A 110,323-nucleotide genomic window follows, 5' to 3' on the forward strand; every position below is an offset into this window, starting at 1 on the left:
TGGGCGCGCGGCATGGCGCGGGTCAGGCCTTCGATGACGGCAGCGGTGTAGATTGATTGCTGCCAGTACGGCGTGGAGTGTTGCGGGTGGTCCTTGGGCAGGCTGAGGGTTTTGCCCAGGGCCAGGCCCAGCGCCAGGTTTATCACCAGGTCGAAGCCCAGCACGCGCACGATGGCGTCTTCCACCGAGCGAATTTTGCCCGGCGAGGCGTAGTACGGCGACGCCGCCCAACTCACGACTTGTGCCGCCAGCGCCGGGTCGGTTTCGACCACGCCGGTGATGTCGTCGATGGTGGCGTTGGGGTCGACGCGCAGCTTGATGATTTTTTGCGCGGTTTCGGCCAGCGGCGGAATTTCGATGGTCGCTTCCAGACGCTGCTGGATGCGCCGTGCGGTGAACGCCTGGACGGCCTGGGTGATTTCCTCGCGGTCGTCATCGGGGCGGTCGAGGTTGGGACGGATGCTGGTCAGCTTTTCGCCGAAGTTGGCGGCACTGGCCTTGGTCAGCATGGTCTTGAAGTCTTCGCTGGAAATTTCCAGCAGCACGCCCGGCTCACCGGAATTGACCAGCAGTTTCGGTTCACGCAGCAGGCTTTCGTCGTACAGGCAGGGTGAACTGGTCAGCGCCGGCAGGCCCGGCAGCAAGCTGAGGTTGTGCTTGCCGAGCATTTTTGTCAGGCGCTCGGTCGGTACAGCGGTGAGGCGGCGACCGGTGAGTTCAGTGAGGCGATTGAGGTTGAGCAATTGGCTCTGTGGGAACAACACCATCAGCGCACCAATGCTGTCATCCAGTAAAACGGCCTGGATTTTGCGCGCGGCATTGAGGCCGTGGTGGTCCGGCACTTCTTCGTAGGTTATGCCTAACTTGCCCAGCATCAGCCGAATAACCGACGGAGCGTGCGGGGTGTCGGGTGCGAAGGCAACTTCGGTCATGGTTTGTATCCGTGCTAAAACAATTGCAGGAGTATAACCAGCTTGCCTGGGGCCACGCCTCAGAAACTGCGACGGTTGTCACACTTGGCCGTATTGTTGGCCATGACGCAGCCAGCGGTCGAGTAGCGGGCTGACGTGGGTCGGCCAGCGCTCGAGCAATGCCTGGGCGGCATCCCGCACGGCGGGCAGTAAATCGGCATCGCGCATCAGGTCGGCGACCTTGAATTGAAGCAGGCCGGTTTGCCGTGTACCGAGCATTTCGCCGGGGCCGCGCAGTTCGAGGTCTTTTTCGGCGATGACAAAACCGTCGTTGGTTTCACGCATGATGCCCAGGCGCTGACGACCGATCTGCGACAGCGGCGGATGGTAGAGCAGCACGCAATGGCTGACGGCGCTGCCTCGTCCGACGCGGCCGCGCAACTGGTGCAATTGCGCCAGGCCCAGGCGTTCAGGGTTCTCGATGATCATCAGGCTGGCGTTGGGGACGTCGACGCCCACTTCGATCACTGTGGTCGCGACCAGCAGTTGCAGGTTGCCGGCCTTGAACTCGGCCATCACCGCGGCTTTTTCGGCGGGCTTCATGCGGCCGTGGATCAGCCCGACTTTCAACTCGCCGAGGGCGGCGGTGAGGTCTTCAAAGGTGGTTTCGGCGGCCTGGCAGGTCAGTTCTTCCGACTCTTCGATCAGCGTGCACACCCAATAGGCTTGTCGCCCTTCGGCGCAAGCGCTGCGTACCCGCTCGATGACTTCGACCCGCCGGGTGTCGGTGATCAGCACGGTGTTGACCGGGGTGCGGCCGGGGGGCAGTTCATCGAGGATCGAGGTGTCGAGGTCGGCATAGGCGCTCATGGCCAGCGTGCGCGGAATCGGCGTGGCGGTCATGATCAGTTGATGTGGGCACATGCGCCCGCCGACACCTTTCTGCCGCAAGGCCAGACGTTGCTGTACGCCGAAACGGTGCTGTTCATCGATGATCGCCAACGCCAGGTTCTTGAATTGCACTTCGTCCTGGAACAGCGCGTGGGTGCCGACCACCATCGGTATGCCGCTGGCGATTTGCTCCAGCGCGGCAGTGCGGTTCTTGCCCTTGAGCTTGCCAGCGAGCCACGCGACTTCGATGCCCAGCGGTTCGAGCCAGCGCTTGAAGGTGATGAAGTGCTGCTCGGCAAGAATCTCGGTGGGCGCCATCAGCGCGACCTGATAACCGGCCTCCAGCGCTTGCAGTGCGGCAAGGGCGGCGACTACGGTTTTACCGGCGCCGACGTCACCCTGGATCAACCGCAGCATCGGTTCGTGCTGGCTGAGGTCGTAGGCGATTTCGTTGCCAACCCGTTGCTGGGCACCGGTTGGGTTGAAGCCGAGGTTGGCCAGGTATTGGGCCGGCAGTTGGGTGGCTTTGGGCATCGCCGGCGCGCGCAGGGAGCGCATGCTTTCGCGCAGGCGTTGTTGCGACAGTTGATGGGTCAGCAGTTCTTCGAAGGCCAGTCGGTGCTGCGCCCAGTGGTGACCGAGGGCCAGCTCATCGACGTCGGCATCGGCGGGCGGGTTGTGCAGGTAACGGATCGCATCGGCCAGCGGCGCCAGTTGGTAGTCGCGGGCCAGTTCGTTCGGCAGCCAGTCGGGCAGGCTGCTGGGGCCGAGCAGGGTGAGGGTCTGCATGCACAACTGGCGCAAGCGCTGTTGGGTCAGGCCTTCGGTGAGCGGGTACACCGGGGTCAGGGTTTCATCCACGGGCGGCGGTTCGTCACCGGTGATGGCGCGGTATTCCGGGTGGTAGATCTCCAGCCCCGAAGCACCGGGCCGTGCCTCGCCGTAGCAGCGAATCCGCGTACCGCGTTTGAGGCCTTCTTTCTGCGCATTGCTGAAATGGTAGAAACGCAGGCTTAAGCCGCCGGTGCCATCCTGCAACCGCACCACCAGGCTGCGCCGCCGGCCCATGACCACATCGGCGCCGCTGACGGTGCCTTCAATGACCGCGTCCTGTCCGGGTCGCAGGGCGCCAATCGGGACCACACGGGTGCGGTCCTGATAGCGCAACGGCAGGTGAAACAGTACGTCCTGGAGGTTTTCCAGGCCGACTTTGGCCAGTTTCTCGGCCATGGCTTCACCGACACCCTTGAGTGCCGTTACCGACACTTGCGACAACTCGGTCATGGCAACGACTTAACCGACAGCCACCGGTGCTGCGGGCTTGGCCACCGAGCACAGGCGAATGGAGTCGGCGAGGATTTCAATCGCCTTCGGACGCGGGAAGCTGGCGCGCCAGGCAATGGCCACCGTGCGGAACGGTACGGGGGCCGAGAGTGGACGCACTTCGATTACGCCGGGGGCATAGTGATGGCTGTCGACCGCCGACAACGGCAGGATCGAAATCCCGAGGCCCGAGGCGACCATGTGGCGAATGGTTTCCAGGGAGCTGGATTCCACCGTGGTGTGCTTGGCGCCGTCGTTGCCTTTGGTCAGGGTCGGGCAGGCTTCCAGTACCTGATCGCGGAAGCAGTGACCTTCGCCGAGCAGCAGCAGGCTCTTGTCGTTGAGCATGTTGGCGTCGATGGATTCTTTTTGCGTCCACGGGTGCTGCGCCGGCATCAGGACGTAGAACGGCTCGTCGTAGAGTTGCAGGGTCAGCACGTCGGCTTCGCTGAACGGCAGGGCGATGATGATCGCATCGAGCTCGCCGTTGCGCAGTTTGTCGCGCAGCACGTGGGTGAAGTTTTCTTCGATGTACAACGGCATCTGCGGGGCGACCCGGTGCAGTTGCGGAATCAGGTGCGGGAACAGGTACGGCCCGACGGTGTAGATCGCACCGACTTTGAGTGGGGCGGTCAGCTGGTTCTTGCCGGCCTGGGCCAGTTCGCGAATGCCCTGGGCCTGCTCCAGCACTTTTTGCGCCTGGGCCACGATGCCTTCGCCGACCGGGGTCAGGCGTACGGCGCTTTTGCTGCGCTCGAAAATCAGCACACCGAGTTCGTCTTCAAGCTTTTTCACGCCCACCGAAAGGGTCGGCTGGCTGACATGGCAACGCTCGGCCGCGTGGCCGAAGTGCTGCTCTTGGGCGAGGGTAACGATGTAGCGTAATTCTGTGAGAGTCATAGCAAGCGTCCATGAATTTGCGTGCCAAGCATACCGGCTGCAATCGATAGACGCACGTTATCAGACTGAGAGTGTCGAGTGACACCGGGCAATGCCGGTTTGCCGTTGGCAGATAAGAGAAAGGCAGCTTTCGGTGCCTTTTGCTTGGCGTACAACCCTGTGGGAGCGGGCTTGCTCGCGAAAGCGGTGCTTCAGGCGACATCAATATCGAATGATTTACCGTCTTCGCGAGCAAGCCCGCTCCCACATTTTTTACCGGCGGCGTTTTTCCAGCGAGTAAACAAACGGTGCAACGATTTCGATGGAGCCATTGGTCAGCATGTCGGCGGGTGGCTTGGGCAGCGGTTGGGCGCGGCGGATCATTTCCAGGGTGGCCCGGTCCAGATCGGCCGTGCCCGAGGCGCCTACCAGTTCAAACGACAACACATTGCCTTCGGCATCCACGACGAAACGCAGGCGGTTCATCCCTTCCTTGCCCCGCGCCTGCGCACTCGCAGGGTACTTTTTGTACTTCTGCAGGTGCGCCAGCAGCGTGCCTTGCCAACTGGCCTTGGCCGCCAGTTGAGCTGGCGAAGGGCCGGGCGCAGGCTGGGCGGATTTCTCCGCTGGCGCCTGAGTCTGCTGCGGTTCGGCAGGTTTCTCTTCGGCCGGTTTTTCCTTCGGCGGTTCAGGTTTCTTCTCTACCGGCTTGGGCGGCTGCGGCTTCGGCTTGGGTTTGACCGGCTTGGGCACGGCAATTTCAGCTTTCGGCGCTTCAGCAAGCTTGGGTATCGGCAGTTCTTCAACAGGAGCCGGAGGCTGCGGTGGGGTGACGACCTTCGGCGGTGCAGGCGGTGGCGGGGCCGGAACCGGTGCCAGTTCGACCATCATTGCCTGAGGCGGCAACTCGATGGGCGGACGGGCGGACCAGTTCAGCGCCAGCGCGATGGCCAGCGCGTGAACACCCAGCACCACCGCCAGGCTACCGCTGTAACGCGTCAGCTTATGGCGCGTCGTGATCATTTCTTGGCTGCCGTCTCGAGTCCGACCAGACCCACCTTCAAGTAACCGGCAGAGCGCAGGTTGTCCATCACGCTCATCAGGTCGCCGTAATCCACGCCTTTGTCGGCCTGGAAGAAGATTGTCGTGTCTTTCTTGCCCTGGGTTTTGGCGTCGAGGGTGGCGCCGAGTGCTTCGGCCTTCACTTCGTCTTCACCGAGGAACAGGCGCTGGTCAGCCTTGACGCTGAGGAACACCGGTTTCTCTGGCCGCGGCGCCGGTTTGGCGGTCGAGGCGGGCAGGTCGACCTTGATGTCCACGGTGGCCAGCGGGGCCGCCACCATGAAGATGATCAACAGCACCAGCATCACGTCGATGAACGGCGTGACGTTGATTTCGTGGTTTTCGGACAGATCGTCGTCTGCCCCTTCTTTCAAATGCAGGCCCATGGCCGATTACCCCACTTTCACCATGTGCGGTTGCGAGCTGCGCTCAGGCTGGTGGTCGAGGTCGCGGCTGACCAGCAGCAGGACCTGTGCCGACGCGTCGGACACCTGAGCCTTGTAACCGGCGATGGAGCGGGCGAAAACGTTGTAGATCACGACCGCAGGGATCGCTGCAACCAGGCCCAGCGCGGTAGCCAGCAGGGCTTCGGCGATGCCGGGGGCGACGACGGCGAGGTTAGTGGTCTGGGTTTTGGCAATGCCGATGAAGCTGTTCATGATGCCCCACACGGTACCGAACAGGCCGACGAACGGCGCAGTGGAACCGATGGTGGCCAGCACGCCGGTGCCGCTGCTCATGTTGCGACCGCAGGCCGCGACCAGGCGCTCAAGGCGGAAGCTGACGCGTTCCTTGATGCCTTCTTTCTCGCGGCTGTTGACTGACAGGCGCATCTCTTCGAGAGCGTCGTGCACCAGCAGGTTGGCGAGGGTGCCTTCCTTCGCCGCCGTGGCGCTGGCCTCCTTGAGAGAGGCGGATTTTTTCAGCTGGGCGATTTCACCGCGCAGACGACGCTTGGCGCCCATCAGCTCAAGGCCCTTGGCGATCCAGATGGTCCAGGTGATGATCGAGGCGATGGCCAGGCCGATCATCACGATTTTCACGATAATGTCGGCGTTCTTGTACATGCCCCACGGCGACAGGTCATGGGCCATGCCCAGGGTGTTGTCGGCTTCGAGGACTTGAGGAACGTCTTCACCCAGATTTTCTGCCGGTGCTGCCTGGGCCGGATCGGTCGCGGCCGGAGCAACGGCCGGTGCAGGTGCTGCGGCGGCTGGAGTCGCTGGCGGCTGGGCATCGGCGAAAGCGGCGACTGGCGCGAGCATCAGGCTGAGGAGCAGCGCGGCCACTGCGCTCCAGGCGCGAGGTCGTTTGGTTGGCGAAGCGGGGAATTGATTGCGTGTCATGCTGGCCGGACCTGAGAGAAAAAACGGGTGATGTTCTTCCAGGCCTCGAAAGGCCGAGAACAAAAGTGGGGTGCATTATTGCAAGTAATTCTTGTTAACAAAAGTAATAGCGTCTCTTTTTTTCCTGCATTGCTAGCCGCCTGTGTATTGCCGGCGCTAGTCTGTGGCTTTGCGATGGGAGTTTTCTGATGTCTGCGCCTACTGTTTTGATCGCCGGTTGCGGTGATGTTGGCAGCCGCCTGGCCACACAACTGCTGGCGGCGGGGTGGGAGGTTCATGGTCTGCGGCGGGATGTTTCACGCCTGCCCGCGGGCGTCATTGGCGTTGCCGGTGATTTGTTCAACAAAGACTGCCCGGCCACTTGGCCAATCGGTGCCGTGGATTACCTGGTGTATTGCGCGGCAGCCACCGATCACGACGAAGCTGGCTATCGTGCTGCCTATGTCCAGGGGCTGGAGCATGTGCTGGAGTGGCTGAACGACTACGGGCAGGTGCCCAATCGCCTGTTGTTTGTGTCCAGCAGCAGTGTTTACGGGCAGCAGGGTGGCGAGTGGGTCGACGAGACTTCACCGGCCGTGGCCGCGGGCTATTCCGGGCGTGTGATGCTCGAAGCCGAGCAACTTGCGCTCAAAAGCGGCATTCCAGCCAGTATCGTGCGCTTGACCGGTATTTACGGCCCCGGCCGGGAATGGCTGCTGACGCAGGTGCGTCGGGGTTATCGTGTGGCGGTCGAGCCACCGTTGTATGCCAACCGGATTCATGCAGACGATGCCGCAGGTTTGATGGCGTGCCTGCTTGAGGCGGATCGGCGTGGCGTGGCGCTGGATGATGTCTACATCGGTGTCGATGACGCGCCGGCAGCGTTGGCCGATGTGGTGGGCTGGTTGCGTGAGTATCTGGGCGTGACCGAATGGGCCGATGACGACAGCGTGCGTCGCACTGGCAGCAAGCGCTGCAGCAATGCGCGGGCCAAGGCGTTGGGCTGGACGCCGAAGTACCCGAGTTTTCGCGAGGGGTATGCGGCGATCATTGAAGGGCGCTGCTGACTTTACCGATTGCCACAAACCAAATGTGGGAGCAACTGTCTTCCCCCTGCCGCTCGTCACCGCCATTCGGTGCCGTCCCTCAACATGGCATTCAGCCGGATAAGTAGGATCCGCATGCAGGCGATGAGCGCAACTGTCTTCCCCCTGCCGCTCGTCACCGCCATTCGGTGCCGTCCCTCAACATGGCATTCAGCCGGATAAGTAGGATCCGCATGCAGGCGATGAGCGCAACTTTCGCGCTCTTGCCTCGCTCCCGAAGAGCGTCATAGCGTGCCTTGAAGTTTGGCTGATGACGGATTACGACCCAGCAAGACATGTAAAGCGCACGTCTGACGCGGGCTCTGCCTCCGTAGATTTGACGTTTTCCGCTGTGATTGCCGCTGTCGTCGTTGTACGGCGCAATTCCCGCCAAGGCCGCCACTTCACGACGATCAAGCGCGCCCAATTCGGGCAGGTAAACCAGCAAGCTGGCTGTGGCCACCGTACCGATGCCTTTAACGGAAATGAGTCGTTCGGCTTTTTCGGCATCCAGCTCATGCATGCTCTGATGGATGGTTTTATCGAGCTGCTTGATTTGCACTTGCAGGTAGTGAACAAGGCCTTTGATCGCCTCGCTAACAGCGGGTAACTGAACTTGCTGAAGCCGGCGCTTGTTGTCGTCTCGTTGCTGAACAAACTGCTCGCGCAACTGGATCAACTCGCGCAGTGCTTCACGTTCCGGCGAAATGATCTTGTCGCGGGATGCATGCAGCACTTCAGCGAAGTCCGCCAGCACGGCCGCGTCGATGGGATCGGTCTTGGCATTCTTGCCCATGGCCACGGCGAAGGCTCTGGCCCGGCGGGGATTGATTCTAAGCACTTTGAAGTCGGCGCCCTGCAGTGCCGCCATGACCTTGCATTCGTAACCACCGGTGGCCTCCAGCAGAACCCGGTCAACCTCGTACTGGCTCAGGCGCTCAATCAGCTCAACAAAGCCTTCTGACGTATTGGGAAGGTCAAAACCTTCACCCTGAGGTTGAACCCATACAACCAGGTTTGATTTGGAGATATCGATGCCGACCCAGGAAATCATGGCAAAACCCTCTTACACTCAGGAGTGAGAGTGCTCTGGCCTTGCCCACGCTTGTGATTCGAGTGGCGCTCGTCCAACTGTTCGGGCTTATGGGCCAGAGTGGAAAGGTGGATGGCAGCTTGGCTCCCACACGTGCTTTTAGCACTGCGGACTCACAGCTTGCCATTCACCTCTCTCACCCCAGAGCTTATCCCTAGATCTAGACACAAGCGGGCTTGCTCGCGAATGGGGCATGACATTCAACATTTCTGTTGGCTGTTACACCGCTTTCGCGAGCAAGCCCGCTCCCACATGGGTTATGCGCAGGTTACTGCTTCTCGAGCAACCACTTGCGCTCACCCGGAGTGAACGAAGGCATTTCGTCCGCCTGCGCCGTGTTCACGGTCTGGAAAATCTCCAGCTCCTTGCCCTTGCGCGCAAAGATCCAGGCGTTGCCCTGGCCATTGAGTTGCAGCCACATGTTGTCATTGCCGCCGCTCATGGAGGCGCAATCGCCAGCCAGGCACAACGCATAGCGGTCGCTGCCGGGCAGGCCGGTCACCTGGCCGTCGGCCTGGAATTGAACCGTGTTGCCTTCGCCGGTACCGCTGACGATTGTCCAGCTGCCGCCCATGTAGGCTGAATACAGTGCACGCTCGAAACTGGCGCCGATCGGAGCGCCGTCCGGCACCGGAATCTGGGCGCGGTCGAAAACCTGCTCGGGCTCGTTTTCGCTGGCGGACTGGCTGAGTTGCTTGCCATCACGCTTCAGCTCGCTGGCCGAGCTGCCATAAAAGTCGATTTTCCAGGCGCCGGATTCTTCACCCAGCAGCTTGCCGTCGACATTTTCAAAACCATTGGTGTAGCGGGCCTGACCGGCCTTGGTGTTGATGTCCCATTCCAGGTTCGGGCCATAGGCCTGGAGCGCCTCACGCAGAGGGACACCTTTGGCGGCAGCATCGATCGCCACCTGGTTGATCCAGGTGCCGCTGATATCTCGGTCGGCAGGGTTGCTGGCACATCCGCCCAAGAGTAGGGCGAGCAGCGAGAGAGCAAGCGCGTTGCGCATGGTGGAATCCTTTCAAGCTTTCTTTACAGCAGAGCAGTCGGCGCAGCCCGAGGCTGCGCCGCACGCATTACTCGATGACCAGGATGGCATCCATTTCAACCTGCGAACCCTTTGGCAGGGCCGCTACACCGATGGCGGCGCGGGCCGGGTAAGGCTGGTCGAAGTACTTGCCCATGATCTCGTTGACCTTGGCGAAGTGGCTCAGGTCGGTGAGGAAGATGTTCAGCTTGACGATGTCCTTGAACGAACCACCGGCCGCTTCGGCCACGGCCTTGAGGTTCTCGAAAACCTGGACGGTCTGGGCTTCGAAGCCTTCAACCAGTTCCATGGTTTTTGGGTCCAGAGGAATCTGGCCCGACATGTAAACGGTGTTGCCAGCCTTGATCGCCTGGGAGTAAGTACCGATGGCGGCCGGGGCCTTGTCGCTGGTGATAACAGTCTTGGTCATTGATGACTCCTTGTAATGAGTTGGCTACGTTGGCGAGCTATGCACGCATGCGGGTGATGCGAATCACCCCGGTCAAGGCGCGCAGTTTCTTGATCACGCGGGCCAGGTGCACGCGGTCGTGCACGCTGACCACCAACTGGACCACGCTGATGCGACCATCGCGTTCGTCCATGCTGATTTTCTCGATATTGCCGTCGGCGGCGTTGACGCTGCTGGCCAGCAGGGCGATCAGGCCGCGCTGGTGCTCCAGCTCGACGCGCAGCTCGACGTTGAATTCGCCGGTGACATCCTTGGCCCACGAGAGCTGGATGCATTTTTCCGGGTTGTGGCGGATTTCGCTGATGTTGCGGCAGTTGTCCAGGTGCACGACCATGCCTTTGCCGGCGGACAGGTGGCCGACAATCGGGTCACCCGGGATCGGCGTGCAGCACTTGGCGTAGCTGAGCACCAGGCCTTCGGTACCACGAATCGCCAGCGGGCCTTCCGGGCTCGGCAACTGTTCGCCTTCGCCCAGCAATCGACGAGCCACCACATAGGCCATGCGATTGCCCAGGCCGATGTCTTCGAGCAAATCTTCGACCAATTCGAGGCGGTACTCGACGAGCATGGCCTTGACGCGCTCGGCCGGAATTTTTTCCAGTGAACTGTCGAAGCCATTGAGGACCTTGTTCAGCAGGCGCTCGCCAAGGCTGATGGACTCGGAGCGGCGTTGCAGTTTCAGCGCGTGGCGGATGTGTGTGCGTGCCTTGCCGGTGACCACGAAGTTGAGCCATGCCGGGTTCGGCCGTGCGCCAGGAGCACTGACGATCTCGACCGTGGAGCCGCTTTGCAGCGGTTCGGACAACGGTGCGAGACGGCGGTTGATCCGGCAGGCGATGCAGCTGTTGCCCACGTCGGTGTGCACCGCGTAGGCGAAGTCGACCGCCGTGGAGCCTTTGGGCAGCTCCATGATCCGGCCTTTGGGCGTGAACACGTAGACCTCGTCCGGGAACAGGTCGATCTTCACGCTTTCGATGAATTCCAGCGAGTTGCCGGCGCGTTGCTGCATTTCCAGCACGCCTTTGACCCACTGGCGGGCGCGGGCATGGGTGCCTTTTGGCTGCTCGTCGCCGCTGGATTTGTACAGCCAATGGGCGGCGATGCCGTTGTTGGCCATCTCTTCCATTTCACGGGTGCGGATCTGGATCTCGATCGGAACACCGTGCATGCCGAACAGCGTGGTGTGCAGCGACTGATAGCCGTTGGCCTTGGGGATCGCGATGTAATCCTTGAAGCGTCCCGGCAACGGTTTGTACAAATTATGTACAGCGCCCAGCACGCGGTAGCAGGTATCGACCTTGTCGACGATGATCCGGAACGCATAGACGTCCATGATCTCGTTGAAGGCCCGACGCTTGCCGCGCATTTTCTTGTAGATGCCGTAGAGGTGTTTCTGGCGACCGCTGACCTCGCCCTGGATGCCATCGATGGCCAGGCAGTGGCTTAAGGATTCTTCGATCTTGTTGACGATTTCCTTGCGGTTGCCCCGGGCGCGCTTGACGGCCTGGTAGATTCGCGCGGAACGCATCGGGTGCATGGCCTTGAAGCCGAGGTCTTCGAATTCTATGCGGATGGCGTGCATGCCCAGCCGGTTGGCGATGGGCGCATAGATTTCCAGGGTTTCCTTGGCGATGCGTCGGCGTTTTTCGCCGGACAGTACTTCCAGGGTGCGCATGTTGTGCAGGCGGTCGGCCAGCTTGACCAGGATCACGCGAATGTCGCGAGCCATGGCCATGGCCATTTTCTGGAAGTTTTCAGCCTGGGCTTCGGCCTTGGTCTCGAAATTCATCTGGGTCAGTTTGCTGACCCCGTCGACCAGTTCGGCCACGGTTTCGCCGAACTGCGCTTGCAGCGCTTCCTTGGCAATCCCGGTGTCTTCGATCACGTCATGCAGCATCGCGGCCATCAGGCTCTGATGGTCCATGTGCATGTCGGCAAGAATATTCGCCACCGCGAGTGGGTGCGTGACGTACGCTTCACCGCTACGGCGGCGTTGGCCGTCGTGGGCTTGTTCGGCGTAGAAATACGCTCGGCGGACCAGGTTGACCTGGTCCTTGCCGAGGTAGGTCGATAAGCGATCGGCGAGGGCGTCTATGCTCGGCATGATGTCTCCTGCCGTAGGCTGTGATCCCGCGCCGTGCTACGTCGACCAGGCATAGGCTTAGACGGCCTCGTTGGACTCGTCCTCGAATGCAGCAAAAAGCGGTTCATCTTCAACGATTTCGGCTTCAGCGATAGCTGCGTAGTCGATCAGGCCTTCAGCGATTTCGCGCAGGGCGACGACGGTAGGCTTGTCGTTTTCCCATGCTACTTTCGGCTCTTTGCCGCCGGTGGCCAGTTGACGGGCACGCTTGGTAGAGAGCATGACCAGCTCAAAGCGGTTATCCACGTGTTCTAGGCAGTCTTCAACGGTTACGCGGGCCATGGTCTTCCTCGTAGCAAATGCAATATGCGCGCTGCCCGGATGGGCGAGCGGACTCAACAGTTTAAAAAATCACCAGCGATTAGGGAAGCGCTGATTTTTTAACCAAGCCCTTCAACGCGCTGCAAGTGCCAATGTAAAGCCCTTGCAGCGGTTTTGGGAAGAGCTGATTAACCGAGCAATTCAGCCAGCAATTTGCCGTGACGCTGCTGCTGACGCTTCTGAATCAGCTGATTGGCGCGGAAAATCGCCTTCAGGTCGTGCAGTGCGTGGGCGAAATCGTCGTTGATGATCAGGTAATCGTAGTCGACGTAATGGCTCATTTCGCTGACCGCTTCGCGCATCCGGCCGTCAATGATCTCGTCGCTGTCCTGGCCACGATTGGTCAGGCGCTGGTGCAGGGCCTGCAATGACGGCGGCAAAATGAAGATCGAGCGGGCCTGAGGCATCAGCTTGCGCACTTGCTCGGCGCCTTGCCAGTCGATTTCCAGAATCAGGTCGTGGCCTTCGTCCAGGGTCTGCTGCAGGTGGCTTTGCGAGGTGCCGTAGAGATTGCCGAACACTTCGGCGCGCTCGAGGAAATCGCCGTGCTCGATCATCTTCACGAACTCGCTGCGGTCGACGAAGTGATAGTTCACGCCATTCACTTCACCGGGGCGCATGGCGCGGGTGGTGTGGGAGACCGAGACACGGATCTCCGGATCGGCGTCGGTCAGGGCCTTGACCAGGCTGCTCTTGCCCGCTCCCGAAGGGGCGGAAATGATGTACAGGGTGCCAGTGCTGTGGGTCATGTCGGGGGTAGCCTTACTCAATATTCTGCACTTGTTCGCGCATCTGCTCGATCAACACCTTGAGGTTGACCGCAGCCTGGGTGCTGCGCGGGTCGAAGGCTTTGGAGCCCAGTGTGTTGGCTTCGCGGTTGAGTTCCTGCATCAGGAAGTCCAGGCGCCGACCGGCAGCGCCGCCGGATTTGAGTACCCGGCGAACTTCGATGATGTGGGTGCTCAGGCGATCCAGTTCTTCGGCGACGTCGCTTTTTTGCGCGAGCATGACCATTTCCTGCTCCAGGCGCTGCGGGTCCATCTCGGCCTTCATGTCAGTGAAGCGGTCGAAAACTTTCTGGCGCTGGGTGGCGAGCATTTGCGGAACGAGTTCGCGCAGGATCACCACGTCTTCTTCAATGGCGGTCAGGCGCTCGTTGATCAGCCGTGCCAGCTCCGCGCCTTCGCGCTCGCGGCCGGCCTTGAGTTCCTTGAGGCCCTGGTTGAACAGTGCCAGCGCTTCAGCGTTCAAGGCTTGCGGGTCGGTGGCGTCACCTACCAGTACGCCGGGCCAGGCCAGGACTTCCAGCGGGTTCAGCGCTGCCGGGTTTTTGATCAGGCTGGCGATGGTCTCGGCGGCGGCGACTAATTGCGCGGCGCGCTCCTGATCGATTTGCAGCGCTTGGCCGGTGTTTTCTTCGGTGAAGCGCAGAGTGCATTCGAGCTTGCCCCGCGATACACCCTGGCGCAGGGCTTCGCGAACCGCGCCCTCGAGGTCGCGAAAGGACTCCGGCAGGCGCAGGTGGGGTTCCAGGTAGCGGCTGTTGACCGACCGCAGTTCCCAGCTCAGGGTGCCCTGGACGCCGGCTTTTTCGACGCGGGCGAAGGCGGTCATGCTGTGCACCATGGCGGTACCTCGCAAGGCAGATCGGCACAGAACCGAGGTTCCGGGAATCCGATATCAATGAATTAAAGCCGACTGGCAGCAAAGGCGCAGGATTGTAGCGCAGTGGCGCGGATGCGCCCAAACACACGGTGTGACAAAGAGCGGCAGGCCTTCGCCGACGCACGGTGCAGAGCCCTCGGTCGTCGGCGGATTTTTTTAGAAGTGCCCAGTGGCGGCCGGCGGCTCTATAATGCTCCGCAGTTTTCCGTCCCCAGTACAGGTACTCCCTATGATACGTCCAAGTGGTCGCGCTGCCGATCAGCTCCGCTCGATCCGCATCACCCGCAACTACACCAAACACGCCGAGGGTTCTGTGCTGGTCGAGTTCGGTGATACCAAGGTCATCTGCACCGTCAGCGTTGAACCGGGCGTACCGCGTTTCCTGAAAGGCCAGGGCCAGGGCTGGTTGACTGCCGAGTACGGCATGCTGCCGCGTGCTACCGGCGAGCGTAACCAGCGTGAAGCCAGCCGTGGCAAGCAAGGTGGTCGCACCCTGGAAATCCAGCGTCTGATCGGTCGTTCCCTGCGCGCTGCGCTGGACATGTCCAAGCTGGGCGACGTCACCCTGTACGTCGACTGCGACGTGATCCAGGCTGATGGCGGCACCCGCACCGCGTCGATCACCGGTTCCATGGTCGCGCTGATCGATGCCTTGAAAGTGATCAAGAAGCGTGGCGGCCTGAAGGGCGGTGACCCGGTCAAGCAAATGATCGCCGCTGTTTCCGTGGGTATGTACAAGGGCGAGCCTGTGCTCGACCTCGACTACCTGGAAGACTCGGCCGCCGAGACTGACCTGAACGTGGTGATGACCAGCGCTGGCGGTTTCATCGAGGTCCAGGGTACTGCCGAAGGCGCACCGTTCCAGCCTGAAGAGCTGAACGCCATGCTGGAACTGGCGAAGAAGGGCATGAACGAGATCTTCGAACTGCAAAAGGCCGCATTGGCCGACTGACCGGACTGCTCCAGGCAAGGAGGACACCATGAGTGACGAGCAACTACCGCTGCCCACGCCGAGCCAGGAGGTTCGTCAGTGGGCCATGTTTTGCCACTTGTCCGCCTTGCTGGGAATCTGGATTCCCTTCGGCACGATCATCGGGCCGCTGATTCTCTGGCAGATGAAGCGCGAGATGGACCCGTTCATCGATGCCCAGGGCAAGGAAGCGCTGAATTTTCAGATCACCGTCGCCATTTTCTCGGCCATCTCCTTCCTGCTGATGGTGGTGATCATCGGGTTCTTCATGTTCGGTCTAATCGCGGTCGGTGCGCTGGTGCTGACGATCATTGCCGGGGTGAAGGCCAATGAAGGGCAGCCTTATCGGTATCCGTTCACTTGGCGGTTGATCAAGTAAGCCAAGACTGCTGATGCTGTTTCAAGCGCAGTTCAGCGCAAATCAGGATAAATGCCCCGACATGTCGGGGCATTTGTTTTTTTGCAATCAGATTAATCTCTATTACTGTGTACTTGGTCGCTCGCTATTCAAGTGAAGTTCATTCGTGCGCATAGTATTTCTTACACGTTTAGACACAAACTGCAAAGCTCGGTGCGGCTTGTATGCTTGGCAATGAGACTTGGCGGTTGATAAGGTTGCCCCAAGTAATATTCATCAAGAAATATTTCGATATATTCGGACCATTGACGGCCTCTGAATTTAATACCAGCCAGTGTTGAGACCGATCAACCTGTTCAAGAGGCGTGTCCAGGTAAAAAGTTCGCCCCTGAATATATAAGAAAGAATACCCAGAATGCTTCAGCTCGATTTTTATGGAACACTTGTCGCCGCCTCTTTAGTGCTTTTGCTGGGGCGCGCTCTTGTCACGCGTGTCGGTTTTTTACGTACTTATAATATCCCTGAACCTGTAGCCGGCGGCCTGGTGGTTGCCTTGGGTCTTCTGGTTTTGAGGTCCCTCGATATTGAAGTCCGCTTTGATACTTCGCTGCAAACTCCCTTGATGTTGGCGTTTTTTGCCACCATCGGCTTGAGTGCAGACTTCGCCAGCCTGAAGAGGGGCGGACGCGTAGTGGGGGTTTTTCTACTGGCGGTTATCGGACTTCTAATTATTCAGAATGCGATGGGTATCGGGCTCGCAACGGCGTTGGGGCTCGATCCCTTGATGGGCTTGCTGACAGGCTCGATTACATTGGCTGGCGGTCACGGTACGGGGGCTGCGTGGGGGGCGACGTTCAGTGAGAAGTTCGGTCTGTCTTCTGCCTCTGAACTGGCAATGGCCTCCGCGACGTTTGGTTTGGTGCTGGGCGGTTTGATTGGTGGTCCTGTCGCTCGCTTGCTCATAAATCGTGTCCAGACACCCGGCCTCGAGCAGGAAAAGCCGCGGTTGCCAAAGGGCTTCGAACAGCCGAACAAAGAGCGCTCAATCACGCCATTTTCGTTTATCGAGACACTCGCTCTTATCTCGGTCAGCTTGCTGGTGGGCTCCCTGCTGAATGGTCTGCTCCATGAAACCGCATTTGAGTTGCCGACGTTCGTTTGTGTCTTGTTTGTGGGTGTGCTTTTACGAAACGGGCTTTCAGCACTTGGCGTGTATCAGGTATTTGAGCGTGAAGTCTCCGTGCTGGGGAATGTCAGCTTGTCGCTGTTTCTGGCGATTGCTCTGATGTCACTCAAACTGTGGGATCTGGCTGCGCTGGCTTTACCGATCTTCATCATCCTGGCTACGCAAACGCTGGTCATGGCACTGTTTGCGATTTTTGTGACGTTCAGAGTCATGGGCAGTAATTATGATGCGGCGGTACTGGCGGCGGGACACTGCGGGTTTGGGCTGGGTGCCACGCCAACTGCCATCGCTAACATGCAAGCGGTGACTCAGCGCTACGGGCCTTCGCAGATCGCGTTCCTGGTGGTGCCAATGGTGGGCGCTTTCTTCATCGACATCATTAATGTGATCGTGATCAAGATGTACCTTGCACTGCCGTTTTTCGCCGCGGTTTGAAGTTCAGGTCACTGGGCTCCGCTGAGCAGAGCGAATAAAAAATGCCCGTATCTTGCGATACGGGCATTTTTTTAACCGTCCATCAGACCGCTCAGTGAAAATCACTTAGATGGTCAGCGTCCAGTCGTAGTCCACGATCAGCGGCGCGTGTTGCGAGAACCGCGGCTGGCGTGGCAGGCGCGCGCTGCGTACGAAGCGGCGCAGGCCAGGGGTGAGCAGCTGATAGTCGAAGCGCCAACCGAGGTTGAGCATCTCCGCCTGTTCGTTATCCGGCCACCAGCTGTACTGGTCGCCTTCACGGCTGACCTCACGCAGGGCGTCGACATAACCCATGTTGCCGACAATCTCGTCCATCCAGGCACGTTCAGGTGCCAGGAAGCCCGGAGATTGCTGGCTGTCGCGCCAGTTCTTGATATCCAGCTTCTGTTGCGCCACGTACAGCGAGCCACAATAAATGTACTCGCGACGTTTGCGTCGCTGTTTATCCAGATAACGGGCGAAGTCGTCCATTAGCTTGAACTTCTGGTTCAAGTCTTCATCGCCGTTCTGCCCCGAAGGGAGCAGCAAGGTCGCGATGCTGACCTTGTCGAAATCGGCTTGCAGGTAGCGCCCGTAGCGGTCGGCCGTCTCGAAACCGAGACCGCTGATGACAGCCTTCGGTTGCAGCCGCGAATACAAAGCCACGCCACCTTGGGCAGGGACTTCGGCATCGCAGGCATAAAGGAAGTATCCATCCAGTTGGAAGGCTGGATCGTCCAGTTCAAAGGCGGAGGCGCGGGTGTCCTGCAGGCAGATGACGTCGGCATTCTGTGCTTGCAGCCAACTGAGCAAACCACGCTCGACTGCAGCCTGAATACCATTGACGTTCACACTGATGATCCGCATAAATGGCCCCAAAAATCGCGTGCGTGTATGATACACGGCGTCAAGCTAATTAGCTAAATCCGTGGTATTTGGGGTTTTTTTCATGCAAGCGTATCAGCGCGATTTCATTCGTTTTGCCATCGATCGCGGCGTTTTGCGCTTCGGTGAGTTCACCCTGAAGTCCGGGCGCACCAGTCCTTACTTCTTCAATGCTGGCCTGTTCAACTCAGGTTCGGCCCTGGCGCAACTGGGCCGTTTCTACGCCGCCGCCATTACCGAGAGCGGCATTCCCTTCGACGTTCTGTTTGGCCCCGCCTACAAAGGCATCCCGTTGGCGGCGACCACCGCCGTGGCGCTGGCTGAGCATCACAACCGTGACCTGCCGTGGTGCTTCAACCGCAAGGAAGCCAAGGCCCACGGCGAAGGTGGCAGCCTGGTTGGCGCACCTTTGACCGGCGAAGTGCTGATCATCGACGACGTGATCACCGCCGGTACAGCCATTCGGGAAGTGATGCAGATCATCGCGTCCCAGGACGGCGCCAAAGCGGCCGGCGTGCTGATCGCCCTGAACCGTCAGGAGCGTGGCAACGGCGAGTTGTCGGCGATCCAGGAAGTCGAGCGTGACTTCGGCATCCCGGTCATCAGCATCGTTTCGCTGAATCAGGTACTGGAATTCCTCGCCGATGATCCGCAGCTCAAGCAGCATTTGCCAGCCGTGGAAGCCTATCGCGCCCAGTTCGGCGTCTGACGCAATCTGCTTTTGTGGGAGCGGGCTTGCTCGCGAAAGCGGTAGATCATTCAACATTGATGTTGACTGACACGACGCCTTCGCGAGCAAGCCCGCTCCCACAGGGAATGCGGCAAAAAAAGACCCCGCTCAGCCAGGCTGAGCGGGGTCTTTTTGTTTGCGCTATCGCTTAAGGACGCTTGCGGTTGCTGATCAAGGTGCCCACGCCGGTATCGGTGAAGATCTCCAACAGAATCGCATTCGGCACGCGCCCATCGATGATCAACGAGCTGCCCACACCACCCTGGACCGCTTCCAGTGCGCAGCGGATCTTCGGCAGCATGCCGCCGTAGATGGTGCCGTCGGCGATCAGTTCGTCGACCTGTTGAGTAGTCAGACCGGTCAGGACCTTGCCCGACTTGTCCATCAGGCCGGCGATGTTGGTCAGCAGCATCAGCTTCTCGGCTTTCAACGCTTCGGCGACTTTACCGGCCACCAGGTCAGCGTTGATGTTGTACGACTCACCGTTGGCGCCGACGCCGATTGGCGCGATCACCGGAATGAAGTCGCCCTTGACCAGCAGGTTCAGCAGATCGGTGTTGATCCCGACCACTTCGCCCACATGGCCGATGTCGATGATTTCCGGGGTGGTCATTTCCGGGGTCTGACGGGTGACGGTGAGCTTCTTCGCACGAATCAGCTCGGCGTCTTTGCCGGTCAGGCCGATGGCGCTGCCGCCGTGGCGGTTGATCAGGTTGACGATGTCCTTGTTGACCTGGCCGCCGAGGACCATTTCCACCACGTCCATGGTCGCGGCGTCGGTGACGCGCATGCCGTCGACAAAGTGACTCTCGATCGACAGGCGCTTGAGCAGGTCACCGATTTGCGGGCCGCCGCCGTGGACCACTACCGGGTTGATGCCAACAGCCTTCATCAGCACGATGTCGCGGGCGAAGCCGGTTTTCAGCTCCTCGCTTTCCATCGCGTTGCCGCCGTATTTGATCACCAGGGTCTTGCCGACGTATCGGCGGATATAAGGCAACGCTTCGGACAGGACCTTGGCGGTGTTGGCGGCGGCTTCGCGTTCGAGGGTCATTCAGGGCTCCGGGTGAATCAGAACGGTAGTTGGAGATCAGGTGCAACGCGCTTCAACTGGACTTTGAAAACGTCCTTGATGCGCTGCAATTCAGCCTCGTCATCGGCCTCGAAACGCAGCACCAGCACCGGTGTGGTGTTGGACGCGCGTACCAGGCCCCAGCCTTTGGCATAGTCGACTCGCACGCCGTCAATGGTGGTCAGGTCGGCGCCTGCGCCCCATTGTGCGTCGTGCAGTGCATCAATGATGCTGAATTTGCTCTCTTCGGTCACATGGATATTGATTTCCGGCGTAGAAATATCGTTCGGGAAGGTCGCGAACAGCTCTTCGGCCGAGGATTTTTCCTTGCTGAGGATTTCCAGCAACCGCGCAGCGCTGTAAATGCCGTCGTCGAAACCGAACCAGCGCTCCTTGAAGAAGATGTGCCCGCTCATTTCGCCGGCCAGCAGGGCGCCGGATTGTTTCATTTTCTTTTTGATCAACGAGTGACCGGTCTTCCACATTAGCGACCGACCGCCGTATTCCTTGATCAGCGGGATCAGGCGGCGGGTGCATTTGACGTCGAAGATGATCTCGGCGCCCGGGTTACGCGCCACGACGTCGCGGGCGAACAGCATCAGCAGGCGGTCCGGGTAGACGATGCTGCCGGTGTTGGTCACCACGCCGACGCGGTCGCCGTCGCCGTCGAAGGCCAGGCCGATGTCGGCGTTGGTTTCCTTGACCTTGGCGATCAGGTCGACGAGGTTTTCAGGCTTGCCCGGGTCCGGGTGGTGGTTCGGGAAGTTGCCGTCGACTTCGCAGAACAGCGGGATGACTTCGCAGTTCAGCGCTTCGATCAGTTGCGGGGCAATCACGCCGGCCGCGCCGTTGCCGCAGTCGACGACCACTTTCAGGCGACGGGCCAGCTTGATGTCCTGGACGATTTCGGTGGTGTAGCGGTCGAGGATTTCGACCTGGGTGATGCTGCCCTGGCCGCTGCTCAGGTTATTGGTCTTGAGGCGGTCGTGCAGGGCCTGGATCTGTTCGTTGGCCAGGGTGTCGCCGGCAATGACGATCTTGAAGCCGTTGTAGTTCGACGGGTTGTGGCTGCCGGTGAGCATCACACCGGATTTGCCGGCCAGCACGTTGGCGGCGTAGTACAGCGCCGGCGTCGGGACCAGGCCGACATCACTGACGTGGCAGCCGCTGTCGGCGATGCCTTTGATCAATTGCGCGACCAGCTCCGGACCGGACAAGCGGCCGTCGCGACCAACGGACACATTTGGCTCGCCCTGGGCCAGGCTTTGGGAACCGACGGCGCGGCCGATCCAGTATGCGGTTTCAGCGTTCAGGAACTCCGGGACGGTGCCGCGAATGTCGTAGGCGCGGAAGATGCTGTCAGGGAACTTGGGTGCAATTCTGGCCGGGGTGTTCATCTGTGGAAATACTCCATCTCGAAAGTGGCTGGACAGGCCGCCGAGTCATTCGGCGACAGGTTCAAACTGAAGGGTATGACGGCGTTTTCCACAGAGAGTTCGTGGTATGAAAGGGCCATGACACCCCTGATGGTAGGGGGTTGGCCGGGCAATGCCTTGATTTTCGGAGCTAAACCTTGCAGATGACAATTTGAATTCTGTGGTGAGGGAGCAAGTTCCCTCGCCACGATGGATCTCTATCAACGAGTGCCGGTATGGCCGAAACCGCCAGTGCCGCGCTCGGTTTCAACAAACTCTTCAACCATCTCGAAGTGAGCCTGCACGACCGGCACCAGCACCAGTTGCGCCAGGCGCTCACCGACCGGCATGGTGAATTCGGTCTGGCCACGGTTCCAGCAGGAGACCATCAGCGGGCCCTGGTAATCGGAGTCGATCAGGCCGACCAGATTGCCCAGCACGATGCCGTGCTTATGGCCCATCCCCGAGCGCGGCAGAATCAGCGCCGCCAGGTTCGGGTCACCGATATAGACCGACAGGCCGGTAGGGATCAGCACGGTTTCACCCGGCTTGATCACGGTGTCCTGCTCCAGCATGGCGCGCAGGTCGAGGCCGGCGGAGCCCGGTGTGGCGTATTGCGGCAGCGGGAATTCGGTACCGATGCGAGGGTCGAGGATCTTGGCTTGCAAAGCGTGCATGTAAATTAAACCTGGTTCAGACGTTCGGCGATAAAAGTGATCAGTTGGCGAGCAATCTTGCTCTTGCTGGTCTGGGCGAAAAGTGTGGCGTGAAGCTCACGATCGATGACGCTGCAGGCGTTTTCTTCGCTGTTGAAGCCAATGCTCGGGTTGGCGACGTCGTTGGCGACGATCAAATCGAGGTTCTTGTCTTTCAACTTGCGCGCAGCGTAATCGAGCAGGTGTTCGGTTTCGGCGGCGAAACCGACACTGAACGGGCGGTCGGGGCGGGTGGCGATGGTGGCCAGGATGTCCGGGTTACGCACCATCTGTAGCAACAAGCCGTCGCCGTTCGTAGGATCTTTCTTGAGTTTCTGTGGGGCGACGACTTCCGGGCGGTAGTCCGCAACGGCTGCCGAGGCGATGAACAGGTCGCAAGGGATGGCTGCTTCGCAGGCGGCGAGCATGTCGCGGGCACTGACCACGTCGATGCGGGTGACGCGATCCGGGGTCGGCAGGTGCACCGGGCCGGTGATCAGGGTCACGCGGGCACCGGCTTCCACGGCGGCTTCGGCCAGGGCAAAGCCCATTTTCCCGGAGCTGTGGTTAGTGATGTAGCGCACCGGGTCGATGTTTTCCTGGGTCGGGCCGGCGGTGATCAGCACGTGTTTGCCGGTCAGGGCCTGGCGCTGGAAGCAGTCGGCGGCGCATTGCGCCAGTTCAAGGGCTTCGAGCATGCGCCCCAGGCCGACGTCGCCGCAGGCCTGGCTGCCGGAGGCCGGGCCGAAGACCTTGATGTTGCGGCTTTCGAGGGTTTGCAGGTTGGCCTGGGTCGCCGGATCGCGCCACATGGCCTGGTTCATGGCCGGGGCAACGGCGACTACGGCGTCAGTGGCCAATACCAGCGTGGTCAGCAGATCATTGGCGATGCCTTGGGCCAGCCGGGCTATGAGGTCCGCGGTGCCGGGAGCTATCAGCACCAGATCGGCCCATTTGGCCAGCTCGATGTGGCCCATGGCCGCTTCGGCCGCCGGGTCCAGCAGGTCCAGATGGACCGGGTGCCCGGACAGGGCCTGCATGGTCAGCGGGGTGATGAACTCTGCGCCGCCTCGGGTCATGACCACGCGCACTTCGGCGCCCTGATCGATCAGGCGGCGAACCAGGTCGGCGCTCTTGTAGGCAGCGATACCGCCGCCGACGCCCAGAACAATGCGTTTCCGATACAGCCGCTGCATAGGCCTGCCTTTCAATTCGTGGGTGACATACGTGGCGAAACCCCCTCCCCAGGGTGAATTCGCCCGCAAAAAAGATGGGCTACGATATCACAGCGACCGCTACGGAACAGCGGTGCCCACAGACAGGGAGGTGCCATGAGTATTCGCGATTGGCCGGCGGCGGAACGGCCGCGGGAGAAGCTGCTGGAACAGGGATCGGCGAGTCTTTCCGATGCCGAGTTGCTGGCGATATTTTTACGAACCGGTGTGTCCGGTAAAAGCGCGGTAGATCTGGCGCGGCATCTACTGGGCGAATTTGGCAGCCTGCGCTCGTTGCTGGAGGCTGACCTTTCGACATTCAGCGAGCAGTTGGGCCTGGGCCCGGCAAAATTCGCACAGTTGCAAGCCGTACTGGAAATGGGCCGGCGGCATCTGGCCGAGCGATTGCGCCACAGATCGGTGCTGGAAAACCCGCAAGCGGTGCGCGAATACCTCAAGTCGATGCTGCGGCACGAACCCCATGAGGTTTTCGGCTGCCTGTTTCTCGACTCCAAACATCAGGTGCTGACGTTTGAGAAACTGTTCCGCGGCTCCATCGACAACACCAGTGTTCACCCGCGACAGGTCGTCAAACGGGCGCTGGCCAACAACGCTGCGGCATTGATCCTCTGCCATAACCATCCATCAGGTAACACCGACCCCAGCCAGGCCGACCGACAGCTAACCAAACGTCTGCAAAAGGCATTGGAACTGATTGATGTGCGGGTGCTCGACCATTTCATCATCGGTGATGGAAACCCGTTGTCGATGGCCGAGTATGGGTGGATGTAGGGTAGCGAACCCCCTGTGGGAGCGGGCTTGCTCGCGAAAGCGGTGTATCAGTCAGCATCGATGGCGACTGACACTCCCTCTTCGCGAGCAAGCCCGCTCCCACAGGGTATTGTGGTGAGGTCGACTACTTGAAGTTGACCTTGGAATAGTCCTGCCGACCGAACGGGCTGACCGAGTAACCCTCGACATCCTTGCGTGTCAGCGCGAAGGCCGTCGGGTGGGCCAGGGGTAGCCACAATGCCTGTTGCTGGATCTGCGCCTGGGCCTGTTCGTAGAGTTTACTGCGCACGCCTTGCTCGCCGGTGGTCTTGCCGGCGCTGATCAGCCTGTCCAGGTCTGCATTGCAGTAGCGGGCGAAATTGGTACCGGACTTGACCGCAGCGCAGGAAAACTGCGGCGTGAGGAAGTTGTCCGGGTCGCCGTTGTCGCCCGCCCAGCCCATGAACAGCAAGTCGTGTTCACCGGCCTTGGCGCGGCGGATAAGTTCGCCCCATTCGATCACGCGGATTTCGGCCTGAATGCCGATTTCCGCCAGGTCGGATTGCAGCAGTTGAGCGCCGAGGCTTGGGTTGGGGTTAAGCAGGCTGCCGGAAGGGCGGGTCCAGATGGTGGTCTGGAAGCCTTCCTTGAGCCCGGCCTTGGCCATCAAGGCTTTGGCCTTCTCGATGTCGTGAGGGTAGCCCGGCAGGTTTTTTGCGTAGCTCCAGGTATTGGGCGGATAAGGACCATTGGCCGCCTCGGCGGTGTCCTCGAACACGGCTTTGACATAGTGGGTCTTGTCGAAGGCGAGGTTGATGGCCTGGCGGACTTCAGGTTTGTCCAGCGGTGGATGCTGGCTGTTGATGCCGACGAATGCGGTCATGAACGCGTCAGTCTTTTCGACTTTCAGGGTCGGCTCTTTCAGCGCTTCCTGTACGTCCAGGGGCTTGGGCGACAGGGCAATCTGGCATTCATTGCGGCGCAACTTCTGCAAACGCACGTTGGCGTCCGGGGTGATGGCGAAGATCAGCGGGTCCACCGACGGCTTGCCACCGAAGTAATCCGGATTGGCCTTATAGCGGATCGAGGCGTCCTTCTGGAAGCGGGTGAGCACGAACGGCCCCGTGCCGATCGGCTGGCTGTTGAGCTTCTCTGGCGTGCCGGCTTTCATCAGTTTGTCCGCGTATTCGGCTGAATAGATCGAGGCGAAGCCCATGCTCAGGGTCGCCAGGAAGGTCGAATCCGGGTGGTCGAGGGCGAAGCGCACGGTTTGCGGGTCCAGTGCGTCGACCTTCTTGATCAGTGCAGGCAACTGCATCGATTGCGCATGCGGGAAGCCGCTCTGGGCGACTTTGTGCCACGCATTGGCCGGGTCGAGCATGCGGTCGAAGCTGAAAATCACGTCTTCGGCGTTCAGGTCGCGCGTCGGGGTGAAGTATTCGGTGCGATGGAATTTTACCTGCGGGTGCAACTTGAAGACGTAGATCAGGCCATCGGGGCTGACCTCCCAACTGTCGGCGAGACTGGCGACCACTTTGCCGCTGGTCGTATCGAAATTTACCAGGCTGTTCATCAGCACATCGGCCGAGGCGTTGGTGGTGGTCAACGAGTTGTACTGCACCACGTCGAACCCTTCAGGGCTGGCTTCGGTGCAGACGCTCAGGGCGGCAGCAAAGACCTGTGAGCTCAGCAGAAGCGGGGCGAGCAACAGCGGTAGGGCAGCGAGGCGCATGGTCGGCTTCCTTTACAGATCGAAGGCCCATCTGCAAGTGCAGTCTGGAAAAGGCTTACCCTAGTGGGCTCTTTTGTAAATGACTATCCCCTTTTTCATTTTGGGGGGACTATAGGCGCCAGATTTTGCTGTGCAGCGGTTAAGCAAAACCCCTGGTTGGCTCGATGAGCGATTCTCTGCGACGAGCGGTCGCCATTGACGATAGCCTTTGTCCAAGGCGCTCGGAGCCCGGAAAGCGGGGTTTTTGTGAATTCTACGCACACTGAATGTTGTTGCTCTCCAGTCTTTCTGGTATAAAGCAGCGCTCTTTTCTAGGGGCCCGGTTCCTTCACTGTAGGTGTAGCCGGTAAGACCTCTAAAGAAACGCGGCGCCTGGCGCCAAATGACTGAGAGATTAAGCGGCCAACCCATGCCGGGTTGGGCATGTGGTTTTAGAGGGCTGAGGCATGTCTAGAGTATGTCAAGTTACCGGTAAGGGTCCGGTAACCGGGAATAACATTTCCCACGCAAACAACAAAACCCGTCGTCGTTTCCTGCCGAACCTGCAGCATCACCGCTTCTGGGTTGAAGAAGAGAAACGTTTTGTGCGTCTGCGCGTATCTGCCAAAGGCATGCGTATCATCGACAAGCGTGGCATCACTGTCGTGCTGGCCGAACTTCGCCGCGATGGCAAGGTTTAAGGGAGCTAATCATGCGTGAATTGATTCGTTTGATTTCGAGCGCCGGTACTGGTCACTTCTACACTACCGACAAGAACAAGCGTACTACCCCGGACAAAATCGAGATCAAGAAATATGATCCGGTTGTTCGCAAGCACGTGATCTACAAGGAAGGCAAAATCAAGTAATTGATTTTTCCCTCTTACGAAAAAGGCCCGTATCGCGAGATACGGGCCTTTTTTGTTGTCTGTGGGTTATGCAGTGCCTGTCAGGGCCCCTTCGCGAGCAAGCCCGCTCCCACACTTGGTTGGCGCCGGACACAAATGTGGTGTTCACCGAAGCTCGAATGTGGGAGCGGGCTTGCTCGCGAAGGGGCCAGCCCTGACAACGCAGTCTTCAAGCCTTCTGTTCAAACGCTACGTAGATCTTGCGGCACGCCTCCAGCACTTCCCAGGTACCGCGAAAACCTGCCGGGATCACGAAGCGGTCGCCCACGCGCAGGGTCTTGGCATTGCCGTCGAGGTCACGCAGCACGGAAACACCCTGCACGATTTCGCAGTATTCGTGCTCGGTGAAGTTCACCGTCCACTGGCCGACGGCGCCTTCCCACACGCCAGCGTTCAACTGACCGCAAGGGCTGTTGTAGTGGTTGTAGACCGCTTGCTCAGGATCGCCCTTGAGTACTTTGGCCGGATCCGGACGGTAGCGTTCGGCGGCGGTGGTGGCTTGGCTGAAGTCGACGACGTTCTGGATATTCATTGTTGTTATCCCCCGTGATTACGGCGCGAGTGGTTGATTTGCCAAGAGTCTATGTTTATTAAAATGAACATCGCAAGGCCGTTTGCCGGCCTTGTGTCAAATATATTGAAACTTCATGGGCGGCTGGTTTAGGGTGGCAGATGCCTCGGGCCGAAAAGCAGGCTGGCCAGGCAGAATTCCTGACAGCACCCGCGAAGAACGCGGGTGTCGTATCAATAAGAGGAGGACACTCGCATGACCACCCTGACCCGTGCCGACTGGGAACAACGTGCCCGCGACCTGAAAATCGAAGGCCGCGCCTACATCAATGGTGAATACACCGACGCCGTCTCCGGCGAGACCTTCGAGTGCATCAGCCCGGTCGATGGCCGTCTGCTGGGCAAAATTGCCAGCTGTGACGCCGCCGATGCCCAGCGTGCTGTGGAAAACGCCCGCGCCACCTTCAATTCCGGTGTCTGGTCGCGCCTGGCGCCGACCAAACGCAAAGCCACCATGATCCGTTTCGCCGGCCTGCTGAAACAGCACGCCGAAGAGCTGGCCCTGCTTGAAACCCTCGACATGGGCAAGCCGATCAGCGACTCCCTTTACATCGACGTTCCAGGCGCGGCGCAGGCCCTGAGCTGGAGCGGTGAAGCCATCGACAAGATCTACGACGAAGTCGCTGCTACTCCGCACGACCAACTGGGTCTGGTGACCCGTGAGCCGGTGGGCGTGGTTGGCGCCATCGTGCCGTGGAACTTCCCGCTGATGATGGCGTGCTGGAAACTGGGCCCGGCGCTGTCTACCGGTAACTCGGTCATTCTCAAGCCGTCGGAAAAATCGCCGCTGACGGCGATTCGCATCGCTGAACTGGCCGTCGAGGCCGGCATTCCGAAAGGCGTGCTCAACGTGCTGCCAGGCTATGGCCACACCGTTGGCAAGGCCCTGGCCCTGCACAACGATGTCGATACGCTGGTATTCACCGGTTCGACCAAGATCGCCAAGCAACTGCTGATCTATTCCGGCGAATCGAACATGAAGCGCGTCTGGCTTGAAGCCGGCGGCAAGAGCCCGAACATCGTGTTCGCCGATGCGCCGAACCTGCAAGACGCCGCCGAAGCGGCTGCCGGTGCCATCGCCTTCAACCAGGGCGAGGTTTGCACCGCCGGTTCGCGCCTGCTGGTGGAGCGTTCGATCAAGGACAAATTCCTGCCGCTGGTGATCGAGGCACTGAAAACCTGGAAGCCGGGCAACCCGCTGGATCCGGCGACCAACGTTGGTGCGCTGGTCGATACCCAACAGATGAACACCGTGCTGTCCTACATCGAGTCGGGCCACGCCGATGGCGCCAAGCTGGTGGCCGGTGGCAAGCGTACGCTCCAGGAAACGGGCGGCACTTACGTTGAACCGACGATTTTCGATGGCGTGAGCAACGCGATGAAAATCGCCCAGGAAGAAATCTTCGGCCCGGTACTGTCGGTCATCGCATTCGACAGCGCCGAAGAAGCCATCGCGATCGCCAACGACACGCCTTACGGCCTGGCCGCTGCGGTGTGGACTGCCGACATCTCCAAGGCTCATCTCACTGCTCGCGCACTGCGTGCCGGTAGCGTGTGGGTCAACCAGTACGACGGTGGCGACATGACCGCTCCATTCGGTGGCTTCAAGCAGTCCGGCAACGGTCGCGACAAGTCGCTGCACGCGTTCGACAAATACACCGAGCTGAAGGCGACCTGGATCAAGTTGTAAGTCGGTTTCCCTAACGACGGAGATCCCCTGTGGGAGCGGGCTTGCCCGCGAAGGCGCCGTGACAGCCAACGATGATGTTGGATGTGATGGCCTCTTCGCGAGCAAGCCCGCTCCCACATTTGTTTTGTATGGCCTGAAAGAAATAACAATCCACAGGAGCGTGGAACATGCGTTGGGCGACTTATTTCGCCGTTTTGGCATCTGTCTTGAGTGTCGGCCTGGCCCTGGGGGTCAGCATGCCGCTGGTATCGTTTCGCCTGGAAAGCTGGGGTTACGGCTCGTTTGCCATTGGTGTGATGGCCGCGATGCCGGCCATCGGCGTGCTGTTGGGGGCGAAGATCTCCAGTCACCTGGCGGCGCGCTTCGGCACGGCCAATCTGATGCGGCTATGCCTGTGGGCCGGGGCGGTTTCCATCGGTTTGCTGGCGCTGTTGCCGAGTTATCCGGTCTGGTTGGTCTTGCGGTTGATGATCGGGGTAATCCTGACCCTCGTATTCATCATCGGTGAAAGCTGGATCAATCAATTGGTGGTCGAGCAATGGCGCGGGCGGCTGGTGGCGCTGTATGGCAGCAGCTACGCATTGAGTCAGCTGGCAGGGCCGGTGTTGCTGGGCTTCCTTGGCACCGAGCACGATTATGGCTTTTGGGTCGGCGTCGGTTTGCTGATGGCTGCTCCGTTTCTGTTGCTGGGTCGCAGTGGTGCGCCGAGCAGCGAGGCCAGCAGCGTGACCCTGAGTGATTTGCTCGCTTTCTGTCGTGGCCTGCCGGCGATTGCCTGGGCGGTGTCGCTGTTCGCCGCGTTCGAGGCGATGATTCTGACCCTGTTGCCGGTCTATTGCCTGCGCCAGGGTTTCACTACGGAGATCGCCCTGGCGATGGTCAGTACGGTGGTGGTCGGCGATGCAGTGCTGCAATTGCCGATTGGTGCGTTGGCCGATCGCTTGTCGCGGCGCGCGTTGTTCACCGGTTGTGCGGTGGTCCTGCTGATGTCGAGCCTGGCAATCCCGATGCTGATCGACACGCTGCTGATCTGGCCTTTGTGGGTGCTATTCGGCGCCAGTGCCGGCGGATTGTTCACCTTGTCACTGATCCTGATCGGCGAGCGTTATCGCGATGATGCGCTGGTGCGGGCCAATGCGCACATCGCCCAGCTGTGGGGGATTGGTTGCTTGATCGGGCCGCTGCTGGCGGGTGCGGGCAGTCAGTGGATCAGTGGGCATGCGTTACCGTTGCTGATGGCGATGGGGGCCTTGGGTGTATTGATTGTGGTGTCGCGGCAAGGGGCGTTTGGCGCGGTGCAGCCGGCTTAGCTTTTGTAGCAGCCGGACGCAGGCTTCGCCAGCTGCTACAACATTTTCTCCAGGCCAACCGTGTTGCTAAGCCAGGCGTTGAAGCGTCGCCACAAACTGCCCGGCTCCTTGGTCAGGGTGTGCATTTTGCCGTCGTCTTCGGTCACCCATACCACCTGGTCATTTTCCAGCTTCACCTGATAACTCAGGGGCGGCGCCATGCCTTGCAACGCCAGTTCGCGAACGTGAGCAGCGAGTTCCGGGCTGTCCACCAGTACTCCGACCTCGGTGTTCCACAGCACCGAGCGCGGGTCGAAATTGAACGAGCCGATGAAGGCTTTCTTCTGGTCGAAGATGATCGCCTTACTGTGCAAGCTGGAGTCGGAGCCGGGATAGGAGGACCGGCTGTAAAAGAAATGCGGACCGCTGCCACTGTCTTCACCGGGTTGGCGGCGCAACTCGAAGAGTTGCACGCCATGTTCCAGCAGCGCCTTGCGATACGGTGCGTAGCCGCCATGCACCGCCGGCACGTCCGTGGCCTCCAGCGAGTTGGTCAACAGCCGCACCGACACCCCGGCATCGGCGCGCCCGGTCAGGTACACCAACCCCGGCTGACCAGGCACGAAATAGGCGGAAACCATCACCAGCTCTTTGCTGACGCCGTTGAGTTCGGGCGCCAGTTGGGTGGTCAGCAGCAACTGCGGATCGGGCTCTCCATCGGCCAATACCTTGCTCGGTGCATCCCACAACGCCTGATTCCACGCCCAGATCAGCGCCTTGCGCCAGGTATCCAGGCGCGGTTCGGTGGTGAACGCCATCAGCTGCTGATAGAGCGCGTGATTCTGTTTGCGTGTTTCCTCCAGCGATTCTTCCAGCCGGGTTCGGGTGTTTTCCAGGTCTTTGGCTGTCGGTCTGCTGGATACAATCGCATCGATCGGTTTGCTCAGGGCGCTGTTCCAGTACTGATCAAAACTGTGGCCCAACTGCTCGGCCACCGGGCCGACACTGAGCATGTCGATGTCGGTGAAGTTCAGCTTGGGCTTGGCATCGAAATACTCGTCCCCCAGATTGCGCCCGCCGACGATAGCCATGCTGTTGTCCGCCAGCCACAGCTTGTTGTGCATGCGTCGGTGTTGCAGTGACAGGTTGAACAGCCGGCCCATGGTGCGCGTGACGCCGGTGCTGCGGCCCAGATGCAGGGGGTTGAACACGCGGATCTGAATCTGGGGATGCGCCGCGAGGGTGGCGATGGTGCGGTCCAGCCCATCGCTGGTGGTGTCGTCGAGCAAAATGCGCACGCGCACGCCTCGGTCGGCAGCCTTGAGCAATTCCTTCACCAGCATGCGCGTGCTGATGCCGTCGTGCACGATGTAGTACTGCAAATCGAGGCTGCTTTGAGCATTGCGAATCAGTTCGGCGCGGGCGGTGAAGGCCTCGGTGCTGTCGGACAGCAGGCGAAAGCCCGATTTCCCCTCATAAGGCGCGGCTTGGGCCTGGACCGAACGGCCGAATGCCGATGCGCTTGCCGGCAACGCCTGGCTCGGTTCGCGCTGCACGTCGTAGCTGGCGCAGCCGTTGAACAGCAAAATGAGCAGCAAGACCGGTGCGTATCGCAAGTGGGATCGTCTCAGTTCATGGCAAAAAGCCAAAGTATGGCACGCCGTGGGAATTCGTTATTCCTGCACAGCAGGGAGTTGCGGGACCCATACCGATGAACTTGGAGGAACTACGTGATTTGTTGAAGTTGCTGATCCGTTTGGCTGCCAATTCCTACATAAAACTCCTACACAAACCGGAATGATCGAGGGGTATGGGGCTTGCCGAGAGGAAGCGGCATTTCCTGTCTGTAGTCCATGCATCCATGTTCCAGTCATTTCAAAGGGAAGTGTTTATGAAGAAGTTACATCAAATGGCCGCTCTGGCAGCCATTCTCGTTCCGTTCACCGCCCAGGCGGCCAGTGTCGACCTGAGTGTCTCCGGTACTGTCATCCCCACCTCATGCATTCCGGCATTTGCCGGTGGCAGCAATGTCGATCTTGGGCGGATCCATTCCTACACCTTGAGTCCGACTGCACAGAACGATCTGCCGCAACGGGATATCACCCTCATAGTCGCTTGCGATGCGCCGGCTGCAGTAGAAATCGCTGTCACCGATAATCGGGGTGCCAGCAAGGTTGCGGGGCTGACCTTCAACGGCCGGACTGGTGAAAACCTCTACTACGGTCTGGGCAGCACCAACGGTATCGGCATCGGTGGTTTCGGTCTGCTTACCGGCCAACCGCTGGCGGACAGCAACCCGCAGGCATTCCTGGTACGTACGCCAGGAAATCCGGTATGGCGCGTTCCGGTCGCCGGGTTAATGGCCAATGCACCGACCTCCTATTCGTGGGGACCGAGTGCCGCGACGGGCCCGGCTGCCGCCCGCTTGCACACCTTCCCCATGAAAGTGGCCGCTGTGATTCGTCCGACTTCTGAACTGCCGTCAACTACTGACGAGTTTGCGCTCGACGGTTCGGTCACTTTCGACATGTATTACCTCTGAGTCGGCGCACCACCTGCGACTGTCGCTCTAACCCTGATGATTTGACGGTGTTCGTCCCGTGCGAGCAGGCGTCGGCGTTTGCCTGAAAAAGCATCGTCGTCAGGTTATTCATCGCGTCATCAGGCATCGACACAAGTTTGCCGTTTGTGTCGATGCCTTTGGAGACTGTCATGCATCCACCAAAAAACATTCTGAGATTCAGTGCTTTCGCTGCGTTTCATCTGTTCCTTGTCCAAAACGCTCAAGGAGCCGGGATGGTCCCGGAAACGCCTGTGCTGGTGGTCGATCAGGCACTAGGCGAGGCCACCCTGAACGTCAGGAATACCGACAACCATCCCGCGCTGCTGTATAGCTCCATTGAGCATATCGCCGAGGACAACGAAACGCTGTTGGTGCTGACCCCGCCGGTAGCGCGGGTCGAACCTGGCCAGAGCCAGCAGGTGCGATTCATCCTGCGCAGCACAACTCCCCTGGAAACCGAGCGCCTCAAGCGCGTGGTATTCGAAGGCATCAACCCTCGACAAGATGGGGAGGGCGCCCGTGTCAGTCTTGGGGTGCGCCAGAACATTCCGGTCATTCTGCGCCCGGCCGGATTGGCGGTGGAGCGTGCACCCTGGAAACGTCTTAGCTGGACGGCTGAGGCCAACCGCTTGCAGGTGAGCAATCCCAGCCCCTACGTGGTGCGTCTTGCCAAGTCAGTGAATTTGATCCCGGGCGGCAGCATCGTCGATTTGGGGCGCACCTATATCCTGCCTGGTGAGCAACTTGAATTTACCGCACCGTCTACTTTGGACACTCATGTACAGCTGTTTCCTGCGACCACCTATGGGTTTGCGGTCGACCGCTATGATGCGCCGCTGGTCCGCCGGTAATGAGATGTCGCTCTGGGTCGTTCCGGGCCCCGCTGCAGTTGGCCAGCGGTTTGGCGTTGATGCTGGGTGTTTTGGAAAAGAGCTGTGGAAGTGGGTTTGTCGAGTTTGATCGATCAGTACTTGAAGCGCGCGGACTTGATCCGCGAATCGCAGAACACTTGCGCAGCGCGCCGCGTTTTCAGGCAGGACGACAGGATGTGGCGTTGCTGGTCAATGGTGCTCCGATGGGGCAGGTGCCGGCGACCTTCGATGACGACGGGCAGTTGTGCCTGGATTCGACACTGCTCGAACGCGCCGAGATCAAGGTCCCTGCGGAATTCCCCGAGAGTGCCGACAGCGTCGGCTGCCTGCGGGCGATTGATGGTTTAGCCGGTGCGCAGGTGAGGCTCGATCCTGGCCAACAGCAAATTATGTTGCTAGTCCCCACCGACACCTTGATCGACTCTGCACCTGTGCAACGTAGTTGGACCAAAGGAGGGCTGGCCGGGTTGCTCAACTACGACGCACTTATCGTGGGCAGTTCGGCTCAAGGCCAGTCCAGCCAATACCGCAATCTGGGCACCGAATGGGGATTTAATGCCGGTGACTGGGTGGTACGCAGTCGCCAGAGCTATACGTCATTTCAGAATGAGGAGCGTTTGGAAACACTTTACACGCAGGCGTCACGCACTTGGGATCGCTACCAGGCCAATGTGCAGCTCGGCCAGCTTAATTTGCGCACGTCGTTATTTGCCGGAGAGGCGTTCACCGGTTTCCAGATTCACCCCGATACGGCGTTGGCCCGCTTGGGTGGCAATGATTCTGGGAGCGCAAGTGCTGTGGATGGGGTGGCCTATTCACCGTCGCGGATCGAGGTACGCCAGAGTGGTGTTGTGGTTTACACCACGCTGGTCCCTGCCGGGCCGTTCACGCTTCGTGATTTACCGCTGCTTAGTCACCAGCTCGACCTCGATATCAATGTTCACGAGGAGAACGGCGAGCAGCGGCAGTTTCGCGTCCCGGCCGCCAGCTTGCGCCCCGTCAGCGTGGGGGGCATGCCGGGCTATGGGTTTGCAGCGGGCAAGGTTCGGCGATTCGCCTCTGATGATCGTCACGCCCCGTCGTTTTTTGTCGCCACTCAGGACTGGCAGTGGTGGCCTCAGACATTGTTCAGCCTCGGGGTAATGGGGGCTGAACACTATCAGTCGTTGGGGCGTGCAGCAGGCACTCGCGCCAAGCTCGGCGGTTAGATTGCAGCATCTGATGTCGTATACGCCGCGCTCGGGTCAGGGGGCGCAATTGCAGGCCGCCTTGAGTACGCGTTTGGGCGCCGGGTTGTCCGTCAGCTTGACGGCGAGCCAGCAAAATACAGATTTTAGAACCCTGGCAGACATGGGCCAAGATGATTTTTCTGACGAGCCCTACGGTCGAGCAAGCCGCCAGTGGGGCATTTCGCTGAGTCGCGACGACCCGATGTGGGGCGCTGTGAACGGAACGCTGTCGCGTTACATCAGCGTAGAACAGGCTGCCCGTTCACGGTTCGGCATCGCTTGGTCGCGGCTATTCGATCGCACCCATTTGTCGTTGGATCTGCAGCGCGAGTACGGTGGGAGTACGGCCAATCGCCGCGGCACTTCCGTCTACGCGACCTTGAGTTTGCCGTTGGGGCGGCAACGCAGTGTGAGCGCTTTCAGTCGTCACGATGATCTTCTTGGCTTGAGAACGGGGACGCGTTACCGCGAGCAAATCAGCGAGACGCTGGGTTACAGCATCGCTGCAGAACGGCGCGACAATGGGCAAACAGGCATCAACGGGCGGTTGAGCGCATTACCGCGTTACACCAGTGTCGATGTTGGCTACTCGCGCAGCTATGCCGGCGCCACCAGCCATGATCTGGCGCTACGCGGTGGCGTCGCTGTTCATGAGGATGGGCTGACGCCGTCACCTTATCCATTGCGTGACACGTTTGCTCTTCTCAGTGCGGGTGATGTCGGCGGGATCAAGTTAAGCACGCCCCAGGGGCCTGTCTGGACTGACGGTGCCGGTCGCGCGGTGGCTGCCAGTCTACCGGCCTATCAGACCAGTCGCATTGAGATAGATACCATAAGCCTGCCGCGCAACGTTGAATTGCAGAACGGTTTCCAGGAAGTCGAAGCCGGTCGCGGCGCGGTAGCACGGCTCAACTTCAGACTCAGTACCGCCCGCCGGTTGATGCTGCAGCTGCGCACTGTCGACGGGGCATGGGCTGAAAAAGGCGCGTCGGTCTACGACGATCAGGGGCAATACCTCACTAGTGTGGTCGATACCGGCCTGGTGTATTTGGCCGATGCGCCAAGTGAGGTGCGTTTGCAGTTGATGTTGTCGGAGGGCCGTCGATGTCGGGTTGAGCTAAATAGCTCCGAACCGCCTGCATCGACTGCACTTTATGAGACCGCCGAGGCGCTCTGTCGGATGATATGAAAATTGATTGAGGCATTTACATGAAAGGTCTGGTCATGTTGTTGCTGTTGTGGGCGTTTGTACGTCCGGCTTTCGCCGAGGATGACTGTACGATGCGACTTAGTCCCGCAATGCTGGATTATGGTTCGCTCACACGAGCGAGACTGCTGGACTTGCCGGACACAGGCGGTGCATTGAGCTTCGGCCTGCGGCGCATTCGCCTGCAGATTCAATGCCCCGAGGAGCGTCCGATGGGATTGAGATTCAACGCACCTGCTGCCGATGCTCAGGGTTTCCGCTTCGGGTCGGGGACTGTGCAATTGCGCCTGGTTTCCTCACGTCTCGACGGGCGCTCCGTGGACTGGGTGCGCGACGTCGAGCAGGGGCGCAGCACTGACCGAATGTGGCCTGGGGTCAGGGTCCGGCCCCGGCACAACGGCAAAATACTGTCGGGTGAGCACTTGGAGGTGGAGCTGGAACTGGACGCGCGGATCGACCGTCAGGCGGCGCGGGTCAGTGACATGACGCTGTTCCAGCTGGCGGGGAGCTTCCAGCTCGATTGAGCTACCTCAAGGAATGTCTTGAGTCTCGGCCAGCAACTTGATAGCGGCGGCACCGACCTTGCGTACGGCTTCTTCAATTTGTGCCGTTGGTTTGGCAGCGTAGTTCATGCGCAGGCAATTGCGGTACTTGCCCGAGGCGGAAAAAATGCTGCCGACGGCAATCTGTACGCCCTGGTCGTGCAAGGCGCGATTCAGTTTCAGGGTGTCGAAGCCTTCCGGCAGTTCGACCCACAGCATGAAGCTGCCTTGTGGGCGACTGGCGCGAGTACCGGCCGGGAAATAGCGAGTCACCCAATCGATCATCACGTCGCGATTGCGCTGGTATTGTGTACGCATCCGCCGCAAATGCGGTTCGAAGTGGCCGCCCTTGAGAAATTCGGCGATGGCGATTTGCGGTTGTGGCGCGGTGGAGCCGGTGCTGATGTATTTCATGTGCAGCACCCGTTCCAGATACCGGCCCGGCGCGACCCAACCGATACGCAGGCCCGGCGCCAGGCTCTTGGAAAACGAACTGCACAACAGGACGCGACCGTCCTCGTCGAAGGACTTGATCGTGCGCGGGCGCGGGTAGGTATAGGCCAGTTCGCCATACACATCGTCCTCGATGATCGCCACGTCAAAGCGCTGTGCAAGCGTCAACAACGCACGTTTGCGCGACTCCGGCATGATGTAGCCCAGCGGGTTATTGCAGTTGGGGGTCAACTGTATGACCTTGATCGGCCATTGCTCCAGGGCCAGTTCCAGCGCTTCGAGGCTGATCCCGGTCAGCGGGTCGGTAGGGATTTCCAGGGCCTTCATGCCCAGGCCCTTGAGGGTTTGCATGGCGCCGTGAAAGCTCGGCGAGTCCACCGCCACAATGTCCCCCGGCTCGCAGATAGCGCGAACGCTGGTGGACAGCGCTTCGTGGCAACCCGTGGTGACTACCAGCTCACTGGCGCTCAACTGACAGCCGGAATCGAGCATCAGGCGAGCGATTTGTTCACGCAGTTCGAGGTTGCCGTGGATGTTGTCGTAATACAGGCCGGGCATGTCCTGCCGCCGGCTGATTCGCGCCAGATCGCGCAATAGCGGTTTCATGGTCGGGCTGGTGATGTCCGGCATGCCGCGTCCGAGTTGCACCACATCTTTGCGTGGCACTGCGCGGATCAATTCCAGCACTTGATCCCATTGCGAAATGTCCACCGGACGCTGGGCCGGGCGGCCGACTGCCGGCAAATCCGGCAATTCGCGGCTGGCCGGAACGAAGTACCCGGACTTGGGCCTTGGCATGGCCAGCCCGCTGTCCTCCAGCACCCGATAGGCCTGCTGCACCGTGCTCAGGCTGACGCCGTGCTCGACGCTCAACGCCCGTACCGAAGGCAGTCGGTCACCGGGGCGATAGAAGCCCTGTTCGATACGTGTGCCGAGCAACTCGGCGAGGTTGACGTAAAGGGTCATGGTGCAGCCTCGATAGGGGGGATTCGGTTAACCAGTACAGATCAGGCAAAAAATAAGGATTCAGTGGCGAAATCGGTAAAACTGTATTGAGTTAATACAGTTCCATTGAATCTGTATTGCTTTTACGCGCCCTCGCATCATGGAACCTCTGGCTACCCAAGTAAACAGGAGCATCCAAGATGAACGGTTTGAGCGATGTGCGGCTGACGTTACACAGTCAGGAACTGGCGGCTGGGCAGAACAACGGCACGCGGGAGTCGGGCATGCGCAGTGCGCCGGCCGGCCTGAGTCGCTGGGACCGGTTCTGGTGCCGGCTGCGCACGCGCAAGGCGTTGTTGGCCCTGACACCCGACCAGCTCAAGGATATCGGGCTGACGCGAGGGCAGGCGTTGGAGGAGGGGCTGAAGCCTTTCTGGCGGATCTGAGTTTTGCAGTGTTCTTCAGGGCCTCTTCGCGGGCAAGCCCGCTCCCACAGGTTTCGGCGGTGAACACAGGTCTTGTGAACACCGTCATTCCCTGTGGGAGCGGGCTTGCCCGCGAAGGCGTCAGAGCTGACACCGACAATCCTTCAGACCCACTCTTTAAGCCGATGCCACAACATCCCCAACGCCAGCAACGGCGAGCGCAAATGCTTGCCGCCGGGGAAGGTGATATGCGGCACCCTGGCAAACAGATCGAAGCCACCACTGTGCTGGCCGCTGATGGCTTCGGCCAGCAGCTTGCCGGCCAGGTGTGTGGCATTCACGCCATGACCGGAATAAGCCTGGGCGTAATACACATTCGGCTGGTCCTTGAGTCGGCCGATCTGCGGCAGGCGATTGGCGCCGATGCCGATCATGCCGCCCCATTGATAGTCGATCTTCACACCAGACAATTGTGGAAAGACTTCGAGCATTTTCGGGCGCATGTACGCGGCGATGTCTTTCGGGTCGCGGCCCGAGTAATGGCAAGCGCCGCCGAACAGCAGGCGCCGGTCCGCCGAGAGCCGGTAATAATCCAGCGCCACCCTTTGATCGCAGACCGCCATGTTCTGCGGCAGCAGGGCGTGGGCCAGTTCTTCGCTCAATGGTTCGGTGGCGATGATGTAGCTGCCGGCGGGCAGGACTTTGCCGCTGAGTTCCGGGTTGAGGTTATTGAGGTAGGCATTGCAACCCAACACCAGGGTTCTGGCGCGTACCGAGCCCTCTGCGGTATGGACCTTGACCTCGGGGCCGTAGTCGATGCGCGTCACGGCCGACTGCTCGAACAGCTGGACCCCCAACTGTTGTGCGGCTGCGGCTTCGCCCAAAGCCAGGTTCAGTGGATGCAGGTGCCCCGAACCCATGTCGATCAGGCCGCCGACGTAACGCGTAGAGCCGACCACGGTGTGCATCTCATTGGCTTGCAGCAAACGAGTCTCGTAGCGATAACCGAGGCTGCGCAGTTCTTCGGCATCCTCGGCGAAACCTTCAAGGTCACGGGGCTTGTTGGCGAGGTCGCAGTAACCCCAGGTCAAGTCGCAGGGGATCTGAAAACGCTCGATCCGTTGCCGGACGATTTCCACGGCTTCCAGGCCCATGAGTTTCATTTGCCGCACGCCTTCGACACCGATGACATTGGTGAACTGATCGAGGCCGTGACCAACGCCGCGAATCAGCTGCCCGCCATTGCGTCCACTGGCGCCCCAACCGATTTTGTGGGCTTCAAGCAACACCACGCTGAGGCCGCGATCGGCCAGCTCAAGCGCCGTGTTCAACCCTGAAAACCCGCCGCCCACCACACAGACGTCGGCCAGCACTTCGCCTTTGAGCACCGGAAGTTCGGGCTGCGGCAGGCTGCTGGCGGCGTAGTAGGAAGCGGTGTGGCTGACAGGCTGTGGAGCACGGGCATTCATGTGCGTGTTCCTGATTCTTGCGTTTAGAAAACTTGACGGAGCATAAGCCGGACCTTCCCGGGCGGGCAACATTGGTCGGCTGGTGCTGTCTGGATCGGGGCTTTTGCGTCAGAATCGCGCTCTATTCCGCTTTGGGTCAACGCCGCAATGAGCTGCAACAGTCAGACAATTCGCACATTGCGACAACAGATTCCCTCGTTCGAGTGCGTGCCCGGCTGCCATGACTGCTGCGGGCCGGTGACCACCTCGCCGGAAGAAATGTCGCGCCTGCCGCGCAAGACTCGCGCCGAGCAGGATGCCGCGATGGAAGAGCTCAACTGTGTGCATCTGGGGCCGAATGGTTGCACGGTGTATGACGAGCGGCCGCTGATCTGTCGATTGTTCGGCACCACCAAGACCTTGCCGTGCCCCAATGGGCGGGGGCCGGTGGAGCTGATTCATCCGCGGGTGGAGAAGCAGGTGTTCGAGTACATGGCCAGTACACGGCAGGTGTTGGTCTAGATAGACCGAGTCGCTGCCTTCGCGAGCAAGCCCGCTCCCACATTGGACCTTCAGTGGCCACAGATTTGTGTACGGCTGTGATCAACTGTGGGAGCGGGCTTGCTCGCGAAAGCGGCTGAACAGACACCGCAAATCTCAATCCGGAATCGGCAAGGTCAGGCTCTCTTTCACCTCTTCCATCACGATGTAACTCTTGGACTCACGCACGTGGGGCAGCTTGAGCAGGATGTCGCCCAGCAATTTGCGATACGAGGCCATCTCGGAAATTCGTGCCTTCACCAGGTAGTCGAAATCCCCTGACACCAGGTGACACTCCAGCACATGGGGCAATTTCAGCACCGCACGTCGGAACTCTTCGAAAGTATCGCCGGATTTGTAGTCCAGGCTGATCTCGACGAACACCAGAAGACTACCCTTCAGGTGCTGCGGATTGAGCCGGGCGTTGTAGCCCATGATGATCCCCTCGCGCTCCAGGCGCCGGACCCGCTCAGTGCAGGGCGTGGTCGAGAGCCCGACCTTTTCCCCAAGCTCCGTAAAGGAAATCCGCCCGTCCGCTTGCAGGATCCGCAGGATGTTGCGGTCGATCTTGTCCAGCTCACGTTTGGTCTGAGTGTTGGTACGCATAGGGGATGCGCCTCCGTGAAAAGGGTTTTTGCCGAGAATTGTCGCCAAATATAGGCGCTTATATAGTGAAAAGCACTGGCAGATCTTTTTTACACTGCGCGCATCTAAAGCTCTGAATAACAAACGTCAGCGGTTAGCCGCGATGAGGGATATGAAAATGCGCGTCATGGTCTTGGGTAGCGGCGTTATCGGTACCACCAGTGCTTATTACTTGGCCCGCGCCGGGTTTGAAGTAGTGGTTGTCGACCGGCAGCCAGCTGCTGCCATGGAGACCAGTTTCGCCAACGCCGGGCAGGTTTCGCCGGGTTATGCCTCGCCGTGGGCCGCGCCGGGCGTGCCGCTCAAAGCCATCAAGTGGCTGTTGCAGCGCCATGCACCCTTGGCGATCAAGGCCACTGCCGACATCGACCAGTACCTGTGGATGGCACAGATGCTGCGCAACTGCACCGCCAGCCGTTACGCGGTGAACAAGGAACGCATGGTCCGTCTGTCCGAGTACAGCCGTGACTGCCTCGACGAACTGCGCCTGGAGACCGGCATCGCCTACGAAGGCCGCAGCCTCGGTACCACCCAACTATTCCGCACTCAGGCCCAGCTCGACGGCGCGGCGAAAGACATCGCCGTGCTGAAAGAGTCCGGCGTGCCGTTCGAACTGCTCGACCGCGACGGCATCGCCCGCGTTGAGCCGGCCCTGGCCAGCGTCACCGACATCCTCGCCGGTGCCCTGCGCCTGCCGAACGACCAGACTGGCGACTGCCAGATGTTCACCACCAAGCTCGCCGAGATGGCCGCGAAGCTCGGTGTGCAGTTCCGTTTCGATCAGGATATTCAGCGTCTGGACTTCGCCGGTGACCGCATCAATGGCGTGTGGATCGACGGCAAGCTGGAAACCGCCGACCGCTACGTGCTGGCGCTCGGCAGCTACTCGCCGCAACTGCTCAAGCCGCTGGGCATCAAGGCGCCGGTGTACCCGCTCAAGGGCTACTCGCTGACCGTGCCGATCACCAACCCGGCGATGGCACCGACCTCGACCATTCTCGACGAAACCTACAAGGTCGCGATCACCCGCTTCGACAACCGCATCCGCGTCGGCGGCATGGCCGAGATTGCCGGTTTTGACCTGTCGCTGAACCCGCGTCGCCGCGAAACCCTGGAGATGATCGTCAACGATCTTTATCCTCAGGGCGGCGATCTGGCCCAAGCTGATTTCTGGACCGGCCTGCGTCCGACCACTCCGGACGGCACCCCGATTGTTGGCGCCACCCCGTTCAAGAACCTGTTCCTGAACACTGGTCACGGTACGCTCGGCTGGACCATGGCTTGTGGTTCGGGTCGCTTGCTGGCCGACCTGATGGCGAAGAAAAAGCCGCAGATCAGCGCCGAAGGCCTCGATATTTCCCGTTATGGCAACAAAACCCAGGAGCCTGCAAAGCATGTCAGTCCAGCGCCAGCTCACCAATGAGCGCATGAGTCAGATCGTCACCCATAACGGCACGGTTTACCTGGCCGGACAGGTCGGCGATGACATGAGCGCCGGGATTGAACAGCAGACCCGTGAAACCCTCGCCAACATCGAGCGTTTGCTCGATCTGGCCGGCACCGACAAGCACCATCTGCTGTCGGTGACGATTTACCTGAAAGACATCGACGCGCATTTTGAAGGCATGAACGCGATGTGGGACAAGTGGCTGCCAAAAGGTGTTGCCCCGGCCCGCGCCACGGTTGAGTCGAAATTGTGCGAGCCGGAAATCCTGGTCGAGCTGTCGGTTGTCGCCGCTCTGCCATAATCCTGTCAGAAAGATCCCTCTCCCGGTGCTGTTGGCGGTTCACGCCGTCAGCCAGCGCCGGTTTTTTCTTCCCGATAACCCGACCAGAAGTGTGCCGCCATGCGTCCTGCCCGTGCCCTGATCGACCTTCAAGCCCTGCGTCACAACTACCGAATCGCCCGTGAACTCACGGGGGCCAAAGCCCTCGCGGTGATCAAGGCGGATGCCTACGGCCATGGCGCTGTGCGATGCGCACAAGCGCTGGAAGCCGAGGCGGACGGGTTTGCCGTGGCCTGCATTGAAGAGGCGTTGGAGCTGCGGGCCGCGGGTATTCATGCACCGGTGCTGTTGCTGGAAGGCTTTTTCGAAGCCGACGAGTTGTCTCTGATCGTCGAGCATGATTTCTGGTGTGTGGTGCATTCGCTGTGGCAGCTCGAAGCCATTGAAAAAGCCGCATTGAGCAAGCCGATCACTGTGTGGCTGAAGCTCGATTCGGGCATGCACCGCGTGGGGCTGCCCCCGGCGGATTATCAAGCGGCTTATCGGCGTCTGCTGGCGAGCGGCAAGGTCGCGAAAGTGGTGCTGATGAGCCACTTTGCTCGCGCCGATGAACTGCACGAACAGGCCAGCGCCGAACAGGTGGCGGTGTTTGAGGCTGCGCGCAAGGGCTTGTCCGCCGAGGTCAGCTTGCGCAACTCGCCGGCGGTGCTCGGCTGGCCGCAGATTCCGAGTGATTGGGTGCGTCCGGGCATCATGCTCTATGGCGCCACGCCCTTCGAAGAGGCCAACGAAGTGGCATCGCGCCTGCAACCCGTGATGACCCTTGAATCGAAAGTAATCAGTGTCCGCGAATTGCCGGCTGGCGAGCCAGTCGGTTACGGCGCCAGATTCATCACCCCTAAACCGATGCGCATTGGCGTGGTAGCGATGGGTTATGCCGACGGCTACCCGCGTTTAGCACCGACCGGCACGCCCGTGCTGGTTGCCGGGCAGCGCAGCCAGTTGCTCGGCCGGGTGTCGATGGACATGCTCTGTATCGACCTGACCGATGTGCCGCAGGCCGGTCTCGGTTCGACCGTCGAGTTGTGGGGCAAAAACATCCTTGCCAGTGACGTGGCCATTGCCGCTGGCACGATTCCTTATCAGATTTTCTGCAACCTGCGCCGAGTGCCACTGCTCTATTCCGGGGCTTAGTGCGCAGGGCTCCAGACCGGAAGTCGCCTCGCTGAGCAGGATTCAGGTCAAGGTGTTGTAAATACTGAACGCTGTCGCCATGATAACGCTCACTGTTTCAACAATCCTGAATCCTGGAGGCGCAAGCTTTGGACGTCGGTGAACGACTGCAATCCATCCGTAGGCTCAAAGGCCTTTCCCAGCGTGAGCTCGCAAAACGGGCGGGGGTCACCAACAGCACGATTTCGATGATCGAGAAGAACAGCGTGAGCCCTTCGATCAGTTCGCTGCGCAAGGTGTTGGGCGGGATTCCCATGTCCATGGTCGAGTTCTTTTCCGAAGAAATCCTGCAGGAAAAACCGACTCAGATCGTCTACAAGGCCAACGAGCTGATCGATATTTCCGATGGCGCCGTGACCATGAAACTGGTTGGCCGGGCCCACCCGAGCCGGGCTATCGCATTCCTCAATGAAATCTATCCGCCAGGCGCCGACACCGGTGACGAGATGCTCACCCATGAAGGCGAGGAAACCGGCATCCTGGTCGAAGGAAAACTGGAACTGGTCGTCGGTCTCGAAACTTTTGTCCTCGAAGCCGGCGATAGCTACTACTTTGAAAGTACCAAGCCACACCGTTTCCGTAATCCGTTCGATGCGCCTGCGCGACTAATCAGCGCAGCCACGCCGGCGAATTTCTAAGAAAAGAGGCGTCCTGCCAGTATCGCAGAGGCGCCCGGGCCGTTTTTCCGCCGCAGCCTAAGACCCCTCCGACTTTGGGGTTGTTTCAGTGCGACGGGCTTACCGCTATACTTGCGCCCGCCTGCGAACCGTGGCCGTAGGCGTGACTAGCCACCATTGAGGGTGAACGCGTGAACCTAATTATGAAAATGCTGGCTGCACCAGCAACCGTATTGGCCCTATGGGCTGTCAGTGTCAGCGCTCAAGCTGCGACCAACGACGTTATCGCCAAACGCCTTGAACCGGTCGGTCAGGTTTGTGTTCAGGGTAAAGAGTGCAAAGGGATGGAAGTGGCCACTGCCGCTGGCGGCGGTGGTGGTGCGAAAACCCCGGATGAAGTGATTGCAAAACATTGCAACGCTTGCCACGGCTCAGGCCTGTTGGGCGCGCCGAAAATCGGTGATGCTGCCGCTTGGGGCGAGCGCGCCAAGAAAGAAGGTGGTGTTGACGGCCTGCTCGCCAAGGCGATCTCCGGCCTCAACTCGATGCCGCCAAAAGGCACCTGCGCCGATTGCTCCGATCCAGAGCTCAAAGGCGCCATCCAGAAGATGTCCGGCCTGAAATAAGCCCCGTTTTCAGCGAAAAGCCGCTTACGAGCGGCTTTTTTGTGCCTGCGGTTTTGTCCTGAAGACAATGAAGAACCTTGTGGGAGCGGGCTTGCTCGCGAAAGCGGTGTGTCAGTCAACATTGATGGCGACTGATACGGCCTCTTCGCGAGCAAGCCCGCTCCCACAAAGGATCTTCGGTGCTGGCATGATTTGGCGTCTGAGGCTGTTTTTTGCAGCCAAGACCCGGCAAGCTCGGTCCAACCCCAATTCATGGAATATGAGGGAGGATCCGATGGTGCAGTTGTGTTCTATCGAGCAGGCGGTCGATGACGTACTGGCGCGGTTGCCGGTCCACATTCACATGGGTTTGCCCCTGGGCCTGGGCAAACCCAACCACTTCGTCAACGCGTTGTATCGACGTATCGCCCAACTGCCAGAGCGGCGGCTGACGATCTACACCGCACTGTGCCTTGGCCGCCCGCCCTTGGGCGACGGTTTGCAGAAGCGTTTCCTCGAACCCTTTATCGAACGGGTGTTTGGCGATTATCCCGAACTGGATTTCCTCGCCGACCTGCATCGCGACCAACTGCCGGGCAATATCCACATTCAGCAGTTCTTCATGCAGCCCGGCAGCCTGCTCAACAGTGCGACAGCGCAGCAGGATTACGTCAGCAGCAATTACAGCCATGCGGCGCGGGACATCAATGCCGCCGGGTTGAATCTGGTCGCTCAGTTAGTCGCCAGCCATGCAGGGCAACCCGACCGCTTGAGCCTGAGCTGCAACCCGGACATCACCCTCGACCTGTTGCCGATGATCGGCAAGCGCCGCGCCGCCGGAGAAACCATCCTGATGGTCGGCCAGGTGCACAACGATCTGCCTTACATGCCCGGCGATGCGGAACTCGGCATCGACACCTTCGACCTGCTGATCGATGAGAAAGACCACACCACGCTGTTTTCCACGCCGAATATGCCCGTGGGGTGTCAGGACCATTTCATCGGCTTGCATGCCAGTACCTTGGTGCGTGACGGCGGTACGTTGCAGATCGGTATCGGCTCCATGGGCGATGCGCTGACGGCGGCGCTACTGGCGCGGCAAGCGGACAACGACGCTTACAAGGCGTTGCTGGTCGACATAAACCTCAGCCACTGGGCGCAACTGATCGAGCGCGAGGGCGGCATCGAACCGTTCGCCAAAGGCCTGTATGGCTGTAGCGAAATGTTCGTCAACGGCTTGCTGGTGCTGGCCGATGCCGGAATCGTGCGGCGCAAGGTTTACCCGGACGTGGCGACCCAGCAACAGGCGAATGCCGGCACCCTGGATGAGACCGCGCAAACCGATGGCATTTCTGTGCATGGCGGCTTTTTCCTCGGCCCGCGCACCTTCTACGAACGCTTGCGTGAGTTGCCACAAAGCAAGCGACTCGAATTCAACATGACTCGCATCAGCTACATCAACGAGCTCTATGGCCAGGAAGAACTCAAGCGTTTGCAGCGTCTTGATGCACGGTTTATCAACACTGCGTTCACCGTGACCTTGCTCGGTGCCGCAGTGGCGGATCAGCTCGAAGACGGACGTGTGCTAAGCGGCGTAGGCGGGCAATACAACTTCGTGGCTCAGGGGCATGCGCTGCAAGGCGCGCGCTCGGTGTTGCTGCTACGCAGCTGGCGCGAGTCTGGCGGTGACGTCAGCTCGAACATCGTTTGGGAGTATGGCCACTGCACGATCCCCCGGCACTTGCGGGACATCGTGGTCACCGAGTACGGCATCGCCGATCTTCGCGGCAAGACCGATGCGGCAGTGATCGAGGCCTTGCTCAATATCAGCGACTCGCGTTTTCAGTCGGGATTGATTGAACAGGCGCAGAAGGTCGGCAAATTGCCCAAGGACTTCCGTCTCGATCCGCGCTTTACCGATAACAGTCCGCAGCGGTTGCAGGAGATCCAGGCGCGGCATCCGCAGCTGTTTCCAGAGTATCCGCTGGGGTGTGATTTCACCGAGGTCGAGCGAGATGTGTTGCGGGCGCTGAACTGGCTCAAGAGCAAGTTCAAGCTGAGCGAGGTGCTGGAACTGGGCAAGGCGGCGCTGGATGCGCCGGAGGCAGCAGCGTTCCCGGAGCATCTGGAGCGCATGCAGCTGGTCAATCCTGAAGGACTGAAGGAGGATTTGTATCAGCGGTTACTGCTAACCGGCCTCAAGGCCACTGCGCAATAACGACCCGTGCATAACAAATGTGGGAGCGGGCTTGCTCGCGAAGGCGGTGGATCAGTCAAAAACCAGTCGACTGACACACCGCCTTCGCGAGCAAGCCCGCTCCCACAGGGGGATTGCGGTGTGACGGCTTACTCGATGAAGGTCACGACACCATCGGCCAGCGACTTCACACGGGCCAACGACTCTACGCGATAACCCTGCGAATCCAGTTCCGCACGGCCGCCCTGGAACGACTTCTCGATCACGATGCCCAGGCCCGCCACGGTCGCGCCGGCCTGCTTGATGATCGAGATCAGCGCCTGGGACGCTTTACCGTTGGCCAAAAAGTCATCGATGATCAGCACGCGGTCGCTGCTGGTCAGGTGGCGCGGGGAGATCGCCACGGTGCTTTCGGTCTGCTTGGTGAACGAGTACACGGTCGCCGACAGCAGGTTTTCGGTCAGGGTCAGGGACTGGTGCTTGCGGGCGAAAATCACCGGTACGCCGAGATTCAGGCCAGTCATGATGGCCGGGGCGATGCCCGAGGCTTCGATAGTGACGATCTTGGTGATGCCCGAATCCTTGAACAGCGTGGCGAATTCGTCGCCGATCAGCTTCATCAGGGCCGGGTCGATCTGGTGGTTCAGAAAGGCGTCGACTTTCAGGACCTGGTCGGAAAGCACAATGCCTTGTTCGCGAATTTTCTGGTGCAGGGCTTCCATGAAGCTGTCCTCTTTTGGCGCCTGTGCGCCGAAGGTCGTATAAAAGTGGTCAATTCTAGCGCTTTAACATCGCGCGTATATCTGCCAATGCGTTGTTGCCCCGCACAGCTTTGACTTCGGTCGGTGTGTCGTCGTTGCCTTCCCAGGCCAGATCGTCCGGCGGCAACTCATCGAGGAAACGGCTCGGCGCGCAATCGATGATCTCGCCGTACTGCTTGCGCTTGGCGGCGAAGGTGAAGGCCAGGGTCTGACGCGCGCGGGTGATGCCCACGTAGGCCAGGCGACGTTCTTCTTCGATGGTGTCGGCTTCGATGCTGGAACGGTGCGGGAGGATTTCCTCTTCCATGCCCATGATGAACACGTAGGGGAATTCCAGGCCCTTGGACGCATGCAAGGTCATCATCTGCACGCCTTCGGCGCCGTCTTCCTCTTCCTGCTGGCGCTCGAGCATGTCGCGCAGGACGAGTTTGCCGATGGCGTCCTCGACGGTCATTTCGCCTTCTTCGTCTTTTTCCAGGGTGTTCTTCAGCGCCTCGATCAGGAACCAGACGTTACCCATGCGGTAATCCGCAGCCTTGTCGCTGGAGCTGTTGGTGCGCAGCCAGTTCTCGTAGTCGATGTCCATGACCATGCTGCGCAGGGCGGAGATCGGGTCTTCGCCGGCGCACTGCTCGCGCACCCGGTCCATGAAGCGCTTGAAGCGCGACAGGCGATCGGTGAAGCGGCTGTCCAGGTGCTCGCCCAGGCCGATTTCGTCGGTGGCGGCGTACATCGAGATTTTGCGCTCGGTGGCGTAGTTGCCGAGCTTCTCCAGCGTGGTCGAGCCGATCTCGCGGCGCGGCACGTTGATCACCCGCAGGAAGGCGTTGTCGTCGTCCGGGTTCACGATCAGGCGGAAGTAGGCCATCAGGTCTTTCACTTCCTGGCGGCCGAAAAAGCTGTTGCCGCCGGACAGGCGATACGGCACCTGGTGGTGCTGCAATTTCAGCTCGATCAGCTTGGCCTGGTAGTTGCCGCGATAGAGGATCGCGAAATCGCTGTACGGCCGGTCGGTGCGCAAGTGCAGGCTGAGGATTTCCATGGCCACACGCTCGGCCTCGGCGTCCTCGTTGCGGCAGCGGATCACGCGGATCTCGTCGCCGTGGCCCATTTCACTCCACAGCTGCTTTTCGAATTCGTGGGGGTTGTTCGAGATCAGCACGTTGGCGCAGCGCAGGATGCGGCTGGTGGAGCGGTAGTTCTGCTCCAGCATCACCACCTTCAAGGACGGGTAGTCGTCCTTGAGCAGCATCAGGTTTTCCGGGCGGGCGCCGCGCCAGGCGTAGATCGACTGGTCGTCGTCGCCCACCACGGTGAACTGGTTACGTTTGCCGATGAGCATTTTCACCAGCAAATACTGGCTGGCGTTGGTGTCCTGGTATTCGTCGACCAGCAGGTAGCGCACCTTGTTCTGCCATTTTTCCAGGATGTCGGCGTGCTCTTCGAACAGCTTCACCGGCAGCAGGATCAGGTCGTCGAAGTCCACTGCGTTGAACGCCTTGAGCGTGCGCTGGTAGTGGGTGTAGACGATGGCGGCGGTCTGTTCCTTGGGGTTGCGCGCGTTTTCCAGGGCCTGGGCCGGCAGGATCAGGTCGTTTTTCCAGGCGCCGATCATGTTCTTGATCTCGTCGACGCCGTCGTCGCCCGAGTATTCCTTCTGCATGATGTCGGTCATCAGGGCTTTGACGTCGGTCTCGTCGAAGATCGAGAAGCCCGGTTTGTAGCCCAGCCGCACATGCTCCTTGCGGATGATGTTCAGGCCCAGGTTGTGGAAGGTGCAAACCGTCAGCCCGCGACCTTCACCGGCACGCAGCAGGGTGCCAACCCGTTCCTTCATCTCGCGGGCGGCCTTGTTGGTAAAGGTCATGGCGACGATGTACTGGGCGCGGATGCCGCAATTCTGGATCAGATGCGCGATTTTGCGCGTGATTACGCTGGTCTTGCCGGAGCCTGCACCGGCGAGCACCAAAAGAGGGCCGCCGACGTAGCTCACGGCTTCTTGCTGCCGGGGATTGAGTCGGGACATAGGTAAATTCAGGAGTCAGTCACGAAATGGGCCGGCATTTTAACAGGCTCAGCGAATTGTGCTGCTCTGTCCGACTTGTGACGTACTGCGCTATCTGCAATTGCCGGTTTTGTTACTTTCACGCAGGATGCGCAACGAATTTGCGGCTAATGTTCGTAATTGCGGATACAAAGGGCTCGTTTTGCCAACTGATGTCATTGTTATTGACCATCGGAACGGCATAATGCCCGTCGCCAACATCTTTGCAGAGTCTAGGGAGCTAGCTTGTCTACGCCTGTCGAACCCTTGCGTTTGCTGCTACTGGCCGAAGAGCCGGCGTGGGCAGCGTTGTTGCGCGAGTGTCTGGCTCCGATGGGGAGCTCGGCCGTGCTCATCAGCGCGCCGAGTTGGGAGTCGGTCAGCAGCCTGTTCGATGACAACCGCAGCGCGGTGTTATTGACCATCCCGCAACTTCAACCGGCGCCGGGCCGTTGCAGCCTGCCGACGGTGTTGCTGCTCGACCATGAGCCACTGACCCCGCCCGACGGTGTAAGCGACTGGCTGGTGCGCGATCATCTCGATCCTGGCATGTTGCGCCGTTGCCTGCGCCATGTGCGCGAGCGTGGCGTGCTGGAAAACACTCTGCAACGCCTGGCCGAGCAAGATCCGCTCACCGGCATCGCCAATCGCCAGGGCTTTCAGACCTTGCTGACGGCGCGGCTGGCGGAAAACGACGGTCGCGGCCTGGCCCTCGGTCATCTCGACCTCGACAACTTTCGTTATGCCAACGATGCTCTCGGCCATCAGGCCGGTGACCGCCTGATCCTGCAAGTGGTGGCGCGGCTCAAGAGTCAGCTTGAGGCCGGCGATCAACTGGCGCGCCTGGGCAGTGATGAATTCGCGCTGCTGATCGACACCCGTCGCGCTCCCCAGCGTGCCGAGTGGATGGCCGAGCGCATCAGCGAAGCGCTGGCCGAGCCCTATTGGATCGATGGCGAAAGCCTGTTGATCGGCTCCAGCCTGGGCATCGCCTACGCCCGGGCCCAGGCCGGCGCGGATCCGCTGATGTGGCACGCGCACATCGCCATGCAGCAGGCCAAAAGCACGCAAGGTTGCACCTTTCACATTTTCAACGAACGCATCAACCGCAATGCCCGTAGCATCGCCGACCTCGAAACCGAGCTGCGCCGTGCGTTGCGCCGCGATGAGCTGGAATTGCACTACCAGCCACGGCTGAACCTTGAGGACGGACAGATCGTCGGCCTCGAAGCGTTGGTGCGCTGGCGCCATGCCGAGCGCGGCTTGCTGCCGCCGAGCGAATTCGTGCCGCTGGCGGAGCAAAGCGGTCTGATTGTTCCGCTGGGCTACTGGGTGATTTCCCGGGCCTTGCGCGACATGCAGGCGCTGCTTGAACTAGGTTTGCCGCCGTTGCACATGGCGATCAATTTGTCGTTCCGACAGTTCCAGGACAGCCAGCTGCTGTCGACCCTGAGTCGCCTGATTACCGAGCGCGGCGTCGAGGCGCAGTGGCTGGAGTTCGAGCTGACCGAAACTGCGGTCATGCGTCGTAGTGATCTGGTCAAGCAGACCATGGACGCCCTCGGGCGCCTCGGTGTGCGCTTCTCCCTCGACGATTTCGGCACCGGGTTCTCGTCGTTTGTGCACCTCAACAGCCTGCCGATCACTTTGCTGAAGATCGACAAGAGCTTTGTCGGCGGTATGGAACAGCGTGAGGAAAACCGCAAACTGGTCCACGCGATGATCAACCTGGCGCACAACCTCAACCTTGAAGTGGTCGCCGAAGGTGTGGAGACGCCGGAGCAACTGGATCTGCTGCGCGGGTTCGAGTGCGATCAGGTGCAGGGGTATTTGATCAGCAAGCCATTGCCGCTGGCCGAGCTGGTGGAATACCTGACGATCGGCTCCAGCCAGCAGCCAATGCTGGAAATCGTAAGCTGACCACGACTTTTCAGTTGGCACAAAACCTGTGGGAGCGAGCTTGCTCGCGATGAGGCCAGATCAGTCAGGATTCATGTCGACTGATACTCCGCTATCGCGAGCAAGCTCGCTCCCACAAGGGGGCTCAGTCAGGCTGAGCGACTTCGAAGCGTTGCTCTGACGTCGTATCGCGCCTGATCATCCGCTTCATCTTCCACTCGAACCCCAGCGTCAGGCTCACCGCCGCGCACGCCAGGCCCAGCGCCAGGCCCCACCAGACGCCCGTTGGCCCCCAGTGCAAGTGGAACGCCATCCACCACGCCGCCGGAGCGCCGATCAGCCAATAGCAACCCAGGCCGACGAGGAAAGTCGTCTTGGCATCCTTGAGTCCGCGAATGCAGCCCATGGCGATGGTTTGGGTGCCGTCAAACAGTTCGAACCACGCCGCCACTGCCAACAGGCTCACGGCCAGGTTGATGACATCGCGGAACGCCGGGTCGTTTTGGTCGAGGAACAAACCGACCAACTGGTTTGGCAACAGCCAGAAGACCATAGCGAAACACAGCATCGCCGCAGCCCCGAAGGCGATCCCGACCCGCCCGGCCAGGCGCGCATCCAGCAGCTGCCCGGCACCGTAATGCTGACCGATGCGCATGGTGATTGCGTAGGAAATGCCCGCCGGGACCATGAACGCCACCGAGACGATTTGCAGGGCGATCTGGTGTGCGCCCAGTTGCGTGCTGCCCATGGTGCCCATGCACAGCGCGGCGAAGGCAAACAGCCCGACTTCTACCGCGTAGGTGCCGCCAATCGGCAGGCCCAGACGCCACAACTCCTTCAGGTACTGGCGGTTCAGCCGTGACAGGCCCTGACTTAGCGGATAAGCCTCGTACGCCGGGTGACGACGAATGTGCCACGCCAGCGCAAGGGCCATCAGGTTGGCGACAATCGCCGTGACCAGCCCGATGCCCACCAGCCCCAATTTTGGCAGGCCGAACATCCCGGTAATCAATGCATAGTTGAGCAAGAAGTTGGCGACTGTACCGCCCAGGCTGATGACCATCACCGGCGTCGCACGGCCAATGGCGCTGGTGAACCCGCGCAGGGCCATGAAGCTCAGGTAGCCGGGCAGGGCGAACGGCAGGAAGATCAAAAACTGACCAGCCGCGTTGACGTTGCTTTCGGTCTGGCCGAACAGCAGCAGCACCGGTTTGAGGTTCCACAGCAGCAAACCGGCGACCAGCGCCATCAGCCATGCCAGCCATAACCCGGCCTGGGTCAGCCGGGTAGCCCCGAGAATGTCGCCGGCCCCCTGACGGATCGCGACCAGTGTGCCGACGGCAGCAATCACACCGATGCAGAAAATCGACACGAACGAATAGGTCGCCGCACCGAGCCCGCCACCGGCCAGCGCTTCGGGACTCAGGCGCGCCATCATCAGGGTGTCGGTGAGGACCATCAGCATGTGCGCCAACTGCGAGGCAATCAGCGGCCCCGCCAGCCGCAGGATGGCCCAGAGTTCAGTACGTGCTGGATGTTGCATGGTCATCACGCTCGATTATCAAAGGGAACAGGAAAGCACCGATTCTCGGCGCTCTGCGAGGATTGCACAAAGGGATAAAAAGGATGGGTGGCATGATTAAAACTCATGCTGGAGAGTTTCTGCTAGGGTGGACGAACCCCGCTATAGGAGCTTTCCCAATGTCCCGTCGTCTTCCTCCCTTGTATGCCCTGCGCGCATTCGAAGCGGCGGCGCGGCACAGTTCATTTACCCGCGCGGCCGAAGAGCTGTCGATTACCCAAAGTGCGGTCAGCCGACATATTCGTACACTCGAAGAACATTTTGCCTGCCGCCTGTTTCATCGCAGTGGCCGCAACCTGCAACTGACCGAGTCGGCCCGGTTACTGTTGCCGGGCATTCGTGAAGGTTTCACCGCGCTGGAGCGGGCCTGCAATACCTTGCGTGCCGAAGACGACATCCTGCGCATGAAAGCCCCGTCGACCCTGACCATGCGCTGGTTGTTGGCGCGCCTCAGCCGTTTTCGCCATCTGCAACCGGGTAACGAAGTGCAGCTGACCAGTGCGTGGATGGACGTCGATTCCGTGGATTTCAATGACGAGCCGTTCGACTGTGCGGTGCTGTTGAGTAACGGCCATTTCCCTCCGGACTGGGAGGCGAGTTACCTGTTTCCCGAGGAATTGATCCCGGTCGGCGCGCCCAACCTGCAGGGCGACCAGCCGTGGAATGTCGAGCGCCTGACCAACACCGAGTTGCTGCACCCCACGCCGGACCGCCGCGACTGGCGTAACTGGCTGGAGCGCATGGGCCTGGCCGATCAGGTGTCGCTCAAGGGCGGGCAGGTGTTCGATACCCTGGAGCTGGGCATGATCGCCGCCGCGCGGGGCTATGGCGTGTCCATGGGCGATCTGCTGATGGTCGCGGAGGATGTCGCCCAGGGGCGCCTGAGTTTGCCGTGGCCGACCGCCGTCGCCAGCGGTGAGTGTTATTACCTGGTCTGGCCGAAAACCCGGCCCGGCGGTGAGCGCATGCGCCGGCTCAGCGACTTCCTGCAAAACGAAGTCCGTTCCATGAAGTTGCCGGATGTCGTGCACTTGAGCTGAAACGGTGAAGCCGCAGGAGAGGCTGGCGGCGGTTTTGCGTTCCGGGGTTGACCGCTTTCGTTGAGGTGCGGCTGAATTGGTCTTCGCGAGCAAGCCCGCTCCCACAGGTTCGGCGCCGTTTATCCTGTGGGAGCGGGCTTGCTCGCGAATGGAACGACTCGGTTTCGATACTTACTGCGTGGCCGGCCGATATTGCAACGCTTCCGCCAGATGCTCTCGGCTGATCCCGTCAACCTGCTGCAGATCCGCCAGCGTCCGCGCAACCTTGAGCAACCGATGCGCCGAACGCAGCGACAAAGTCAGCCGTTCGCAAGCCGACTCCAGCCAATTTTCATCGACTGTGGATAACTTGCAGTGCCGACGCAGCCCCGGCAAATCCAGAAAGGCATTGGCACAACCCTGACGCTTCTGCTGACGCTCACGCGCCTCGGCGACAAGCGCCGCAGCACTGGCGCTGTCCTCTCCAGGTTTCACCGTGGGGTTCAACGTCGTGGTTTCCCGGGCGACGGTCAGATGCAGGTCGATGCGATCGAGTAATGGCCCCAACAGCTTGTTGCGATAGCGTTGCACCATGTCCGGCGTGCAGGAACAGCGCCCGCTCGGCTCGCCAAGATATCCACAGGGACATGGGTTCATCGCCGCCACCAATTGAAAACGCGCCGGAAAGCGCACGCGATCTTTCGCCCGCGAGATTACGATATGCCCGGACTCCATCGGCTCCCTCAAGACTTCCAATACTCTGCGTTCAAACTCGGGAAGCTCATCAAGAAACAAGACACCGTGGTGGGCGAGGGTAATTTCACCCGGTTGTGGTTTCGAGCCGCCACCCACTAAAGCGGGGCCAGAGGCGGAGTGATGGGGCTGGCGAAAGGGGCGCTGTGGCCAGTGACGCAAGGGCACACAACTGGTGACCGATTGAATCGCCGCCACTTCCAGCGCCTCGCTTTCGGTCAGCGGTGGCAACAGCCCTGGCAAGCGACTCGCCAGCAACGTTTTTCCGGTCCCCGGGGGACCACTGAGTAGCAGGTTGTGAGCGCCTGCAGCCGCGATCAGCAGCGCCCGCTTGGCCGCAAGTTGCCCTTGCACTTCATTCAGGTCGGGATAAGGTTTGCTGGCGCAGAGCAGTCCATCGGAAGCATAAGGTTCGATCGGTGTATGCCCGTTGAAGTGCGCGACGGCCTCCAGCAAATGGTCAACAGCAATCACTTTCAGCCCCGACGCCAGGCACGCTTCCTCAGCGTTCGCCCGTGGCACCATCAGCCAGCGCCCGGCCTTGCGCGCCGCCAACGCCGCCGGCAACACCCCTCGAACTGCCCGTACCGCACCTGACAGGGCCAACTCCCCCAAACACTCCACGTCATCCAGTGTCAGCGTCGGCACCTGCACGCTGGCCGAGAGAATCCCCAGGGCAATCGCCAGATCGAACCGCCCGCCATCCTTGGGCAAATCCGCCGGCGCCAGATTCAGCGTGATCCGCCGCGCCGGAAACTGCAGCCCCGAATTGATGATCGCACTGCGCACCCGGTCCTTGCTTTCCTTCACCGCCGCCTCGGGCAGGCCGACCATGGTCAGGGATGGCAGGCCGTTGGCCAGATGAACTTCTACAGTGACGGCGGGTGCCTCGACGCCGACCTGGGCGCGGCTGTGGACGATGGAGAGGGACATGGGCGTTCCTTGAGTTGAAGAGCACCGCTTCCTGCGGGTTTGTGAAGGGTAGACGGGGGAGAGGGAATTGGTGGGGTGGTTACGTGGGCAAAATTTCACGGGATATTGCGGTTACGAACCAGGGCATTGGCGAGGTACAAAAAAACCGCCATTTAGACGGTTTCTTTCACGAAAAAAATTCAGCTTCGTCCACCGGCCAACCAACCACCTGGCTCAAGTTCTTTACCGCACGCGATGGCGACTTCAATAAAGCGTCGTTGATTGGCCGATAAATTTCCAGCCAAACGACGTGCTTCGGCGTGAAACTCAACAATTTGTAACAGCTTCGCCTTTCGCTTTTTTGGGCTCATACGCACCTCCTGCGATTGGATGTTATTGGTCGCTCAAGTAGATGACAAGGCGGTTGTTATGGTCAAAGTCGAACCCGAGATCTCGATAATAAAAAACAACGTTCGGATCAGGGTCCTGGATTTCGATCTCTCTGCACCCAAGCATACGCGCATAGAAGTCAGCGGCCAGTATCGCGATCGGAGCGATCAAGCCACGAAGCGGATGGGATCTGTCTGGATCGCTCTGCAGAAGAACTACTTTCAGACAGAGAGCGCTCCTTCGCGGTGTTGCATAGCACAAGCCACACAGATTCTGCCCATACCAAATTGCTAAATCCAAACCTTTGGCATCTTTGCGCTTCCAGTCGGGGACGTGATCCCATGGGTAGATTGTTGCTTCTTCCCATAAATGACATTTCTCTAACGCTGCTGCGGTAATCGGCTCAAACCTGACAGCTGTTACGTCCATTTTTAATGCACGAGGCGCGATGTTTTTAATAAATGCTTGGTAGGTAAGCTTCCGTGCGTTCGATTTAAAAGTCTGGTTACGAAGGTCCGTGCCTTTCCCTTTTCTTCTCATTGCCAACGTCTATGGAATATCAAGGCGGAAAGCGTAGGGGGAACGGGGCCGGGGAATAAATCAGGCCGGAGAGCTGCTTTTTGTAGGACCCTGCCGAGATAGATGAAGGACATCGGTGAAAGAGCGTGGATGGTCTTGCCGGATGAAGGTTTCTGCTTATGATCTCGCTGAATGCAGACGTAGGAGGCGTGAATGAACAGGAATGGGGTGCGCCCGATTCATCCTGGTGAAATTCTCAGTGAGGAGTTTTTGAAGCCACTGGGCGTTACAACCGATGCTCTGGCTCGCTCGCTGAACGAGCCAGAGGCGGAAATACGCGATGTTGTGAATCAGCGGAGCGGTGTCAGTGTTGGTCTGGCGCAAAAGCTATCCGTCCACCTGAACACGACACCCGATTTCTGGCTGAATCTGCAATCGACCTATGAGTTGCGCTCAGCCCGGATCGAGCGTGGTTGAACGTTAAATGTTCAAAGCGACTGCAGGACACGTGAAGCCCGCTTCCACCACGGTTTTACCGGGCGTCTTGCCTGCTCCCGCTCTGTCATCATCTGCGGCACATCCTGCAACCGAATCCACGGCTGGTTATTCCAGTGCAGCAAGCTCAACGACATTTCCGGCCAGTTGAGCAGGCTCAGTTGTGGGCGTTCGGTTGTGGTGGGGTGTTGGGCGTCTCGCAGGGCGGGGACGACTTCGTGGGTCAGCCATTCACGCAATGCTCGGTATTCGGGGCAGTAGTGGTAGACGAGCATGGCGTAGACACCGGATTCGCTGATCAGCAGGGTGTTTTCGATGCGGCCGTAGGTGAGGGTTTTGGTGGTTTGGTATTGGTCGGGATCGAGTTTTCGGAGTTGGCGGTCGTTGAGGTAGATGCGTAGTAATCGGCCGAGGTCACGGGCGCTGAACCAAGGTTGGTTTTGCAGGAGTAGGGCGTGGAGGTGGAGTTTGTGGCGGGTGAAGACTTGGGGGATTAGATAGTTTTCTTCCATGGTGCAGTTCTCGTATCGAATGAAGAAAACTGCCTCTGATCGTCGCCAAACGAAAAGGGTGGCAGCCATGCGCGGGTTGGCGAACCGGTAACGCACCCAACCGGCAGACCCGAAGGTCTCCCACGCACAGCCGCCATAACTCGAGATAGGAATAAATTCCGTCGATCGAATGTGGTCGCAATGCGTTGTGGTTTTTTCCAGGTCGCCAAACCCAGTGCTGAGCATTCAGCTGGGGATGAGCTTAGAAACTGGAGGCTTCGCGACGCAATCGGACGGCGGTGTGATGTTTGTAGGACGTTGCCGGGATTGTTGCGGGGCTTGGGATCAAAAGATCGCAGCCTTCGGCAGCTCCTACAGGTGAAGCGGAAGGTCGTTCCGACCTTCAATCGCGAGCAAGCTCGCTCCCACAAGGGGACTGCATCTCACATCAGAATTTATTCGGTCGGCGGGGTTAGCTTCGCTTCCAGCTCCGCCACTTTCGTTTCAAGTGCCTCCAGCCGCGCCCGCGTGCGTGCCAGTACAACCATCTGGCTATCGAACTCTTCCCGACTCACCAGATCCAGTTTGCTGAAGCCGCTCTGCAGCAACATTTTGAACTGGCTTTCGATTTCGGCTTTCGGCAGCGGCGTGTCGCCGCTGAAGAGGCGGGAGGCGGTGCTGGTCAGGGCGTCGAGGAAGTCTTTTGGCGCGAGCATGGGCAATGTCCTGGAAACAATGACGGGCAGTGTATCACGCAGTGTCTATAGTCATTTCCGCGGGCAATGGATGCACGGTTTTCGCGCATCGGGATGGACGGCGTCGCACCGTTGTTGTGCGTAACGTGCCAGGTGTTGTCGCGAAGTATCCGCCATCCGCCGGTAAAGACTTGAAAACAGTCAGTTTTGTGGAGATGGCAAGCTTTCTGCTTAGTCCCTCGTGACCCATGCACTGATGCAGTCGCTGTGACGAATGCAGTGCGCCAAGCGAAACACGGGGAGTGCTTCGCAAGGAGCGGTTAGCTGGCGTCGGACGGGCAGGTAAGGCCGACGATGCGTTACAAAGCCAGGCACTGCGCTTAGACTTGAGACGGGTTTGTTTTCCTGGGGCAAGTCCACCAATTCGGGAGAGAGTTTTCATGAAGCTAGTCACTGCCATCATCAAGCCGTTCAAGCTGGACGACGTACGCGAGTCGCTGTCCGAGATCGGCGTGCAGGGCATTACCGTCACTGAAGTCAAAGGCTTTGGTCGGCAGAAGGGTCACACCGAGCTGTATCGCGGCGCGGAATACGTGGTCGATTTCCTGCCCAAGGTGAAGATCGACGTCGCTATCGACGACAAGGATCTGGACCGGGTAATCGAGGCCATCACCAAGGCTGCCAACACCGGCAAGATCGGTGACGGCAAGATCTTCGTGGTCAATCTGGAACAGGCGATTCGCATCCGTACCGGCGAAACCGATACCGACGCTATCTAAGCCGCCACAAACCCAACGCCCCAGGAGAAAACAATATGACTCTGCGTAAATTCGCAGGGCTAGGAGCCCTTTTGTCCCTCGTAATGCCCGGCCTGGCCATGGCGGCAGACGAAGTGGCGGCCCCAGTCCTCAATTCCGGCGATACCGCCTGGATGATGACCTCGACAGCCTTGGTGCTGTTCATGACCATTCCCGGCCTTGCGCTGTTCTACGGCGGCATGGTTCGGTCGAAAAACATTCTTTCCGTGATGATGCAGTGCTTCGCCATTACCGGTCTGATCAGCGTCCTGTGGGTTATTTATGGCTACAGCATCGCGTTCGACACCACTGGCATGGAGCAGGGCGTCGTCAACTTCAATTCGTTCTTCGGCAGCATGGGCAAGGCATTCCTCGCCGGCATCACGCCAGCCAGCCTGACCGGCCCTGCGGCGCTGTTCCCTGAGGCAGTGTTCGTCACCTTCCAGATGACCTTCGCGATCATCACCCCGGCGTTGATCGTCGGCGCCTTCGCCGAGCGGATGAAGTTCTCTGCGATGCTGGTCTTCATGGGCATCTGGTTCACCCTGGTTTACGCGCCGATTGCGCACATGGTCTGGTCCGGCAATGGCGGCCTGCTGTGGGACTGGGGCGTGCTGGACTTCGCCGGCGGCACCGTGGTGCACATCAACGCCGGTGTGGCCGGCCTGATTGCCTGCCTGGTGCTGGGTAAGCGCAAAGGCTTCCCGACCACGCCAATGGCGCCGCACAATCTCGGTTACACCCTGATGGGCGCGGCCATGCTGTGGGTCGGCTGGTTCGGTTTCAACGCCGGTTCCGCCGCTGCGGCCAACGGCACCGCCGGTATGGCGATGCTGGTGACGCAAATCGCTACCGCTGCTGCTGCGTTGGGCTGGATGTTTGCCGAGTGGGTCTCCCATGGCAAACCTAGCGCACTGGGTATCGCTTCGGGCGTGGTTGCCGGCCTGGTGGCAATCACCCCGGCTGCCGGTACCGTCGGCCCGATGGGCGCACTGGTAATCGGCCTGGCGGCTGGCGTGGTGTGCTTCTTCTGCGCGACCACCCTGAAACGCAAGCTCGGCTATGACGACTCCCTGGACGCCTTCGGCGTGCACGGTATCGGCGGTATCCTCGGCGCAATCCTGACCGGTGTGTTCGCCGCGCCGTCCCTGGGTGGCTTCGGCACCGTGACCGACATCGCCGCGCAAGTGTGGATTCAGTGCAAGGGCGTGGGTTTCACGGTGATCTACACCGCAATCGCCACGTTCATCATCCTCAAGGTGCTGGATGCGGTCATGGGGCTGCGGATCAACGAAGAAGAAGAAGCGGTCGGCATCGATCTGGCGCTTCACAACGAACGCGGCTACAACTTGTAAGCACGCGCATAACAAAACTTGCCCGGCTTGCCGGGCATTTTTTTGTCTGGAATTTGTCATTGAAGGGAGCGCTGAAAGGTTTTTTCCTACAGGTTTTGCGATGTTTGCTTCGGGTGATTTTGTGCGGTCGAAGGCTTACAGGATTGAAGGAATATTAGGGCCTTTGTTTTTTCCCAGAGCGCGCTAGAATGCGCCCCGAACGTGCGGAGAACTGTATGTGGCAACAGACTCTGATTACCTTGCGGGCGAGGCCCCGGGGCTTTCATCTGGTAACGGACGAGTTACTCGCCGGCCTGCCTGAACTCAAGGCATGTCGGGTCGGTCTGTTGCATTTGTGGCTGCAGCATACCTCGGCGTCGTTGACCATCAACGAGAACGCCGATCCGGCGGTACGTCGCGACTTCGAACGATTTTTCAATCGTCTGATCCCACAAGGAACAGACGGCTATGAGCATAACGACGAAGGCCTGGACGACCTCCCGGCGCACTTCAAGGCCAGCGTGCTTGGCTGTCAGCTCAGTTTGCCGATTTCGGCAGGCCGGTTGGCGTTGGGGACCTGGCAAGGCGTTTACCTGGGCGAGCACCGTGATCACGGCGGTGCCCGTAAAGTCCTCGCCACCGTGCACGGTGAAGGGGCATAACCGCTGGTCAGCAGCGGCTGTTGATTTTTTTCCGGCAGCCTTCGACAGAGGGCAAAGCTGGGCTATAACTAATCTGCTTTTCGCAAGTCATGAGGTAGAACATGAGCGACGATGATCTGGAAAACGACGACCTCGAAGTAGGCGACGACGACGAAACCGAAGAAGGTCTGGAAGCAGCGGCGGAAGACGTCGCTGAAGACGACGGCGGTGATGCGCCGGTTCCGACCGCCAAAGGCAAGGCCAAGGCAGCGGTATCGGTCGATGAGCTGCCGAGTGTCGAAGCCAAGAACAAAGAACGCGATGCCTTGGCCAAGGCCATGGAAGAGTTCCTGGCGCGTGGCGGCAAGGTGCAGGAAGTGGAGGCCAATGTGGTCGCCGATCCGCCCAAGAAGCCTGACAACAAGTACGGCAGCCGGCCTATCTGAGCCTGCTTCGCGCTTGCTGAAAAAGCCCGCCGTCGCTGCGGGCTTTTTCATGCCCGGAACAAAAAATATGAAACCTGTGGTGATCCCTGTGGGAGCGAGCTTGCTCGCGATGGCGGAGTGTCAGGCAACATTTATTTTGAATGTTAAGCCCTCATCGCGAGCAAGCTCGCTCCCACAGGTTTTGTGTCAGGCCGAAGCTTTGTTCCACCGCGCCAGCAACGCCGGTAACTCGGTCAGGCTGCCAATCTGCGCATCCGGCAGCCGGTCCGCTTCCCAGGCCTTGCCCGCCGGGTTGAACCAGATTGCGCGCAACCCCGCCTGCTGCGCACCGGCAATGTCATCACCCGGATGATCGCCGATATGCACCGCCGTTTCAGCGGTCGCGCCACCGCGCTGCAAAGCCTCCCGGAACAATCGCGCATCGGGTTTGGCGATGCCGATGTCTTCGGCGCACAACGCAAACTTGAAGTAGTCCGCCAGCCCCAGTCGCCGTACATCGGCGTTGCCATTGGTGACGACGCCGAGGGCGTAATGGTTGGCCAGCAACTCCAGGGTCGGTTGCACCTCCGGGAATATTTCCAGCTGATGCCGGGCATGCAGGAACACTTCGAAACTCTGGTCGGCCAGGTCCGACGCTTCGGCATGGGGATATCCGGCTTCTTCCAAAGCCTGGAACAACACGCGCCGGCGCAAGGCGCTGATGCGGTGCTTGAGGTTCGGCTCGATACTCAGGATGCGTTCGCGTATGGCCCACAAATGTTCCACCGGCACTGCACCCAGGTTGGGCGCATGTTCGGTCAACCATGCACGCAATACGGCTTCGGCGCTGACGATCACCGGGGCGGTGTCCCACAGGGTGTCGTCGAGGTCGAAGGTGATCAATTGAATACTCATGAATCGTCGCCTTTCATGCGTTTGGCCCGTGGGTGGGCGCTGTCGTAGACCGCTGCCAGATGCTGGAAGTCCAGGTGGGTGTAGATCTGCGTGGTCTTGATGTCCGAGTGTCCGAGCAGCTCCTGCACTGCCCGCAGGTCCTGGGAGGACTCCAGCAAATGGCTGGCGAAAGAGTGCCGCAGCATGTGCGGGTGCAGGTTCTGCCCCAGTTCGCGCTCGCCGGCAGCCTTGACCCGCACCTGAATCGCCCGCGGGCCGAGACGCCGGCCTTGCTGGCTGACAAACACCGCATCGTCCGCGGGGTTGGCCATGGCCCGCAGTGGCAGCCACTGTTCCAGCGCCTCGCGGGCCTTTTTGCCTACCGGCAGCAGGCGAGTCTTGCTGCCTTTACCAAGCACCTGGACCATGCCGTCGGCCAGGTCGAGCTGATCGAGATTGAGCCCCGTCAACTCCGACAGCCGCAGGCCGGAGGAATAGAACAGCTCGAGAATCGCCTGGTCCCGACGCGCCAGAAAGTCATCTTCAACCCCGCCTTCAAGCAGTTGCAGGGCGCGGTCGGTGTCGAGGGTTTTCGGCAGGCGGCGTTCGCCTTTGGGCGGCGCCAGGCCATTGGCCGGATCGTGGTCGCACAGGCCTTCGCGGTTCAGGTAGTGATAGAGCCCGCGAACGGCCGACAGCAATCGCGCCAGGCTGCGGGACGATTGCCCCTGGGCGTGCAGGCGGGCAATCAGGCTGCGCAGGCGCTGGATGTCCAGCGCCGCCCAGCTGCCGATATTCTGTTTGACGCACCAGCCCAGCACTTTATCGAGGTCACGGCGATAGGCCGACAGCGTGTGCGGCGACACCTGCCGCTCACTGCGCAGGTGTTCGCAGTAAGCGTCCAGTTGTCGTTCCATGTTCAGCGTACCGAGCGCAGGGAGTTGTTGACCCGTGGCAGCACGCGACCCATGACTTCAGCGATGTAGCTCAGGAACAAGGTGCCCACCGAGCTTTTGTAGTGCTGCGGATCGCGGCTGGCGATGGCCAGGATGCCGTGGATGCCCTGGTGGCTGATGGCAACCACCGCGGTGGAACCGATCTGCTTGCGCTGTTCTTCGCCGAACAGGAAGTCCAGTTCATGCTCGCGCAGGCTGCCGCTGACGCTTTTGTCTTCCGAGAGCAAGCCGCCAATGGCCACTTGTGCTTCGGCGTGAGTGGCCCAGCGGCCGACCGGCATGGCGTTGTCGCCAAGCAGGATGAGGCTGACGAAGGGCACCTGGAATTCCTGGCGCAGGCTGTCTTCGACGCACATCACCACGTCTTCCAGGCTGTTGGCGTCCATCAGCGCCAGGACCAAGCGACGGGTCTTGTCGAACAGCCGGTCGTTGTCCCGGGCCACATCCATCAAGTGCGACAGACGATGGCGCAGTTCAATGTTGCGGTCGCGCAGAATGGTCATCTGACGCTCCACCAGCGACACGGTATCACCGCGTCGATGGGGAATGCGCAGGGACGCAAGCAGCTCTTCGTGCTCGACGAAGAAGTCCGGATGAGCTTCCAGGTACGCGGCTACAGCCGCCGCCTCCAGGCTTTCGGACGGTGATTCGTCAGCTTGTCGTGCGGGTACTTGAGGCTTGTCGGTCATGGATTTCGCTCACTCAAAGACGCACTTGTCCTTCGTATACGCGTACTGCCGGGCCGGTCATCATCACCGGTTGGCCAGGGCCTGCCCATTCGATGGACAAGCGCCCGCCAGGCAGGTCGATCAATAGCGGCGAATCCATCCACCCCTGGCTGATCGCGGCCACTGCGGCGGCACAGGCGCCGGTTCCGCAAGCCTGGGTTTCCCCGGTTCCGCGTTCCCAGACGCGCAACTGTGCGCGGCTCCGGTCGATGACCTGGAGAAAACCGACATTGACCCGTGCCGGGAAGCGCGGGTGATGTTCGATTTTCGGCCCCAGTTCATGCACCGGCGCATTGTTGATATCGCTGACCCGCACCACGGCATGGGGGTTGCCCATGGATACCGCAGCCAGTTCGACCGGGGTGCCGTCGACGTCGACCTGATAACTCTTGGCCTGCTCCGTTGCCTGGAACGGAATATCCGCCGGCACCAGGCGCGGCGCGCCCATGTTGACGCTGATCTGGCCGTCGTTGCGGATGTCCAGTTCGATGATGCCGCTTTTGGTCTCAACGCGAATCTGCCGCTTGGCGGTCAAGCGCTTGTCGAGCACGAAGCGGGCGAAGCAGCGCGCACCGTTGCCGCACTGTTCCACTTCGGAGCCGTCAGCGTTGAAGATCCGGTAGCGGAAATCCACGTCCGGATTGCTCGGTGCCTCGACAATCAGTAACTGGTCGAAACCGACGCCGGTGTGCCGGTCGCCCCATTGTTTGGCGTGCTTGGGCAGAATGTGCGCGTGCTGGCTGACCAGGTCGAGGACCATGAAGTCATTACCCAGGCCGTGCATTTTGGTAAAACGCAGCAGCATGGTTTTACTCCGGCAGCAGGCTTTCGCCAGCAAACAACTCGGCTACCGTCTCACGGCGACGCACTTCAAATGCCTGATCACCATCCACCAACACTTCAGCGGTACGGCCGCGGGTGTTGTAGTTGGAACTCATGACAAACCCGTAGGCGCCGGCCGAATGCACGGCCAGCAGGTCGCCTTCCTCCAGAGCCAGCTGACGATCCTTGGCCAGGAAGTCGCCGGTCTCGCAGATCGGGCCGACGATGTCGTAGGCACGGGCCGCGGTTTGACGCGGACGCACGGCCGTGACGTCCATCCAGGCCTGGTACAGCGCCGGGCGGATCAGGTCGTTCATGGCGGCGTCGACAATGGCGAAGTCTTTGTGCTCGGTGTGCTTGAGGTATTCGACCTGGGTCAGCAATACGCCGGCGTTGGCGACGATGAAGCGGCCCGGTTCGAACACCAGCGCCAGGTCACGACCGTCGAGGCGTTCGCGCACGGCCTTGATGTAGTCGCCGGCCAATGGCGGCTCCTCGTCCTTGTATCGCACGCCGAGGCCGCCACCGAGATCGATGTGGCGCAGGTAGATGCCGCAATCGCCGAGGCGGTCGACCAGGCCCAGCAGGCGGTCGAGGGCATCGATGAACGGTGGCAGGGTGGTCAGTTGCGAACCGATGTGGCAATCGACGCCGACCACTTCCAGGTTCGGCAATTGCGCGGCACGCACGTACACGTCTTCGGCGTCGGCAATGGCGATGCCGAACTTGTTCTCTTTGAGACCGGTGGAAATGTACGGGTGGGTACCGGCATCGACGTCCGGGTTCACGCGCAGCGAAATCGGCGCGCGAACGCCCAGTTCGGCAGCGACCACTTGCAGGCGTTCGAGCTCGTCGGTGGATTCGACGTTGAAGCAGTGCACACCGACTTCCAGGGCACGCCGCATGTCGTCACGGGTCTTGCCGACGCCGGAGAACACGATCTTGTCGGCGCTGCCGCCAGCGGCCAGTACGCGTTCCAGTTCGCCACGGGAGACGATGTCGAAACCGGCGCCCAGACGCGCCAGGACATTCAGTACACCCAGGTTGGAGTTGGCCTTGACCGCGAAGCACACCAGGTTCGGCATGCCGGCCAGTGCATCGGCGTAAGCCAGGTATTGGGCTTCGATGTGTGCACGGGAGTAAACGTAGGTCGGTGTACCAAAGCGCTCGGCGATGGCAGACAGGGCAACACCTTCCGCGAACAGTTCACCGTCACGGTAGTTAAAAGCGTCCATGAGGTTCCCTTATTAGTAGACGTCGTGCTTGTGTGCTTTCGAGGCAGGCTGCTGTTGCGACGACTTGGCTTGCTCGGCAGGGTCCTGGTCTTCATCGGGCAGGTAAAGCGGGCCTTTTTGACCGCAGGCCGACACAAGGCAGGCAACCGCGAGGAGCGCAGCAAAGGAAGAGATCAGGCGCTTCATGGCGAAATCCTTGAAAATGCATTAATTGCGCCGGAGTATACCGGCCACCCGGCAGCTTGCCTATGCAACGGGGCTCCCGTCCGGCGGGGCTTGGCCCGATGCCGGTAACATAAGTGCAATCCATTGTGGGAGTGGGCTTGCTCGCGAATACGCTGTATCAGTCAATGCAGATGTCGACTGGCACTGCGCATTCGCGAGCAAGCCCGCTCCCACAGACGGCCGCTTGGTCGTTATCCTTTGCATTCGACGGGGCTCGGTCGTATCTTGCGGCGCTTGAGCCTGATCAGACACTTTTTGAGGTTGCCGTAATGAGTTTGTCCGAAGCGCGTTTCCACGACCTGGTCGATGCCACCCAGCAAACCCTGGAGGACATCTTTGACGAGAGCGACCTGGACATCGACCTCGAAAGCTCGGCCGGTGTGCTGACCGTCAAGTTCGAGAACGGCACTGCGCTGATCTTCAGTCGCCAGGAGCCGCTGCGTCAGCTGTGGCTGGCGGCGGTGTCCGGTGGTTTCCACTTCGACTATGACGAAGAAAGCGAGCGCTGGATGTGTGACAAGAGCGAAGAGCAGTTGGGTGAAATGCTCGAGCGTATCGTCAAGCAACAGGCTGACGTCGATCTCGATTTCGAAGGCCTGTGAGATCGTGACCCAGCCTGCGCCTGTCCGTCCGCCCAAGCCGCTCTACAGCAATGTCAGCCCGGCGGTACCGTCGCCGTGCAGCGGTGTGTGTCGGCTGGATGAGCAGAAAGTCTGCCTGGGCTGCTTGCGCCATGTCGAAGACATCCGCGAATGGCGCTCGGCGGACGATGATCGCCGCCGCGTCATCTGCGCCCAGGCAGCGCAACGCAAAGCCGCCATTTAACGCCGTAACGCGATCCGTAGCAGCTGGCGAAGCCTGCTGCTACAAGGTGCATGGTCGGACCTGACTTGTATATTTTTTGAGCTGTGATAGTGTCCAGATACGCCTCAACCCATCGAGGCTTGTGAAAACCCCGCCTTTTTCTGGCGGGGTTTTGCTTTTTTTGTGCAGAAGAAAGGAGTCTGCCCTGATCATGACCGCACCTTCTATCACCCTTACCCGTCTGGACGTCCAGCGTCTGCAGCGTCTGATCGACAGCCTGGATGACACGCTGCCGGGCGTTATCGCGTTGCAAACCGAGCTGGATCGCGCCGATACCGTAGTCGGCCACGATGAAGTGCCCGCCGATGTCGTGACCATGAATTCCCGTGTGCATTGCCGCGAAGAAGGCAGTGGCAAGGACTACCACCTGACCCTGGTGTACCCCAAGGATGCGAATGCCGACGAAGGCAAGGTCTCGATCCTGGCGCCGGTGGGCAGTGCGCTGCTCGGCCTGAAGGTTGGCCAGCATATCGATTGGCCGGCTCCGGGCGGCAAGACCCTGAAGCTGACGTTGCTGGAAGTCGAGTCGCAGCCGGCCAATGGCGGCGACTTCCCGGAGTGAGATCCCCCTCAGACCTGATCGAGCGCCTCGTTCAATGCGTGCTCCAGGTCAGTTTTGTAGCGCAGGTACAGATGGGTGGAACTCTGTCCTTCGCCGAGCAGGCCTGACAGGTCGAGGTCGGTGATGTAGCAGCGGTAGCGTTCGGTTTCCCGGCGCTGCCCGACGATTTCCCGGGCGACCACACTGAACAGTTGGTCGCCATGCTCCAGCTCGGAAAACTCCCTTTGATTGCAATACAGCGAGACCTGCACCTGACCCGGTGTGGCTTTGCCGACGATCGCCTGCACGTCGTAGAACGGTTTATTCACTGGCGTCTGCGGTGCTGGCCGGGCTTCGATGCGTCGCGCCCGGCCAGGGCCTGACGGCAGCAACTGGCAATACAGGGTGTCGAGGTTCGGCGGGTGCGCCGCGTCCATCGGCAACAAGGCATCGCGACGATACTGGATCGATTGCAGGAAGCGCTGCAGCGGCACCAGCAGGCTTTGCTCGTCGTGCCAGGGCAGGCGTTGCTGCCACAGGGCATTGAACTCATCGAGCACGTACAGATCGGCCTGATCTTCGTTGACCCGGTAGAACACTTGAATGCAGTCCGGCTGGCCCGTTGGCAGGAACAGCGCAAGGTCGTGGTCTTCCAGTGCCTTCGGGTCCAGGTGCAACGGGCTGTAGCTCGCCATTTCCTCGCCCAGGTAATCGATCAGCGCCGGCAGAGTGGCCAGCGCGATGTGCTGGACCTGGCCCGGCAGCAACTCCAGCACGTGGTAGTGCTGCTGGACCTGGATCAGGTAGCGATGATTGAGCCGGCTCAGCAGCAGGTTCTGCGCGGTATCGAGGATTTCTTCCACCCGTTGGGCGATGAACTGCGCGCGGTTATGACAGAAGCAACGCACCCGCAGCTTCGGCTGTTGCGGCCCGGCCGGCAGGTTGTTGAGGTAGTCGCGGATGCAGTCGAGCAGGGCATGGGGGCCGTCGTAGCGACCGACCAGCACTTCGTTCCAGCTGTTGAGCGTGACCCGGTCCAGCGTCAGCACCAGATTCTCCCGGACGCCGGCGTAGCTCAGGGAGTCGGTGCGTTCGGTGGTCATGAGGATGTTCAGGTCGCGATGGTGCTTGAGCGGATCGATGCCGACATTCACCAGAATCAGTACTTCACTCGGCACGCTGGCGCGCAGCAGAGGTTCCTCGGCGACGGTGGGCAAGGGCAGGGCGATGGTCTGTTGCAGGCTGCCGAGCAGGTTGAACAGCTCGAACTCGCTCAAGTCACTGGTGCCGGGGTGCAAGGCCAGGCGGGTACTGCTGTCGATCACGCCATTGCGATGGCACCAGGTCAACAGTTCCAGCAAGTGGCGGCAGCGTTTGATGGGCGCGAAATGCTCCCACTCCAGCGCCGTCAGGCTGCCGTTGTACAAGCCCCACTGGTCTTGCCCCGGTTCTTTCTTGTTCGGCGCGTGCACCAGCGTCAGGGTGTCTTCAGCCAGGTCCGGGGCAATACCGGGGTTGATGAACTCGACCTTGCCGGCCTTGCGCTCGAAAGCGGCGTACAGCCGACGGCCGAGGACACTCAGGTCGCGCTTGTTGATGCGGCTGACCGTTTGCTCCTGTCGGGCAAACTGGGTGAGGAAGCGGTAGCTGTAGTTCAGCTCATTGACCAAGGCCCGCCGCTCGGAACTGACCTGGCGGACTTTCCACTGGCTGCGGCTGTCGAGCAGGGCCAGTTGGCGCTGGTCCCAATGCCATTCATGGGCCAGGCGCTCAAGCAAAGAGCGCTGCCAGCTCTGGGTGCGGCTGTTGCCGGTGAGTTTGCGATTGACCTTCAGGTACAACGCACGACGCACCAGTTCCAACCGTTCCGGTTCGTTGCGGGCGATCAGATATTCCTCGATGCGCCGGTACACCACGACGTACGGATCCAGTTCGTCGAGGTCGAGCCGGTTGGCGAACACCGCTTGTTTGAAGCGCAGGCTCAGGCAATGGACCCTGGGATGTTCACTGGCATAAACCTCGGTCAGCAACAGCTTGAGTACCGATTTGTAGGGCGACTCGATGCCCTTGAACAACTGCCAGAGCCCGGCGCCGATAAATTCGCCGGGCGGGATGAAGGCCAGGTTGCCGAGGTCGAGGGTTTCATCGGCACGGATGAAGCGTTTGGAGATCAAGGTATGGGTGTAGCGGTCGTAGCTCGATTCTTCGTAGACCGGCACCAGCCACCAGATCGGTGTCCGCCCGGCGAGCCAGATCGCGGTGCGGTAAAACTCGTCCAGCAACAGGTAGTGCTGGGTGGTACCGCAATCTTCCGAGCTCAGTTGGGTATCGCGCTCACCACGGACGAAACGGGTCGGGTCGATCAGGAAAAAATGCGCCTCGGCGCCCTGGCTGGCGGCCCAGGCTTCCAGCAACTGGCATTTTTTGCGCAGTTCGGCGAGTTCGTTCTCGGTCAGGTCCGGTCCATGGCAGACCCACACATCCATGTCGCTCTGGTCGGCCTGCGCCAGGGTACCGAGGCTGCCCATCAGGAACAGTCCGTGAATCGGTCGTGGCGGGTTGCTGCCGTGGCGCGGTTTGTAGGAAAACGAACGGGTCAGGCGCTGGGCTTCTGTGAGGACATTGGCATCCGGCTCGAAATTCGACAGCCCCGCCGGCGTACTGCCGGAAACGTAGCCGGGCAATAGCGGATGATTAACGTGGAAAAACAGCGGCAGCAAGGTCAGGACCCCTTGCTGGCGGGTCGACAGCCCTTCCATGGCACGAGCCATGCGTCCTTCGTTGAGTTTCAGAAACCGTGCGCGCAGCTGGCTGAGAACCTTGCGGTCGATTCCCTCGTCCAGGTCAGGGCGAATTTCATGGGTGCGCGTCATGTCAGCTCAAACCGGCTCGCAGGGCTCGGACGTGGGAGTCTCAGGTGAGGGGCAGTTTAGCGTCTCGGACACGGGACTTTTAAGCTGATTTTGAATTTCTGGCGTCAGATTTCTATCGGCTGGAGACAAAAATCAGGGGAATGTGCCCGCGGAAATCCCTGGATCGGGGTCTCCGTGGGCGATGCGGCAGAATTCAGGCTGTTACTTCGGCGTTAAGAATGGTCAGCACGGATTGCACATTTTGCGCGGCGTCACGACCCAGGCTGGTCAGGTAACCGCCATCAGGCTGGTCGGTCAGTTCTTTTTCAAAGAGGCGTTTGGCGGCGGCAATGTGTTTCGGGGCAGCGGTCTGATGAATTTTCAAACCTTCCTGGGAACTGTCCAGGTTGAAGAGGGCAAGGACTTCCAGTTCGGCAACCAACTCAGGGGTAAGCGACATAAGGACTCCAGACTTTCTAGGAATTGGACGACAGCGCCCCTAAGGTGAACCCGCTTGTCCGGCATGTCCAGTGCTCGCGACAGGGTTTTTTGTCTCTGTAGGAGCGAGCTTGCTCGCGAAAAACCTGAGAGCGCCACGGGGCAGCTGGTTTTACGCATCATCGTTGACGACCTTCGTCGGAACGCCGCCCGGAGCAAGCTCGCTCCTGCAGGGGGGGGAGTCGCGGGGGTTACTGCTTTTCCGGCGGCAACTCGGGCAATGCGCGCAGCGCAGCTTCGTACCATTCGGTATTGAATGCGCGGTCTTCTTCGAGGATCGCGTCGATTTCTACCGCCAAGACGTGAGCCATCAGGTTGAGGATTTCTTCCCGCTCGTAACCCACCAGGGTCAGCTTGTTGAACGTCGCCTTGGCCGCTGGCGGATTGTCGCTTTCGATCTGGTTTTCGATGGCCTGGATCAGGGTACTTTCGGCGAACTCTTCTTCGTCGTTGTCGATATCGTTCAGCTCGCTCATGGCAGGCTCCTCAAGGAAAGGTGGCCAGTTTAACCGCATTCAGCCGCGCGATGCTGCTGGCAAGAATCCCCGGAGCGTTCTATAAACAGGCACCGCCCACCCCGCACGGCCTGGAGGCTATGTGATGTTTAAACTTTATGGATTTTGTGTCAGCAACTACTACAACATGGTCAAGCTGGCGTTGCTGGAAAAAGGCCTGCCGTTCGAGGAGGTCATGTTTGTCCCGACCCAGACCCCGGAGTCATTGGCGATCAGCCCGCGGGGCAAGGTTCCGGTGCTGGGCGTCGAGCAGGGCTACATCAACGAAACCAGTGTGATTCTCGAGTACATCGAACAATCCCAAAAGGGCAAGCCGCTGCTGCCGAATGAGCCGTTTGCGCGCGCGCAGGTGCTGGCGTTGGCCAAGGAAATCGAGCTGTACATCGAACTGCCGGCGCGTGCCTGCTTCCCGGAGGCATTTTTTGGCATGACGGTGCCGGAGGCGATTAAGGAAAAGAGCAAGGCTGAGTTGCTACTGGGGTTTGCCTCCCTGGCCAGGCACGGCAAATTCGCCCCTTATGTGGCTGGAGAAAGCTTGAGCATTGCCGATCTGTACTTCCAGTACAGCGTGCCGCTGGCGTGTGGTGTGGCGCACAAGTTGTTCGGCATTGATTTGTTGGCTGAAATGCCGAAGGCCAAGGCGTTGCTGGAGCGGTTGGGGGAAAACCCGAACGTGCAGCGCGTGGCGGCGGACCGGGAAGCGGCGATGCCGGCGTTCATGGCAATGATTGCGGCCAAAAAGTAAACGATCGGTCGGGCCAGAGTGGGTTCAGGAGATTCGCAATCTTTTGACTTACTTCGCCCCGGCCCTTGCCGGACAGAGACTTGGGTCAATGTCGTCGTATACGGCAACAACCCGGTCATTCCTGTTTCGCAGGCAGCGGTTAACTTGAGCATCGAACCTGCGTGGTCAAGGAGACCCATCGATGCTCAAACTCTATGGTTTTGCGGCCAGTAATTATTTCAACATGGTCAAACTGGCACTTATGGAAAAAGCCCTGCCATTTGAAACCGTGCCCTTTCATGGCTGCCAGAATCCGCAAATCCTCGCCGTCAGTCCTCGTGGGAAAGTTCCGGTGCTGGAGACGGAACAAGGGTTTCTAAGCGAAACCGACGCCATCCTCGATTACCTCGAAGAGGCCCAGCCAGGCATTGCCCTGTTACCGGGCGAACCGTTTGCACGGGCGGGTGTGCGGGCGTTGGCCAAGGAGATCGAGCTGTACATCGAGTTGCCGGCGCGAGTCTGTTACGTCGAGGTGTTTTTTGGCGGGCGGCCGACGCCCGAAGCACTGAAAGCCAAGGCGGGGCGGGATCTGGTCAAGGGGTTTACGGCGTTGAAACAACGGGCGCGGTTTGCACCGTATGCGGCGGGTGAACGGTTTACCCTGGCCGATCTGTATTTTCTCTACAGCGTCGATCTGGCCGTGGAAGTCGGGAAGCGTTTGTTCGATGTCGACTTTCTGTCCGGCATGCCGGCAGCCCGTGCGTTGCTGGAGCGCCTGGCCGAGAATCCCAATGTGCAGAAAATCGCCGCGGACAGGCTGGCTGAGGCGCCTGCCTTTCTGGAGCGGGTGCGGGCGCCGGGTCGCACGCCGGGTTGAACGTGTTGCGCTCGATGGCCGGGTGGCCATCGAGCGCGGACGCTACGTGTCAGCGGCTGGCGAGCAACGCCTGGCCACGAACCACGGCAGCCTTGACCTGCGCCGGCGCGGTGCCGCCGATGTGGTTACGGGCATTGACCGAGCCTTCGAGGGTCAGCACGGCGAACACGTCCTGATCGATCTGGTCGCTGAACTTGCGCAGTTCTTCCAGGCTCATTTCCGCCAGGTCCTTGCCGCTATCCACGCCGTATTTCACGGCATGACCAACGATTTCGTGGCAATCACGGAAGGGCAGGCCGCGACGCACCAGGTAGTCGGCCAGGTCAGTGGCGGTGGAGAAGCCGCGCAGGGCCGCTTCGCGCATCATCGCGTGCTTGGGCTTGATCGCCGGAACCATGTCGGCAAAGGCCCGCAGCGAGTCGCGCAGGGTGTCGGCAGCGTCGAACAGCGGTTCCTTGTCTTCCTGGTTGTCCTTGTTGTAGGCCAGAGGCTGGCCTTTCATCAGGGTCAACAGGCCCATCAGTGCGCCGAACACGCGACCGGTCTTGCCACGCACGAGCTCCGGCACGTCCGGGTTTTTCTTTTGCGGCATGATCGAGCTGCCGGTGCAGAAACGGTCGGGCAGATCGATGAACTGGAATTGCGCGCTGGTCCACAGCACCAGTTCTTCGGAGAAACGCGACAGGTGCATCATCGCGATGCTGGCGGCCGAGCAGAACTCGATGGCGAAATCGCGATCGGAGACGTTATCCAGCGAATTGCCGCCAACCGCGTCGAAACCCAGCAGTTGGGCGGTGTATTCACGATCGATCGGGTAGGTGGTGCCGGCCAGCGCCGCGCTGCCCAGCGGCATGCGGTTGGTGCGCTTGCGGCAGTCGACCAGGCGCTCGTAGTCACGGCTGAGCATCTCGAACCAGGCCAGCATGTGGTGCCCGAAAGTCACTGGCTGTGCAGTCTGCAAGTGGGTGAAACCCGGCATGATGCTGGCGGCTTCGCGCTCGGCCTGTTCCAGCAGGCCTTTTTGCAGGCGGGTGATTTCAGCCAGGATCAGATCGATTTCGTCACGCAGCCACAGACGGATGTCGGTGGCGACCTGATCGTTACGGCTGCGGCCGGTATGCAGTTTTTTACCGGTCACGCCGATGCGGTCGGTCAGTCGCGCCTCGATGTTCATATGCACGTCTTCGAGGTCAATGCGCCAGTCGAACTGGCCGGCCTCGATTTCACCCTGGATGGTCTTCAGGCCATCGATAATGCTGTCGCGCTCGGCATCGGTCAGCACGCCGACCTTGGCCAGCATGGTGGCGTGGGCGATCGAGCCCATGATGTCGTGGCGATACAGGCGCTGGTCGAAAGTGACGGAGGCGGTGAAGCGGGCGACGAAGGCGTCGACGGGTTCACTGAAGCGGCCGCCCCAGGACTGATTGGTCTTGTCAGTGCTCATGAATTCGCTCGTATCGGCTTGAGGTAAGAATGCGTGGAACGCTGGCGCGGATAATAACAGGGTTGCCAATCCTGTCGCTGACACTGGTCGACACGTTTTTTTCCCGGGGGCGAGCCCAGGTCCGGGTAAGGCCCGCACATTTTTGCTCAACGATATTTTCCAATTGATCTATATCGTCCCGGCAACCGTCTACAGTTGGACAGTAGGGTCAGCGCACTTCTCGGTGCAGCCACTGACTATTAAGAAGAGAGGGTGTTCATGTCGCCAATGCGGGCCGGGGTCGCCAATCGCCCGGCAGATGAAAATTTAGCCACCGGACCAGCGGCACTTTTTGACGCTCGCGCTAGTCTTAGCGTGGATCGCGGTGACGGACGTCACTTCACCTGTCTACGCTATCCTTGTGCGAGACTCACGCAGGAATCCAGCGCAATATGAATGTCCTGATCGTTGATGACGAACCCTTGGCCCGCGAGCGCCTGAGCCGTATGGTTGGCGAACTCGAGGGATACAGTGTCCTGGAGCCTAGCGCCACGAATGGCGAAGAGGCGTTGGCACTGATCGACAGCCACAAGCCGGATATCGTGCTGCTTGATATCCGCATGCCGGGCCTCGATGGCCTGCAAGTGGCTGCACGGTTGTGCGAACGCGAAACCCCACCCGCCGTAGTGTTCTGCGCCGGGCCCGATGAATTTGCCGTGGAAGCCTTACAGGCCAGCGCTGTAGGCTATCTGGTGAAACCTGTGAGAACTGAACAATTACATGACGCATTAAAGAGAGCCGAGCGCCCCAACCGTGCCCAACTCGCAGCCCTGACCCGCCCTGCTGCCGAAAGCGGCAGCGGCCCGCGCAGCCATATCAGTGCCCGAACCCGTAAAGGGATCGAGCTGATTCCGCTGGATCAGGTGGTGTACTTCATTGCCGACCACAAGTACGTGACCTTGCGCCATGAAACCGGCGAAGTGTTGCTCGATGAGCCGCTCAAGGCACTTGAGGACGAATTCGGTGACCGTTTCGTGCGTATCCATCGCAACGCACTGGTCGCCCGCGAGCGTATCGAGCGACTGCAACGCACACCCCTGGGGCATTTTCAGCTGTTCCTCAAAGGCCTCAACGGTGATGCGCTGATCGTCAGCCGACGCCATGTGGCTGGCGTGCGCAGAATGATGCAACAGCTCTAAAAGCTGTCCGCAGGTGAATTTCACACCCGATTGCCGGACATCCGGGGCCAGGGAGGCCGGGCAGTATCCGATACAAGTCAAAGTGGATTTGGCTGAGATGTTATTATCTGCCGTATCTATTCAGTACGGATTGATCCATGTCCTCTCGTCAGATCCGCATCGCCACTCGCAAAAGCGCTCTCGCCCTGTGGCAGGCCGAATACGTCAAAGCCCGCCTTGAAGCGGCTCATCCGGGCCTGCGGGTGACCCTCGTTCCCATGGTCAGCCGTGGCGACAAGCTGCTTGACTCGCCGCTGTCGAAAATCGGCGGCAAGGGCCTGTTCGTCAAGGAGCTCGAAACCGCGCTGCTGGACAATGAAGCCGACATCGCCGTGCACTCGATGAAGGACGTGCCGATGGACTTCCCCGAAGGTCTCGGCCTGTACTGCATTTGCGAACGGGAAGACCCGCGCGACGCCTTCGTTTCCAACACCTACACCAGCCTGGATGAGTTGCCTCAGGGCAGCATCGTCGGCACCTCCAGCCTGCGTCGCCAGGCCCAGTTGTTGACCCGTCGTCCGGACCTGGAAATCCGCTTTTTGCGCGGCAACGTCAACACCCGGCTGGCCAAGCTCGATGCCGGTGAATACGACGCCATCATCCTCGCCGCGGCCGGCCTGATTCGCCTGGGCTTTGAAGATCGCATCACTTCGGCCATCAGTGTCGACGACAGCCTTCCGGCCGGTGGCCAGGGCGCGGTGGGTATCGAATGTCGCAGCGCCGACAGTGAAATTCATGCGTTGCTGGCGCCGCTGCATCACCAGGACACCGCCACCCGCGTGACCGCCGAGCGTGCCCTCAACAAGCACCTCAATGGTGGCTGCCAGGTACCGATTGCCTGCTACGCCGTGCTGGAAGGTGAGCAAATCTGGTTGCGCGGGCTGGTGGGCGATCCAGGCGGTGGCCGGCTGCTCAGCGCACAAGCCCGTGCACCTCGCGCCGACGCCGAGGCGCTGGGTGTGCGAGTGGCCGAAGACCTTCTCAGCCAGGGTGCCGACGACATTCTCAAGGCGGTCTATGGCGAGGCTGGTCACGAGTGACCGGTTGGCGCTTGCTGCTGACACGTCCCGCCGATGAGTCGGCGGCGCTGGGCAGTCTTTTGGCCGAGCAGGGGATATTCAGTAACAGTCTGCCGCTTTTGGACATCGTGCCCATTGCGACCACTGACACAATGCGCCAGGTGATTCTGGCGCTGGATCAGTTCTGCGCCGTCATTGTTGTCAGCAAGCCGGCCGCCCGGATCGGCGTCGAGCTGCTCGACCGGTATTGGCCAACGCCGCCCGGTGTGAAGTGGTTCAGCGTCGGCGCGGCGACGGCACAGATCCTCGAGGATCACGGGTTGGACGTGAGCTTCCCGGCAGATGGCGATGACAGTGAAGCCTTGCTCGAACTTTCCCGACTGCGCGAGGCTATTGCACAACCCGATCCGCGAGTACTGATCCTGCGCGGGGAAGGTGGGCGCGAGTTGCTGGCGGAGCGTTTGCGTGAGCTTGATGTTAGTGTCGAGTATCTGGAACTGTACCGCCGGGCATTGCCGAGTTATCCACCGAGAGCGCTGCCGGAACGGATCCAGGCGGAACGCCTGAACGGGCTGGTGGTCAGCAGTGGACAAGGTTTTGAGCACCTGCATCAATTGGCCGGCGACGCCTGGCCGCAGTTGGCGCAGTTGCCGTTGTTTGTACCAAGCCCCAGGGTTGCCGAGATGGCACGTGCCGCCGGGGCCAGAACAGTTGTGGATTGTCGCGGTGCCAGTGCCGCGGCCTTGCTGACGGCGTTACGGGAGCATCCCGTACCCGTTTTCTAATGCAAAGGATGGATACGTGAGCGAAACAGCCTTGCCTAAAGATGACTCGCGACCGGTGCTCGATGCACCGTTTGATGCTCCTGTTGATGAAATGCCGCCACCAGCTGCCGTGCAGCGTCGAGGCAATGGTCTGGCAATCATCGCGCTGCTGCTGGGTGCGGCCGGTGTCGCGGTGGGCGGTTGGGGTGTCTGGCAGGTGCGTCACCTGCAAGCCAATAATCAGCAACAGCTGAGCCAGGTACAGGCGTTGAATGACCAGGCGCAAAACCTCAAGCTCAATGAGGAGCGCCTGAGCGCACGCCTGGCGCAATTGCCTCCCGCCGATGAACTGGAGGCACGCAGCCGTCTGGTGATTCAGCTGCAAGGAGATCAGCAGCGGCTGAACCAGCGGCTGGAAACCGTACTCGGCGCCAGTCGCAAGGACTGGCGTCTGGCAGAGGCCGAGCACCTGCTGCGTCTGGCCAGCCTGCGACTGTCCGCCTTGCAGGACATCAGCAGCGCCCAGGCACTGGTACAAGGCGCCGACGAGATACTGCGCGAGCAGAACGACCCGGGCGCCTTTGCCGCTCGCGAGCAGGTAGCCAAGACACTGATCGCCTTGCGCAGCACCGAACAGCCCGATCGCACCGGGCTGTTTCTGCGTCTGGGCGCGTTGCGCGAGCAGGTGGCCAGCCTCACCGAGCTGGCCCCTGAGTACAAGGACCGTGGCGATTCGTTGCTGGGCCTGACCGCCGATGGCGACGGTGCCAGTCGCTGGGCGCAGTGGTGGGATCAGATTTCGCGCTACATCCGTATCGATTTCAATGCCGACAAAAACGTTCGTCCATTGCTGGCCGGCCAGAGCCTGAGTCAGGTGCGCCTGGCCCTGAGCCTGGCACTGGAGCAGGCGCAGTGGGCCGCACTCAATGGTCAGGCCGCGGTTTACTCCCAGGTGCTGGACGAAGCGCGGGACATCCTCAAGGGCAACTTCAACCCGGACAACGCGCAAAGCAAAGTCATGCTTGAGCAGGTAGCTGAGTTGAGCAAGCAACCCGTCACCGTAGTCACGCCAGATTTGACTGGCACCCTGAGCGCGGTGCAGGGGTATCTGGAGCGACGTAACGTCAATGCCGAGGACTCGGTCAAGCCAATGGCCAAGCCTGCCGCGAACACCGCGCCGGAGGCCACGCCATGAAACGCCTCTATGTGATCGTGTTCCTCGTTATCGCCGCTGCCGCTGCGCTGGGGCTGGCGATTGCCGAACACTCCGGTTACGTGCTGATTGCCTACAAGACCTTCCGCTATGAGTCGAGCCTGTGGGCTACCCTGGCGCTGGTGGCTGTACTCTGGCTGGTGATCTGGGGCATCAAGTCGTTGGTCGAACTGGTGATGGCTTCCAGTGGCGTGGTCAATCCATGGTCGCGGCGAAACCGCAGCCGTCGGGTGCAGGTGGCGATCGAGCACGGCCAGCTGGACCTGGCCGAGGGTCGCTGGGCCAGCGCGCAACGTCATTTGCATCGGGCAGCCGAAGCCGAGCGCCAGCCGCTGCTTTACTACCTCGGTGCGGCCCGTGCCGCGAACGAACAAGGCAATTACGAAGAAAGCGACAACCTTCTGGAGCGCGCCCTTGAGCGTCAACCTCAGGCCGAGTTGGCGATCGCCTTGAGCCACGCCCAGTTGCAGACCGACCGCGGCGATACCGAAGGCGCCCTTGCAACCCTGCAAGCCATGCGCGAACGCCATCCTCGCAACGCGCAGACTCTGCGTCAGTTGCAGCGCCTGCTTCAACAGCGTGGTGACTGGTCGGCAGTGATTCGCCTGCTGCCGGAGCTGCGCAAGGACAAAGTCCTGCCGGCGGCCGAACTCGCCGAGCTGGAGCGTCGGGCCTGGGAGGCGAACCTGTCTCTGGCGGCGCAACGGGAAGAAGACGGAACGGTGGGGCAGCAATCGCTCGAACGTGCCTGGCAGCAACTGACCTCGGCACAGCGTCAGGAGCCGCAACTGGTGCTCGCGTATGCCGAGCAATTGCGGCAATTGGGGGCTCAGGTCGAGGCCGAAGAAGTGCTGCGCACTGCTCTCAAGCGCAGCTACGACAGTCATCTGGCACGTCTCTACGGATTGGTTCGCGGCAAGGATCCGGTCCGCCAGTTACAGGCCGCCGAAGGCTGGCTCAAGGATCATCCGGCCGATCCTGGCCTGCTGCTGACACTGGGTCGTCTATGCCTGCAAAACAGTTTGTGGGGCAAAGCCCGGGACTATCTGGAAAGCAGCCTGCGTGTGCAACGCAATCCGGAAGCTTGTGCGGAGCTGGCGCGGTTGCTGGCGCAAATGGGCGATACCGAGCGCAGTAACCAGCTGTTTCAGGAAGGCCTGGGTTTGTTGGACAAGCGCTTGCTCGCTGCCCCTCTGCCAGTGCCAATCCGCGCTTGACCCATTCGCGGGCGCCATACTCCGGCGTCTGAGTGATGACCTGCGGCAAAGGCGCAAACGCCCTCGCCGCAGTGCGATGATTTGTTGAAATTCAGTCGCCAAACTTCGTCGCAGGCAAAGTCCTACAGAGGACTACTTTTTATCCTCTCGTCTGCGTCGGGATTTCCCTACACCTGTGCTGAAGTGTCCGTGGGCGCTTGCCTTGAAAGGCCGCCGCGCTTTCCTCTACCGTAACGGCCTGTCACTACTTTTACGGAAAAGCCATGTCTTTGGCCTGTTCACGCTCTTTGTTTTTCATGGCTTTCATTGCGGGTGCCCTGGCGCTGGGCGTTTCCTGCTATCTGGAATATGCAGTCGGCTTGCGGCCTTGCGGCTTGTGTCTCGTGCAACGGTTTTGTCTGGCTATTTTTACCGGTGTCTGCCTGACGGCTTCGGTCCATGGTTCCGGTCGCATCGGAAACGTTCTGTATTGGCTGCTGAGTCTTTGCTGCAGCCTGGCCGGTACCGTCACGGCGTGGCGACAGGTCCTGCTGCAAAGTCTTCCGGCGGATCAGGCAGCGACGTGCTCGACCCGTCTGGCGGAAATGTTCGCCAGTACTCCGTGGCTATCGGTCGCACAGCAAATGTTCAAGGGTGCTGCCGATTGTGGGAGGATTTCCTGGACGTTGTTCGATCTGAGTCTCACGGAATGGAGCCTGCTGTTCTTTGTCGCGATGATGATTCTGGCCGTGTACCAGTCGTTGCGACTGGTCTGGATCAGCTATCAGCGACCACTCAGCGGCGAGTCGTCGCACCGGGCCTTTGCGGGCGATTAAACACTTGTATGAACTTTATCGCCTGCGTACCTTGAAGCCAGTGTCGCGCGGGCATAATCTGGCCCGCACGTGTCATTGGAATTATGTTGCTCGATGACGCTCTGCCTGACCGCCCACTGACGTTACAAGAGGCGAACGGGCATAGAGCAGCTGACCCACAAGGGAAGAGAGATCACCATGCTCGAAAGTTGTCAGAATGCTCAGGAACGCTGGGGTGGAGTGCACCTGCTGATCGATCGCTGGTTGCAGGAGCGTGAAGAGCTGATCGGTGCATACGACAAGCTCGGTGCCGATCCAGAGACACTGTCCACGAATCGCAAGCCTTTGCAGGAGTTCTGCGGCGTGCTGGTCGATTATGTATCGGCCGGGCACTTCGAGATCTACGAGCAACTGACGGGGGAGGCCAAGGCCTTCAACGACACGCGTGGTCTGGAACTCGCCGAGACGATCTATCCGCGCATCGACGTCATCACCGAAAAGCTGCTCGCGTTCAACGATCTGTGCGATGAGGGCAAATGCGTCGCCGAGAAGTTCAAGGAACTGGGTGGACTGTTACACGAACGCTTCGAGCTGGAAGACTGCCTGATCGAAGTGCTGCACACGGCCCACAAGGAAGCCGATTCGGTTCAGGCCTGAAGCGCTTCCCGCAAGATCCGGAAACGGCGTGCCAAGGCACGCCGTTTTTCATTTCCGTCGTCAGCTGCTAGCACCGCGCAATTCGACTTCGAACACCAGTGGAGTGAACGGTGCGATCACGTCACCGGCCCCGTCGGCGCCATAGGCCTGAGCCGATGGAATCACCAGTCGCCATTTCGCCCCGACCGGCATGTCTTGCAATGCACTGCGCCACCCGGCAATTACGCTGTCGAGACTGAACCATTGTGGCTGGCTGTTCTGATCGAATACCGTGCCGTCGGGCAAGCGACCGATGTACAGCACCTGCACCTTGCCGTTGGGTCCTGCCTTGGCGCCAGTGCCTGGCGTCATCTCGGTCAGCAACACACCATCAGCCAGTTCGCGCACGCCGGGCCTGGCTTTCTCTGCGGCGAGAAAACGCTGCTCTTTTTCCAGCGCCATTTCACTTTGCGGCTCGGCTGACTGCATGGCAATCCGGGCTTCATGCTCGGTCAAAACTTGCTGGATCTGCTCGTCCTTCAGCGCCAGCGGTTTGCCCTGATAGGCCTGCTGCAATCCTTCGACCAGTGCCTGGAGTTGCAGGTCGGGAACCTCCTGGCGCAAGCGTTCACCCAGACTTGCACCCAGGCTGTAAGCCAGATCGCGGGCTTCATTTTCCTGTGTTTTTTCGGCGGCCTGGGCCACCGAAAAAAACACGCACAGCGATAAAAAAAGGTAGCGCGACATGGGCACTCTCCGACCTGAATTGCGGGCGATTATGCCAGTGAGAATGCGCACAACGGTGAACTGCTTTTGCGCCGCTGCAGAAGTTTTTCCATCCTTTGCAACACGGCGCTTTCGATAGTGTCAACATGCCCTAGCGGCGGTTGCAGCAGAGGTCTAGTATGAGCCGCACTCACTTCAGCCAGGAGGTAAACCATGTCGGCCACCAAGAAGCCAGTAAACACTCCATTGCACCTGCTCCAACAACTCTCGGGCAGCCTGCTCGAGCATCTGGAAACCGCTTGTTCCGAAGCCTTGGCTGATGCTGAAAAATTGCTCGCCAAACTGGAAAAGCAGCGCGGAAAAGCGCAAGAAAAACTGCACAAGTCCCGCACCAAACTGCAGGACGCTGCGGCGGCCGGAAAAGCCAAGGCACAAGCCAAGGCCAAGGACGCAGTGGCCGATCTTGAGGAGCTGCTCGATGCCCTCAAGAATCGTCAATCGGAAACCCGCGGCTACATTCTGCAACTCAAGCGCGATGCTCAAGAAAGCCTGAAACTGGCCCAGGGCGTCGGTCGTGTACAAGAGGCTGTCGGCAAGGTGTTGTCCCTTCGTGCAGCCAAGCCTGCTGCGGCACCTGCAAAGAATGCCGCTGCCAAACCGGTTGCAGCAAAAGCACCGGCCAAGCCTGCCGCCAAACCGGTTGCCAAAGCACCGGTGAAAGCCGCAGCCAAGCCTGCCGCTAAACCGGCAGCGAAAAAACCTGTTGCGGCCAGCGCTGCAAAACCTGCTGCTAAAACTCCAGCAGCCAAACCTGCTGCAAGAACAGCGGCCGCCAAACCTGCCGCGGCGCGAACCGCTGCTGCCAAGCCTGCCGCTAAACCAGCCGCTAGACCTGCTGCCAAACCAGCAGCCAAAACCGCAGCGGCGAAACCTGCTGCCAAGCCTGCCGCTAGACCTGCTGCCAAACCAGCAGCCAAAACTGCAGCGGCGAAACCCGCTGCCAAGCCGGCGGCCAAACCTGTCGCGGCGAAACCTGCTGCCAAGCCAGTGGCAAAACCAGCTGCGAAAGCGCCAGCAAAACCAGCCGCCAAACCGGCCACCGCCAGTGCAGCCAAACCAGCCGCAGCCAAACCCGCTGCAAAACCAGCGGCCAAACCTGCAGTGAAAAAACCGATTGTCGCCAAGCCAGCGACCGCGCCTGTTGCCAAGCCAGCCTCCCCGGCTCCAGCCGCAACATCCACTCCGGCAGCTACTACCTCGACAGCTACGCCAGCGCCAACGCCGGCCGCTGTTCCGAGCGCAGCAATCTCCACCCCGACCAGCGCTTCTTAAGTGCCGGTTACCGCGACGCGCAGCTGATGCAGCGCGTCGCGGTGCAGGTGGGCGGCACCCGCCGTCGCACCTTCCAGCCAGGCCGCCAGATCGGTCTCGGCACCTTGCGGCCAACTCTGCGCCGCTCTCTCCAGCCGCAACAACAGATGCCTTTCGGCTTCCAGCTCCAGTGCCTTCACTTGTTCGCGCAGGGCATGCAACCCGGCGTCTTGCGTGGCCGCGGCTTTCCATCGCGTGCGCAAGGCGCGTAACGGCTGCACGACATCGGTGTCCCACGAGACGGCCACACTGCGAAGCTGCTGCAAGCGTTGCTCATCGCAGGCCACACCTCGTTGTCCCAACCACGCACCACACAGCAGCAGACACACATTGACTCCCGCCGACTGCAATTGCAGGCATGCCTGCTCAACGCCCGGACGAGCGTAAGTGCTTAGGGAAAAACTCCACAGGTCAGAGGACATAGTGCTACTCGCGCCAGTTGCGAGCGAAGCTGGTAGACTCCGCCGCCATTATGATTCGACTTCAGAACCTGACTTTACAGCGTGGCCCGCAACGTCTGCTAGAAGACGCCGAGCTGACCCTGCACGCCGGCCAGAAAGCCGGCCTCATCGGTGCCAACGGCGCCGGCAAATCGAGCCTGTTCGCCTTGCTTCGGGGCGAGCTGCACCCGGACTCGGGTGATTGCTTCCTGCCGGCCGACTGGCGTATCGCCCACATGCGCCAGGAGGTCGACACCCTCGAACGCCTGGCGGTCGACTACGTGCTCGATGGCGACCTGCGCCTGCGCCAGGTGCAACGCGACCTGGCGGCAGCCGAAGCGGCCCATGACGGTGCCGCACAGGCCCGCCTGCACTCGGAACTCGACAGCGCCGACGGGTACACCGCCGACGCCCGGGCGCGCAAGCTGCTGGCCGGGTTGGGCTTCACCAACGAGCAGATGGATCGTCAGGTCGGGGATTTCTCCGGCGGCTGGCGGATGCGCCTGAACCTGGCGCAGGCCTTGATGTGTCCATCGGACCTGCTGCTGCTCGACGAACCGACCAACCACCTGGACCTCGACGCCATCATCTGGCTTGAGGAATGGCTCAAGAGCTATCCGGGCACCCTGATGCTGATCTCCCACGATCGGGACTTCCTCGATGCCGTGGTCGACCATGTGGCCCACGTCGATCAGCGCAAGATCACCCTGTACCGCGGTGGCTACAGCGCCTTCGAGCGCGCCCGTGCCGAACGCCTGGCCCAGCAACAACAGGCCTACGAGAAGCAGCAGGTGCAACGTGCGCACATGGAAAGCTACATCGCCCGCTTCAAGGCCCAGGCCACCAAGGCCCGTCAGGCCCAGAGCCGGATCAAGGCCCTGGAGCGGATGGAAGAGCTGACCGCCGCCCACGTCGATTCGCCGTTCGACTTCGTCTTCCGCGAATCGCAGAAAATTTCCAGCCCGCTGATCGACCTGTCCGATGCCCGTCTGGGTTACGGCGACAAAGCCGTGCTGGAGAAGGTCAAGCTGCAACTGACCCCGGGTGCGCGAATCGGTCTGCTCGGCCCTAACGGTGCCGGTAAATCGACCCTGATCAAAAACCTTGCCGGTGAGCTCTCGCCATTGGCCGGCCGCTTGACCCGTGGCGAAAACACTGTGGTCGGTTACTTCGCCCAGCATCAGCTCGATTCTCTGGATTCCAAGGCCAGCCCGTTGCTGCACTTGCAGCGCCTGGCACCGACCGAGCGTGAACAAACCCTGCGTGATTTCCTCGGCGGTTTCGACTTCCGTGGTGCGCGGATCGACGAGCCGGTACTGAATTTCTCCGGTGGCGAAAAAGCGCGCCTGGCGTTGGCGTTGATCGCCTGGGACCGACCGAACCTGTTGCTGCTCGACGAACCGACCAACCACCTGGACCTGGAAATGCGCCTGGCGCTGACCATGGCCCTGCAGGAATTCAGTGGTGCGGTACTGGTGGTCTCTCACGACCGGCATTTGCTCAAAAGCACCACCGACAATTTCTATCTGGTGGCGGACGGCAAGGTCGAAGAGTTCGACGGCGACCTGGAGGACTACACCCGCTGGCTGGTGGAGTATCGCCAGCGCAACGCCCCGGTCAGCAACACGCCGGTCAACCCGGACAAGACCGACAAGAAAGCCCAGCGTCAGGCCGCTGCTGCGTTGCGCCAGCAACTGGCACCGCACAAGCGTGAAGCTGACAAACTTGAAGCCGAGCTTGGCAAGCTCCACGAAAAACTGGCGAAGGTCGATACCAGCCTCGGCGACAGCGACCTCTATGAGCCGGCGCGCAAGAACGAGTTGCGTGACCTGCTGGCCGAACAGGCCAGGCTGAAGGTGCGTGAGGCGGAGCTGGAAGAAGCGTGGATGGAAGCCCTGGAATTGCTGGAAAGCATGCAGGCGGAGCTGGAGGCACTGTCCTGATGGACGCCTTCAAGCTGCCGTTGCCGGCGGTGTGGGTCGAGCCGATCTGGCTCGGCGTGCAAATCCTGCTGATCCTGCTCGCCGGCTACTTCACCCAGCGCTTCGTCGCCAAAGGCCTGACCCGCGTCGGTGAGCGTTACCCGTTCCCGCCGCAGTTGATGCTGCCGCTGCGGGGCGGTTTGCGCTGGCTGATCATGGGCAGCGCGCTGATTTTCGTGCTGGAGCGTCTCGGTGTATCGGCCACAGTGCTCTGGACTGCGTTGTCCGGTTTCGTCGCGGTCGCGGCGGTGGCGTTTTTCGCCATGTGGAGCGTGCTCTCGAACCTGTTGTGCGCGATCCTGATTTTTACTGTCGGCCCGTTTCGCATAGGTGACGTGGTCGAGTTGGTAGACACCACCGACAAGCCCGGCGTCAAAGGCCGGGTGGTGGCGATCAATCTTCTTTACACCACGTTGGTCGAGGCCGAAGAACTTGGCACTGGCAGCGCCATGGTGCAAGTGCCCAACAGTTTGTTCTTCCAGCGTTCGGTGCGGCGCTGGCGCGGGACGGATGTGTTTCCTTCCAACGGGTTTGAAAAGTAAACCTTCTGCTGCCTGATACACCGCTTTCGCGAGCAAGCCCGCTCCCACAGGTGATCGCGTTCTTATTAGCGACATCGGTCTGATGTGGGAGCGGGCTTGCTCGCGAAGGGGCCCTCAAGCCCTCAAGCCCTGAACGCTGGTCGGCTGTCGCCATGTCCTGCAAAAAATCGGTAGTCATCCACCCAAAGCCGCATTAGCTTAGACGTCTGTCACGAGTCTGAGTCGAGGTGTGCAATGGAGCTTCAAACATGGCTGGCGTTTTTTGCCGCCTGCTGGGTGATCAGCCTGTCCCCCGGTGCCGGCGCCATTGCGTCGATGTCCAGCGGCCTGCAATACGGTTTTTGGCGCGGCTACTGGAACGCCCTGGGCCTGCAATTGGGCCTGGCTTTGCAGATCGCCATCGTCGGTGCCGGTGTCGGCGCCATTCTCACGGCTTCGGCCACGGCCTTCTACGCAATCAAATGGTTTGGCGTGGCGTATCTGGTCTACCTCGCGATCAAGCAATGGCGGGCGCTGCCCAGCGATATGAGCGACGACGCGGCGGTGCGCCAGATCGGCAAGCCGATGGCCCTGGTGTTCCGTGGTTTCCTGGTGAACATCAGCAACCCCAAGGCGCTGGTGTTCATGCTGGCGGTGTTGCCACAGTTCATCGACCCACACGCACCGTTGCTGATCCAGTATCTGGTGATCGGCGTGACCATGGTCTGCGTCGACCTGATCGTCATGGCCGGCTACACCGGTTTGGCGTCCAGGGTGCTGCGTCTGCTGCGCACACCGAAACAGCAAAAACGCATGAACCGGACCTTTGCCGGGCTGTTCATCGGGGCGGCAGCGTTCATGGCGACGCTGCGCAGAGCCGCAGTCTAAACCGACAGAAACCCCAAAAGGCGACCCATGCGGTCGCCTTTTTCATTGACGAATCAGTGCCTTGGAGAGCCCCGCGATTTCGCGGGAAGGCCCAACAACGCTTGAGCGAAACCCGTTGGGCGTTAACAATATGTAACTTCGTTTTGCAAATTGAGATTCATTCATGATCGCCCCCGCCCGTTTCCTGGCCTGGCTGTTGCTGCCGCTGTTCGCGGCGTACAGCTTTCAACTGCTGGCCGCCTCCGCCGAAGGTGCGCCGCAGGCGCTGCACTTGCTCGATTACATCAGCGCGGATTACCCGGACACGGTGCAGGCGGGCAGCATCACGGACCAGGCCGGATTTCGTGCGCAGCAAGAATCGGTCGGAACGCTGGGAAGTCTGATGGCGGCCATGCCGGCCAAACCGGAAACAGCCGCGCTGGAGCAAAGCCTGACCGCGCTGGAAAGTTCCATCAGCGCCCGTCAGGACGCTGTCGAAGTCACTCGCCAGGCCCGGCAACTGGGTGCGAAGCTGGCCGTGGCCTATGAAGTCAGCCAGGCCCCGGTCATTACGCCGGACCCGTCGCGTGGGGCGCCGCTGTACGCCCAGCATTGCTCGGTCTGCCATGGCGACACGGGGGCCGGCGATGGCCCGGCGGGCGTCGGCATGACGCCCGCGCCGTCCAACCTGCGCGATACCACGCGGCTGGATCGCCTGAGCCTCTACGCGATCTACAGCACTTTGGGCCTGGGCGTTGAAGGGACTGACATGCCGGCCTTTGCCGACCAACTGGATGATCGCCAGCGCTGGGATCTGGCCACCTATATCGCCAGCTTCAGTGTCGACCTGGCGACGGCCAATGCTGACAAAACCTACAACATCGCCGACCTGGCCCGTCAGACCCCGGCCGAAGTACAGGCCGCCGAAGGCCCGCAAGCCGCTGCGACGTTCCGTGCCCAGCGGGCGCAACCGCCGCAGGTCAAGCGTGGCCCGGCACAACTGCTCGACTACACCGCGGCCACTCTGGACAAGAGCATCGCGGCGTATCGTGCCGGTGAGCATGATCAGGCTTATGACTTATCGGTAGCGGCGTATCTGGAAGGCTTCGAACTGGTTGAAAGCTCGCTGGATAACATCGACGCCAACGTGCGTAAAGACACTGAAAAATCCCTGATGGCTTACCGTCAGTCGTTGCAGGACGGCCTGCCGGTGAGCGACGTCGAACAGCGCCTGGATGCGGCCAAGGCCAAGTTGAAGGCATCGGCCGGTCTGCTGGGCAACGACGGTTTGAGTTGGTCGCTGAGTTACATTTCCGGCCTGCTGATTCTGCTGCGCGAAGGTCTTGAGGCGATTCTGGTGCTGGCGGCGATCCTGGCTTTCCTGCGTAACACGGGTCAACAGACGGCGGTGCGCAGCGTTAACGTCGGTTGGGGCCTGGCGTTTGTGGCGGGGCTGGGCACCTGGGCGCTGGCAGCCTATGTCATTGATGTCAGCGGTTCACAGCGTGAATTGCTGGAAGGCGCGACGGCGTTGTTTGCCAGCGTCATGGTGTTGTGGTTGGGCGTGTGGATGCACGACCGTCGTCACGCGGCGGCCTGGCAGGATTACATCAAGACCAGCCTGGTGGGCGGCGGCGGGCGTTTCGGCTTTGCGACCCTGGCGTTTTTCTCGGTGTATCGCGAACTGTTCGAGGTGATTCTGTTCTACGAAACCCTGTGGTTGCAGGCGGGGCCCGCTGGACACAACGCAGTGCTGGCCGGCGGGGCCACGGCGCTGGTGTTGCTGGTTGGCCTGGCCTGGGTGATTTTGCGCGGTTCGGCGAAGCTGCCGCTGGCGCTGTTCTTCAGCATCAACGCGGGTCTGCTGTGCGCCTTGTCGGTGGTGTTTGCCGGGCATGGCGTAAAAGCGCTGCAGGAAGCCGGGATCTTCGGCACGCGACCGGTACCGTTCTTTGACTTTGAATGGTTGGGAATCCATGCCGATGCGTATTCGCTGAGCGCTCAGGTCGTGGCGATCATTGCGATTTTCGTGCTTTATGGACGTAGTCGGGTGGCTGAGAAGCAGCGGGTGCAGGTTTCTTAAACGGCATTCGCTTCGCTCACTTTTGCGGGCAAGCCATGCTCCCACAGGTTTAGCGTTAACCTGTGGGAGCATGGCTTGCCCGTGATGCTTTTCAACAGAGGAAAAACCAATGCGTGTGTGGATCGATGCCGACGCCTGTCCGCGGGCAGCCAAGGACCTGGTGGTGAAGTTCGCCCTCAAGCGCCAGTTCGAAGTGGTGCTGGTGGCCGGACAGCCGCAGACCAAGCCGGGGCTGGCGCTGGTCAAGTTGATCGTGGTGCCGAGCGGCCCGGATGCGGCCGATGATTACCTGGTGGAACACGCGGTCCCCGGTGAACTGGTGATCTGCAGCGATGTGCCATTGGCCGACCGACTGGTGAAGAAGGGCGTGGCAGCGCTCGATCCACGGGGCAAGGAGTTTGATGCGCAGAACATGGGCGAGCGGCTGGCCGTGCGCAACCTGTTCACCGATTTGCGCGAACAGGGGCAAGTGGGTGGGGGGCCAGCGCCGTTCGGCGACCGTGAAAAGCAGGCGTTTGCCAATGCGCTGGACCGGATCCTCACCCGGCTGGCCCGCAATTCTTAAGACCTGCGGCGAACCCTGTGGGAGCGAGCTTGCTCGCGATAGCGGACTTACAGACAACATCAAAGTTGAATGTGTTGGCCCCATCGCGAGCAAGCTCGCTCCCACATTTTTGAAGGGTGTCAGGCATCGTTTTCGTGGGTCAGTTCCAGCACCCGGTCTACCAGCTTGTTGATCCCCGATGCCGCTTCGCTGATCGATTGCGCCAGCATGTAAGCCGGGGTGCTCACCAGTTTGCGCGCCTTGTCCTCGACGATGTCGCCGACGGCGCAATCGGTATGAGTGGCACCCATCTTGTTCATCGCAGCAGCGGTGTCGGTGTCGTTGCCAATGGTGCAGGTCACGCCAGGGCCGTAGATCTTTGCCGCCAGGGCAGGGGAGATACACATCAACCCCACCGGTTTGCCGGCCTCGGCAAAGGCTTCGGTCAGTGCCAGGACATCCGGTTGAACGGTGCAGCCGGCGCCTTCGATGGCAAAGTTGGACAGGTTCTTGGCCGAGCCGAAGCCGCCGGGCACGATCAGCGCATCGAAGTCATCGACGTTCGCGTCACGGATATCCTTGATGTTGCCCCGGGCAATCCGCGCCGATTCCACCAGCACGTTACGCGACTCGGGCATTTCTTCGCCGGTCAGGTGGTTGATCACATGCAACTGCGCGATGTTCGGTGCGAAACACTGCACCTGGGCGCCGCGCTGGTCCAGACGCAGCAGGGTGAGGACGCTCTCGTGGAGCTCGGCGCCGTCGTACACGCCACAACCGGAAAGGATCACTGCAACTTTTTTGCTCATGGGCTTTTCTCCAGATTCATGGCGTTAAATGTCCACTAATTTGTCACTCGTTGCCATAGGGTTAATTCACGGCTACACATAGCATCTGTCCTCAAGATTCCGATCAGGGCGCGTCATGGACTTCATTCTGTATGCGGTGCCGTTTTTCTTTGTGCTGATCGCCGTCGAACTGCTGGCCGACCGTTGGCGCGGGGTGAGCAACTATCGGGTGGCGGACGCGATCAACAGCATCAGCACCGGCGTGCTGTCGACCACCACGGGCCTTTTGACCAAGGGTGTGGGACTGGTGACCTACGCCTTTGCCCTCCAGCATCTGGCGCTGTTTGAACTGTCGGCCGACAGCGTCTGGACCTGGGTGTTTGCCTTTGTTTTCTACGATTTCTGCTACTACTGGCTGCACCGCATGGGCCACGAGCGCAACATCCTCTGGGCCGCCCATTCGGTGCATCACCAGAGCGAGGATTACAACCTGTCCACGGCCTTGCGCCAGACCAGTACCGGTTTCTTGCTGAGCTGGATCTTCTATCTGCCGATGGCGGTGTTCGGCGTGCCGCTGCTGGTGTTCGTCAGCGTTGCGGCGCTGAACCTGCTGTACCAGTTCTGGGTGCACACCCGGCACATTCCCAAGCTTGGCTGGTTCGAATGGTTCTTTGTCACGCCGTCCAATCATCGGGCTCACCACGCACAGAACGCTCTCTACATGGATCGCAACTACGGCGGTGTGTTCATTATTTGGGACCGTCTGTTCGGCTCGTTCCAGGAAGAAGACGACAACGAGCCGGTGATCTTTGGCGTGACCACACCGCTGGCGAGCTGGAATCCGGTCTGGGCGAACGTGCAGTTCTATGCGCAGTTGTGGGCCGATGCCCGGCGTGCCGAAAACACCTGGGACAAGCTGCGGATCTGGTTCATGCGCACCGGCTGGCGCCCGGCGGACGTGGCGGCCAAATACCCGATGAACAAGCCGGACCTGACCCGGTTCCGCAAGTTCGAGGTGCCGCTGGACGGGCGTCAGCAGCTCTACGTGCTGTTGCAGTTCTGTGTCTACATCGCGCTTGGCAGTTACTTGATGAATCTGGAGCCGCGCTTGCCCGCCGCCGCCCTGGTGTTGGGCTGGGGAGCGGTAGCGTTCGGTCTGTTTGTGCTGGGCGTGGCCCTGGAGAATCGCCCGTGGGCATTGACGCTGGAACTGGTGCGGCTGGCGTCGAATTTGCCATTGGTATGGCTGGCCCCGGTCGTGGGGCTGTGGCCGGCCAGCGCGGTGGGCTGGGTCGGCCTGCTCAGTTACAGCCTGGTAAGCGGCATCGGTCTCTACTGTTGCAGAAACCGCATCACTCGGTTGGTGTCGTAGGGCCTTCGGTATTGGTCCGCGCAGTTTTCAGGGCTTGTTCGTCGGCGTAGACCTGCTTGGCCAGGCGGGCATTCTTGAAGCGTCGGCGCAGCCACAGTACGAAGCCCAGGACCAGCAGCGCACCGAGCACCCAGAGTTCGTACTTCTTCACACTGCCGAGCATGCCTTCGAGCACTGCGCCGAAATGGTACGCGGCCGCTGCCAGTGCGGCGGCCCAGATCGCCGCGCCAATGCCGTTGAGCAACAGGTAACGCCCCGGCGGATAGCCCGACAGCCCGATGGCCACCGGCATGACCGTGCGCAAACCGTAAACGAAGCGGAAGCTCAGTACCCAGATGTCCGGGTGCTTGCGAATGTGTTCCAGCGCCCGGTCACCCATCATTTGCCAGCGGGGTTTGCGCGCCAGCAGTTTGCGGCCGTGTTTGCGCCCCAGGAAATACCACAGCTGGTCGCCGGCATAACTGCCGAAGAAGGCCACGACCACCACCAGGTTGATGTCCATGTATCCACGGAACGCGAGGAAGCCCGCGAGTACCAGAATGGTTTCGCCTTCGAAGAACGTGCCTAGAAAGAGGGCAAAGTAGCCGAAGTCATGCAGAAATTGTTGGAGCATTGTCTGGGTGCTGGCGAAATGAACGCGCAGCCTAACCCTTCGGGCACATTCAGGAAAGTGTCCAAATGTGTCTCGACGTGAACATTTCCTACAAGGACAATGGAATGCGGCTACCTGTCGCAGCGCGCACATAACTGTCATGCGTTCGTCATAATGGCCGCTTATAACTGTCACGCTCGCCCGTAAGCGCGGGCTCAGGAGTCTGCCGTGAGCTTTACCCCCGCCAACCGTTTGTTCCCCGCAACCCGCCTGCGCCGCAACCGTCGTGATGACTTCTCGCGTCGTCTGGTCCGTGAAAATGTCCTGACCGTCGATGACCTGATCCTGCCGGTATTCGTGCTGGACGGTGAAAACCGTCGTGAAGCGGTGGCCTCGATGCCGGGCGTCGAACGCCTGACTATCGACCTGTTGCTGGAAGAGGCGGCCAAATGGGTCGAGCTGGGGATTCCGGCGCTGGCGCTGTTCCCGGTGACGCCAGCGGAACTCAAGTCGCTGGACGCCGCCGAAGCGTGGAACCCGCAAGGTATCGCCCAACGCGCCACCCGCGCCCTGCGTGCGCAGTTCCCTGAGCTGGGCGTGATCACCGACGTCGCCCTGGATCCGTTCACCACCCACGGCCAGGACGGCATTCTTGATGAAGAAGGCTACGTGCAGAACGACATCACCGTCGACGCACTGGTCAGGCAAGCCCTGTCCCACGCCGAAGCCGGCGCTCAGGTCGTGGCGCCATCGGACATGATGGACGGTCGCATCCAGGCGATCCGCGAAGCCCTCGAAGTGGCAGGTCACGTCAATGTACGGATCATGGCTTACTCGGCGAAATACGCCAGCGCCTATTACGGCCCGTTCCGCGATGCGGTCGGTTCGGCGCTGAACCTGGGCAAGGCCAACAAGGCCTCCTATCAGATGGACCCGGCCAACAGCAATGAAGCCCTGCACGAAGTGGCGGCGGACTTGTCAGAAGGTGCAGACATGGTCATGGTCAAGCCAGGCATGCCGTACCTGGACATCCTGTGTCGGGTAAAAGAAGAGTTCAAAGTGCCGACTTTTGTTTATCAAGTCAGCGGCGAATACGCCATGCACATGGCGGCGATCCAGAATGGCTGGTTGAGCGAAGGGGTTATCCTCGAGTCGCTGACCGCTTTCAAACGTGCAGGCGCCGATGGCATCCTGACGTACTTTGCCGTTCGTGCCGCTCAATTGTTACGAGAGCAAAAATAGCCCTCCCAGGAACATTCGATGAATACCGAAGTACTCACTGAAGTTGCCGTAAAAGACGCTCAACCTGTGGTGGAGCCCGTCCACGAGACCCCGCCGGAGCTGGAGCCAGCTCCGCCCGTGGCGGTCGTCGAAACCGCTGCGCCAGTGCCGGCGGTGGCCATTCCCGGCCTGGATGACAGCAGCCTGTACATCCACCGCGAGCTCTCGCAACTGCAGTTCAACATCCGCGTGCTGGAGCAGGCGCTGGACGAGTCTTATCCGTTGCTGGAACGGCTGAAGTTTCTGCTGATCTTCTCCAGCAACCTGGACGAGTTCTTCGAGATTCGCGTCGCCGGCCTCAAGAAGCAGATCACTTTCGCCCGTGAACAGGCCGGCGCCGATGGTCTGCAACCGCACCAGGCCCTGGCCCGCATCAGCGAACTGGTCCACGGTCACGTCGATCGCCAGTACGCGATCCTCAACGACATTCTGTTGCCGGAACTGGAAAAACATCACGTCCGCTTCATCCGTCGCCGCTACTGGACGACCAAGCTCAAAACCTGGGTCCGCCGTTATTTTCGTGACGAGATCGCGCCGATCATCACTCCGATCGGCCTCGACCCGACGCACCCGTTCCCGTTGCTGGTGAACAAAAGCCTGAACTTCATCGTCGAACTCGAAGGCATCGATGCTTTCGGTCGCGACTCCGGTCTGGCGATCATTCCGGCACCGCGCCTGCTGCCGCGGGTGATCAAGGTTCCGGAAGAGGTCGGCGGCCCAGGTGACAATTACGTGTTCCTGTCGTCGATGATCCACGCCCACGCCGATGACTTGTTCCAGGGCATGAAGGTCAAGGGCTGCTACCAATTCCGCCTGACCCGTAACGCCGACCTGGCGCTGGACTCCGAGGACGTCGAAGACCTGGCCCGTGCCCTGCGCGGCGAACTGTTCTCCCGTCGCTACGGTGACGCGGTACGTCTTGAAGTCGCCGATACGTGCCCGAAACACCTGTCCGACTACCTGCTCAAGCAGTTCAACCTGAGCGAGAGCGAGTTGTATCAGGTCAACGGTCCGGTGAACCTGACGCGGCTGTTCAGCATCACCGGCCTGGACAGCCAGCGCGAGCTGCAATACCTGCCGTTCACCCCGCAGATTCCGAAACTGCTGCAGAACAGCGAGAACATTTTCAGCGTGATCAGCAAGCAGGACATCCTGCTGCTGCATCCGTTCGAGTCGTTCACCCCGGTGGTCGACCTGCTGCGCCAGGCCGCCAAGGACCCACACGTGCTGGCGGTGCGCCAGACCCTGTACCGTTCCGGTGCCAACTCGGAAATCGTCGATGCGCTGGTGGATGCCGCGCGTAACGGCAAGGAAGTCACGGCGGTGATCGAACTGCGTGCACGGTTCGACGAAGAATCCAACCTGCAACTGGCCAGCCGACTGCAAGCGGCCGGTGCGGTGGTGATTTACGGTGTGGTCGGCTTCAAGACCCACGCCAAGATGATGCTGATCCTGCGTCGCGAGGCTGGTGAAATCGTGCGTTACGCGCACCTCGGCACGGGCAACTACCACGCCGGCAACGCCCGCCTGTACACCGACTACAGCCTGCTGACCTCCGACGACGCCTTGTGCGAAGACGTCGGCAAACTGTTTAGCCAGTTGATCGGCATGGGTAAGACGCTGCGCATGAAGAAGCTGCTGCACGCGCCGTTCACCCTGAAAAAGGGCATGCTCGACATGATTGCCCGCGAAACCCAGTTCGCCCTCGACGGCAAACCGGCGCACATCATCGCCAAGTTCAACTCGCTGACCGATCCGAAGATCATCCGCGCGCTGTACAAGGCCAGCCAGTCGGGCGTGCGCATCGACCTCGTGGTGCGTGGCATGTGCTGCCTGCGGCCGGGCATCGCCGGGGTTTCCCACAACATCCATGTGCGTTCGATCATTGGCCGTTTCCTGGAGCACACCCGGGTCTTCTACTTCCTCAACGGCGGCGATGAGCAGATGTTCCTCTCCAGTGCCGACTGGATGGAACGCAACCTCGACAAGCGCGTCGAGACTTGCTTCCCGGTGGAAGGCAAGAAGCTGATCATGCGGGTCAAGAAAGAGCTGGAGTTGTATCTCACCGACAACACCCACAGCTGGAGCCTGCAGTCGGACGGCCGTTACATCCGTAACACGCCGACCGGTAACCAGAACCCGCGCAGCGCCCAGGCGACATTGCTGGAGCGTTTGGGCAGCCCGATCCTGGCTGTCCGGTAACACGGAACCTGTGGGAGCGGGCTTGCTCGCGAAGGCGGCCGAACAGCCAACATTGATGTTGGATGTGATGGCCTCTTCGCGAGCAAGCCCGCTCCCACATGGGTTGTGAACAAAAAAGGCCTTCCGAAGAAGGCCTTTTTCAATTTCAGCGCACGCTCAGCACAATGTCGACCCGGGTCAGCCATTGCGCTTCAATTTCAAAGTCGGCCTGGGTCAACTGGTTTTCATCCAGCCAGTTTTCCGGGAATACCACTTCCAGGTGGTTGCCATGGGCATTCAGTTCCACCTGAGGCATTTGCTGGGTGCCACGGATGTGGTGGAACAGGATCGCAAAACGCAGCAGCACGCACAGGCGAATCAGCTTGGTGCCGTCGTCACCGAACTCGGCGAACTTGTCCTTGGGAATGTTGCGTCGGTGGCCGCGTACCAGCAGCGCGAGCATCAACTGGTCTTCGCGGGAGAACCCGGCGAGGTCCGAGTGCTCGATCAGGTAGGCGCCGTGCTTGTGGTACTGGTAGTGAGCGATGTCCAGGCCCACTTCATGGACCTTGGCCGCCCAGCCGAGCAGTTCGCGCCAGACGCCGTCTTCCAGATCCCAGTCCTCGGCCACCTGATCGAACGCATGCAACGCCTTGCGCTCGACCCGTGCCGCCTGTTCCTGATCGACGTGGTAGCGCCCCATCAGCGAAGTGAGGGTGCGTTCGCGCACGTCTTCGTGATGATTGGCGGCCTAGCAGGTCATAGAGCACGCCTTCGCGCAGGGCGCCTTCGCAGTGATCCATGCGTTGCAGTTCGAGGGAGTCGAAGATCGCTTCGAGAATCGCCAGGCCGGCCGGGAAAATTGCCCGGCGATCCGGCTTGATACCTTCGAAATCGATTTTCTCGACGTCGCCCAGTTTGATCAGTTTGCGTTTGAGCCAGGCCAGGCCTTCGGCGTTGACCTCGCCGGTGCCGTGGCCGCCAGCCTTCAGTGCCAGGCCTATAGCGCGGATGGTGCCCGAGGAGCCGATGGCTTCATCCCAGGTCAGGCGGTGCAGGGCGTGCTCGATGCTCATGATCTCCAGCCGCGCCGCGGTGTACGCCTGGGCGTAACGGGCCGGGGTGATCTTGCCGTCCTTGAAATAACGCTGGGTATAGCTGACGCAACCCATCTGCAGGCTTTCGCGCAGCAGCGGTTCGAAGCGCTGGCCAATGATGAATTCAGTACTGCCGCCGCCGATGTCCGCCACCAAGCGCTTGCCCGGGGTGTCGGCGAGGGTGTGGGACACGCCGAGGTAGATCAGGCGCGCTTCTTCACGGCCGGATATGACTTCCACCGGGTGGCCGAGAATTTCTTCGGCGCGATGGATGAACTCGGCGCGGTTGCGAGCTTCACGCAAGGCGTTGGTGCCAACAATGCGCACGGCGCCGGTCGGCATACCGCTGATCAGTTGGGCGAAGCGCTTGAGGCAGTCGAGCCCGCGCTGCATGGATTCTTCGCTGAGGTGGCGTTCTTCGTCGATGCCGGCGGCCAGCTGAACCTTCTCTCCGAGACGCTCGAGTATACGGATCTCACCGTTCTGGGCCTTGGCCACGACCATGTGAAAGCTGTTGGAGCCCAGGTCGATTGCGGCGATCAGGGACAGATTCTTGGCTTGGGATTGCGGCATGGTCGGGGGTCTCGGTCGATAACCTCGACATCGTGCCACGATCAAAGGCTGCCGCCAACGCATAGGTGACCGCTTTGCGGTCAATCGCGAGCAAGCTCGCTCCCACAGGGTTCCAGGTTGCCTCTAATCCCGCGACCGGCGCAGGACCCATGTGGGAGCGAGCTTGCTCGCGATGACGGTATCGCTGGCGCTGAAGGTTTGTCAGACCGCCGCCTCAACTGTCCCGATGAAATTCGCCAGCTCCGCCGTCTGCGGATTGGCGAACAATACTTTCGGATCCCCCACCTCATGCACCTTGCCCTGGTGCATGAACACCAACTTGTCCCCAACCTCCCGGGCGAAGCGCATTTCGTGGGTGACCATGATCAGTGTCATGCCTTCCCTGGCCAGTTGCCGGACCACGCTCAACACCTCATTGACCAGTTCCGGGTCCAGGGCCGAGGTGATTTCGTCGCACAGCAACACTTTCGGCGACATCGCCAGGGCCCGGGCAATGGCCACCCGCTGTTGCTGCCCGCCGGACAGTCGATCAGGGAAGGCATCAAACTTTTCGCCCAGCCCGACCCGTTCCAGCATTTGCCGCGCCAGTTCGGCAGCCCTGGCTTTCGGAGCTTTTTGCACCACTTGCGGCGCAAGCATGACGTTCTCTCCCACCGTCAGGTGCGGGAACAGGTTGAATTGCTGGAACACCATGCCGACTTTCTGCCGCAGGCTGCGCAGATCAGCGCGCGCGGCATCGAGGTACTCGCCGTCGACTTCGATGACGCCGTCGTTGATCGATTCCAGGCCGTTGAGGGTGCGCAGCAAGGTGGATTTACCCGAGCCGCTGCGACCGATGATCGCCACCACCTGGCCTTCCTCGACGCTCAGGTCGATACCTTTGAGCACATGGTGATCGCCGTAGTATTTATGCAGGGCGGAAATTCTAAGCAGAGGCATGCAGTCTCCTTTCCAGGTAGCGCGCACTGAGGGACAAGGGGTAGCAGAGCAGGAAGTAACCGAGGGCCACGAGGCCGTAGACCATGAACGGTTCGAACGTCGCGTTGGCGAGCATGCCGCCGGTCTTGGTCAGCTCGGTGAAGCCGATGATCGAGGTCACGGCAGTGCCTTTGACCACTTGCACCGAGAAGCCCACGGTCGGCGCCACGGCTATACGCAGGGCTTGCGGCAAGATCACGTAGCGCAACTGCTCCAACGGGTTCAGCGCCAGGCTCGACGAAGCCTCCCATTGGCCGTTGGGAATCGAATCGACGCAGCCACGCCAGATCTCCGCCAGGTAAGCACTGGTGAACAGCGTCAATGCAATCGCAGCCGCCGCCCATGGTGAAATTTCCACGCCGGCCAGTGCCACGCCGAAGAACACCAGAAACAGCTGCATCAATAGTGGCGTGCCCTGGAACAGTTCGATGTAGGTGCGGGCGAAGCTGCGCGGCAGGGATTTGTCCGAGATGCGCATGACCATGATCAACAGGCCAATCAGCCCGCCGCCAATGAACGCCACCAGCGACAGCGCCAGCGTCCATTGCAGGCCGGTGAGCAGGTTGCGCACGATGTCCCAGAAGGTGAAATCGCTCATCGGCTGCTCCTGGCAATGAAGCGCTGGCCGATCCAGTTCAGTAACTGGCGGATCAGCAGTGCCATGCACAGGTACAGCAGTGTGGTCAGGGCGTAGGTTTCAAAAGCGCGGAAGTTGCGCGATTGAATGAAGTTGGCAGCGAAACTCAGCTCTTCGGTGGCGATCTGAGAACACACCGCCGAGCCGAGCATGACAATGATGATCTGGCTGCTAAGGGCCGGCCAGACTTTGCCCAGTGCCGGCAGCAGCACCACATGGCGGAATGCTTCGAGGCGCGTCATCGCCAGTGCCGCCGCGGCTTCCAGCTGACCCCGGGGGATCGCCTGGATGCCGGCGCGGATGATTTCGGTTGAATAGGCGCCGAGGTTGATCACCATCGCCAGCACCGCCGCCTGCCATTCAGAAATCTGCACGCCCAGAGACGGCAAACCGAAGAAGATGAAAAACAACTGCACCAGGAATGGTGTGTTGCGGATCAACTCGACGTAAACCGCGAAAATCCCGGCGAAGGGGCGGATGTTCCACGCCCGTACCAGCGCCCCGACGATGCCCAGCCCCACGCCGAGCACAGCGCCGATCGCAGTCAGCTCAAGGGTGAACAGCGCACCGCGCAGCAACAGATCGGTGTTGTTCACCACCGGCAAGAAATCGAACTGATAAGCCATAAAGCGTCTCCTGCGCGCCGGATCAGAGGTCGGCCGGCAGCGGCTCTTTCAGCCAGGCCAGGGCGTTCTTTTCCAGTGCGCCGTCGCTCTTGGCGGTCACGAGGATCTGGTTGACCTTGTCCAGCAGCGCCGGCTCGTTCTTGTTCACGCCGACGTAGACCGGAGAATCCTTGAGCTTCACTTTCAGCGCGGGCACGCGTTTTGGGCTCTTCTCGCTGATGGCAACCATCACCACGTTGCCGCTGGCGATCAGGTCGACTTGCCCGGCCAGGTACGCGGCGATGGTCGAGTTGTTGTCTTCGAAACGCTTGATGGTCACGCCTTCGGGGGCGACCTTGGTCAGCTCGATGTCTTCGATGGCGCCACGGGTGACGCTGATGGTTTTGCCCTTGAGATCGTCCAGGCCTTTGATGTCTGCGTCTGGCGGACCGAACACGGCGAGGTAGAACGGCGCATAAGCGCGGGAGAAGTCGATGACCTTCTCGCGCTCCGGGTTCTTGCCGAGGCTGGAGATCACCAGGTCGACCTTGCCGGTGGTGAGGAACGGGATGCGGTTGGTGCTATTGACCGGCGTCAGTTCGAGTTTGACCTTGAGCTGATCGGCCAGCAGTTTTGCGGTGTCGATATCGAGGCCGCGGGGTTTCATGTCCGGGCCAACCGAGCCGAAGGGCGGGAAGTCCTGGGGCACGGCCACCTTGAGGACGCCGCGCTTGACCACATCCTCCAGGCCGTCGGCGTGGGCGGGTGCCTGGCTCAGCATCAGGCTGGCGAACAAGGCTGCGAGGAGGGCGCTGGAACGCTTCGTCATGGCAAATCTCCGGATCGGCAAGAGGTGATTTCTGCTGATCGACAGAGCACGGGCCATGCCAACATAGGGTTCGGGGGCCGCCAGAGCGCGGTTTTGCTGGTCTTTCACGGTCTTACTGGTCTGAACAGTCAGGTTGTTTTTCGCACCCCGATAGCGCATCCGTGAAAACCCCCGAACTCCCTTGGGGCACGACTTGCCGAGCATTGCGAATAGCTTTACAACTGGGCGCACATTGGCCTGGTTCGTCTGGAAAACCATGAATTCGATCTCCCGCGCGGTACCTGAAGTGGCGCTGCAAGCCATTCGCAAACTGATTACCGAGCAGGGCTTCGGGCCGGGAGATGCGTTGCCCTCGCAACGGGACCTGGCGGTGCAGTTGGGGGTCAGTCGGGCGTCGTTGCGCGAGGCGTTGTCATCGCTGAGTGCGCTGGGGGTCATCAGCATCCAGCCGGGCAAAGGCGTGTTCGTGCAATCGCCGGTGGACCTGCCGCAAAGCGATGCGCCGCCGAGCTGGCCGTTCGCGGCGCAGGTTTCGCCGCTGGACATCTTCCAGTTGCGCTATGCACTGGAGGGCTTTGCGGCGGGGCTGGCGGCGGTGAATCTGGGCAGCGCCGACCTTGATGCGCTGGAGGAAAACGTTGCCGCCATGCGTGAGCATTTGCGTGCCGGCGAATTTGACGCAGCGTCGCGGCTGGATTTTGAGTTTCATCGGCGCATCCTGCTTGCCAGTGGCAATCGGGCGATGTTGAGCATCCTCACCGCCAGCGCCGATATCTTTCTTGAGAGTCAGAAACTACCGTTCATCCGGACCGAGCGGGCCATGGAAACCTGGCAGGAGCACCGCAAAATCCTGCGTGCACTGGCACGGGGGGCGGCTGGTGCGGCGCAAAAGGCCATGCATGAGCACGTACGCAATGCGGCGTTACGTACCGGAATCGCGTTCATCGCTCCCGCCACTTCATGACCTGAGCTATACCCAAACTCATGAATCACCATAGCGAGAGTCAATCATCTGCACCTTCCTGAACGAGGGAAGGGCGGCTATGATGGGCCACGTTTTTTTGCTTACAACCTGGAGAATTCCATGAGCAGCGATCTTATCAAACACGTTAGCGACGCTAGCTTCGAGGCCGACGTACTCAAGGCCGAAGGCGCTGTACTGGTCGACTACTGGGCTGAATGGTGCGGCCCTTGCAAAATGATCGCTCCGGTTCTGGATGAAATTGCCGAGACTTACAAAGGCAAGCTGACCGTTGCCAAGCTGAACATCGACGAAAACCAGGAAACCCCGGCCAAGCACGGCGTGCGCGGTATCCCGACCCTGATGCTGTTCAAGAACGGCAACGTTGAAGCGACCAAGGTCGGCGCGCTGTCGAAGTCGCAACTGGCTGCTTTCCTCGACGCCAACATCTAAGCGTCGCTGCAAAGTGTCTTGAAAAAGCCCCGCAAATAGCGGGGCTTTTTGCGTATTCAGGGCTAGACGCTCCTAAACTCAGGTGGTACATTCGGCCCCGCACTGGTTTCTCCATTGCCCCCTGCTAGCCGTCGCCGACGCACTCCTTTTCGAATAAGTACGCGATCCTGTCGCCTTCTCCGCGGCGCGGCCTCATTAAGCCAAAAGCTTAATTTCCCCCCTCCATAAATGATTACGTCATTCCTATATGAATCTGACTGAACTCAAGCAAAAGCCGATTACCGAACTGCTCGAATTGGCCGAACAGATGGGCATAGAAAATATGGCCCGTTCGCGCAAGCAGGACGTGATTTTCTCCCTGCTCAAGAAGCACGCGAAAAGCGGTGAGGAAATCTCCGGTGATGGCGTGCTGGAGATTCTCCAGGACGGCTTCGGCTTCCTGCGCTCCGCTGACGCTTCCTATCTCGCCGGTCCAGACGATATCTACGTCTCGCCGAGCCAGATCCGTCGTTTCAACTTGCGCACCGGTGACACCATCGTTGGCAAGATCCGCCCTCCAAAGGAAGGCGAGCGTTATTTCGCGCTGCTCAAGGTCGACACCATCAACTTCGACCGTCCGGAAAACGCGAAAAACAAGATTCTCTTCGAGAACCTGACCCCGCTGTTCCCGACCGTGCGCATGAAGATGGAAGCCGGTAACGGTTCCACCGAAGACCTGACCGGTCGTGTCATCGACCTGTGCGCCCCGATCGGCAAAGGCCAGCGCGGTCTGATCGTTGCTCCGCCGAAAGCGGGCAAGACGATCATGCTGCAGAACATTGCCGCGAACATCGCACGTAACAACCCTGAAGTTCATCTGATCGTGCTGCTGATCGACGAACGTCCGGAAGAAGTAACCGAAATGCAGCGCACCGTGCGCGGCGAAGTGGTTGCCTCGACGTTCGACGAGCCGCCAACCCGCCACGTGCAGGTTGCCGAAATGGTGATCGAGAAGGCCAAGCGCCTGGTCGAGCACAAGAAGGACGTGGTGATCCTGCTCGACTCCATCACCCGTCTGGCCCGTGCCTACAACACCGTGATCCCAAGCTCCGGCAAGGTATTGACCGGTGGTGTCGATGCCCACGCCCTGGAGAAACCGAAGCGTTTCTTCGGCGCCGCGCGAAACATCGAAGAAGGCGGTTCGCTGACCATCATCGCCACCGCGCTGGTTGAAACCGGCTCGAAGATGGACGAAGTGATCTACGAGGAATTCAAAGGCACCGGCAACATGGAACTGCCGCTGGATCGCCGTATCGCTGAAAAGCGTGTCTTCCCGGCTATCAACATCAACCGTTCCGGCACCCGCCGCGAAGAGTTGCTGACCGCCGACGACGAGTTGCAGCGCATGTGGATTCTGCGCAAGCTGCTGCACCCGATGGACGAAGTGGCTGCCATCGAGTTCCTGGTCGACAAGCTGAAAACGACCAAGACCAACGATGAGTTCTTCCTGTCGATGAAGCGCAAGTAAGTCGAGCAGACACAAAAAGCCGGGGAAACCCGGCTTTTTGCTATCTGATTTTTGATCAAACGCCAGTTCGTGGTTCTGAATGGAGGGCTTCGGCGCTAAACTGCCTGCCCCGAACGCCACGGCCAAAACGAGGCTCACGCATGCAGTATCGCGACTTGCGCGACTTTATCAGCGGCCTGGAACAGCGCGGTGAACTCAAGCGCATCCAGGTTCCGGTGTCCCCAGTGCTGGAAATGACCGAGGTTTGCGATCGCACCTTGCGCGCCAAAGGCCCGGCCCTGCTTTTCGAAAAGCCCACGGGTTATGACATTCCGGTGCTCGGCAACCTGTTCGGTACGCCTGAGCGCGTAGCACTGGGCATGGGCGCGGAAGCGGTCAGCGAGCTGCGCGAGATTGGCAAATTGCTGGCGTTCCTCAAGGAACCCGAGCCGCCGAAGGGCCTGAAAGATGCCTGGTCCAAGCTGCCGATCTTCCGCAAGATCATTTCGATGGCGCCCAAGGTCGTCAAGGATGCCGTGTGCCAGGAAGTGGTCATCGAAGGCGACGACGTCGACCTGGCCATGCTGCCGGTGCAGACCTGCTGGCCGGGCGACGTCGGTCCGCTGATCACCTGGGGTCTGACCGTCACCAAGGGCCCGAACAAGGATCGCCAGAACCTCGGTATCTATCGTCAGCAAGTGATCGGCCGCAACAAGGTCATCATGCGCTGGCTGAGCCATCGCGGCGGCGCGCTGGATTTTCGCGAGTGGTGCGAAAAACATCCCGGCCAACCGTTCCCGGTATCGGTCGCGTTGGGCGCTGACCCGGCGACCATTCTCGGTGCCGTGACGCCGGTGCCCGACAGCCTTTCCGAATACGCTTTCGCCGGTCTGCTGCGCGGTAACCGCACCGAACTGGTGAAGTGCCGCGGCAACGACCTGCAAGTGCCGGCCACCGCCGAAATCATCCTCGAAGGCGTGATCCACCCGGGCGAGATGGCCGATGAAGGTCCGTACGGTGACCACACCGGTTACTACAACGAAGTCGACAGCTTCCCGGTATTCACCGTCGAGCGCATCACCCACCGGATCAAACCGATCTACCACAGCACCTACACCGGCCGTCCACCGGATGAGCCGGCGATCCTCGGCGTGGCGTTGAACGAAGTGTTCGTGCCGATCCTGCAGAAGCAGTTCCCGGAGATCACCGATTTCTACCTGCCGCCCGAAGGTTGCTCGTACCGCATGGCCATCGTGACCATGAAAAAGTCGTACCCGGGCCACGCCAAGCGGGTAATGCTGGGTGTCTGGTCGTTTTTGCGACAGTTCATGTACACCAAGTTCGTTATTGTCACCGACGACGATATCAACGCCCGGGACTGGAACGACGTGATCTGGGCCATCACCACGCGCATGGACCCCAAGCGCGACACGGTGATGATCGACAACACGCCGATCGACTACCTGGACTTCGCTTCGCCGGTGTCCGGCCTGGGTTCGAAAATGGGCCTCGATGCCACGCATAAATGGCCGGGCGAAACCACCCGTGAGTGGGGGCGGGTCATCGTCAAGGACGATGCCGTGACCCAGCGGATCGATGCCATCTGGAATCAGTTAGGAATAGATTGATGCGTGTAACCTTGCAGCCCTCCGGAGCAGTGCTTGAGATATTGCCCGGCGAGCGGATTCTCGATGGCGCACGGCGTTTGGGCTACGAATGCCCGCAAAGCTGCCGCAATGGTAATTGCCACGTGTGCGCGGCGCTGCTGGTGGAAGGCCGGGTCGAGCAGGCCGGCAATGTGCGTGACCATGGCGAGTTCTACACTTGCATAGCGGAGCCGCTGGAAGACTGCATCGTGCTGTGGGATGGCGTGCTCGCCTTGGGAGAACTGCCGGTGCGCAGCGTGTCGTGTCAGGTCATTGAGTGCAAGGACGTGGGCGGCGATACCTGGCGCGTGCGTCTGCGGGCTCCGGCGGGCAAACCGCCGCGCTACCACGCCGGCCAGTACCTGATGATCGAACGCGAGAACGGCGAAAAGTCCGCCTTCTCCCTCGCCTCGGCACCGCATGCGGGGCGCGACCTGGAAATCCACATACTGGCGCGCGAATCCAGTGCGCTGAGCCTGATCGAGCAGCTCCAGCGCAACAGCATGGTGCGGGTCGAGTTGCCATTTGGCGATACCCACCTGGAAGAGTTGCCGGACGGTCCTCTCGTGCTGATCGCCGCCGGCACTGGCATGGGCCAGATTCACGGCCTGATCGAACATTGCCGGGCCACGGGTTTCAAGCATCCGGTGCATTTGTATTGGGGCGTGCGTCGTCCAGAAGACTTTTATCAAGTCGAACATTGGAACGAATGGCTGAAATTGCCCAACCTGTTCCTGCACAAGGTCGTCAGCGATCAGTGTGGCTGGGGGGGGCGTTGCGGCATGTTGCATGAAGCGGTGTGTGAAGATTTCCCTGATCTCAAGCCGCTGCACGTTTATGCCAGCGGTTCTCCGGCCATGGTCTACGGCACGCTGGATGCGCTGGTAGAGGCGGGAATGGACGCCCATCAGATGCGCGCCGACGTATTTGCCTACGCACCTAGATCCTGACGCTCCTACAGGTTTATAACTCTCTATATAGCCTATCGGTATTTATAAAAACATATAAATGCCGGTAGGTTATATTCCATTCAGGCAATTAATTAAGAACAGTGTCATGGCATTCAAATTGCCTTAAAACTGATGTGCCTTATTGTTACAGCGGTGCGTTCTATTAAGTAATTCTTCACCCGCGGGGAGCTGAACGCTATTCGCCATGAGCGCCATCGAATCTGCTTTTTTGAACCTGGCTTACCCTCCGCGGCTCGATCTGGGGCCGCAGCTCACACACGAACAATTACTCAGCTCGATGCAGTCGACCATGGCCCGTCACAAAGGTGGGCCGGTGTGGCTGTTCGCCTATGGGTCGCTGATCTGGCGGCCTGAATGCACGGCGGTCGAGCGGGTTCGCGGCCGGGTGCATGGTTACCATCGCGGGTTGTACCTGTGGTCCCACGAGCATCGTGGCACGCCGGAAATGCCCGGCCTGGTGTTCGGCCTGGATCGCGGTGGCTCTTGCAGCGGTTTCGCCTATCGCTTGCCCGAAGAGCAACTCGAAGCGTCGCTGTACGCACTTTGGCAACGCGAGATGCCATTTCCTTCCTACCGCCCGCACTGGCTTAACTGCCGACTCGAAGATGGCAGCCAGGTTCAGGCCTTGGGTTTTGTGCTGGAGCGGCACCTGCCCAGTTATGCTGGCAACCTGCCGGACCACGTACTGAGCCATGTGTTCGAAAACGCTTGCGGGCGTTACGGCACCACTCGCGATTATGTCGAGCAGACCGCGCACGCCCTGCGTAGCCACGCCATGCCAGACCGGAATCTGGAGGCGCGGCTCAAGCGCTGCAAATCCAAGTCCGACCAGGCAACTGTTTCACGGCCCTGACAGGCGACTTGGTTTGTGCCGCAGTGCTATTCATCCGAGCTGAAATCTCTCTCGGCTCAGCGAACCTGCACCACCACTTTCCCGACCGCTTTACGCTGGCCAAGATCATTGATGGCTTGTGCCGCATTGCTCAATGGATACACCTGCGACACTAGCGGCTTCAGCTTGCCTTCAGCGAACCAGCCAAACAATTGCTGGAAGTTCGCAGCATTGTCCTGCGGCTGGCGTTGGGCAAACGAGCCCCAGAACACGCCGAGTACTGCGGCGCCCTTGAGTAGCGCGAGGTTCACCGGCAGTTCGGGGATGCGGCCGCTGGCGAAGCCGACCACCAGCAGGCGGCCATTCCAGGCAATGGCGCGGATGGCCTGGTCGAACAGGTCGCCGCCGACCGGGTCGTAGATTACGTCGGCGCCCTGGCCGTCGGTCAGGCGTTTGATTTCGTCCTTGAGGCTGGTTTCGCTGTAGTTGATCAGTTCATCGGCACCGGCGGCCTTGGCCACGGCGAGTTTCTCTGCGCTGCTGGCCGCGGCGATGACCCGGGCGCCCATGGCCTTGCCGATTTCCACCGCGGCCAGGCCGACACCGCCGGAGGCGCCGAGGACCAGCAGGGTTTCACCCGGTTGCAGGTTGCCGCGCTGCTTGAGGGCGTGCATCGAGGTGCCGTAGGTCATGCTGAAGGCGGCGGCGGTGTTGAAGTCCATGGACGGCGGGATCGGCAACACGTTGTAGCCCGGCACGGCGACCTGTTCGGCAAAACTGCCCCAGCCGGTCAGGGCCATGACCCGGTCACCGACTTTCAAGTGGCCGACCTTCTCGCCCACGGCGCTGACCACGCCGGCCGCTTCGCCACCCGGAGAAAACGGGAAGGGCGGCTTGAACTGGTATTTGCCCTCGATGATCAGCGTGTCGGGGAAATTCACCCCGGCGGCGTGCACCTCCAGCAGGATTTCATTCTTCTTCGCGACAGGATTGGCGACGTCTTCCAGCACCAGCGATTCGGCAGGGCCGAAGGCTTTGCACAGCACGGCTTTCATCAGGGCTATTCCTTTGGGAGTGATGGCCGATAAGTGTAGGTGTGTGGGTCGATGGGTCAACGAGCATGCCCGGCCCTGATAGCCAGCCATAAGCTTGTGCTTGTGTGGCGGGTCGTTATGCTAGGCCGCAAACCGGATAAGGAGCGAATTGTGAAAGCGTGGATCATGTTGTTGCTGGCCCTGTCTCTGCCTGTGGCAGCGGTGGCCGAAGAAGCCAAAGAAGATGCAGCACCGAAGGTCAGCTACATCACCCTGAGCCCGCCGTTCGTGGGTAACTACGGGCTGGACGGCACGCCGAAACTCAAAGTCTACAAGGCTGATGTGGCATTGCGGGTGACCGGTGACGAAGCTGCCAAGGCAGTGAAGGCCAATGAACCGTTGATTCGCAATCAACTGGTCGCGCTGTTCGCCCAGCAGACCACCGAGACGATGAACAACGTCGAGGCCAAGGAAAAGCTGCGTCAGGAAGCCCTGAAACAGACCCAGCAGGTGATGAACGATGAAACCGGCAAGCCGGTGATTGAGGATCTGTTGTTCAACAACCTGATTATTCAATAAGTCTTCTAGCGCCTGTACCGGCCTCTTCGCGAGCAAGCCCGCTCCCACATTTGAAATGCATTCCAATGTGGGAGCGGGCTTGCTCGCGAAGAGGCCAGCCCAGGCGATAAATCACTCAAGGCTTTAAGGCGATCACCGTCGCCCACTGCTCCGGCGTCACCGGCATCACCGAAAGCCGCGAGCCTTTCTGCACCAGCGGCATCTCGGCCAGTGCAGTCTGCTGCTTCAGGTAATCCAGTTTCAGCACCCGGGCAAACGTTTCGACATGCGCGACATCGATCGCACTCCAGGCGTTTTTGTCCGGGGTGGCCTTCGGGTCAAAATAATGGCTCTGCGGCTCCAGTGCCGTCGGGTCCGGATACGCGGCTTCGACAATCCTGCCGATTCCGGCGATGCCCGGCTCAGGGCAGCTGGAATGATAGAAAAAGAACTCATCCCCCACTGCCATGGCCCGCAGGAAATTGCGTGCCTGATAGTTGCGAACCCCGTCCCAGCGCGCTTTGCCGAGCTTCTCCAGCCCCTTGATCGAGAGCTCGTCGGGCTCGGATTTCATCAGCCAATAGGCCATGTCTTTTGCTCCTTGCGTGGTGATTGAGCAGCTTGTCGGCAATTTTATGACAAACCGACAGTCGGTTGACGTCAGCATTTGCGCAGCGGTTCACGTTGTCGCAAAATGCCGGCCTTTAAAGCTTGACGCTGCTGCACGGCCAACAAACGGAAACCGCTGCTGTCATCGTGTTGATA

General features: G+C 60.3%; 109 protein-coding genes and 4 pseudogenes (1 of these 113 cut by a window edge). 59 read left to right on the plus strand and 54 right to left on the minus strand.

Annotation, left to right across the window (positions count from 1 at the left end):
- From ABIA48_RS15355 to exbB, 6 genes are all read right to left on the minus strand, one after another.
- Nucleotides 1–932 carry the 5' portion of an aminoacyl-tRNA deacylase and HDOD domain-containing protein gene (locus ABIA48_RS15355; protein ID WP_429489706.1) on the minus strand. It extends 469 nt beyond the left edge of the window, so 932 of the gene's 1,401 nt are visible here — the first part of the coding sequence; the start codon lies at nt 930–932; its stop codon lies beyond the left edge, outside the window.
- 78 nt (nt 933–1,010) lie between these two features.
- Nucleotides 1,011–3,086: an ATP-dependent DNA helicase RecG gene (recG, locus tag ABIA48_RS15360; protein WP_007989596.1), complete on the minus strand. Its 2,076-nt coding sequence runs from the start codon at nt 3,084–3,086 to the stop codon at nt 1,011–1,013.
- Nucleotides 3,087–3,095: 9 nt separating this feature from the next.
- On the minus strand, nt 3,096–4,025 hold the full coding sequence (locus tag ABIA48_RS15365) for a hydrogen peroxide-inducible genes activator (protein ID WP_007989594.1): 930 nt from the start codon (nt 4,023–4,025) through the stop codon (nt 3,096–3,098).
- A gap of 252 nt (nt 4,026–4,277) precedes the next feature.
- The gene (locus tag ABIA48_RS15370; protein WP_429489709.1) at nt 4,278–5,027 is read right to left on the minus strand and encodes an energy transducer TonB family protein; all 750 of its coding nucleotides are present in this window, start codon (nt 5,025–5,027) and stop codon (nt 4,278–4,280) included.
- Complete coding sequence (exbD, locus tag ABIA48_RS15375) at nt 5,024–5,452, minus strand: TonB system transport protein ExbD (RefSeq protein ID WP_007989589.1); 429 nt, start codon at nt 5,450–5,452, stop codon at nt 5,024–5,026. Before exbD ends, ABIA48_RS15370 begins: the two co-directional genes overlap by 4 nt.
- Before the next feature lie 6 nt (nt 5,453–5,458).
- Entirely contained in the window at nt 5,459–6,412 is a 954-nt protein-coding gene (exbB, locus tag ABIA48_RS15380; RefSeq protein ID WP_429489711.1) for a tonB-system energizer ExbB, read from the minus strand.
- Nucleotides 6,413–6,600: 188 nt separating this feature from the next.
- Here exbB and ABIA48_RS15385 point away from each other — a divergent pair, with 188 nt between their 5' ends.
- The gene (locus ABIA48_RS15385) at nt 6,601–7,458 is read left to right on the plus strand and encodes an SDR family oxidoreductase (RefSeq protein WP_429489713.1); all 858 of its coding nucleotides are present in this window, start codon (nt 6,601–6,603) and stop codon (nt 7,456–7,458) included.
- Between the two features lie 154 nt (nt 7,459–7,612).
- Here ABIA48_RS15385 and ABIA48_RS15390 read toward each other — a convergent pair whose 3' ends face one another.
- The 7 genes from ABIA48_RS15390 to ABIA48_RS15420 all read right to left on the minus strand — a co-directional run bounded on the left by ABIA48_RS15390 (nt 7,613) and on the right by ABIA48_RS15420 (nt 14,155).
- On the minus strand, nt 7,613–8,530 hold the full coding sequence (locus tag ABIA48_RS15390; RefSeq protein ID WP_429487394.1) for an IS110 family transposase: 918 nt from the start codon (nt 8,528–8,530) through the stop codon (nt 7,613–7,615).
- Between the two features lie 307 nt (nt 8,531–8,837).
- Complete coding sequence (locus tag ABIA48_RS15395) at nt 8,838–9,578, minus strand: hypothetical protein (RefSeq protein ID WP_007989583.1); 741 nt, start codon at nt 9,576–9,578, stop codon at nt 8,838–8,840.
- A gap of 67 nt (nt 9,579–9,645) precedes the next feature.
- Nucleotides 9,646–10,026, minus strand: a complete 381-nt coding sequence (locus ABIA48_RS15400; protein ID WP_003229509.1) for a RidA family protein — start codon at nt 10,024–10,026, stop codon at nt 9,646–9,648.
- A 37-nt stretch (nt 10,027–10,063) separates the two neighbouring features.
- On the minus strand, nt 10,064–12,169 hold the full coding sequence (spoT, locus tag ABIA48_RS15405; RefSeq protein ID WP_007989580.1) for a bifunctional GTP diphosphokinase/guanosine-3',5'-bis pyrophosphate 3'-pyrophosphohydrolase: 2,106 nt from the start codon (nt 12,167–12,169) through the stop codon (nt 10,064–10,066).
- Between the two features lie 57 nt (nt 12,170–12,226).
- A complete protein-coding gene (gene rpoZ, locus ABIA48_RS15410; protein WP_007921129.1) occupies nt 12,227–12,490 on the minus strand; it encodes a DNA-directed RNA polymerase subunit omega in 264 nt (87 codons plus the stop codon).
- Between the two features lie 167 nt (nt 12,491–12,657).
- Nucleotides 12,658–13,278 (minus strand): guanylate kinase, encoded by a 621-nt coding sequence (gmk, locus tag ABIA48_RS15415; RefSeq protein ID WP_007975181.1) that lies wholly within the window; start codon nt 13,276–13,278, stop codon nt 12,658–12,660.
- Between the two features lie 13 nt (nt 13,279–13,291).
- Nucleotides 13,292–14,155, minus strand: a complete 864-nt coding sequence (locus tag ABIA48_RS15420; protein ID WP_429489716.1) for a YicC/YloC family endoribonuclease — start codon at nt 14,153–14,155, stop codon at nt 13,292–13,294.
- A 268-nt stretch (nt 14,156–14,423) separates the two neighbouring features.
- Here ABIA48_RS15420 and rph point away from each other — a divergent pair, with 268 nt between their 5' ends.
- The 3 genes from rph (at nt 14,424) to gltS (ending at nt 17,143) form a co-directional block, all read left to right on the plus strand.
- The gene (gene rph, locus ABIA48_RS15425; RefSeq protein ID WP_007989575.1) at nt 14,424–15,146 is read left to right on the plus strand and encodes a ribonuclease PH; all 723 of its coding nucleotides are present in this window, start codon (nt 14,424–14,426) and stop codon (nt 15,144–15,146) included.
- Between the two features lie 28 nt (nt 15,147–15,174).
- Nucleotides 15,175–15,543 (plus strand): DUF4870 domain-containing protein, encoded by a 369-nt coding sequence (locus tag ABIA48_RS15430; RefSeq protein ID WP_429489718.1) that lies wholly within the window; start codon nt 15,175–15,177, stop codon nt 15,541–15,543.
- A gap of 394 nt (nt 15,544–15,937) precedes the next feature.
- Nucleotides 15,938–17,143 (plus strand): sodium/glutamate symporter, encoded by a 1,206-nt coding sequence (gene gltS, locus ABIA48_RS15435; protein WP_429489720.1) that lies wholly within the window; start codon nt 15,938–15,940, stop codon nt 17,141–17,143.
- A 105-nt stretch (nt 17,144–17,248) separates the two neighbouring features.
- On the opposite strand, the gene ABIA48_RS15440 is transcribed toward gltS, so the two are convergent.
- The gene (locus tag ABIA48_RS15440; protein WP_003176915.1) at nt 17,249–18,028 is read right to left on the minus strand and encodes an exodeoxyribonuclease III; all 780 of its coding nucleotides are present in this window, start codon (nt 18,026–18,028) and stop codon (nt 17,249–17,251) included.
- Between the two features lie 82 nt (nt 18,029–18,110).
- On the opposite strand from ABIA48_RS15440, the gene pyrE reads away from it, so the two are divergent.
- Complete coding sequence (gene pyrE / locus ABIA48_RS15445) at nt 18,111–18,755, plus strand: orotate phosphoribosyltransferase (protein WP_429489722.1); 645 nt, start codon at nt 18,111–18,113, stop codon at nt 18,753–18,755.
- Between the two features lie 12 nt (nt 18,756–18,767).
- On the opposite strand, the pseudogene ABIA48_RS15450 reads toward pyrE, so the two are convergent.
- The 5 genes and pseudogenes from ABIA48_RS15450 to coaBC all read right to left on the minus strand — a co-directional run.
- A pseudogene (locus tag ABIA48_RS15450) lies at nt 18,768–18,857 on the minus strand (DUF4381 domain-containing protein); the annotation flags it as partial.
- A 67-nt stretch (nt 18,858–18,924) separates the two neighbouring features.
- Nucleotides 18,925–19,830 (minus strand): acetylglutamate kinase, encoded by a 906-nt coding sequence (gene argB, locus ABIA48_RS15455; protein WP_015097366.1) that lies wholly within the window; start codon nt 19,828–19,830, stop codon nt 18,925–18,927.
- Between the two features lie 17 nt (nt 19,831–19,847).
- Nucleotides 19,848–21,224 (minus strand): annotated as a pseudogene (locus tag ABIA48_RS15460) (phosphomannomutase/phosphoglucomutase); the annotation flags it as partial.
- 260 nt (nt 21,225–21,484) lie between these two features.
- Complete coding sequence (gene dut, locus ABIA48_RS15465; protein WP_007975171.1) at nt 21,485–21,940, minus strand: dUTP diphosphatase; 456 nt, start codon at nt 21,938–21,940, stop codon at nt 21,485–21,487.
- A 5-nt stretch (nt 21,941–21,945) separates the two neighbouring features.
- Nucleotides 21,946–23,154 (minus strand): bifunctional phosphopantothenoylcysteine decarboxylase/phosphopantothenate--cysteine ligase CoaBC, encoded by a 1,209-nt coding sequence (coaBC, locus tag ABIA48_RS15470; RefSeq protein WP_429489725.1) that lies wholly within the window; start codon nt 23,152–23,154, stop codon nt 21,946–21,948.
- A 135-nt stretch (nt 23,155–23,289) separates the two neighbouring features.
- Here coaBC and radC point away from each other — a divergent pair, with 135 nt between their 5' ends.
- Nucleotides 23,290–23,964 carry a RadC family protein gene (radC, locus tag ABIA48_RS15475; RefSeq protein WP_007989562.1) on the plus strand — a complete coding sequence of 225 codons (675 nt, stop codon included), beginning with the start codon at nt 23,290–23,292 and terminating at the stop codon, nt 23,962–23,964.
- 124 nt (nt 23,965–24,088) lie between these two features.
- Here the strand turns inward: radC and ABIA48_RS15480 are convergent, their stop codons facing one another.
- Complete coding sequence (locus ABIA48_RS15480) at nt 24,089–25,675, minus strand: ABC transporter substrate-binding protein (RefSeq protein WP_429489727.1); 1,587 nt, start codon at nt 25,673–25,675, stop codon at nt 24,089–24,091.
- A gap of 446 nt (nt 25,676–26,121) precedes the next feature.
- Here ABIA48_RS15480 and rpmB point away from each other — a divergent pair, with 446 nt between their 5' ends.
- Nucleotides 26,122–26,355: a 50S ribosomal protein L28 gene (gene rpmB / locus ABIA48_RS15485; RefSeq protein WP_007975166.1), complete on the plus strand. Its 234-nt coding sequence runs from the start codon at nt 26,122–26,124 to the stop codon at nt 26,353–26,355.
- An 11-nt stretch (nt 26,356–26,366) separates the two neighbouring features.
- The gene (gene rpmG / locus ABIA48_RS15490) at nt 26,367–26,522 is read left to right on the plus strand and encodes a 50S ribosomal protein L33 (RefSeq protein WP_003177274.1); all 156 of its coding nucleotides are present in this window, start codon (nt 26,367–26,369) and stop codon (nt 26,520–26,522) included.
- A 208-nt stretch (nt 26,523–26,730) separates the two neighbouring features.
- Here the strand turns inward: rpmG and ABIA48_RS15495 are convergent, their stop codons facing one another.
- Nucleotides 26,731–27,093, minus strand: a complete 363-nt coding sequence (locus ABIA48_RS15495) for a cupin domain-containing protein (RefSeq protein WP_007989557.1) — start codon at nt 27,091–27,093, stop codon at nt 26,731–26,733.
- 234 nt (nt 27,094–27,327) lie between these two features.
- Here ABIA48_RS15495 and ABIA48_RS15500 point away from each other — a divergent pair, with 234 nt between their 5' ends.
- Nucleotides 27,328–28,821, plus strand: a complete 1,494-nt coding sequence (locus tag ABIA48_RS15500; RefSeq protein ID WP_103395935.1) for an aldehyde dehydrogenase — start codon at nt 27,328–27,330, stop codon at nt 28,819–28,821.
- A 167-nt stretch (nt 28,822–28,988) separates the two neighbouring features.
- Nucleotides 28,989–30,131, plus strand: a complete 1,143-nt coding sequence (locus ABIA48_RS15505) for an MFS transporter (protein WP_429489731.1) — start codon at nt 28,989–28,991, stop codon at nt 30,129–30,131.
- A 35-nt stretch (nt 30,132–30,166) separates the two neighbouring features.
- On the opposite strand, the gene ABIA48_RS15510 is transcribed toward ABIA48_RS15505, so the two are convergent.
- A complete protein-coding gene (locus ABIA48_RS15510) occupies nt 30,167–31,726 on the minus strand; it encodes a phospholipase D family protein (RefSeq protein WP_429489733.1) in 1,560 nt (519 codons plus the stop codon).
- 275 nt (nt 31,727–32,001) lie between these two features.
- Here ABIA48_RS15510 and ABIA48_RS15515 point away from each other — a divergent pair, with 275 nt between their 5' ends.
- From ABIA48_RS15515 to ABIA48_RS15535, 5 genes are all read left to right on the plus strand, one after another.
- Complete coding sequence (locus ABIA48_RS15515) at nt 32,002–32,652, plus strand: DUF1120 domain-containing protein (RefSeq protein ID WP_429489734.1); 651 nt, start codon at nt 32,002–32,004, stop codon at nt 32,650–32,652.
- 170 nt (nt 32,653–32,822) lie between these two features.
- The gene (locus tag ABIA48_RS15520; RefSeq protein ID WP_429489736.1) at nt 32,823–33,524 is read left to right on the plus strand and encodes a fimbria/pilus chaperone family protein; all 702 of its coding nucleotides are present in this window, start codon (nt 32,823–32,825) and stop codon (nt 33,522–33,524) included.
- A gap of 59 nt (nt 33,525–33,583) precedes the next feature.
- Nucleotides 33,584–34,753, plus strand: coding sequence for a fimbria/pilus outer membrane usher protein (locus tag ABIA48_RS15525; RefSeq protein ID WP_429492872.1), 1,170 nt, complete (start codon nt 33,584–33,586; stop codon nt 34,751–34,753).
- A 1-nt stretch (nt 34,754) separates the two neighbouring features.
- Nucleotides 34,755–35,963: a fimbria/pilus outer membrane usher protein gene (locus ABIA48_RS15530; protein WP_429489738.1), complete on the plus strand. Its 1,209-nt coding sequence runs from the start codon at nt 34,755–34,757 to the stop codon at nt 35,961–35,963.
- 20 nt (nt 35,964–35,983) lie between these two features.
- Entirely contained in the window at nt 35,984–36,505 is a 522-nt protein-coding gene (locus ABIA48_RS15535) for a hypothetical protein (RefSeq protein ID WP_429489740.1), read from the plus strand.
- A 6-nt stretch (nt 36,506–36,511) separates the two neighbouring features.
- Here ABIA48_RS15535 and ABIA48_RS15540 read toward each other — a convergent pair whose 3' ends face one another.
- A complete protein-coding gene (locus ABIA48_RS15540; RefSeq protein WP_429489742.1) occupies nt 36,512–37,942 on the minus strand; it encodes a PLP-dependent aminotransferase family protein in 1,431 nt (476 codons plus the stop codon).
- A 179-nt stretch (nt 37,943–38,121) separates the two neighbouring features.
- On the opposite strand from ABIA48_RS15540, the gene ABIA48_RS15545 reads away from it, so the two are divergent.
- Nucleotides 38,122–38,367 (plus strand): DUF1127 domain-containing protein, encoded by a 246-nt coding sequence (locus ABIA48_RS15545; protein ID WP_429489744.1) that lies wholly within the window; start codon nt 38,122–38,124, stop codon nt 38,365–38,367.
- 143 nt (nt 38,368–38,510) lie between these two features.
- Here ABIA48_RS15545 and ABIA48_RS15550 read toward each other — a convergent pair whose 3' ends face one another.
- Entirely contained in the window at nt 38,511–39,815 is a 1,305-nt protein-coding gene (locus ABIA48_RS15550) for an NAD(P)/FAD-dependent oxidoreductase (RefSeq protein ID WP_429489746.1), read from the minus strand.
- A gap of 147 nt (nt 39,816–39,962) precedes the next feature.
- Here ABIA48_RS15550 and ABIA48_RS15555 point away from each other — a divergent pair, with 147 nt between their 5' ends.
- Nucleotides 39,963–40,316, plus strand: a complete 354-nt coding sequence (locus ABIA48_RS15555) for a YkgJ family cysteine cluster protein (protein ID WP_007975156.1) — start codon at nt 39,963–39,965, stop codon at nt 40,314–40,316.
- A gap of 135 nt (nt 40,317–40,451) precedes the next feature.
- Here ABIA48_RS15555 and ABIA48_RS15560 read toward each other — a convergent pair whose 3' ends face one another.
- Nucleotides 40,452–40,940, minus strand: a complete 489-nt coding sequence (locus ABIA48_RS15560; RefSeq protein WP_007975155.1) for an Lrp/AsnC ligand binding domain-containing protein — start codon at nt 40,938–40,940, stop codon at nt 40,452–40,454.
- Between the two features lie 157 nt (nt 40,941–41,097).
- Here ABIA48_RS15560 and dadA point away from each other — a divergent pair, with 157 nt between their 5' ends.
- From dadA to ABIA48_RS15590, 6 genes are all read left to right on the plus strand, one after another.
- Nucleotides 41,098–42,402: a D-amino acid dehydrogenase gene (gene dadA, locus ABIA48_RS15565; protein ID WP_429489749.1), complete on the plus strand. Its 1,305-nt coding sequence runs from the start codon at nt 41,098–41,100 to the stop codon at nt 42,400–42,402.
- Nucleotides 42,374–42,727 carry a RidA family protein gene (locus ABIA48_RS15570; protein ID WP_429489751.1) on the plus strand — a complete coding sequence of 118 codons (354 nt, stop codon included), beginning with the start codon at nt 42,374–42,376 and terminating at the stop codon, nt 42,725–42,727. Before dadA ends, ABIA48_RS15570 begins: the two co-directional genes overlap by 29 nt.
- 99 nt (nt 42,728–42,826) lie before the next feature.
- Complete coding sequence (alr, locus tag ABIA48_RS15575; RefSeq protein ID WP_429489753.1) at nt 42,827–43,900, plus strand: alanine racemase; 1,074 nt, start codon at nt 42,827–42,829, stop codon at nt 43,898–43,900.
- Between the two features lie 128 nt (nt 43,901–44,028).
- A complete protein-coding gene (locus ABIA48_RS15580; protein WP_007975150.1) occupies nt 44,029–44,577 on the plus strand; it encodes a cupin domain-containing protein in 549 nt (182 codons plus the stop codon).
- 182 nt (nt 44,578–44,759) lie between these two features.
- Nucleotides 44,760–45,182 (plus strand): c-type cytochrome, encoded by a 423-nt coding sequence (locus ABIA48_RS15585; RefSeq protein WP_033063507.1) that lies wholly within the window; start codon nt 44,760–44,762, stop codon nt 45,180–45,182.
- Between the two features lie 274 nt (nt 45,183–45,456).
- Nucleotides 45,457–47,379 carry an acetyl-CoA hydrolase/transferase C-terminal domain-containing protein gene (locus tag ABIA48_RS15590; protein ID WP_429489755.1) on the plus strand — a complete coding sequence of 641 codons (1,923 nt, stop codon included), beginning with the start codon at nt 45,457–45,459 and terminating at the stop codon, nt 47,377–47,379.
- Nucleotides 47,380–47,507: 128 nt separating this feature from the next.
- On the opposite strand, the gene ABIA48_RS15595 is transcribed toward ABIA48_RS15590, so the two are convergent.
- Entirely contained in the window at nt 47,508–48,080 is a 573-nt protein-coding gene (locus tag ABIA48_RS15595) for a xanthine phosphoribosyltransferase (RefSeq protein WP_007975145.1), read from the minus strand.
- Between the two features lie 55 nt (nt 48,081–48,135).
- Nucleotides 48,136–50,145 (minus strand): DNA helicase Rep, encoded by a 2,010-nt coding sequence (gene rep, locus ABIA48_RS15600; protein WP_007989511.1) that lies wholly within the window; start codon nt 50,143–50,145, stop codon nt 48,136–48,138.
- A 264-nt stretch (nt 50,146–50,409) separates the two neighbouring features.
- Here rep and ABIA48_RS15605 point away from each other — a divergent pair, with 264 nt between their 5' ends.
- Complete coding sequence (locus ABIA48_RS15605; protein ID WP_429489758.1) at nt 50,410–52,083, plus strand: putative bifunctional diguanylate cyclase/phosphodiesterase; 1,674 nt, start codon at nt 50,410–50,412, stop codon at nt 52,081–52,083.
- A 124-nt stretch (nt 52,084–52,207) separates the two neighbouring features.
- Here the strand turns inward: ABIA48_RS15605 and ABIA48_RS15610 are convergent, their stop codons facing one another.
- Nucleotides 52,208–53,605, minus strand: coding sequence for a NorM family multidrug efflux MATE transporter (locus ABIA48_RS15610; protein WP_007989507.1), 1,398 nt, complete (start codon nt 53,603–53,605; stop codon nt 52,208–52,210).
- Nucleotides 53,606–53,763: 158 nt separating this feature from the next.
- On the opposite strand from ABIA48_RS15610, the gene ABIA48_RS15615 reads away from it, so the two are divergent.
- Nucleotides 53,764–54,684 carry a LysR substrate-binding domain-containing protein gene (locus ABIA48_RS15615; protein WP_429489761.1) on the plus strand — a complete coding sequence of 307 codons (921 nt, stop codon included), beginning with the start codon at nt 53,764–53,766 and terminating at the stop codon, nt 54,682–54,684.
- A 171-nt stretch (nt 54,685–54,855) separates the two neighbouring features.
- Here ABIA48_RS15615 and ABIA48_RS15620 read toward each other — a convergent pair whose 3' ends face one another.
- The 3 genes from ABIA48_RS15620 to ABIA48_RS15630 form a co-directional block, all read right to left on the minus strand.
- Nucleotides 54,856–56,349, minus strand: coding sequence for a YifB family Mg chelatase-like AAA ATPase (locus ABIA48_RS15620; RefSeq protein ID WP_429489763.1), 1,494 nt, complete (start codon nt 56,347–56,349; stop codon nt 54,856–54,858).
- 179 nt (nt 56,350–56,528) lie between these two features.
- Nucleotides 56,529–56,699 (minus strand): hypothetical protein, encoded by a 171-nt coding sequence (locus ABIA48_RS15625; RefSeq protein ID WP_429489765.1) that lies wholly within the window; start codon nt 56,697–56,699, stop codon nt 56,529–56,531.
- A gap of 22 nt (nt 56,700–56,721) precedes the next feature.
- Complete coding sequence (locus ABIA48_RS15630) at nt 56,722–57,258, minus strand: N-acetyltransferase (RefSeq protein WP_429489767.1); 537 nt, start codon at nt 57,256–57,258, stop codon at nt 56,722–56,724.
- A 192-nt stretch (nt 57,259–57,450) separates the two neighbouring features.
- On the opposite strand from ABIA48_RS15630, the gene ABIA48_RS15635 reads away from it, so the two are divergent.
- A complete protein-coding gene (locus tag ABIA48_RS15635) occupies nt 57,451–57,714 on the plus strand; it encodes a HigA family addiction module antitoxin (RefSeq protein ID WP_429489769.1) in 264 nt (87 codons plus the stop codon).
- 11 nt (nt 57,715–57,725) lie between these two features.
- Here the strand turns inward: ABIA48_RS15635 and ABIA48_RS15640 are convergent, their stop codons facing one another.
- Both ABIA48_RS15640 and ABIA48_RS15645 read right to left on the minus strand, forming a co-directional pair.
- Nucleotides 57,726–58,244 (minus strand): BRO-N domain-containing protein, encoded by a 519-nt coding sequence (locus tag ABIA48_RS15640; RefSeq protein WP_429489771.1) that lies wholly within the window; start codon nt 58,242–58,244, stop codon nt 57,726–57,728.
- Between the two features lie 434 nt (nt 58,245–58,678).
- Complete coding sequence (locus ABIA48_RS15645) at nt 58,679–58,939, minus strand: accessory factor UbiK family protein (RefSeq protein ID WP_429489773.1); 261 nt, start codon at nt 58,937–58,939, stop codon at nt 58,679–58,681.
- A gap of 419 nt (nt 58,940–59,358) precedes the next feature.
- Between ABIA48_RS15645 and glnK the strand changes: the two genes are divergently transcribed.
- The 4 genes from glnK (at nt 59,359) to sutA (ending at nt 62,136) form a co-directional block, all read left to right on the plus strand.
- Nucleotides 59,359–59,697: a P-II family nitrogen regulator gene (glnK, locus tag ABIA48_RS15650; RefSeq protein ID WP_002555808.1), complete on the plus strand. Its 339-nt coding sequence runs from the start codon at nt 59,359–59,361 to the stop codon at nt 59,695–59,697.
- Between the two features lie 35 nt (nt 59,698–59,732).
- On the plus strand, nt 59,733–61,070 hold the full coding sequence (locus tag ABIA48_RS15655; protein ID WP_429489775.1) for an ammonium transporter: 1,338 nt from the start codon (nt 59,733–59,735) through the stop codon (nt 61,068–61,070).
- A gap of 215 nt (nt 61,071–61,285) precedes the next feature.
- Nucleotides 61,286–61,711, plus strand: a complete 426-nt coding sequence (locus ABIA48_RS15660; protein WP_007989493.1) for a secondary thiamine-phosphate synthase enzyme YjbQ — start codon at nt 61,286–61,288, stop codon at nt 61,709–61,711.
- Nucleotides 61,712–61,812: 101 nt separating this feature from the next.
- Nucleotides 61,813–62,136, plus strand: coding sequence for a transcriptional regulator SutA (gene sutA / locus ABIA48_RS15665; protein WP_007980816.1), 324 nt, complete (start codon nt 61,813–61,815; stop codon nt 62,134–62,136).
- Nucleotides 62,137–62,322: 186 nt separating this feature from the next.
- Here sutA and ABIA48_RS15670 read toward each other — a convergent pair whose 3' ends face one another.
- From ABIA48_RS15670 to lptM, 6 genes are read right to left on the minus strand one after another with little or no spacing between them, the layout of a single operon-like run.
- The gene (locus tag ABIA48_RS15670; RefSeq protein WP_429489778.1) at nt 62,323–63,030 is read right to left on the minus strand and encodes an HAD family hydrolase; all 708 of its coding nucleotides are present in this window, start codon (nt 63,028–63,030) and stop codon (nt 62,323–62,325) included.
- Nucleotides 63,027–63,926, minus strand: a complete 900-nt coding sequence (gene xerC, locus ABIA48_RS15675; RefSeq protein WP_008015515.1) for a tyrosine recombinase XerC — start codon at nt 63,924–63,926, stop codon at nt 63,027–63,029. The genes ABIA48_RS15670 and xerC overlap by 4 nt, the downstream gene beginning before the upstream one ends.
- Nucleotides 63,927–63,928: 2 nt before the next feature.
- A complete protein-coding gene (locus ABIA48_RS15680; RefSeq protein ID WP_429489780.1) occupies nt 63,929–64,654 on the minus strand; it encodes a DUF484 family protein in 726 nt (241 codons plus the stop codon).
- Nucleotides 64,655–64,667: 13 nt separating this feature from the next.
- Nucleotides 64,668–65,498 (minus strand): diaminopimelate epimerase, encoded by an 831-nt coding sequence (gene dapF / locus ABIA48_RS15685; RefSeq protein WP_007989473.1) that lies wholly within the window; start codon nt 65,496–65,498, stop codon nt 64,668–64,670.
- A gap of 4 nt (nt 65,499–65,502) precedes the next feature.
- Nucleotides 65,503–66,750, minus strand: coding sequence for a diaminopimelate decarboxylase (lysA, locus tag ABIA48_RS15690; RefSeq protein ID WP_310055714.1), 1,248 nt, complete (start codon nt 66,748–66,750; stop codon nt 65,503–65,505).
- Nucleotides 66,751–66,762: 12 nt separating this feature from the next.
- Nucleotides 66,763–66,936: an LPS translocon maturation chaperone LptM gene (lptM, locus tag ABIA48_RS15695; protein ID WP_429489783.1), complete on the minus strand. Its 174-nt coding sequence runs from the start codon at nt 66,934–66,936 to the stop codon at nt 66,763–66,765.
- Nucleotides 66,937–67,244: 308 nt separating this feature from the next.
- On the opposite strand from lptM, the gene cyaY reads away from it, so the two are divergent.
- From cyaY to rnk, 3 genes are all read left to right on the plus strand, one after another.
- On the plus strand, nt 67,245–67,577 hold the full coding sequence (gene cyaY, locus ABIA48_RS15700) for an iron donor protein CyaY (protein ID WP_429489785.1): 333 nt from the start codon (nt 67,245–67,247) through the stop codon (nt 67,575–67,577).
- Between the two features lie 4 nt (nt 67,578–67,581).
- The gene (locus ABIA48_RS15705; RefSeq protein WP_310055720.1) at nt 67,582–67,800 is read left to right on the plus strand and encodes a DUF1289 domain-containing protein; all 219 of its coding nucleotides are present in this window, start codon (nt 67,582–67,584) and stop codon (nt 67,798–67,800) included.
- 190 nt (nt 67,801–67,990) lie between these two features.
- A complete protein-coding gene (rnk, locus tag ABIA48_RS15710; protein ID WP_429489788.1) occupies nt 67,991–68,401 on the plus strand; it encodes a nucleoside diphosphate kinase regulator in 411 nt (136 codons plus the stop codon).
- 8 nt (nt 68,402–68,409) lie between these two features.
- Here the strand turns inward: rnk and ABIA48_RS15715 are convergent, their stop codons facing one another.
- The 3 genes from ABIA48_RS15715 to ABIA48_RS15725 form a co-directional block, all read right to left on the minus strand.
- Nucleotides 68,410–71,253, minus strand: coding sequence for a class I adenylate cyclase (locus ABIA48_RS15715; RefSeq protein ID WP_429489790.1), 2,844 nt, complete (start codon nt 71,251–71,253; stop codon nt 68,410–68,412).
- A gap of 193 nt (nt 71,254–71,446) precedes the next feature.
- A complete protein-coding gene (locus tag ABIA48_RS15720; protein ID WP_007980796.1) occupies nt 71,447–71,692 on the minus strand; it encodes a TIGR02647 family protein in 246 nt (81 codons plus the stop codon).
- Between the two features lie 229 nt (nt 71,693–71,921).
- A complete protein-coding gene (locus ABIA48_RS15725) occupies nt 71,922–72,206 on the minus strand; it encodes a hypothetical protein (RefSeq protein WP_007992234.1) in 285 nt (94 codons plus the stop codon).
- Nucleotides 72,207–72,330: 124 nt separating this feature from the next.
- On the opposite strand from ABIA48_RS15725, the gene ABIA48_RS15730 reads away from it, so the two are divergent.
- Together ABIA48_RS15730 and ABIA48_RS15735 are read left to right on the plus strand one after the other, a co-directional pair.
- A complete protein-coding gene (locus tag ABIA48_RS15730; protein ID WP_429489792.1) occupies nt 72,331–72,990 on the plus strand; it encodes a glutathione S-transferase in 660 nt (219 codons plus the stop codon).
- Between the two features lie 181 nt (nt 72,991–73,171).
- Entirely contained in the window at nt 73,172–73,846 is a 675-nt protein-coding gene (locus ABIA48_RS15735) for a glutathione S-transferase family protein (RefSeq protein WP_429489794.1), read from the plus strand.
- A gap of 49 nt (nt 73,847–73,895) precedes the next feature.
- Here ABIA48_RS15735 and argH read toward each other — a convergent pair whose 3' ends face one another.
- Complete coding sequence (gene argH, locus ABIA48_RS15740) at nt 73,896–75,290, minus strand: argininosuccinate lyase (protein ID WP_007992239.1); 1,395 nt, start codon at nt 75,288–75,290, stop codon at nt 73,896–73,898.
- A 321-nt stretch (nt 75,291–75,611) separates the two neighbouring features.
- Between argH and ABIA48_RS15745 the strand changes: the two are divergent.
- The 8 genes and pseudogenes from ABIA48_RS15745 to rsd all read left to right on the plus strand — a co-directional run.
- A pseudogene (locus ABIA48_RS15745) lies at nt 75,612–75,725 on the plus strand (sensor histidine kinase); the annotation flags it as partial.
- A complete protein-coding gene (locus ABIA48_RS15750; protein ID WP_007992241.1) occupies nt 75,722–76,468 on the plus strand; it encodes a LytR/AlgR family response regulator transcription factor in 747 nt (248 codons plus the stop codon). The pseudogene ABIA48_RS15745 and the gene ABIA48_RS15750, both read left to right, overlap by 4 nt.
- Nucleotides 76,469–76,605: 137 nt before the next feature.
- The gene (gene hemC / locus ABIA48_RS15755; RefSeq protein WP_007992243.1) at nt 76,606–77,547 is read left to right on the plus strand and encodes a hydroxymethylbilane synthase; all 942 of its coding nucleotides are present in this window, start codon (nt 76,606–76,608) and stop codon (nt 77,545–77,547) included.
- The gene (locus tag ABIA48_RS15760; RefSeq protein ID WP_429489797.1) at nt 77,544–78,311 is read left to right on the plus strand and encodes a uroporphyrinogen-III synthase; all 768 of its coding nucleotides are present in this window, start codon (nt 77,544–77,546) and stop codon (nt 78,309–78,311) included. Before hemC ends, ABIA48_RS15760 begins: the two co-directional genes overlap by 4 nt.
- 16 nt (nt 78,312–78,327) lie before the next feature.
- A complete protein-coding gene (locus ABIA48_RS15765) occupies nt 78,328–79,485 on the plus strand; it encodes a uroporphyrinogen-III C-methyltransferase (protein ID WP_429489799.1) in 1,158 nt (385 codons plus the stop codon).
- Nucleotides 79,482–80,720 (plus strand): heme biosynthesis protein HemY, encoded by a 1,239-nt coding sequence (locus ABIA48_RS15770; RefSeq protein ID WP_429489801.1) that lies wholly within the window; start codon nt 79,482–79,484, stop codon nt 80,718–80,720. Before ABIA48_RS15765 ends, ABIA48_RS15770 begins: the two co-directional genes overlap by 4 nt.
- 263 nt (nt 80,721–80,983) lie before the next feature.
- Entirely contained in the window at nt 80,984–81,535 is a 552-nt protein-coding gene (locus ABIA48_RS15775) for a disulfide bond formation protein B (RefSeq protein ID WP_429489803.1), read from the plus strand.
- Nucleotides 81,536–81,712: 177 nt separating this feature from the next.
- Nucleotides 81,713–82,171 (plus strand): sigma D regulator, encoded by a 459-nt coding sequence (rsd, locus tag ABIA48_RS15780; protein WP_429489804.1) that lies wholly within the window; start codon nt 81,713–81,715, stop codon nt 82,169–82,171.
- Between the two features lie 60 nt (nt 82,172–82,231).
- Here the strand turns inward: rsd and ABIA48_RS15785 are convergent, their stop codons facing one another.
- Nucleotides 82,232–82,897 carry an FKBP-type peptidyl-prolyl cis-trans isomerase gene (locus tag ABIA48_RS15785; protein ID WP_429489806.1) on the minus strand — a complete coding sequence of 222 codons (666 nt, stop codon included), beginning with the start codon at nt 82,895–82,897 and terminating at the stop codon, nt 82,232–82,234.
- A gap of 192 nt (nt 82,898–83,089) precedes the next feature.
- On the opposite strand from ABIA48_RS15785, the gene ABIA48_RS15790 reads away from it, so the two are divergent.
- Entirely contained in the window at nt 83,090–84,208 is a 1,119-nt protein-coding gene (locus ABIA48_RS15790; protein WP_429489808.1) for an AlgP family protein, read from the plus strand.
- Here ABIA48_RS15790 and ABIA48_RS15795 read toward each other — a convergent pair.
- On the minus strand, nt 84,205–84,669 hold the full coding sequence (locus ABIA48_RS15795; protein ID WP_429489810.1) for a TIGR02444 family protein: 465 nt from the start codon (nt 84,667–84,669) through the stop codon (nt 84,205–84,207). The two genes, ABIA48_RS15790 and ABIA48_RS15795, sit on opposite strands and share 4 nt — an antisense overlap.
- A gap of 50 nt (nt 84,670–84,719) precedes the next feature.
- On the opposite strand from ABIA48_RS15795, the gene ABIA48_RS15800 reads away from it, so the two are divergent.
- From ABIA48_RS15800 to ABIA48_RS15820, 5 genes are all read left to right on the plus strand, one after another.
- The gene (locus tag ABIA48_RS15800) at nt 84,720–86,630 is read left to right on the plus strand and encodes an ATP-binding cassette domain-containing protein (protein WP_429489812.1); all 1,911 of its coding nucleotides are present in this window, start codon (nt 84,720–84,722) and stop codon (nt 86,628–86,630) included.
- The gene (locus tag ABIA48_RS15805; RefSeq protein WP_429489814.1) at nt 86,630–87,211 is read left to right on the plus strand and encodes a mechanosensitive ion channel domain-containing protein; all 582 of its coding nucleotides are present in this window, start codon (nt 86,630–86,632) and stop codon (nt 87,209–87,211) included. Before ABIA48_RS15800 ends, ABIA48_RS15805 begins: the two co-directional genes overlap by 1 nt.
- A 234-nt stretch (nt 87,212–87,445) precedes the next feature.
- Nucleotides 87,446–88,078 (plus strand): homoserine/homoserine lactone efflux protein, encoded by a 633-nt coding sequence (gene rhtB / locus ABIA48_RS15810; protein ID WP_277532931.1) that lies wholly within the window; start codon nt 87,446–87,448, stop codon nt 88,076–88,078.
- A gap of 163 nt (nt 88,079–88,241) precedes the next feature.
- Nucleotides 88,242–90,140, plus strand: coding sequence for an FTR1 family protein (locus ABIA48_RS15815; RefSeq protein ID WP_429489816.1), 1,899 nt, complete (start codon nt 88,242–88,244; stop codon nt 90,138–90,140).
- Nucleotides 90,141–90,249: 109 nt separating this feature from the next.
- Complete coding sequence (locus tag ABIA48_RS15820) at nt 90,250–90,705, plus strand: YaiI/YqxD family protein (protein ID WP_429489818.1); 456 nt, start codon at nt 90,250–90,252, stop codon at nt 90,703–90,705.
- A gap of 119 nt (nt 90,706–90,824) precedes the next feature.
- On the opposite strand, the gene elbB is transcribed toward ABIA48_RS15820, so the two are convergent.
- Entirely contained in the window at nt 90,825–91,493 is a 669-nt protein-coding gene (gene elbB / locus ABIA48_RS15825) for an isoprenoid biosynthesis glyoxalase ElbB (protein ID WP_429489820.1), read from the minus strand.
- Nucleotides 91,494–91,608: 115 nt separating this feature from the next.
- Here elbB and ABIA48_RS15830 point away from each other — a divergent pair, with 115 nt between their 5' ends.
- Nucleotides 91,609–92,844 carry a sterol desaturase family protein gene (locus tag ABIA48_RS15830; RefSeq protein ID WP_429489821.1) on the plus strand — a complete coding sequence of 412 codons (1,236 nt, stop codon included), beginning with the start codon at nt 91,609–91,611 and terminating at the stop codon, nt 92,842–92,844.
- On the opposite strand, the gene ABIA48_RS15835 is transcribed toward ABIA48_RS15830, so the two are convergent.
- Nucleotides 92,825–93,457 carry a DedA family protein gene (locus ABIA48_RS15835; protein ID WP_007982861.1) on the minus strand — a complete coding sequence of 211 codons (633 nt, stop codon included), beginning with the start codon at nt 93,455–93,457 and terminating at the stop codon, nt 92,825–92,827. The two genes, ABIA48_RS15830 and ABIA48_RS15835, sit on opposite strands and share 20 nt — an antisense overlap.
- Nucleotides 93,458–93,664: 207 nt before the next feature.
- Here ABIA48_RS15835 and hemB point away from each other — a divergent pair, with 207 nt between their 5' ends.
- Together hemB and ppk1 are read left to right on the plus strand one after the other, a co-directional pair.
- Nucleotides 93,665–94,678 (plus strand): porphobilinogen synthase, encoded by a 1,014-nt coding sequence (gene hemB / locus ABIA48_RS15840; protein WP_007982864.1) that lies wholly within the window; start codon nt 93,665–93,667, stop codon nt 94,676–94,678.
- A gap of 18 nt (nt 94,679–94,696) precedes the next feature.
- Nucleotides 94,697–96,919 (plus strand): polyphosphate kinase 1, encoded by a 2,223-nt coding sequence (ppk1, locus tag ABIA48_RS15845; protein ID WP_429489823.1) that lies wholly within the window; start codon nt 94,697–94,699, stop codon nt 96,917–96,919.
- Between the two features lie 145 nt (nt 96,920–97,064).
- Here the strand turns inward: ppk1 and ppx are convergent.
- The 5 genes and pseudogenes from ppx to ABIA48_RS15870 all read right to left on the minus strand — a co-directional run bounded on the left by ppx (nt 97,065) and on the right by ABIA48_RS15870 (nt 101,617).
- A pseudogene (gene ppx, locus ABIA48_RS15850) lies at nt 97,065–98,568 on the minus strand (exopolyphosphatase).
- A gap of 201 nt (nt 98,569–98,769) precedes the next feature.
- On the minus strand, nt 98,770–99,507 hold the full coding sequence (locus ABIA48_RS15855; RefSeq protein WP_429489825.1) for an amino acid ABC transporter ATP-binding protein: 738 nt from the start codon (nt 99,505–99,507) through the stop codon (nt 98,770–98,772).
- Nucleotides 99,494–100,144 carry an amino acid ABC transporter permease gene (locus ABIA48_RS15860; RefSeq protein WP_007982874.1) on the minus strand — a complete coding sequence of 217 codons (651 nt, stop codon included), beginning with the start codon at nt 100,142–100,144 and terminating at the stop codon, nt 99,494–99,496. Before ABIA48_RS15860 ends, ABIA48_RS15855 begins: the two co-directional genes overlap by 14 nt.
- A complete protein-coding gene (locus ABIA48_RS15865; RefSeq protein WP_429489827.1) occupies nt 100,141–100,809 on the minus strand; it encodes an amino acid ABC transporter permease in 669 nt (222 codons plus the stop codon). Before ABIA48_RS15865 ends, ABIA48_RS15860 begins: the two co-directional genes overlap by 4 nt.
- A 22-nt stretch (nt 100,810–100,831) precedes the next feature.
- On the minus strand, nt 100,832–101,617 hold the full coding sequence (locus ABIA48_RS15870) for a transporter substrate-binding domain-containing protein (RefSeq protein WP_429489829.1): 786 nt from the start codon (nt 101,615–101,617) through the stop codon (nt 100,832–100,834).
- 256 nt (nt 101,618–101,873) lie between these two features.
- Here ABIA48_RS15870 and ABIA48_RS15875 point away from each other — a divergent pair, with 256 nt between their 5' ends.
- The 6 genes from ABIA48_RS15875 (at nt 101,874) to ABIA48_RS15900 (ending at nt 107,987) form a co-directional block, all read left to right on the plus strand.
- Nucleotides 101,874–102,581, plus strand: coding sequence for a FadR/GntR family transcriptional regulator (locus tag ABIA48_RS15875; RefSeq protein WP_429489831.1), 708 nt, complete (start codon nt 101,874–101,876; stop codon nt 102,579–102,581).
- Between the two features lie 120 nt (nt 102,582–102,701).
- Nucleotides 102,702–103,031 (plus strand): thioredoxin TrxA, encoded by a 330-nt coding sequence (gene trxA, locus ABIA48_RS15880; protein ID WP_003206727.1) that lies wholly within the window; start codon nt 102,702–102,704, stop codon nt 103,029–103,031.
- 247 nt (nt 103,032–103,278) lie between these two features.
- Complete coding sequence (rho, locus tag ABIA48_RS15885) at nt 103,279–104,538, plus strand: transcription termination factor Rho (protein ID WP_003206716.1); 1,260 nt, start codon at nt 103,279–103,281, stop codon at nt 104,536–104,538.
- A 140-nt stretch (nt 104,539–104,678) separates the two neighbouring features.
- On the plus strand, nt 104,679–106,145 hold the full coding sequence (gene ubiD / locus ABIA48_RS15890) for a 4-hydroxy-3-polyprenylbenzoate decarboxylase (protein WP_007982883.1): 1,467 nt from the start codon (nt 104,679–104,681) through the stop codon (nt 106,143–106,145).
- Nucleotides 106,145–107,113, plus strand: a complete 969-nt coding sequence (locus ABIA48_RS15895) for a CDP-6-deoxy-delta-3,4-glucoseen reductase (protein ID WP_429489835.1) — start codon at nt 106,145–106,147, stop codon at nt 107,111–107,113. The genes ubiD and ABIA48_RS15895 overlap by 1 nt, the downstream gene beginning before the upstream one ends.
- 205 nt (nt 107,114–107,318) lie before the next feature.
- Complete coding sequence (locus tag ABIA48_RS15900; protein WP_429489837.1) at nt 107,319–107,987, plus strand: gamma-glutamylcyclotransferase; 669 nt, start codon at nt 107,319–107,321, stop codon at nt 107,985–107,987.
- 56 nt (nt 107,988–108,043) lie between these two features.
- Here ABIA48_RS15900 and ABIA48_RS15905 read toward each other — a convergent pair whose 3' ends face one another.
- On the minus strand, nt 108,044–109,021 hold the full coding sequence (locus ABIA48_RS15905; RefSeq protein WP_429489839.1) for an NADPH:quinone oxidoreductase family protein: 978 nt from the start codon (nt 109,019–109,021) through the stop codon (nt 108,044–108,046).
- A gap of 150 nt (nt 109,022–109,171) precedes the next feature.
- Here ABIA48_RS15905 and ABIA48_RS15910 point away from each other — a divergent pair, with 150 nt between their 5' ends.
- The gene (locus ABIA48_RS15910; protein WP_007982893.1) at nt 109,172–109,579 is read left to right on the plus strand and encodes a flagellar basal body-associated protein FliL; all 408 of its coding nucleotides are present in this window, start codon (nt 109,172–109,174) and stop codon (nt 109,577–109,579) included.
- 115 nt (nt 109,580–109,694) lie between these two features.
- Here ABIA48_RS15910 and ABIA48_RS15915 read toward each other — a convergent pair whose 3' ends face one another.
- Complete coding sequence (locus tag ABIA48_RS15915) at nt 109,695–110,147, minus strand: EVE domain-containing protein (RefSeq protein WP_204929643.1); 453 nt, start codon at nt 110,145–110,147, stop codon at nt 109,695–109,697.
- Nucleotides 110,148–110,323: the final 176 nt, after the last annotated feature.

This window comes from Pseudomonas sp. S30_BP2TU TE3576 (assembly GCF_050436025.1).
In the GTDB taxonomy this organism is placed as follows: Bacteria; Pseudomonadota; Gammaproteobacteria; order Pseudomonadales; family Pseudomonadaceae; genus Aquipseudomonas.

Bases quoted from the DNA above. Each gene is read 5' to 3' on its own strand.
- dapF (WP_007989473.1), bottom strand. From the start codon at position 65,498: ATGCTGCTGCGTTTTACCAAAATGCACGGCCTGGGTAATGACTTCATG.
- ABIA48_RS15715 (WP_429489790.1), bottom strand. From the start codon at position 71,253: ATGACGCGCACCCATGAAATTCGCCCTGACCTGGACGAGGGAATCGAC.
- ABIA48_RS15640 (WP_429489771.1), bottom strand. From the start codon at position 58,244: ATGGAAGAAAACTATCTAATCCCCCAAGTCTTCACCCGCCACAAACTC.
- ABIA48_RS15535 (WP_429489740.1), top strand. From the start codon at position 35,984: ATGAAAGGTCTGGTCATGTTGTTGCTGTTGTGGGCGTTTGTACGTCCG.
- ABIA48_RS15430 (WP_429489718.1), top strand. From the start codon at position 15,175: ATGAGTGACGAGCAACTACCGCTGCCCACGCCGAGCCAGGAGGTTCGT.
- ABIA48_RS15865 (WP_429489827.1), bottom strand. From the start codon at position 100,809: ATGGCTTATCAGTTCGATTTCTTGCCGGTGGTGAACAACACCGATCTG.
- ABIA48_RS15670 (WP_429489778.1), bottom strand. From the start codon at position 63,030: ATGAGTATTCAATTGATCACCTTCGACCTCGACGACACCCTGTGGGAC.
- ABIA48_RS15750 (WP_007992241.1), top strand. From the start codon at position 75,722: ATGAATGTCCTGATCGTTGATGACGAACCCTTGGCCCGCGAGCGCCTG.
- cyaY (WP_429489785.1), top strand. From the start codon at position 67,245: ATGAGTTTGTCCGAAGCGCGTTTCCACGACCTGGTCGATGCCACCCAG.
- ABIA48_RS15720 (WP_007980796.1), bottom strand. From the start codon at position 71,692: ATGTCGCTTACCCCTGAGTTGGTTGCCGAACTGGAAGTCCTTGCCCTC.
- rho (WP_003206716.1), top strand. From the start codon at position 103,279: ATGAATCTGACTGAACTCAAGCAAAAGCCGATTACCGAACTGCTCGAA.
- elbB (WP_429489820.1), bottom strand. From the start codon at position 91,493: ATGAGCAAAAAAGTTGCAGTGATCCTTTCCGGTTGTGGCGTGTACGAC.
- coaBC (WP_429489725.1), bottom strand. From the start codon at position 23,154: ATGCAGCGGCTGTATCGGAAACGCATTGTTCTGGGCGTCGGCGGCGGT.
- ABIA48_RS15855 (WP_429489825.1), bottom strand. From the start codon at position 99,507: ATGCCTCTGCTTAGAATTTCCGCCCTGCATAAATACTACGGCGATCAC.
- rnk (WP_429489788.1), top strand. From the start codon at position 67,991: ATGACCGCACCTTCTATCACCCTTACCCGTCTGGACGTCCAGCGTCTG.
- ABIA48_RS15775 (WP_429489803.1), top strand. From the start codon at position 80,984: ATGTCTTTGGCCTGTTCACGCTCTTTGTTTTTCATGGCTTTCATTGCG.
- ABIA48_RS15680 (WP_429489780.1), bottom strand. From the start codon at position 64,654: ATGACCGACAAGCCTCAAGTACCCGCACGACAAGCTGACGAATCACCG.
- ABIA48_RS15610 (WP_007989507.1), bottom strand. From the start codon at position 53,605: ATGCAACATCCAGCACGTACTGAACTCTGGGCCATCCTGCGGCTGGCG.
- ABIA48_RS15385 (WP_429489713.1), top strand. From the start codon at position 6,601: ATGTCTGCGCCTACTGTTTTGATCGCCGGTTGCGGTGATGTTGGCAGC.
- ABIA48_RS15500 (WP_103395935.1), top strand. From the start codon at position 27,328: ATGACCACCCTGACCCGTGCCGACTGGGAACAACGTGCCCGCGACCTG.
- ABIA48_RS15735 (WP_429489794.1), top strand. From the start codon at position 73,172: ATGCTCAAACTCTATGGTTTTGCGGCCAGTAATTATTTCAACATGGTC.
- ABIA48_RS15560 (WP_007975155.1), bottom strand. From the start codon at position 40,940: ATGCGTACCAACACTCAGACCAAACGTGAGCTGGACAAGATCGACCGC.
- ABIA48_RS15660 (WP_007989493.1), top strand. From the start codon at position 61,286: ATGTGGCAACAGACTCTGATTACCTTGCGGGCGAGGCCCCGGGGCTTT.
- ABIA48_RS15630 (WP_429489767.1), bottom strand. From the start codon at position 57,258: ATGAGAAGAAAAGGGAAAGGCACGGACCTTCGTAACCAGACTTTTAAA.
- ABIA48_RS15820 (WP_429489818.1), top strand. From the start codon at position 90,250: ATGCGTGTGTGGATCGATGCCGACGCCTGTCCGCGGGCAGCCAAGGAC.
- spoT (WP_007989580.1), bottom strand. From the start codon at position 12,169: ATGCCGAGCATAGACGCCCTCGCCGATCGCTTATCGACCTACCTCGGC.
- lysA (WP_310055714.1), bottom strand. From the start codon at position 66,750: ATGGACGCTTTTAACTACCGTGACGGTGAACTGTTCGCGGAAGGTGTT.
- ABIA48_RS15900 (WP_429489837.1), top strand. From the start codon at position 107,319: ATGAGCGCCATCGAATCTGCTTTTTTGAACCTGGCTTACCCTCCGCGG.
- ABIA48_RS15520 (WP_429489736.1), top strand. From the start codon at position 32,823: ATGCATCCACCAAAAAACATTCTGAGATTCAGTGCTTTCGCTGCGTTT.
- ABIA48_RS15480 (WP_429489727.1), bottom strand. From the start codon at position 25,675: ATGCGCCTCGCTGCCCTACCGCTGTTGCTCGCCCCGCTTCTGCTGAGC.
- ABIA48_RS15550 (WP_429489746.1), bottom strand. From the start codon at position 39,815: ATGAATGCCCGTGCTCCACAGCCTGTCAGCCACACCGCTTCCTACTAC.
- ABIA48_RS15905 (WP_429489839.1), bottom strand. From the start codon at position 109,021: ATGAAAGCCGTGCTGTGCAAAGCCTTCGGCCCTGCCGAATCGCTGGTG.
- recG (WP_007989596.1), bottom strand. From the start codon at position 3,086: ATGACCGAGTTGTCGCAAGTGTCGGTAACGGCACTCAAGGGTGTCGGT.
- ABIA48_RS15585 (WP_033063507.1), top strand. From the start codon at position 44,760: ATGAAAATGCTGGCTGCACCAGCAACCGTATTGGCCCTATGGGCTGTC.
- ABIA48_RS15830 (WP_429489821.1), top strand. From the start codon at position 91,609: ATGGACTTCATTCTGTATGCGGTGCCGTTTTTCTTTGTGCTGATCGCC.
- ABIA48_RS15395 (WP_007989583.1), bottom strand. From the start codon at position 9,578: ATGCGCAACGCGCTTGCTCTCTCGCTGCTCGCCCTACTCTTGGGCGGA.
- ABIA48_RS15860 (WP_007982874.1), bottom strand. From the start codon at position 100,144: ATGAGCGATTTCACCTTCTGGGACATCGTGCGCAACCTGCTCACCGGC.
- dut (WP_007975171.1), bottom strand. From the start codon at position 21,940: ATGCACGCTTTGCAAGCCAAGATCCTCGACCCTCGCATCGGTACCGAA.
- rsd (WP_429489804.1), top strand. From the start codon at position 81,713: ATGCTCGAAAGTTGTCAGAATGCTCAGGAACGCTGGGGTGGAGTGCAC.
- ABIA48_RS15645 (WP_429489773.1), bottom strand. From the start codon at position 58,939: ATGCTCGCGCCAAAAGACTTCCTCGACGCCCTGACCAGCACCGCCTCC.
- ABIA48_RS15620 (WP_429489763.1), bottom strand. From the start codon at position 56,349: ATGTCCCTCTCCATCGTCCACAGCCGCGCCCAGGTCGGCGTCGAGGCA.
- ABIA48_RS15515 (WP_429489734.1), top strand. From the start codon at position 32,002: ATGAAGAAGTTACATCAAATGGCCGCTCTGGCAGCCATTCTCGTTCCG.
- pyrE (WP_429489722.1), top strand. From the start codon at position 18,111: ATGCAAGCGTATCAGCGCGATTTCATTCGTTTTGCCATCGATCGCGGC.
- ABIA48_RS15770 (WP_429489801.1), top strand. From the start codon at position 79,482: ATGAAACGCCTCTATGTGATCGTGTTCCTCGTTATCGCCGCTGCCGCT.
- rpmB (WP_007975166.1), top strand. From the start codon at position 26,122: ATGTCTAGAGTATGTCAAGTTACCGGTAAGGGTCCGGTAACCGGGAAT.
- ABIA48_RS15570 (WP_429489751.1), top strand. From the start codon at position 42,374: ATGTCAGTCCAGCGCCAGCTCACCAATGAGCGCATGAGTCAGATCGTC.
- dadA (WP_429489749.1), top strand. From the start codon at position 41,098: ATGCGCGTCATGGTCTTGGGTAGCGGCGTTATCGGTACCACCAGTGCT.
- ABIA48_RS15390 (WP_429487394.1), bottom strand. From the start codon at position 8,530: ATGATTTCCTGGGTCGGCATCGATATCTCCAAATCAAACCTGGTTGTA.
- ABIA48_RS15805 (WP_429489814.1), top strand. From the start codon at position 86,630: ATGGACGCCTTCAAGCTGCCGTTGCCGGCGGTGTGGGTCGAGCCGATC.
- ABIA48_RS15870 (WP_429489829.1), bottom strand. From the start codon at position 101,617: ATGACGAAGCGTTCCAGCGCCCTCCTCGCAGCCTTGTTCGCCAGCCTG.
- ABIA48_RS15440 (WP_003176915.1), bottom strand. From the start codon at position 18,028: ATGCGGATCATCAGTGTGAACGTCAATGGTATTCAGGCTGCAGTCGAG.
- ABIA48_RS15540 (WP_429489742.1), bottom strand. From the start codon at position 37,942: ATGACCCTTTACGTCAACCTCGCCGAGTTGCTCGGCACACGTATCGAA.
- rep (WP_007989511.1), bottom strand. From the start codon at position 50,145: ATGTCCCGACTCAATCCCCGGCAGCAAGAAGCCGTGAGCTACGTCGGC.
- rhtB (WP_277532931.1), top strand. From the start codon at position 87,446: ATGGAGCTTCAAACATGGCTGGCGTTTTTTGCCGCCTGCTGGGTGATC.
- ABIA48_RS15420 (WP_429489716.1), bottom strand. From the start codon at position 14,155: ATGGTGCACAGCATGACCGCCTTCGCCCGCGTCGAAAAAGCCGGCGTC.
- ABIA48_RS15655 (WP_429489775.1), top strand. From the start codon at position 59,733: ATGACTCTGCGTAAATTCGCAGGGCTAGGAGCCCTTTTGTCCCTCGTA.
- ABIA48_RS15875 (WP_429489831.1), top strand. From the start codon at position 101,874: ATGAATTCGATCTCCCGCGCGGTACCTGAAGTGGCGCTGCAAGCCATT.
- rpmG (WP_003177274.1), top strand. From the start codon at position 26,367: ATGCGTGAATTGATTCGTTTGATTTCGAGCGCCGGTACTGGTCACTTC.
- xerC (WP_008015515.1), bottom strand. From the start codon at position 63,926: ATGGAACGACAACTGGACGCTTACTGCGAACACCTGCGCAGTGAGCGG.
- ABIA48_RS15835 (WP_007982861.1), bottom strand. From the start codon at position 93,457: ATGCTCCAACAATTTCTGCATGACTTCGGCTACTTTGCCCTCTTTCTA.
- sutA (WP_007980816.1), top strand. From the start codon at position 61,813: ATGAGCGACGATGATCTGGAAAACGACGACCTCGAAGTAGGCGACGAC.
- ubiD (WP_007982883.1), top strand. From the start codon at position 104,679: ATGCAGTATCGCGACTTGCGCGACTTTATCAGCGGCCTGGAACAGCGC.
- ABIA48_RS15800 (WP_429489812.1), top strand. From the start codon at position 84,720: ATGATTCGACTTCAGAACCTGACTTTACAGCGTGGCCCGCAACGTCTG.
- ABIA48_RS15615 (WP_429489761.1), top strand. From the start codon at position 53,764: ATGTCCCGTCGTCTTCCTCCCTTGTATGCCCTGCGCGCATTCGAAGCG.
- ABIA48_RS15785 (WP_429489806.1), bottom strand. From the start codon at position 82,897: ATGTCGCGCTACCTTTTTTTATCGCTGTGCGTGTTTTTTTCGGTGGCC.
- ABIA48_RS15815 (WP_429489816.1), top strand. From the start codon at position 88,242: ATGATCGCCCCCGCCCGTTTCCTGGCCTGGCTGTTGCTGCCGCTGTTC.
- ABIA48_RS15635 (WP_429489769.1), top strand. From the start codon at position 57,451: ATGAACAGGAATGGGGTGCGCCCGATTCATCCTGGTGAAATTCTCAGT.
- ABIA48_RS15505 (WP_429489731.1), top strand. From the start codon at position 28,989: ATGCGTTGGGCGACTTATTTCGCCGTTTTGGCATCTGTCTTGAGTGTC.
- exbD (WP_007989589.1), bottom strand. From the start codon at position 5,452: ATGGGCCTGCATTTGAAAGAAGGGGCAGACGACGATCTGTCCGAAAAC.
- alr (WP_429489753.1), top strand. From the start codon at position 42,827: ATGCGTCCTGCCCGTGCCCTGATCGACCTTCAAGCCCTGCGTCACAAC.
- ABIA48_RS15595 (WP_007975145.1), bottom strand. From the start codon at position 48,080: ATGGAAGCCCTGCACCAGAAAATTCGCGAACAAGGCATTGTGCTTTCC.
- ABIA48_RS15370 (WP_429489709.1), bottom strand. From the start codon at position 5,027: ATGATCACGACGCGCCATAAGCTGACGCGTTACAGCGGTAGCCTGGCG.
- ABIA48_RS15730 (WP_429489792.1), top strand. From the start codon at position 72,331: ATGTTTAAACTTTATGGATTTTGTGTCAGCAACTACTACAACATGGTC.
- glnK (WP_002555808.1), top strand. From the start codon at position 59,359: ATGAAGCTAGTCACTGCCATCATCAAGCCGTTCAAGCTGGACGACGTA.
- ABIA48_RS15625 (WP_429489765.1), bottom strand. From the start codon at position 56,699: ATGAGCCCAAAAAAGCGAAAGGCGAAGCTGTTACAAATTGTTGAGTTT.
- gltS (WP_429489720.1), top strand. From the start codon at position 15,938: ATGCTTCAGCTCGATTTTTATGGAACACTTGTCGCCGCCTCTTTAGTG.
- ABIA48_RS15915 (WP_204929643.1), bottom strand. From the start codon at position 110,147: ATGGCCTATTGGCTGATGAAATCCGAGCCCGACGAGCTCTCGATCAAG.
- ABIA48_RS15895 (WP_429489835.1), top strand. From the start codon at position 106,145: ATGCGTGTAACCTTGCAGCCCTCCGGAGCAGTGCTTGAGATATTGCCC.
- ABIA48_RS15725 (WP_007992234.1), bottom strand. From the start codon at position 72,206: ATGAGCGAGCTGAACGATATCGACAACGACGAAGAAGAGTTCGCCGAA.
- ppk1 (WP_429489823.1), top strand. From the start codon at position 94,697: ATGAATACCGAAGTACTCACTGAAGTTGCCGTAAAAGACGCTCAACCT.
- lptM (WP_429489783.1), bottom strand. From the start codon at position 66,936: ATGAAGCGCCTGATCTCTTCCTTTGCTGCGCTCCTCGCGGTTGCCTGC.
- ABIA48_RS15790 (WP_429489808.1), top strand. From the start codon at position 83,090: ATGTCGGCCACCAAGAAGCCAGTAAACACTCCATTGCACCTGCTCCAA.
- ABIA48_RS15555 (WP_007975156.1), top strand. From the start codon at position 39,963: ATGAGCTGCAACAGTCAGACAATTCGCACATTGCGACAACAGATTCCC.
- trxA (WP_003206727.1), top strand. From the start codon at position 102,702: ATGAGCAGCGATCTTATCAAACACGTTAGCGACGCTAGCTTCGAGGCC.
- argH (WP_007992239.1), bottom strand. From the start codon at position 75,290: ATGAGCACTGACAAGACCAATCAGTCCTGGGGCGGCCGCTTCAGTGAA.
- hemC (WP_007992243.1), top strand. From the start codon at position 76,606: ATGTCCTCTCGTCAGATCCGCATCGCCACTCGCAAAAGCGCTCTCGCC.
- radC (WP_007989562.1), top strand. From the start codon at position 23,290: ATGAGTATTCGCGATTGGCCGGCGGCGGAACGGCCGCGGGAGAAGCTG.
- gmk (WP_007975181.1), bottom strand. From the start codon at position 13,278: ATGACCCACAGCACTGGCACCCTGTACATCATTTCCGCCCCTTCGGGA.
- ABIA48_RS15525 (WP_429492872.1), top strand. From the start codon at position 33,584: ATGCTGGGTGTTTTGGAAAAGAGCTGTGGAAGTGGGTTTGTCGAGTTT.
- rpoZ (WP_007921129.1), bottom strand. From the start codon at position 12,490: ATGGCCCGCGTAACCGTTGAAGACTGCCTAGAACACGTGGATAACCGC.
- argB (WP_015097366.1), bottom strand. From the start codon at position 19,830: ATGACCCTCGAACGCGAAGCCGCCGCCAACACCGCCAAGGTCCTGTCC.
- rph (WP_007989575.1), top strand. From the start codon at position 14,424: ATGATACGTCCAAGTGGTCGCGCTGCCGATCAGCTCCGCTCGATCCGC.
- ABIA48_RS15545 (WP_429489744.1), top strand. From the start codon at position 38,122: ATGAACGGTTTGAGCGATGTGCGGCTGACGTTACACAGTCAGGAACTG.
- ABIA48_RS15365 (WP_007989594.1), bottom strand. From the start codon at position 4,025: ATGACTCTCACAGAATTACGCTACATCGTTACCCTCGCCCAAGAGCAG.
- ABIA48_RS15495 (WP_007989557.1), bottom strand. From the start codon at position 27,093: ATGAATATCCAGAACGTCGTCGACTTCAGCCAAGCCACCACCGCCGCC.
- ABIA48_RS15400 (WP_003229509.1), bottom strand. From the start codon at position 10,026: ATGACCAAGACTGTTATCACCAGCGACAAGGCCCCGGCCGCCATCGGT.
- ABIA48_RS15590 (WP_429489755.1), top strand. From the start codon at position 45,457: ATGGTGCAGTTGTGTTCTATCGAGCAGGCGGTCGATGACGTACTGGCG.
- ABIA48_RS15795 (WP_429489810.1), bottom strand. From the start codon at position 84,669: ATGTCCTCTGACCTGTGGAGTTTTTCCCTAAGCACTTACGCTCGTCCG.
- exbB (WP_429489711.1), bottom strand. From the start codon at position 6,412: ATGACACGCAATCAATTCCCCGCTTCGCCAACCAAACGACCTCGCGCC.